Here is a 115,343-nt window from a genome sequence, read left to right on the forward strand (position 1 = left end):
GAGGACCAGGAGTCGATCCTCAGCGAGTGCGAGCTCGCGCGAGTACCCAAGCTCAGCCTCAACTGGCACTACAGGAGTCAGGACGAGGCTCTCATCGCCTTCAGCAACCGCACCTATTACGACGGAGACCTCAGCAGCTTCCCGACCCCAACACTCCTTTCCTCCGAGACAGGTCTGGAGTTCCGAGCGGTACGCCGTCCGGACGGCAGCGATGTCGGAATGTACCTACGGGCGGGCGCGGCCAGAATGGACGTTGGCAATGGTGTCACGGCCGGACCGAACACCAACCCCGTTGAGGCGGTGGAGATCGTGAAGTACGTCCACGAGCTCGTCCACACCGCCGAGACCCTCCCCTCAGTGGGGGTCGTGACCTTCAACGAGCAGCAGCGCCAACTGATCGAGGACCTGCTGCACGCGAGCACCGACTCACGAGTTGCCGAAGTGCTCGACGAGTCCGTCATGGGTCGTGGCGAGGCACTGTTCGTCAAGGCGCTCGAGCAGGTTCAGGGCGACGAACGCGACGTCGTGATCTTCTCGATAGCGTTCTCCAAGCAGGCGAACGGCAAGGTCCCGACCAACTTCGGGCCGCTGTCGAACGCCGGCGGGGAGCGGAGACTGAACGTCGCCGTCACCCGGGCACGCCGCAAGAACGTCGTGTTCTGCAGCTTCAATCCGTCGGGCAACGATCTTGATGTCTCAGGTTCCGCCTATCAGGGGCCCAAGGATCTCAAGCAGTTCCTGATGGATGCGCAGGGGGCCGGGGCACCGCAGGAGTCCTCGGACTCCACAGACCACTTCACGGTCCGTGATCGACACCGAGATGACATCGCCACGGCCCTCCGCGGCGCCGGACTCCACGTCATGTCCGATGTCGGGATGTCGAACTTCCGCCTCGACCTCGTCCTCGCTCGAAATGAGAGGCCTGACCGTCCGATCCTGCCTGTGCTTCTTGATGGCGAGAGCTGGAGAAGGCGCGGCTCCGTCTCAGACCGCGACGTGCTTCCCGTCGAAGTGCTCGAGAACCTCATGGGGTGGCCGAGCGTCGCCCGCATCTGGTGGCCCATGTGGCTGCAGAACCGCGATGAGGTGATCCAGCGCATTCTCGCGGAAGTGGATCGTGCGGAGGCGGGGCTCGAGGGCACCGCTGGGAGTGCGGAGCTCGCAGCAGATCTCGCGACCCGCACTTCGGAGGGGCAGTCCTCCGAGGTTGTCCCGGAGGCTGACCACAGAGACAGGCTTCCCGCACCCGAAGAGATCGCATGGGCAGCCAATCTCATCAGGGGAGAGGCTCGACCGAGCGACGCGCCACAACCCCTGACGAATTCGGCCGCCACTGGCCCTCGTCCGCCACAGGTGACGAATCTCGAGACGCAGACGGTGAGCGAGACTTCTGCCGCCGAGCCGGCGTTGGTTGAAGTGTCGGTAGGCGCCTCAGCCTCTGAAAAGAGTGCCAGACCTCGGTTCACGCCGGCAAACACGGAAAGCGTGGGTGCCAAGGACGTGTTGGACCGGCTGCCCGAACGAGCCGCAGCAGGTGTGGTGCGCGCGCATGTGCTTGACGTCATCGAGACAGAAGGGCCTGTCGAGACCGCTCGTCTCGCGCGCATTGTCGCCCGACGGTTCGGCCTCACTACGGTGCGCGCCGCTCGGGTCGACGACATCGTTCGTCTCATCCCGAGAGCCCAGCTGCGCAAGAGCAAGAAGATGGGCAACTTCGCCTGGCCCGTCGACCTCGACCCTGATGTGTGGAGCGGGTATCGCAGGGCGGACGAGGGCGCCTCGAGGACATTGGATGAGGTGGCGCCTCAGGAGATCGCCAACGCCATGCTCGCCATTCTCGAGGAGCACGAGATCGAATACCTCGATGATCTCCTGCGCAGGACGGCCGACATCTTCGGCGTCACACGTCTCGGCGTGAACGTACGAACTCGACTCGAGGCAGTCTTCGCAACGCTCCCTGTCGAGGAGGAGGAAGAAGGCCAGCCCGTGGACGAATCCGTGATCGACGAGATCGTGCGCCGACTGACCGAGGCCATCAACTCAGGTGGCGTGGATCGAATTGATGTGGGCGATGTTCGTGACGGCTATGTCCAGTGGCAGGGAGATCCTCGCGAAGGCCTCTTCATCGAAGTCGGAGACGGGCAGGAGTCCGATTCGCCGTACGACGCAGAACTGGCCGATCTGCTGGTGACAGACGGTTGGAACCGGCCCGTTCCGAGGGATGACATGCGCAACTGCTGGTTCATCCTGCCGGTCGCCCGAAATGGTGATGAGTCGGAGCGAAGCTTTGCGCGTCGTGTGCGGTCCATGGCGCTGCTCGTCAGCGGAGCGGTCCGCAGGCTGGAGGAGCGCGTGTCCTGACCGACGCGGCCTGCCGCATCTGCTGAGAGGGTTGCGGCAGGTCCTGGTCATTAACCGAGGGTGTGCCATCGATGCCGTCCGCGGAACCACCGGCCGGTCTCGCGCGGTTTCCGGAAGGTGCCCAGCCAACCTATCGGCGAGCGCCAAGGGGCGACCTGGCGGGACCGCCCATCGATCTGCGGCTCGATGAGGTCATGCGACAGCGCGTCGAAGAGGTCGACGTAACCGTCGGACACCGGCGTCATGACGGCGTGATCACCTCTCGATCCTTTGGGAAGAGGCGAGTCACGCCACACCATCCATCGCGCGCACCCGGTCGGAAGTTCGGCATCCACTGTGCATGTCCGCTCAGATGCAGGTTGTCCCTACCGCCGCCGAACCATCGCTGGTAGCGCGGATCCCGCACCCAGTGTCCGCGCATCGCCGACTCCATAGGACGAGGCTTCACCGAAACCGCCGAGCCACTCGATGAAGAGCTCGATGTCTCGACCCCATCTCGCATCGATGGTGCGCAGGATCGATTCCTCGAGCGGCCTGCCCCTGTCGACCCAGCGACGCAGTCTGACCGGAACGTTGATCCAGCGGAGTCCACCCATGGTGAGATGCACGAGCGGGTTCCAGTAGGCGATCGGGTCCTCCAGCTGGCCCTTGAGCGCGGCCTCCAGTCGCCCCCATGAACCGCGAGTTCGGGAGCCGCTGTCTGCTGTCAGGCCTCGGGGAGGGAGTGATACCACGGGCCGAAGTCGCCTCCGAAGACTCGCCCCTGGACCGCCTCGACGTCGGTCATGGCGACACCTTGACGAGCGGGCTGGGCTTGCCGGACCAGGTGACGAGCAGGAGATCGCGAGCTCGGGTCGCCGCCACGTAGAGCAGCGATCGCTCGCGCAGATGGCCCTCTGCCTTGGCCGACTCGTCGTACTCCAGCTCGCGCATCGCGGCGGGAATTGAGCCGTCGCGGACGCCGAAGAGAACGACCTTGCCGAACTCGGTCCCCTTGGATCGGTGCATCGTCATCACCACGGGCATCCCGGGCTTCGTCCCGGCCTTGTCGACGCTCTGCGCCTTGACCCCCCGCTCGGCGAGGCCGCTGACGACGCGCTCCTGCTGGTACCGGTCCTTGACGAGCACAGCGAGCGTCTCCCCGGCGTCGCCCGCGTCGAGCCACGAGCGCACCGCCTTGGCGGTCTCGTCAAGCTCTGCGTTCTGGCTGGAACACTCGACCATCTGCACCGGAGGGCCGCTTCGCGCTGACCGGTACCCGGTGTGGTCCTCCTCCTCCCCCGCGAGATCGGAGTAGTCGGCCCCGTCGAGCACCGACATCGCCCATCGGAGGTTTTGTGCCGTCGTCCGGTAATTCAGCGTGAGACGACGAGCGCGGCCGACGACGTTGATCCCGTAGTGCGACAGGGTGATCCGGTGGCCGTAGATGCGCTGGTGGGCGTCCTCGGAGATGAACAGGTCGTTCGCCCCCGCCTCGACGCAGGCGCGCAGCAGCTTCCAGTGCGAGGGCGAGAGATCCTGCGCCTCGTCGATGAGCACGTGGTCGAACGTGCGACCTCGGCCGGCCTCCGCCTCGAGCTGCAGGTGCTTCGCCGCGAGCGCTGCCACTTCGGCGAAGTCGACCCGGCCGTGGGCACGACCGGAGGCCCGGTATGCGGCGACGACGTCCCACACAGCCGTTCGCTTGCCACGGTCCAGAGCCACTCCACGACCGGGGCGTCGCACCCGGAGATACTGCGTCAGCGAGGTGATCTCGTTCGGCAGGACGACGGCGGCATACTCGTCCTCGAAGAAGGCGCGACTGCGAAGGTTCTCCGGGAGGTTCTGGCCGGCGATCCCGATGGCGTCGTCCCAGGCCGCGTGTGGCGTCCGTTCGAGGACCTCGAGCGTGGCGACGCCGAGAACCTCCTCGGCCGCCTTGGCGATCGCGGCCTGGGCGTCACGGACCACCTGTCCGGCGAACGCGTCGATGCCGTTGACGTAGACCCCGGACTTCCCCACCGTCGTGACGAGGGGGACCTCGGGGTCGAGCCGCAGCAGGTCGCGCTTGAGCATGTCGGCGAGGTTGCGGGTGTACGTCGTGACGAGCACTCGCGGCGTCGGCTCACGCCTCACCAGCGCGCGAGCGCGGTGGAGCACGACCACTGTCTTGCCGGTTCCCGCTCCCCCGGTCACGCGCGCCGGCCCCTTGTAGTCCTTGTCGACGAAGCGACGCTGCTCGGGGTGGAGGAACACCCGCCACGCCCCGAAGTCACCTTCGTTGATGACGCGCTCGAGCTCCTCGTTCGACTCGATCCAGGCGAAGGTCAGCTGGCCGGCGGGCTTGCGGAGACTCTCGACGATCGCCTCGTCGGACTCGGTGTCCTCCGCCGCCGGAGCGGCCAGGCCGAGCTTCTCCTTGATGTCGGACACGGACACGCCTGCCGCGAGGTCGAGAACCGCCAGCCCCTGCCACTCGGCCGGCGCAGTGTCGGCGATGGCCAGCAGGGAGTCCTCATCAGCGGCCGTCAGCACGCGCTCGGAGAACCGCGAGTCGAGGCCGAGGTCATCCGTGAGGTCAGCCAGCGAGTAGCCGTACCCGAGAAGCAGCGGCTTGACGTCGGCGGACGGCGCGGGCGCCGTCGGCGCCACGACCGGCGGAGCCACCGGCGCCAGCTGCTCTCTGCTCTCGATGATCTCGGGCACGCCCGAGATGGGGTTCAGCGTCAGCCGCACCTTCTTCGCCACGGCGATCGCGTCGTCGTGCGGCCAGATCCCGTGCAACACGTAGTCCGTACGCGTCGGCGTCGTCAGCTGGAAGAGGACGGCCCGATACCCCTGGTCGACGCGGCCGGTGCGCACGCGGCTGTCCGCGCTGTTGACGATCGGCTCGATGTGCAACCCCGGGAGCGCGTCGTTCTCGCCGAGCTTCTCGAGGAAGGCGAAGGCCTTGGCGCGGAGCGCCGGTTCGAGCTTGTTCGCCGACTTGGCGATGATGACCGACATCAGCGGGCTCCCTCCGGCGCTCCGAGCGCCTCGACAATTGCGTTCACATCCGGACCGACGACGCGCCAGCCGTCGTTCCTGAGGTCCTCGGCCGTCTCGTCGTCGACGTCGAGGACGACGACGACGCGCTCGGGCTCCCAGACGAAGTCGACAGGTATGCCGTCCGCGACCTCCGCACCGTAGACCGGGGCACGGACACCTGCGGCGGCGAGAGCGGCAATCAGCTCATCTTCGGGGCCAGCGGCCACCTCGTCCGACAGCGCCGCCCACTCGGGGGCGACTCCTTCGAGCACCTCGCGACGTCGCACGTCCGCCGGGACGATGCTCTGCTCCTGGACTCCCAGGTCCGTCGTGGTGCTGACTAGGGTCACGGGATGGTCCGCCCCGGCGAAGGCATTGCTCATCTGAAGCCACCGCCGCCACGCTGCCGCGTGGTCGGCAACGGCAACTGCCGCATCACTGTCGTCGACGGCGACGACCGTCTCCAGTGGCACCCCGTGCTCGGTGTCGAAGACCGTGAGCACGCCGACGTGGCCGGACCGCCACCACATGCCTTGGGTCGGCCCGTTCCCGGCGACGACCCTGTCACCGGCGAGCAACCGCTGCGACGCCTCGCCGGCGGACGTGCCGTCGAGGTGACCGACCATGCTTACACCGGCTTGGCCGGCGACGAGCAACCAGATTGCGTTCGCGAGCGCCTGGCGCGGCGCATGGTGCGGCTGTTGGATCCAGGCGACGAGGAGGTCCATGGGGCCGCCCTTGAGGACGGTGACGGCGTCCTGGTTGAACCCGCTACCGGGCAGGCCTGCCGACTGCCCCATGAGTGCCGCCGTGGCCTGAGGGCTTACCCAGTCGTAGTCGGGCGCCTTGCCCTTCCCGCCGATGAGGTCGGCGTCCGTCAGACCGAGGACGACGTAGTCGTTGGCGCGCAACGTGTTCCGCTTCGCGGCGTCGTCGGCGATCCGGTTGTGCTGCGGTGAGGCGTGATACATCCACCCGTCCGTGAAGATCGCGACGGGCGCGATTGTCGGGTCGGACGACCGCAGGACGAAGTCGGGCTTCGAGCCGTGGGTCAGCTGCTGAGGTGTCAGGGTCCACACGCGGGCGTCGTTGGGCAGCGTGATCGTCATGATGTTGCCCGACGGACCCGGCTTCTCCTTGACCGTCGCGTTGATCGCGGCCATCCGCTCGGCGAAGACCTTGCGGAAGAGCAGCTCGAGCGGTGACTCACCCCCGTCGACCTCCACAGCACCTTCGGCCGTGACCCACTGCGGAGCCTCGGGATCCGCGACAGCACCTTCCACCGCGTCGTCGCCGAGCAGGATCGCGCGCAGATGCCGTTCGGCGGCGACGCGTGAGAGCCGCTCCGCGCCCAGCCCGCGGGAGAACGGCAGCAGGCAGCGGTGGCACGCGAGACGGTTCTCGTGACGGCACTCGCAGGCCGCCACGATCGCGTGTGCGGTCGCGAGGACGCGCCAGACCTCCTCGGGCGCCACGAGATCGGTGAGATACCCGGTCCCGCCCGGCACCGTGTCGTGCAACAGCAGCGCTTCCCGGACCTGCCCCGACCCGTCGGACCCCACCGGCACCGGCACGGTGACCACGGAGATGTGGTCAGGGTTGCCGCCCATCCGCTCCCGGAGCCCGAGCAGCAGAGCCGCGGCAAGGCTCGGCACGGAGAACGTGTCGCCCAGCGTCACGGACAGGGGCAGGGTCAGGCTGAGCGCCTGCGTCGTCAATGACCGGGTCAGCGCCACCGACCGGGTCGCCTCCGTCGGCGACAGACGGTGCGGGCACCACGGCCGGTGCTCGGACCGGGCGTTCGCGTTGGTCTCGCTGTCGGCCTTGCCGCACGAGGAGCAGACGCGGAAAAGGGTGTTCGGGATACCCGCGCCGGCGATGCTCCGTGCCAGCACCGACCCGGCGCCGACGCGGCCGGCGTTGATCCACCGGACGTCCATGCCGCGGTAGTGGGCCACGCCAAACTGCCCGCTGCCGACGACCCACTGGCGGGTCACCTTGGCCGGGTCGAAGTCCGGCGCGGGGACGATGACGAACTGCGCCTTCTTTCGCTCCTCACGCGACTCGCCGATGCGGTGCTCGTCGCGGCGGACCTCGCTCATGACGCGGGTCAGCTCGACGACGTCGAGGCGCTGACCGGCGTCGGCGATCTGGCCACTGCCGCAGCGGGGACACGCGGTCACCGAGACCGGCTTGCCGCCCTGCTCCAGGTCGACGCCGTACCCGCACGTGTCGCACCACGCCCAGCGACGGATAAGGCTCGACTTGCTGCCGAGGTCGAGGCCGTCGATATCCATCTCCAGGCCGCGCGCGTAGAAGGTCGCGCCAGGGGCGAATTCCCGGATGGCGTTCGAGGCAGTCCGACTGTAGCTGCGTGGCTCCGACATAAAAGCGTTCGTGTCGGGGTCACGCCACGTGACGGAGACGTCGAGGGTCACGGAGTCGTCGAGCAGGGTGTAGTTAGGCAGAAGCTGGTACTCCTCGAGAGCTGCGATCCACGGATCGGTGCGATGCTTATCGTGGTGTCGCTCGACGAGGATGAGCGCTGACATGGCAGACCGGTAGTCGCGCCGGTCGTCGTCGGTCGCCGCCGGCCCTTCGGCCGCAGCCTTGAGCGCCGGGATGGTCTCGAGGATCTCCTTGCGCCGGTATGCGAGCTCCGCGTTGAGCTCCCCCCACCGCTGGGAAGCGCCGTATGCCGCGGCGGCCAGGCCGCTCGTGCCGGCGTCGACCGCGCCCTCCGCCGTCTCGGACGGTGACGCCCACGCCACGAGTGCGTCGCGGGCCTGGTCGCTGACGGCGTCGAGGGTCGAGAGGAACGTGCCGAGGCGGTCGCTCGCGTTCTCCTCGGCGTCGGTCACGAGGTCATGGAGGAAGGAGTCGGGCCCGGCGGACTCCATCGCGGCGGCGGCCTTCCGCGGCATTCGTCGCGAGGGGTCACGCGCCAGGCGGTCGACGATCGAGGCGATGTACTGCCGGCGCAGGATTTCCTCGGCGTCGAGGTAGGTGGCCGGCGGGCGCACCTCGCCGTTGATGACCGAGAGCGGGTCGCCAAGCCGCGGGAGGTACTCGCCCCGACCGGTGACGAAGGCGAGGTTGAGCGCGTTTCCGGTGAGACGGCCCGCGCGACCGACGCGCTGCAGGTAAGAGGCGACCGTGTTGGGGAGCGAGGCGAGGACGACCGACGACAGGTCGCCGATGTCGATGCCCATCTCGAGGGTCGGGGTTGCGACGAGGACGTTGGGCGCTCCGGGGTCGGCGCTGCCGATCTTGAAGGCCCGCTCGTACTCGAGGCGCAGCTCGTCCTCGAGGAGACTCGAATGCTCACGCGAGACGATGCGACGCATGTCTGCCGACGCGTACAGCCGTCGGTAGAAGTTGTCCTCCCGCGGCGTGGCCCGGACGGTGCCGACACACCGCACCCCACCGCAGCGCGTATCGGCGAGCTGATTGACCACCTCGGGCGTGCCTGGCGTCTGGGTGCGGCAGACGTCGCAGACGAGCAGCGTCGGAGCTCCGACGAGGCTGGCGTCGTCGATCGGCACCACGGACAAGGCCGTAGCGGGAATCGCATAGACCGTGCCGCCCGACCCCGTGACCGAGGAGATCAGAATCGACTCCTTGACCAACTGAGTCAGAAGATCACGGGCGAGCTGGGCGCCGTGGGGCGCGCTGACTCCTAGGGATCGCGCCGTCCACCGCGCGTACCAACTCTGCGGTGACGTAACGGCGACGAGCGCGCGGTCCCTGTCTGGGACGGTTCCACCCAGCTTCGGGAAAGCGGGAGCGCCACGGTCGCGCGCGAAACCTGGCATGCCTTGGTTCCGGTGACGCCCTCCCGTGAGGAACCAACGGTTCCCGTCATTTGCCAGATAGGTGGTGAGCCAGTCGTGCTGAATCCCCCCTTGTCGGCGCATGTACTCGAGCAGCCCCCGGACCCACGCGATAAGCGCGGCGTCCGCTGTGGCGGAAAGCGACGCGACGGCGAGCTGGTCCTTCGAGGCGGCGTCCACCACATGACGGCCGATGGCGGCCAGCTTCGTCGCGGGCCCCGCGTCGACCTCGACGGCGACAGATCCGGTGCGTTCGAGCGTGCGACCCACGCCCGACTGGAGGCCGAACTCCAGCGTCGCGTCGAAGAGGAGCCGACGCTTGACGAGCGCGCGAGCTTTGTTCCGCTGCGCCGCGGGCATGCGGCGGTCCCACCACGCGTCGAACTCCTCGCGGCCGATGCAGTCGGGCGGGACCATGCGGTAGCGCCGGAACGGGTCGTCACCGGCGCGCTGGAAGACTCGCTCGGACAGCTCGTCGAGGTTGCAGCGCTCACCGCCCAGGGCGTCACGGAGCGTGGCACGGAAGGTCAGCGTGGACGAGCGCGCCTCGATGAAGCCGGCGCGGTGGGCGGCGTCCTGAACGCTGTCGGTGAAGACGAGCGACTTCTTCTCGGAGGCGTCGAGGCTATGCGCGCCGAACATCCCGGAAAGCGTCACCGAGAGCATCGTCGCTATGGCGCTGCCGAGGAAGCGGATGCCGTCGCGCTGGAGGCACGAGGGGCACGTGTCGCTGTTCGAGAGGTCATCAGCGTCCGGACCGCGATGAGTGAGCACCGGGAGAACGAGACCCGCGAGCACGTCGGGGCTCTCGGGGTCCTGGAGCCTGGGCCGCAGTGCCCGGTCGGGCGTGGAGAGCCACACGAGTCCGGGGATCTCCTCCGGCTCGTTCTGCGGGTTGTGACCGAGGCTGCGGTCGGCCTCGGCGAGGGCGGTGAGCAGCGGGCGGAAGCGCCCCTCCCGGCGCGCGTGTCGGCGTCGGATGTTCGCGTCGTCGGCGTGGAGGTCGTCGCCCGTGGCGGCGAGCTCGACGCCCCAGCCGGACCGGCCGCAGTGCCGGCAGTAGATGGCCGGGAAGGCCGGCGCGAGGACTTCGCCGTCGGCCGCGCCGATTCGGGGGCCGTCGTCGAACCAGCGGAAGGCGGTCGTCATCGAGGCGTCGCGGTCGATGCGGGTCAGCTCGCGCACCCACAGGTTGAGCTCGACCGTCGGCGCGGCTCGTCCGGCCAGGGCTCGGACGTGGCTGAGCACGGCGACGAGGGCGTCGACGACCGTGAGCCGGTCGGACGGGTCATCACCAGGGAGGGTGTTCGGGAAGAGCAGGTCCACCACGTCGGCGAGAGACACAGCGTCCGAGGTGCTGCGGGCCAGCTGGAGGACGTCCGGCAGCCCCTTGACGAGCTCGAGGAGCCGGTGTGGATCGGTGAGGTCGCCGAGGTCGACGGAGTCGGTGGTCGGCGCGTCGGAGTCTTCGGGGCGGAGCACCGCCCCGAACAGGACCCGGGTGAGGCGGTCGATGTCGTCGCGGGCGTCGCGGCAGGCGATGGCCAGCGCCTCCACCTCGGGGGCGACCAGGTTTCGCAGCGCGGTCGCCTCGAGGCCGCTGGCGTCGACGGTGCTCTCGGCGCCACCAATCCAGTCGTCGAGCGAGAGACGCGACTCCGTGACAACGCTGTCGGGCGGGAATGGTTCGCCGAAGACCGTCTCGGCGAACTCGAGCATCGTCGAGGGGTCGCCCTTGTCGCCCAGGGTTGCGGACGTCGCGACGGGAGTGATTCGCCCGAGCGGGCGGCCGCGGTCCTCGGTCGTGACCGTCGCGTCGCCGTCACCCCAGTGGCTCTTGAGCGTGATGCCCAGCCGGCGCAGGAGCAGCGCGACGTCGGTCCCCTGTGCGCCGTCGTACGTGTGGAACTCGTCGAGGACGAGGTACTGCAGGGACGTCGCACTCTTGGTCCAGATCGGCTGGTCCTGCTGCCGGAGGAGCAGCTGGTCGAGCATCTTGTAGTTGGTGAGGAGGATGTCAGGAGGAGTCTCGCGCATCGTGGCACGGTCATTGATGAGCCCCGCGGCGCTGACCTTGGTGCGGAGCACGCCCTCCTTCTCTCCGATGTAGATGCCGGCGGTCACGGAGGAGAGCTCGGGACGCGATGTGAGGAGTTCGGTCAGGCGGCCGGCCTGGTCGGTGGCCAGGGCGTTCATCGGGTAGAGAATGAGCGCCTTCGTGCCGGTGACGCCGGCCCGGTCGGCGCGGACGCAGTGGTCGAGGATCGGGTGGAGGAATGCCTCGGTCTTGCCCGAGCCGGTGCCGGTGGTGACGAGCGTGGGCAGCGGGCGCGGCTTGTCCGGGCCGAGGTCGATGGAGGTGAGGCGGCGGTAGGCGGCGGCCTGGTGGGTGTACGGGGTCAGGCCCGGGTCCCAGTCGAGTGACGCACGCCAGTCGTCCGTCGCCGGCTGGAAGGGCAGGCGGAGCCTGAGGTATGGGCCCTTGAAGATGCCGTCCTCCGGGTCCTCGAGAAACTGGCTCAGCGCCTGGGCCGCCTCGGGGTCGGCGAGGGCGAACGTTGTGGTCAGGTAATCGACGAGTCCCCGGCGCAGGTCGCTCGCCATGAGTGTGGGCAGCAGTTCGGCCATCAGGTGCCCTGCTTCTGCGCGAGGCGGCGTTCGAACTCGGCGTAGGCGGTGCGCATGTCGGCCTCACGGTCGAGCGTCCCGAACGGCAGCTCGTACGTGTACTCGACACGACTCCCGGGGTGGATCGCCTTGCGCTCGTCCTCGGTGATGGAGTCGCCCTCCTTGCGCCACACCGTCAGCACCGAGTTCGGCACGAGCCTGCCGTTCGAGTCGTAGATGAATTTCTCACTGGCAGTCGCGGCGTCCTTTTGTCTGAGCACGGGGAACTCGGAGCGGTATATGGCACACAGGTCCTCGATCTTGACTTCGAGCATGAGAGCAACCAGGGCATCAACCTCGACCTGCGCATTCCTCCGATCACGGTCACGACGCAGCGGCGTCTGCTCACGCCACGACCGAGCAGGTGGCACGGCGCTGACCGTCGGGAGAACGGGCGAGTCGGTAGCAAAATCCGGGGACCACAACTCCTCCCACAACTGCGCGTATTGATTGGTGAGGCAGTTCAAGCGCAGGACCCTTAGCAGCAGTGCCGAGATAAGCGGGTGCTTGATGCTGACCATGGGGAGACGCGAAACCGTATTCGCCGATATTGTGGATTTGGGGGCAACTCGAATTGCGAAATCGCTTAAGAGGCTTGAGAACACCCCGGCACACACCGCCACACGCAACACGTCGTCAGGTTCGCCGGCGGACATAACAGTATGGACGTGGCCAGCACCCGGAGGAATGATCGCAGCCATGAAGGTGCGCTCGCCCTCATTTGCAATCATTGACCGCCAAGCAATCCTGAAGTAGTCCAACGGTGACCATTCTCCGGACTTCCCCCAGCGAGGGTAAAGCGACGCATATTTGGCACGAGTCTCAACTCGCTTAAACCCAGTGATCGGCATCTGATCTGGCGCAAGAACCTCGAGATCGACGGCAGCCCAGTCACGGTGATTTTTGAGGGTGCGGTTCGGGTATTTGTTGAGCGGTAGTTGGACACCGAGGTGGAGGCTCTGCAGGATTACGTCGTCCCAGCTGGCAACCGCTCCCCATTCTTGGCGGAACCTCCCCTTCTTGCGGTCTAGATTTTCGTCCCAACCACGCGAGAAATGCAGAGACAAGTCCTTGACGTGACTAGATGTTTCGAATCCCGCAAGCACCCCCTGAAGTGCCGCATTGACCAGATAGACCATTGGAGCCGAGCCAGCAGGCCCGTCATACTCAAGAATTGCGGCCCATACAGCCAAGCCCTGATCGTCGACGTGCTGAATCCTCCCGAGATGCGGGCGGACATCCCAGTTCCCGCGCTCGTCCTTGAGGCCCGGCATAGGTCCAGATCCGTCATGCGCGAATGATCGAGCGAGAGTCTCCGGGTGATATAAACCAGCGGCATGCATGAACCGCACGGGGCGATAATCGCCATAGATGTTCACACCATAAGTCTTTTGGTTCTGGATTTCGAACAGCTTCAACTCATTCTTAAACTGCCAGTGCCGCCTCAGGCGATGATATGCCTCCGACCTGAGGGAACGAGCCTTATCGTCGGTGAAATGACTCTCGTAATGGACGAGTGCCGAAATCGCATGGGCTCGCGCATTCCTCCACACAAGAGACATAAATGCGCGATAAAGATCTGGCTGACCAGCGAGCACAGGATAAGCCGTTGGATCGGCAAGCAAGGTTGCCGTCACCATGACCTCCGCACTGCCGTCCAGAACGAGATCCCGAATTCCCGTACGCTCAAGCGTGGCCCCGCGTCGGGCAGACTTCGCCTCCTCTGACGGGTCGGTCGCCAGCTGCCACCAAGGATCGCCCTCCGCAAGCAGCGCGTTCAGATCCGTCCTCGGGCGCACCCAAGGCGGGTTGCCGAGCTGCAGGTCGAAACCCCCCTTGGCGAATACAGTTGCAAAGTCGAGACTCCAGTGAAAAAATCCCTGCTCACGGGATATTCGCTGCGCTACTGAAAGCCATGAGTGACGTTCGCGCACGGACTCGATGGACTGAGCGCCACTCCAATTGAGGTTGTCCTCCTCTTCGGCGTTGAGCCCCTCCCACGACGTCGCGTCGGCAGAGAAGGTGTCCATCCACTTGTGCCTGGCCTGGGGCGCCACACCGAGGATCGCCTCGCACGCGCGGATCCACTGGTCGAGGGTCGGCGGCTTGGCCTCGGTCTCGGTGAGCGGCCAGAACCACAGCGCACACCAGAGGTCCATGACTTCACGCAGCCGCAGGTATGCGCCGTTCTCGTCTGCGAGCGATGCCTCGATCTGCTCACGGGTCACGGCAGGAGCGTGGACAGGAGTCTCACGCTTCCACAGTTCGATGGCGCGGCTTGACTCCGCCTCCGCGATGCGAAGCCGCCGCAGCGCGAACTGCCACAGGGTCTCGACGCGTTCGCCGAGCGCCGTCAGCTGCTGGATCTGTTTGGTCGTCGGTTTGGCCTTCATCGACTTCCGCCACGCCTTCAGCGCAGCCACGGCCTCGGGCGCCAGCGATGCGACGTCCTTGGGCACCTCGGTGGCCGACCCCCAGCCCTGCGCCGGCAGGAGGAAGTGGTGGATGCGGCTCGACGTCGCGCTGAACGCGATGCCCTTGGCGATGTTCTCGGCCAGCTCGGTCAGGGGCACGTCGGTCGGCGTCGAGGTCAGCCATGACTTGTCGCGGACCTGGCTCTGCGAGTATGTCGCTCGACGTGCGCCTATGAGCGAGTTGCCGCGTCGGAGCCGCAGGCCGAACCACGGGGCCGAGAGTCCCTTGACCATCGTGTCGAGCCAGAGCGACACCTCGGCGAGCTCGACCGCGGTTGCATTGAGGTCGACGCCGTGCACCTGGTGCAGGGCGATGTGGGCCTTGACCTTCTGCAACTCGACGGCGTAGTCCTCCGGCTCGATCCGCTCGCCGAGCTCGTTCTGCCGACGCTTCAGGTACTCCGCGGCGAGCTGCCGGACGGCCTCGATAGCGAATGCCCCTGAACCGAGCGCCGGCTCACAGATCGTGAGGCCGAGGATCTCCTCAGCTGTCGTCGTGTGGCCGTCCTGGTCGAGGAGCTCCGCGAGCGCCTGCGAAACGGTGAAGCGGGTCAGCACCTCGGGGGTGTAGTAGGACGCCGACTGCTGCCGCTCGCGACCGGCGAGGCGAAAGACGAAGGTCCCCTGGAGGTGGCGGACCGGCCGCATCTCGCCGGTCACCTCGTCCTGGACCTTGACGAAGTCGGCGGGGTCGAGGTGGTCCGCCCGCGTCGTCGGGACGACCCAGGACCCCTTCGAAGCGTCGCCGCCCTTGGCGACCTCGAAGAGGTCCTCCTCGGCGAAGAAGCCGGTGTACGACATGAGGCCCTCGTAGACCGCGCCTAACTGGTTGATGCCGAGCTCGACGTAGGAGATGAAGCCGCGATCCTTGCCCTTCGACTCCTTGCTCAGGAGGAGGTGTCCCAGCACCCGCTGGAGCGCCTCGTTGCCGAGGCCGACGTCGCCGATGTGCGCGATCGCCTCGGGCCGGAAGAGGTCGGCGCGCAGCGGGTTGAAGACGAGGACGGACTCCTGGTCGGCACCGTCGGCGGAGGCCAAGCGGGCGGCATACGGCGTCTCCTCGTCGACGAGCCTGAAAAGGGTGGCGAGCGACTCGTAGAGGTGCAAGCCGTTCTTGCTCTGCTCGGTGTGGAGGTCGACGAGCGTCAGGTCGCGCAGGCGGTCGAGGCTGTAGCCCTGGTCGTACTCCGCAGCACCGGCCGGCAGGACCTCGAGCTCGGGCGAGGCCTCGGCGTAGAGGAGGAAGAGGATGCGGTAGAGATAGCGCAGCGACTGGATCGCGAGCGGCTGGGCCTGGTCCTGCGGCAGTGGGTCGAGGCCCTGGCCGATGCGGCGCCGAACCACCTCGTTGGCGATGATCTCGATGGAGAGCCGGACCCCTTCGCGGAGGTCCTTGGAGACACCGACGGTGTGCTTGACGGAGTCGTCGAGCACGTCGGACCACCAGACGTTGCCGTCGGCGTCGGGGCCGAGCGAGTGCGCCTCGAGGATGGTGAGGGCTCGGTCGATCTCACCGGCGCGCTTCGTGTCGTTGCGTTCGGCGACGAGCTGGACATTGACGGCGAGGTAGCGCCCCTCGGGCCACCGCTCCTGCTCGGCGACGAGCGCCCACGCGCCGGCGAGGACGAGCGCGAAACGCGGCGCCCCGTCGCGGACGAAGAGATGGGAGAGGAGCCGGCTCACCGAGGTGATCTCGTCGTCGTCGCCTGTGACGTACGGGGCTGCGAGGGTGCGCGCGTCCTTGGCGACGAGGTCGTCGACGGTGGGTGCCGCGGCCGCGGAGATCACGGCGAGCGGCGCTGCTCCGGTGAGTCCCGGGCTCGACACCCAGGTGACGGGGCCGTCGTGGTCGAGGACGAACTCGCCGGTGTGGAAGCCGAGGACGGAGATCAGTTCGCCGTGGAGCTTGGTGACGGTGTCGGGGTCGGTGTCGTCGCCGTCCGAGGCGAAGGCGGCGAACGTCCGCTCGAGGCCGCCGCGGGCCTCGGTGAACCGGTCGCGCGCGGTCGTCGCCTCTTCTGCGTCCCACGCCTTGCGGCGTTCGAGGACCTTGGCGTGGAACGACTGCGAGGTGGCGTCGGTGGTGAAGTAGTGCTCGCTGATCCAGTCCTCGCCGACGACGAAGGCGTCACTGACGGGCATCTCAGATCTCCCCGGTAGGTGCGGTGTGGGTGTCGGCCGCAACGGCGTGGTCCTGCGGGACCACGACGAGAAGTGGGCGGACGAGCTGACGGTCGGGGGCGCGACGTTCTGCGAGGGTGCGCTCGACCTCGACCCCGACACGGCGCTGCTTGATCTCGCTGCGCTGGATCAGCGCGTCGGCCTCGTGGGTCCAGTCCTTGACGCGTTCGGACCAGGCGTCGACCTGGGCACGCGCCATCTCGGCCGCGACCCCGAACTGGTCCTCCATGCGAGCGCGCGCCTCACGGACGGCGTGTGGGATGAGCGAGGTGAGCGCCGCGGTGTCGGCGACCGGGCCGGGGTTGGTCATCGTCGTCGAGATGCCGTGGGCCGCCAGCATGGCGCTGGCCGAGTCGTGCATCTGCAGGACGACGCTGCTCGGGTTGGCGGGGTTGAGGAAGAGCACCGAGATCCACAGCGAGGAGACGGTGAGGCCTCCCTTGTTCGTCAGGGTGCCCTGGAGGAGCACCGACGGACGGTCCACCTGGCCGCGCACGGCGGCGACCTCGTTGCGTGAGAGGGCAGCGAGCGCCCGGTCGCTCACCCAGTCGATGACGGGGTGAAGGGGGCCGAGGAAGTGGGCCTCCGGCCACGAGGAGCCGACGTCGTCGGCGAGCGCCGCCTGCAGCAGCGCCTTGCCCTTGGCTTTGGATGTCGCGAGCTTGAGCCGCTGGGTCACCTTGCGGTCGGCGAGGTAGTCCTGCGGGAGGACCTCGAGCCGTTTGCGCAGGTCTGCCGGCGGCACGAACTCGACGACCTGCTCGGGCCCGTGGCGCCGCCAGCTCACCCCACCTGATCGGCCGTCGTCGCTCGGTGACGACTCGGGCGTCGTGTAGATGTGGGTCAGCGCCTCCTCGAGGAAGTCGACGTCGGCGGCATACAGGCTGGGCGGGGCACTGTCGGAGGGCTCGACAGTGGGCTGAGCGTCGGCCGTGTGCAGGCCCTGGAGCCGTGCCAGCAGTCCGAGGACGCTGTTGTCGCCCGCGACCTCGGAGGGCGTGGCCACGACGGCGTCGAGGTCAGCCTGGCCGGCGAGCACCTTGCGGATCTCCTTCTCCTCCGCGTCGACGTCGAACTTGCCCATGAGGGAGGCGGCGTCGCCGAGGGCGGTGTGCGCCTCGTGCTCCTTCTCGAGCAGGCGGGTCAGCACCCGTAAGTCGCCGGAGAAGGTGGGGTGGCTCGGCTCGAGGAGGAGTGTCGTGATCTGGGGAGGGTTCTTCTGGCCGTAGCGGTCGATGCGCCCGTTGCGCTGCTCGATGCGGATCAGGGACCACGGGATGTCGAAGTGGATGAGGTGGTGGCACTGGAGGTGCAGGTTGACGCCCTCGGAGGCGACGTCGCCGGTGACGAGGACGCGTATGGGCGAGCTCTCCTGCTTGAAGCTCTCGACGATCGCCTGCTGCTCCTGGTCGGCGAGGCCACCGTGGAGGATCGTCACGGCGTCGGCCGGGAGCTTGAGGTCGCGGCGGAGGTTGTCGGCGAGCCAGTGCAGGGTGGCGATGCGCTCGGCGAACACCACGGCGCGCATCGGCTGCCCCTTGCCGACGCCGACCTCGGTGAGCCGCCCGAGGAGGGCAGCGTACTTGCCCGAGCCCTTGGCCGTGGCGTGCGAGGCGTCCGTGGCGAGGTCGCGGAGGCGGCTCAGCGCCTCGCGCTCGCGGGCCTCGTCGGGGTGGGTGGCGGACAGCTTCGACAGACGCTGCTTGATCGTCTCGGCGAGTGCGGGCGGGGAGGAGAGGAACGCCTTGGCGAGTGTCCACGGGAAGAGCGACGCCCCGCCCGAGTAGGGACTCGAGCCCCGGGGGTGAAGCCAGACGTCCGCCAGCTCGGTGGCGACGGCGTCCTCGGCCGAGGACGCCGGCACGAGCCGGTGGACCGGCTCGGCTCGCTCGGCCCAGTCGGAGCCGACGACACTCGCCACCTCGGGGCTGTAGCGGTGCCGGCGGACGACGAGCCGGCGTACCTCGCTCTCGACTAGGTCGCCGTTCGCGGTGACGGCCGTGGGCTCGAGCAGCCGAACGAGCTCGGCGAAGGACTCGTTCTTGCCGTTGTGCGGGGTGGCGCTGGCGAGGATGAGCGCATCCGTGTTGGGGGCCAGCACCCGGGCGAGGCGGTTGTTCTGCGTGTTGGAGTTGGTGACGCCGTGCGACTCGTCGATGACGACGGCGTCCCACTTGTGGTTGCGCAGATAGGAGAGGTAGCGATCGTTCTTCAGAGTGTCGATCGAGATGATCGCCCGCTTGTACATCGTGAAGGGGTTGCGCGTGGCCGGCAGCTTCTGGCGCACGCGCTGGATGCCGACGGAGTCGAGGCGCACGAACGGGAGGGCAAACCGCGTCCACATCTCGTGCTGCATCTGCTCGAGCACGTGGCGGGGGCTGACGATGAGGATCCGCTCGCCGCGGCCGCGTCGGACGAGCTCGCTGAGGATCATGCCGATCTCGAGCGTCTTGCCGAGGCCGACGGCGTCGGCGAGCAGGACGCGGGGGCGGAGGTTGGCCGGGTCGAGCGCACGGCGGACCGCGTCGTGCTGGTACTCGAGGGGGTCGGCGAGCGCGTCGGTGGAGACGGCGAGGCTCGGGTCGTCGACGGGCAGGGCCGTCTTGCGCAGAGTGGCCTCGAGCCAGAGCCGGCTGCGGCGGTAGCCGGGCGAGTCGTCGGCGACGACGGTCATCTCCGCCGGGTCGACGACGGTGATCGTGTCGAGCGACTCGTAGAACGTGGCCGTCGTGTCGCGGACGAGCTCGGACAGGCCCCGCACGGTCACGAGCTGCCCTGCCATGGTGGAGGTGACCCCGGTGACGAGCCACTCCTCGTCACGGACCTGCACCACCGACCCCGGCGCGACCTCGATGGCTCCCTGCTTCACGTCTGTCGTCATCCCTGCACACCCTTGCACGTGCGCGAGGGTATCGATCGTGGTCGACCCACCCCTGCGCGCCTCACTCGTCGCTGCCATGACCCTCTCACCTGCCGTGCACTTTGGGTGTCTAGGAGAAGAGGCCTCCGAACAGGCCGAGGGTCGGCTTGTCGGGCAGCCCGATGAGGCTGGCACGGTCGAGGGTCAGGTTGAAGCGCTCACAGCTGGTCTCGGGCAGCAGAAGGCACGCATGGCACGCGGCGAGATTCATCCCGTTGACGCCCGAACCCGTGGACTCGACGCAGACCGGGTCGGCGGTGCACCACCGGGCCCGGCGGATGCCGTTGGCGAGGGTCGTGTGGAACCGGTCCTTGTCGCTCAGCGCCGCGAGACCTCCGAGGCTTCCGGCGCTGTCGGCCGTCGCGGTGTAGACGAGGATGCCCGCCTGCCCGTCGGCGTCGTAGACACGCTCGCGCAGCGACGCCGCGGGGTAGCCGGATGTCAGCGACATCTCGTCGACGAGGACGTGGGCAAGCGAGTGGAGGGCGAGGACCCGCGGTGACACGTCGAGCCCCGACGTGAGCGAGTTGCCGCCGACAGCCGCCTGCGACCGCATGAGCAGTTTGGTGCGTGACTGCGCGAACTCGGTCTCGACCCACTTCTCCAGGAGACGCTCGTCGAGCCGGAGGAAGACTCCCTCGCCGAGGACCTCCATCGCGGGCAGCCAAACGGGGTGCTTGGAGTCCGACAGGGGTGCGACCGCGACGTCGTCCTTGTTGTCGTCGGTCGAGGGCAGCACGCGCGTGAAGCCCGTCAGAGCGCGCACCTCACGGAGCCGGCTGACCCGCGAGACCTGGGCGATGATCTCGGGGACGCCGCTGTCGACGAGGTCGATCTCCTCACACAGGAACTGATCGCTCGACTCGACGGCCCCCTTACCGCGTACCAGCGCGGTGTACTCCTCGGCCCGCAGCTCGCGGTCGGACGGTGCCGCCTCGGACGCTGCCGGGTTGCGCCACCTGTGGATGGCCCGCACGAGGTCCTCGGTGGTGCATCCCTCCGGCGGGCGGAAGCTCCGGGCGAGATCCTCGGCGGACGCGTCGGGGTTGGCGTCCGGCATGCGCTTGGCGATGAAGGTGTCGGCGATGCTGGGCACCGAGGGGATCGAGATCGCCGAGCGCTGGACTGCGAACCAGACGTTGCTCGAGCCACGCTGGAGGGTGCGCAGCTCCTTGTCGCACGAGGCGTCGTTCGAGCTCAGCCAGGGGCGGGACCCCGAGCAGCGCTTGACCCCCCTGAGAGCCGCGAGGTCGAAGGCGCCGGCCATGCTCCGGCTGCGCCCGCACGAACACTCGACGACGAGGTCGGACAGCGCGGACGTATGGCCCCGGGCGACCATCTTCAGACTGTGACCCTCGTGCGGGACACTGGCGTCCTCGTGCACCCAGGCCCGGTAAGGGAAGTCCTCAATGTGCCCGTTCGTGCAACATGAGACGAAGCGCGAGGGCGAGACCATCCCATTGCACCGGTCACAACGCCTGGTCCCGGGGTCGGTGATGTCCCAGAAAGGCCCCAGACGCCGGCAGTCGGTGCAGAAGGCCCACTCCGGGAAGCGGACGGCCGGGACGTCTCCTCGGCTCTTGCCCCAGGTGCGTGGGCTGCGGAACTCGGCCACCCCGAGGCTGCGGGCCAGACGCGGCTCGGTGATGACCTCGCCCTTGGGCCACTCGTCGAGCCCGCAGATCATGACGCTGTCGTCCTGCGCGGGCAGCAGAGAGCCGATTCCGAACGTCGTGACAAGCGACGTCCGGCGTGTCTTGGCGACGATCTCAGCGGTCACGGCGGGCTCTCCTACTACGTCGGATCAGGTAGACGCTGGACTCCGCGTCCACGTCACGCATGCTGGTGAGCGTGGGCCACGCGGGCTCGGCCGGCGGGAACGCGAACTCGGGCTCGTCTCCCCGCCCCAGCACGCGTGAGGCCTCCACGAGCAGCGCGCCACGCCACTTGTCGAACCACCCTTCGTAGTGCTTCACGTTCGCGTCCGACCAGTGGTCGATGAGGTCGGCGAGCTCTTCGCGGATCAGTTGTGGCGACTCGTCCTGGGCGGGCTCGTCGCCCGGCATTCGTGCCGCCTGGCTCCGCTCCACAATGCGGTCGGCGAGCTCGTCCAGCTTGTCGGTCCAGCGGGCGGCGTCGCCCGCTGACGCATTCGAGCCCGCACCCGGGATGGTGTGGCGGGCGAGGGCGACGAGCACGGCGTGAAGAGCACGGTCCCGCGCCCGGGGTGCGAACGGCGTCGCGCCGGTGGCCTCGACGTGTCGGTAGAGGGTGCGGTGATATGCGGCGAAGTTCTCGTAGTGGGAGAGGTCGCGGCTGCGGCCGGAGTTGTACACGGTGACGACGAGTCCCGGCATACGGCGTCCGACGCGTGAGGTGGCCTGGATGTACTCCGAGCTCGTCTGCGGCTGGCCCATGACCACCATGAGACCGAGGCGGTCGACGTCGACGCCGACGGAGATCATGTTCGTCGCCAGGACGACGTCCGCCGCTTCGACGTCGCCGCGCGGCTTCTCGAGGATCTCCAGCTCGCGCGGGATCTCGGAGGACCGCTTGCGTGAGGTCATCTCCCGGATCGCCTTGGGGTTGCGCATGGTCTCGCCACGGCGACCCGCGATGACCTTCATCTGGTCGGGGACGTCGTCCATGACCTGGATGTAGGCGCCTCCGAGAATACGCAGGCTGTTGAAGTAGCCGAGCAGCGTCCAGTAGAGGTCGGCGGACGGGGCGTCCTCACCGACCATTGCCGCGGACTGGAGCAGGGAGGCGTAGACGCGGACCATGAGCGTGGTCTGGCTCGCACCCGGGGCCATGGCCCCGACGTACTCGCGGCTCGCCTTCTCGCTGCGTTCCGACTCGACCGCGAAGAAGGAGTCGCGCTGAGTCAGCCCCGGCGGCGGGAACTGCCGGGCCGTACGCGCGAACACCGCACGCACCTGGTCGGTCGCGCGTCGGATTGTGGCCGTGGACGCCACGACCTTCGCCGGTGCGCGCCTCCCCGCGATCCCGTCGACCGCCGTTTCGTAAAGGCCGACCATCGTGCCCAGGGGGCCGCTGATGAGGTGCAGCTCGTCCTGGACGATGAGGTCGGGCGGGAGGTTGTCATAGTTCGGATCGGGCACCACCACACCCGCACCCAGGAGAGCGCCGACATCGCGCTTCCACGGCATCATCGCGAACTTGTCGACGGTGCCGATGAGGAGCGACGGCCGGTTGGTGTAGACGTCGCTGTCGATGATGTGGACGGGCAGGCCGTAGCGGAAGGCACAGGCGTCGTTACCGCAGGCGACCCGCATCCACGTGCCGCCGACGATCTCGTAGTTGGTGTGGTCGAGAGGGCGGCCGCACCACGGGCACCGCCTCAGCTGCACGGGGTCGCTGAAGTCCTCGTCGGTGTCGCGGGCCCCCGGCTTACGTGCCTTCTGCAGGGCGCGCCGCGCCGTGTCGACGTCGTTGGGCGTGGATGCCTGCCCGACCCAGAGCCCGATGGAGATAGGCGCCGTGTCGGGCATGTGGGCCTGGCGCTCGATCTCGAGCGCGCAGATGAGTCCGGTGGCGCGCTGGTACTGCTGCAGGGTGAGCAGTCGCAGCGTGTACCGCATGAGCACCGACACCCCGGCGGCCCGTTTATCGCGTAGCCGGCGGAGCAGGATCGCGATGCCGATGATCCCGAGGTAGGCCTCGGTCTTGCCACCACCGGTGGGGAACCACAGCAGATCCGCGATCTCACGATCCTCGTGCTCGGGATCAGCCAGACCGGACAGGTTGACGAGGATGAAGGCGATCTGGAACGGGCGCCAGCTCGCGCCGGCGGTCGAGGCTGGGTCGCCGAACTGACCACTGCGGTGGTGCTCCTGCCGGCTGCGTTGCTGCGCCATTGCCAGGTTGGTCAGCTGGAAGGCCTTGCGAATGTTGGCGTCCGATCTCAGCAGCCCGAGTCCGGCCTCCATACGGTCGGAAGCCGCCCGTGCCTCACGGATGTGGAGCTGGAGCGTGGCCTCCTCGTCGTCGTCGAGGGGCTCGACGACGTCTGCCGCGAGGCCGTCGATCCAGTCGCGGTAGTGCGAGATGAGGTGTTCGAGAACGTCGAACGAATCCTCGGCGGCGAGGGTGGTCATCGACAGGTCGAGCCCGTCGCCTCCCGCGGCATCGCTGAGGAGCAGCTCGTGCCGGGGAAGGAAGGTGGTCTCGACGGCGTCGGGCTCAGAGCCGTCCCATGACACCGCGCAGCCGTGCCCGACGGCGAAGGACCGCACGTCGCGGAAGAGGAGCTTCTGCGACCTGATCTCGGCCTCGTCGACACCGGCGACCGTTGCCGGCGGGCGCTCGCGAAGGACCGAGCCGTCGGCACGCGCCACGATGCGCGGTCGGAACCACGAGGCCTTGTCCTTCTCACCGTGCGGGGCGGTCTGTGTGTTGACGAGGGTCAACGTGACTGTGACCGTCCCGTTCCTCGGTGCCCGGCTGTGTACGACGAGCTGGAGTCCGTCGACAACCTCGACGCGTTCGAGCCGTGCCGGGTGCGCGGGGACGACGATCGGTGCCGGGGCGATGTCGACGGCCCGCCAGGCCTTGTCGCCGTCGGCCTCGTACCGGGTCGCCGAAACCTCCACCTTGAGGCTCGCGTCCCGCGCGTCGTCGAGCGACACCGTCATCCCCATCGACCGGGGGTACCGGACGCGCGACATCGACACAGCGGGATCGACGACGTTGTCCGGGGCGTCCCCGCCGGCCTCGGCCTCGACGTCGTTCTCGACGTCGTCCTCGATCGAGAGCTGGACCGGGGCGTCATCCTCGGTGTCGGGGTAGAGCACACCCATGACGAACCGTGACAGCGGCGCCTCGGTCAGCGTCGCGTCCGCGGGCCCACCGAGGAGGTCCTCCGACAGGCGCCGAAGCACGTGCTCCCGCGTGTCGTAGGCCTGCTCGAGACCGCTCATCCCACTCACTCCCATTCGAACGAAACCGGTCCACCGACGCGGACGCCGACCCAGAGACCATGACGTCCGGGCCCGGTCGGGGCCGGGTCACCGACCAGGGTCTCCGTGCCCTCGACACGGCCTCCGGTGAGGTTGGGCAGTCGGTCGCCGTACGAGAGGCGGCGCACGAGACGGCCGAAGTCCTCGCCGGTGCGAACGACATCGAGGCCGTCGACCTCCGCCACCCACGAAGGCAGCTCCTCGGAGTCGACGGTGATGATGTCATCGGCCCTTGTCCACGTCACGGCGACGCGCGCCACCGACGAGAGGTCGTACGCCGTCGGGCCCAGGTGCCTCGCGTGGTGAGGCTCGAGGATCACTCCCAGCGCCCCCCGCCCACGGAAGGACGTACGCAGCCAGACGCCTTCGCGCTGGTCCTTCTTCCAGAACTTCGTCGAGATACCGCGGCCGCGTGTCAGACGTGACCGGGCGCGCGACATGGCCACGAACAGGCGACGAGCGGCCGCGGCGGACGCCTTGTCCTCGACGAACCACGACTCGGGGTCGACGAGGACGACGTTGTCGAACTCCTGACCCTTGGCACGATGGACGGTGGACGCCACGACCTTGCTCTGTGGCTGACGCAAGAGCTCGGGCGGAAGCCGACGAGAGCGGAGCCGTGCACTGAGGTCGCGGAGCTCCAGCTCGCGGTGCGAGCGAGCCACCTTGACCAAGGTGCGCCACTTGCCCTCGGCGTCGTCCAGTCCGGATGAGGCTGCAGTACGTATGAAGTCGTCGAAAGAGATGCTTCCCGACTCACGGCCGGCCAGAAGGTTTGCGATCCAAGGGTCGAGCGTCGGGTCGGCTGCCGCAGCGGCGAGCTCGACCGGCAACCCCAGACCCGACATCTGGGCGGCAACGAGACCAGCTCTCGCGTTGGTATCGCAGAGAAGTGCAGTGGTGCCACCCCAGGCAGCAAGGTCCTCGGCGGCGTCCTCGTCGAGCTCACCCAGAGGTGCGAGGTCTGCGGCGAGGTCGCGCAGGCGCAGCAGCTGGTCGGACGAGCCGAGCTGCGACAGGTCGGACCGAGCGAGTGCGACGGCCCTGGCCTCCGATGACCGCGACCGGTACTCGCCTCGCAGCTCGACGGTCTCGGCGTCGTACCGCTCACGAACTGCCGCGAGGAACGCTTCCGACGACATTCCCTCGTCGGCATCGAGTTGGAAGTCGTAAAGGCTCTGCATCGGGTCGCCGAGAAGGGTGAACCCGACACCGTCCTCGAAGGCCCGGTCGAGCAGCGCGAGGACGAACTCCGCTCGCACGCCCACGACGTCCTGGACCTCGTCGACGATCACGTGCCGGACGTCGGGGAACACGGGTTCCTCGGCCGCTTCGAGCAGCTTCGCTGCCCGCGCAACGGCGTCGTCGTAGCCGGCGGAGCGCGGCTCGCCGTCCTCCAGCTCGCTGCGCACTCGTCCCGCCAGCGAGTCGATCGTGGCGCAGTCGACACCACGCCCCTCGTCGATGACATCCTTGGTGCGTCGGCGGACCACGTCGACCGCGACGTTGGAGAAGGAGATGACGAGGATCTCCTCGGGATAGAGGTCTTCCTCGATCAGTCGCCGGCAGCGCTCACCGACGACCTCGGACTTCCCTGCTCCCGGGCCTGCGATGACGATCCGACGGGCGTCCGGAGCGGCCGACGCGGCCAGCTCCTGCTCCGCATCGAGTACCGACGTGACCGTCATCGATCGCGCCCCCGGCCCCACAGGTGCTCGAAGTGCCGGAAGGCGAACTCCTCGCCGAAGTTCGTGAGGTTGTCCGCGACGTTGACGATGAGCACCTCCTCCTTGCCTCCGTTGAGGGGCCCGCGAAGACCGCGCCCGATCATCTGTTGGTAGACGTTCGGGCTGAACGTGGGCCGTGTGATGAAGACCGCGTCGACCTTGGGCACGTCGAAGCCCTCCGTGAACACGTTGTAGTTCGTCAGGACGCGCACCCGCTTGGCTTTGAAGTCCTCGATGTAGCGGCGGCGCGCGTGCGGGTCGGTCGTGCCCGCCACGGCCCTGGACTCGACGCCGTTGTAGGTGAGCAGCGCGGCAAGGACCTTGGCGTTCTCCACCGACGTCGCGAAGAGCAGTGCCGTCTGGTCCTCAGGAAGCTCGAGCACCGAACGGACGATCTCGTTGTTGCGTTTGTCGTTCTTTCCGAGCCGGTTCTCAACCGACTCTGGAAGGCGGCGCATCTGAGCTGCTTGCGCTAGCTCGTCCTCAGTGAGCTCGACCTGGGCGCCCTCGAGTTCTCGGTGGCTGATCCGAGCAAGCACGCCCTGCATTTGGAGATATTCGTACGGGTTCTCGGAAAATGAGCCGCCGTTGAGCAGGTTCTTGTCGTATCGGTTAGTCAACAAGCTCGTCAATGTCTCGTTGAAGCCTACGAATGGGGTCGCGGTGAGACCTAGCAAGGGCGTCGTCATGGCCTTGACGCCCTTTGTGCCACCTACCGCGCTCAAAGCCCTGGTGTACCGCTGGCTCGTGGACCTATGCGCCTCGTCAACAACGATGATCGCGGGATCCGCAAGCCAGCCATACGCATCGCGCCATGCGCCGTCGTCACGTTTGACAATGCTGTCGAGCTTCGCGAGAGACGCGACGACCACCTGGTGCCCGTCACGCTCATTGGGCTCGTTACTGGCCCAGAGCCGGCTAAGCGTCATAGGCGTACCGGCTCTGCCCTTGGCACGCCAGACCTGGGACCACGTCTGCGTCGCCTGTTCGCACAGCTCGTCGGTCTCAGCGAGCCACAACACGCGGATATCCGAATCGGCTTCGGACATGTACTCGACCAGAGCCTGCACGGCAACACGCGTCTTTCCCGCGCCCGTCGGGAGCGACAAGAGACCGCGACGCTTTTCGCCGGTCGGGTCGAGCAGCTGCTTGACCTGGTTCGCAATCTTCCGCTGGAAATCGTGGAGGTCCCCGAGGACTGGCGGACCTTCGACCTCAATTTCCGCTTCTCGGCGCATGCCTGAGAACCCGGCGAATTCCACAGGGAAACCCAGTTCTCGAACCCACTCGCGCGCGCTGCGCTTACCCGCCCAGACGGACGGCGGGTTGAGGCCGCTCCGCCGCAGGCTCGCCACATGCGTCTGCAAAACCCCATACCCGTCGACGGCAAGGGCAAGCTGCGCGACCTCCCGGTCCTCGAGCTCTCGAGCGGTGTTGTGCTTGAGGCCGTCCAGCGCTGCCGCGGGGACTGAGGCGCGGAGGTCATCAACGCCAACCGCGAGAAGCAGCTTCTCAAGCACGTCGGGAGCCTCGGTGATGTCCTGACGCAGCTTGTTCTGACGCTGCTCCTCCATGCGACGCAGCACCACGTCCGGCTTGAAGGTCGCTTCGAGCGCCCGCGCTACCTGGAGCAGCACCTCGCGCTCGGCATCCGCCGTCACGAAGACCGTCCGCTCGTCGAGGTATTGGGCCAACGGCCTGGACTGTTGCCCGGTGGGGGTCGAGGTGAGGACCTCGAGGCGCCTGCACGGCTGGACAACGATGTTGTGCTGGGTCGGTTCTAGAGAGAGGCGAAGCGGTGGAAAGCGGTCGATGAGGGGATACGGCTCGCCGGCGAGCTCATAGTCGACGGTCTCCGTGAGCATGTCGTCACCGTCATGCATTCCCCAGTTATCGCGAAGAGCGTCGAAGTCTCCCTGGCTCATGGCGAGCAACGACGGGACCTCCGCGGCCACAAGCGAGTCGAAGACATCCTTTCGCCAGGTCACCGCCGCGCGGATGGCAGGCACCTCGACGAAGCCCGGGCCCTTGCGCACGCGAATCCGTTCGGGCGCAGGCTGACCGACAAACGCGGCCCAGGCGTACGCGAGAAAACGACGATCGTCCGGCCAGCCTTTGGCCTCATCGAGAATGGCCGCCCAGTCGTCCGACTTGAGCTCTGACGGGTCGCCTTTAAGCCCGAGCGCGTCCACCTGCTCTTCGCTCAGAGAGCCCAGCACGTACGGCAGGGGTTGCTCGACACCCTCGATCACGGCGGTCTCCTCGTCGCGCCGCAGGCAGCGTCCGACGGGCTGGTTGCCGGCCTGCGTCCGCAGACGGCCGTGGTCACGAAGATGGAACCACGTCATGTCGATGACGGACTTCTGGGCGCTGGCACCACCTACTCGGGTGATGCGCCACCGTTCGTCGCCGATCGTCTGATTGATTACTGACGCCGTGAGTGCCGCTGCGCCCTCGGCGGAGAGTCGCGGAAGCTGGTCGAGGGGCCAGAAGACCCGGCCCTCGTTGATGTCGATTGAGGAGTCGGCAAGCCTCGGCTGACCGATGTGCTTGCGGTACTGGTTGCGCACGTCGTCGAGTCGCGCCTCGCGCCACGTCTCGAGGGGGGGTGAAGCGATTTTGCGCGGCGCAGCGACGAGACCGAGCCGCTTGAGGAGCTCGAGGTCCTGCATGTGGAATCGGGGGTCGACGAGGAAGTCGGCGTCCCGCGAGCCGTCAGCGGGGATGATCTCCCCCGCGAGGAACACTCCGCCGGGAGCCTTCCACTTTCCCGAGTACGTTCGCACGCGGAGCTGCGCGAGCAGTTGCGCGCCGAGGACATCTCGGAAGATGGCCTCGGACTCGTCCAAAGAGTTCTTTCGCGCGGAGGCCCAGACCCGACTCCAGTCGACAGTCGAGGCGGTGAGCTCGCTGCGCAACTCGCCGGCGTTGTCGAAGAGCTCAATTCCGAGCCGCTTGAGCGCGCTGACAGCATCGGGATCCGCGGCGAGGACCGGATCGATGACGAGACGTCCCGGCATTGGAGTCGGGCCGGGGAGGAAGACCTGTCCGCGTCGGCACGCGTCTATGGAGCCGTCGTCAAGCAGGAGCACGCGGGCGCGCTTAAGTTCGTCAACCTGCGTCGGGTCACCATGCTGCCTCGCGACTAGCGAGGCGACGAGCCGGACCGCGACAGCAGAGGCTTGCGGCGTGGGCTCCTTCAGTAGGTGCTCCACCCATTGCTTGAGCGTCACGGCGTCCCGCTGGTGGTAGGCCAGCAGACGAAGCACCTTTGAGCGGTGCTCAGCGCTGACCACCGCGTGACTGACCCACCATTCAGGGTCTGGACACACCGACGCCCAGAGATTCAACTCCTCCTGCGTGAGTCCCTCAGGGTGCAACCTGACTCGCGACGGATGCCGCAGGCCACCGTCCATCGCCGGTAGGCACTGCCTGTCACTGACCGCCCTCATAACGGGCTCGTTGAGAAGGTCGTCTCCCGTGGAGCGCGCCTCCTTGCCTCGGGCGGGGAGGACATCAAGAACACCGGTCGGCTTGGCGGGGCGGTGGATTGCACTGAGGGCTTCCCCGACGAGCTTCGGCAGGACCTCCGTGAGCAGCTCCTCATTGAAGTCACCCGACAACAGCGACTCGCGGTCGTCGGCCAGCTTCCAGGGTGCGTTGACGATTCCCGAGAGCGTCGTCATGGAGATGGTCGGGAAGTAAGCCCAGAACCGCCCCACTCCCTTCGGAGCACCCTCGAGAGGCGCAGCCCAGGAGATCTCGACGCTTTCACGGGCGGCTGAGTATCCGCCATCCGCGAGGGCCTTCTTGCTGGGGGAGTGGCGCTGCGAGCTGACAACCCAGGCCGATCGTCGACCGGCGTCGTTGACGAGGAACGCTCCGGTGTCGTCCCGCGACGTCGTGATCTCACGAGCCACGCCCGATTCACGGTCCTCGAGCCCGACCCGCTCCATGTGTTGGGAGAAGAGCAGGAACTCTGCCGGGAACGACGCCAGGCTCGTTGCGAGGACGTCGCGCTTGCCCTTGAGTGGTGCAACGACGACCGTCGTGGCCCACTTCATGAATCCGGCCAGCAGTGGGTCCTCGCGGCCCGCGTCCGAAGGGTCGACGGCGCGCGCCCAGCGCATGACCGGGTAGTGCGGAAGACCTGGGACCAAGTGACTCAGAATCCGTGCCGACTCTCCGCGGTCGAAGACGAATGACCCGTCGCGGCTGAAGACGCGCGGGCTGTCCGACACCGCCAGAACGGACTTGAAGCCCAGGCCGAAGCGACCGATCTTGTCGTCGCGCTTGACCGAATCATGGGTACCCATCAGGGCGATGACACCGTCGATAGAGAAGGACTCGCCGGTGTTTGCGACGTACAGCGCATCCTTCGTCAGCAGGACCTCGCAGCGCCCACCTTGAAGATCTACTTTGGCGGCATCAGCGGCGTTCTGAACGAGCTCGAAGAGCTGGCGTTGCGCGTACGCCCCCTCGGCGATGGAGCGCTCGATATTTGCGTCCTGTCCGACGCGGCGAGGTTCGTTCCGATACGTCTCGAGTGCGGTCCTGCTCTGCTCCTCGACAGCTTGCGCCAGCTCTCCGTCGAGCCCTTGCCATGCCCTTGCCACACCACACCATCCCTGTCGCAGCTGCTAAAACACGAAGCAGCACATCTTCGGCAGGGTCGTCAGCTCGACCCTGGGGTCTTGGTATCACGACGAGCGCCGTACTGAGGTGCTTCTCGTAACTAAGTTCCCAAAATGACAGGAAGGAGGTCACGCTTCTACGCGCCCCGATGGGGGCCATCCTGACGAACGCTGGCCAGCATGGCTTCGACGAGATCTGCGGCCTCATTCGCAGGCACGTGCTCCCAGATGCGGACCACCTTCCATCCCAGGTCTTCGAGATGAGCTGCGGTCTGGGCATCGCGTTGCTGATTCCGCTCGAGCTTTGCGGCCCACCAGGCTCCATTGCTGACCGGGGACGTCGAGTGCAGAGGGCAGACATGCCAGAAGCACCCGTCGACGAAGACCGCGACCTTGGCGCGGGTGAAGAGCACATCTGCTCGCCGTCTGGGCATGCCAGGGATAGGACAGTCCACTCGGAATCGTCGGCCTCGTGCGTGCAGGGCTCGGCGCAGGGCGAGCTCCGGAGCCGTATCTCGCCGTCGCTGCCGGCTCATGCGCGAGCTAACTTCTGGAGTTGTGGGCGGCTGGCTCGCAGGCACAAGGCCATACTGCCATCGGCACTCTGGGCCATCCGAGTCGTGGACAGTTCCCCTACCAGCTCGAACGGAACCAGCCGAGAAGGAGCTCGCCCGCGGCTACGAAGCGTCTGGCGCGCGAGCCTTTCGGGATCTGTCGTCCGTTGCCACTACAGTCCTGTCCATGCCCACGTCGACTCCACTTCGTTCCGGCGTGTCGGAGTCGTCGAATGCCACTGTCCAGGAGCAACACCGAGAGCTGACTTCTCTCGACCTGTTCGCCGGGGCGGGCGGTCTCACTGCAGGACTACACGCCGGCAGTAGCCGTTTTCGAACCGTCCGCGCGGTGGAGATGGATATCGAAGCTGCCGCCAGCTATGCGGAAAACTTCGGTGACGTCGTCTACGCTGGCGGCATCGAGCAATGGCTGGAGGAGGAGGACGTCCCGGAAGTCGACCTCGTTGTCGGCGGTCCCCCCTGTCAGGGGTTTTCCCCGCTCGGCAAGCAAGACGCGAACGACACACGCAACTCGTTGTGGCAGCACTACGTGGAGACGATCGGGCGGGCCAAGCCCCGGGTGTTTCTCATGGAGAACGTGCCGGCCTTTCTGAAGTCACCACAGTTCGACATTTTTTCCGAGTCCTTCGAGGAATCGGGCCCCTTGTACGACTACCGCTTCATCGCGCGCGTCCTGAACTCTGCCGAATTCGGCGCAGCCCAGGTACGGAAACGAGTCGTGGTTATGGGCGTGCACAAGGATCTGGATCATCCCGACTTCCCCATGCCCGCCATCCTCGAGCACCCTCGGACCGTTCGCGACGCTTTCGAGGGCATCACGCCCTTCGCTGGTGAACGTGACCTGCCGTTGCGCAGGGTCGAGTTCAGGGGGAAAGTGCTGAGGGGCTCTTTCAAGAGCTCTGAACTCCACATCGGGCGCGAGTACAGCGATGTGTCGCTAGAGCGATTTCGGTCGATCCCGTATGGCGGCGCGCGTTTCGACTTACCTGAACACCTCAAGACACCTTGCTGGAAGAAGCACACGACAGGTTCGGGCGACGTGATGGGCCGTCTCACGTGGGAGAAGCCCTCGGTGACGATCCGAACCGAGTTCTTCAAGCCGGAGAAGGGCCGTTACCTTCACCCCACTCAACACCGCGCAATCACACATTTCGAGGCCGCTCGCATTCAGGGTTTCCCCGACGATTACCGGTTCGTCGGCAGCAAGACCTCGATCGCAAGGCAGATCGGAAACGCTGTGCCCATCCCACTTGGATCAGCACTCGGCACACACGTCGCTTCCATTTTGGATTGACTCGTTCGGCGATCGTTCCTGACCCCTTGACGTCGCTCGATCTCGGATTGACACCGTAGGGCACAGGCCCCTCGCTCGGCTGACCGAAAACGACACATCCCCGCCTCCACCGCCAGCCTCTCGCCGGACTTCGTGATTCCAACCATCGGCCGCAAACCCTGCAAGCGTGTGGCAAGCTCGGCGGCGTGGATCAACATCACCCCCGGCAGGCCTGGCTACTTATGGCCGCCGGAGACAACCGTGGACACGGTGGCAACTCGGGATACGACGATCAGTTCGACGCCCACTATTCCTGGGACAGCAATGTGCCGAACCACAAGAAGCTCAATGTCGGCGACCCGATTGCTCTGTGGGACAAGGACCGCCTCCTCGGCGCCTCGGTCATCGAGCAGATCGAGATCTCGCAAGGCACCAAACTCCTGTATCGTTGCCCAAACTGCAAAACCACCCGGATTTCCGAGCGCAAGCGGGCTGATCCGCGCTATCGGTGCATGCGATGTCGCCACGAGTTCTCGACTCCTCAAGCCGATCTGGTTGAGGTAGATCTTTACCGAGCGCGGTACGACGCGGCGTGGACACCGCTCGATGGGCTCCTCGAGGGGCAGGAAATTCGATCGCTCGCCGTTCATCCTGGTGACATCAATGCTATGAGGCCGTTCGACTGGGCTGCCTTTCGGCAGGCCCTGCTCGTGAAGGGCGCCGAGCCCGCGATCAACCGCGTAAACCTGCGGGCGGACCTCCTATGGCCCTCCGAAAGAACTGTCATTGAGATGCCCTCAGGATTCACGCAGGCCCTGGTCCGCATCCGCAGAGGACAGGGGCTCTTTCGAGAGCGGCTCCTTGCAACCCAAGGGAGCGTGTGCGCCTTCACGGGACGCGCTCCGGCGCGAGTTCTCGAGGCCGGACACCTGTACAGCTATGCGCAGATCGGCACTCACTTCGAGCACGGTGGGCTGATGCTGAGACGGGACATCCACAGGCTGTTCGATGACGGCATGCTCGCTGTGAACCCGCAAAGAGCACGCATCGACGTTGCCCCTGAGCTGTCCATATACACGCAATACGCGCGACTTCACGGCGAGCCGCTGAATTTGACGCTTCGGGACGAGCAGGTCGAGTGGCTCGGAAAGCACTGGGAGGAGCACCGTACTGAAAGCCCATCCCGGGCGTAGTCGGCGGTTGTCTACGCCGGGCCGGAGACCCGCGTGAGCCGCTGGCGTACCTACCTGGGGCTCGGCACCTCGGACTGGAGCCAGGCGCCCCTTCAGATGGAGGGCGGTTAGTCCCGTCCATCGCTGTAAGGCTGCTCAGGCAAGGAGGCCAAATGTGCCTGCTTGCGTGAAGTGGGGTCCGAGAGAAGGCGCTCGTCCCTGAGCCACTCGAGAGCACGCTCGATCAGTTCACGCTTGGAGGCCAAGTCCTTGGTTTCCGGTGAGCCTTCTGCGATCTCCTGGTGAAGCAGAAGCTCCGCAGACAACGCATCCAGCGCGTCATGAAGGAGGCCGTCAATCATGGGTGCGGAACTCTTCAGTTCGAGTTCCCGCTGAGCCCAGACCACAGCAAGAATCCCCGTCAGGGCTCGCCGCAGTTCAGGAGTTGGCAGCGCCACCAGTTCGCTTGCGACGAGACGCGATTGACGTTGCGCATCCGACGGCCGCTCAGCTGCCCCAAGACCCAGACCGGCGCCGGTGAAGGCAGCACCCGTACCGGTCAGAGCGGCGATCGTAGCGATACCTCCCGCCATCCCCCCAGGCCCGAACGCGGCCAAGGTACTGGTCATGGCTGCCGCGCCCGCCAGACCGGCGGGAACAGCCGCGAAGATGCCGACGCCTGTCGCTGCGAGGAGCACGACGCCAGCCCCGACAAGAATGCCTTCCCATGGCCACCTGTCAGGTGATATCGCTCGTCGCGCCTTCGAAACAGCCACGCTGATGACGCGCGCCATCTCCCTATCACTCAAATGCCCGCGCTTGCGGCGAATCAGATTCAGTGTCGCCTCCAGCGCTTCCCTCCGCTGATCTTCGTCGACCTTGAGGCCGAAGGGATGGAAGGGGGATGCCGAAACCAGGCCCACGCACGGTGCTAGCAAGTCCGCGTCAACCCACGCTCCCTCGATCAGATCCCCAGGGTGGCTGAGGAAGTCGCTCAGCGCGGGCACACGTCCTACGGCGAAGGGAGAATCACCGTTGGAGCCAGTGGCCATATCTGAGAGCCGGGCTCGCCCCGCATCCAGAACCGCCCGCTCTGCAAGAATCTCGCGCGCTCGATCTACCCGAAGTCTCGCCTTCCAATCGTCCGCCTTTATGTGGCGCGAAATCTGTTGCGAGTAGGCGAACTGCAGAAGCAACGAGTTCCAGACGCTGTGGAGCTGCCGCGCCGGAAGGTCTTGCCGCGGCGCTTCCTGCGTGTCGTAGAGCCGACGTGCCAACACCTCGCCAAGGACAGGATTCGAGAGGTAACCGATAGCGTCGTGTTGACCGTCAGTGCGAACTTGCAGGTCGGTTGCGCTGGGAAACCGAGTCCCGACTCCGCGCCCAACCGTGATGACGTCTTTGGGATCGTAGAGATTGACCCACGCTGAGACACGATCCACGGGGAACTCGTCCGCATGCATCTGTGTTCCGAGCTTCGGGATCGAAAGAGGGCTCCCGATGGTGATCAACAGATCAACGTGCGTTGATCGAGGCAGCTTCTTGAGGAGGTCCACCGCCATCACGGACCCCAGCGAATGGGCAATGATCACCAGGGAACCTCGACTCGGAAGTTCCTGCAGGACTTTGCGCTGAGCAGCCCAACGAGACCGCTTGCGGAACGCGTACCGGCGGATTTCCGGCCACCCCTGAATGACGGTGTTCACCCCGAGCTCAGCCACATCGTCCGGAACGTGACCCCAGTGCATGCCACCACGCGCGGCCTCGTCGAATCTCAGTCGCTCCGACAGACGGGCACCCGTAGCGGCGAAGCGAACCCTCGCGTCGACGAAGTCCCGATCGGCAGGTCGCTTCCACGTGGCCGGTGGCTCATCCTCTAGCTCGTCGGTCATGAGCGTTTCCAGGTACTCGGGCGCAATGATGACGTCCCCGTCGAGACCGATAGGGCTTCCGCCCGCATCGGTCAGACGCCGATTGATGCACGACAGCCACTCAGCAGAGTCGATGGGTCCCCCGGCGCCGTGCAAGAAGATGAATGTGCGGTCGCTCATCGCTCGTCCCTGTCTATCCCTGTGTTCGATGTGTATTTGGGCAGCAGCTCTCCTGCCCCGTGCATGATGCCGCAGTCGCCGGGCGAAATGTCGGAGAAGCGCTTGACGAGAAAGAAGCTTGGTTGCAGCACCGTCTGCCGACCTACTTGGGCAACTCTCAGGTCATCCGATTGCGACCTGGAAGCCGTCAGGTGCCCCACGTGCGAGTCGGTGATGAACGTCCCGACCTGGAGAGACGGGTCGTCGACCACCTGGGCGCCAGCGATGCCGCAGGGCCCGAGCGGCGGCTTCACGCGCTAACCACGCATGCATTCTTCAGGGCTCACCCGGCGGCCACCGCAGGAGCCTCGCCCCGGAACGCGACCGTCCCCGAGTCTCAGGATCTGCCGCTGAACCCGGCGCGGACGGGCTCACTTCCCCTCCGGGGTCGTCGGACTTTCGACGCGGCGCATGGCTGACCAACGGGAAGCGAGCTCCATCTCCATGAAGTAGTGCCACTGACCGTCCATGCGAATGAACTCCACGATGGGGTTTGAACGGCCGTAGGACTCGTAGACCCGCTTCGCCATGGCCCCGGCGATGCCTGGTATCTGCGCTGGCGCGAAGGGCGAGTCCGTGAAGTCGCTACCCAGGAAGGGCTTCCCAGGCAGGTGGCTAGCGACGTGATCGAGGAAGCGGCGGGTCAGTTCCGTCGATCCGCGAGCGAAGTCCTCCAGTTCGGTCTCGTTCCAGTCGACGCGCGGGAGCGCCTGCGTGAAGTTCGGAGTACCGACCTGGTCCGGCGGCACCACCCCCACGACGACGTGGGCTGCCAGCCCCTCGGGTGGTGGTGCCCACACCGCACAGATGTGACGGGTGAGCGCCACGGACCGAGCCTCGATGTCCTCGTCCGACCAGCCATCCGGATGCTCGGTAATGAGCTCCCTCGATAGGACGAGCAGGCTGTACTTCTCGAGGAGGCTGCGCTTTCCCAGCCCGTGCTCGCCGCCGGTCTTGAGCGTGGCCGCTTCCCCGTCCGTCCAGGGGCGGTTGGACAGGGACCCGTTCAGGCTCTTGGCGATCAGAGTCAGGTTGCCCAGCGTGTGCACCCTCTGGTCTCGGGTCGCGGATTCTTCCGGAGTGAGCTTGGGCTCGTGATCCCAGTGCGCGTGCCACCCGCGAGGCATCACGTGCTCGATCTCCAGCCCCGACGGCAGGCTCACTGCCTCGTGGAACGAGGTGCGGAGGTGACGTTCGATCGCCTCGAGGACGATGCGCAGCCTTGACTGCCGGATGTAGCCGTAGAGCTTCATGGAAGGCAAGCTCGACAGCATCATCTGGTCCGTCGGCCAGACCCGCGCATCGGCCGTCTGGACCGCCAAGAAGCTGCGGACCGTGTCGCCGGCTGACTCGACGCCGGTCCGGTCAAGCAGCTTGAGAATGGACACCATCATCTTGTTGACGTCTTTCATCGTCATCCGGATGAGGGTGCGTCGGATGACCCAGCTCTCGAGCGCATCGAGCGCAATGTCCACCTGGTCGGGGGGGACATCGTGGTTGGCTGAGAGGAGCCACAGCAGAAGGGGACTCGTGGCTGCGAGTTCCATGGTCTCGACGACGCGTCGGTAGAACGAGCCCGGGACCGACTCCTCCGGCAGGCTCGACAACGAGCGGTACGTGTCGGCGTCTCGACGGAACTCCCGCAGCAGCTTCTCCGCTGCCGCTGCGTCCGTCATGCGCGGCACGGCGTACTCGGTGAAGATACGGAAGACCTGCTCCGTCTTGACCTCGTCGCTGAGCCGCATCGTCAACCAGTACTGGATGAAGATGTCGATCCGCGATCGGGAGAGTCGACCCTGAGCGATCTCGGCACGCCACCAGTCTTCGTCGAAGTCGACCCAGTGCGTGTCCGGCCAGGAGTCGACGTCGGCGCCGACCCTCTCCCCCTGCTGGAACACCCAGTTCTTGATGAGATCGGCCTTGAGCAGCGGCGTGCCGCGGTCGTTGAGAGTCTCGAAGATGAGCTGCGAGTCGTCATGACCGGTGAGATTGATGGCCACGAGGTAAAGGCCGTCCTGCAAGGTCGCCGACAGGGAGAACGCCCGTTCCGCTTCACTGCCCGGAGGCACTCGTCCGTCGACATCAGCCACCCCAGTGAGCCAAGCCCGCGCCTCCCCGCTGAAGAAGGCATGCGCGTCGAGGATCCGGTGGTCGCCCTTCCACCCTGCCTCCGGGTCCATCGCCTGGGCGAAGGCATCACGGTCGTGCTTGGACGGCCACAGCTTGAATCGCTCCGGTCTGCCCCTGAAGACGGAGGCCCGGTTGAGGATCAGCTTCTCGAGATCGTCTGCCAAGAGCTCGTGACCACGTTCGGCTATCACGGCCTGTACGGCATCGATGACTAGCTGAAGCGTGGTGGTGCGCTGTTGACCGTCGATGACGAGATGACGAGTGACGTCTCCGACGACCGGCGGCTTCGACTCGTACACCACTGCGCCAAGGAAGTGGTGGGGCAGCGGCGCCTGTGACGCGACCGCGGCGACCCGGCTCTCCGCGACCCGGACGATGTCCGCCCAGAGTGGCGCCCATTGGTCCTCTTCCGTCCAGACGTACGGACGCTGGAACGACGGGATCTCATAGTGGAGGTTGCCATCAAACATCTGGCGCGGGCTCAGCGCATCGGCCTTCATCGAGGTCCCTTCTCTGCGACCACCTCAGCCGAGCACGCGCCCATCGAGGACGCCGGTGGCTCGACCAACTCACATCTGCGCGCCGGCGCGAGCCGCAATCTACTCCCGCAGGGTGAGAGCTTCGGGGCGCAACGCTTCAGAAGACGTAGCGGCAAGCTCCATGGGCGTGAGGGACAGGCGGTCGCCGTCCCAGCTCACGGCGTACGGGTCGGTGATCTCTCCGACGAAGGCGCCGTCGCGGTCGTGCACGAACGCCAGCAGCTTCGTGTCCCCCGAGTCTCGCTCCGTGACGAACTTGCCGACGTAGAGCGACGGGTCATCGATGACCTGGGCGCCAGCGATGTCGTAGGGCCCGAGCGGCGACTTCGCGTCAGCGATCCACACGCCACCCGTCACCCCGTCGGCTCGAGCCGCCTCCGGCATGTCGCCGACCATGCAGTTGAAGAGCAGCACCTGCCGGCCGTCGACGACGAAGGGCTGCAGCACCTCGAGCTGCCCGAAACCCTGCCCGGGCGAGGACAAAGGCTCCCGCAGCTCCCAGCTCTCCAGGTCGGCAGACCACGCGTGCCCGACCACCCCACGGTCGACGACATCGCCGTGGTTGGCGCGCGCCGTGATGAGCATGTGCCAGCCGTTCCCGTCCGGGTCGGCAAAGACCCACGGGTCGCGGAAGGCCTCGTCGTGCCAGTGCCCGTCGGAGTACTTCTCGTACCACCGCGCGTCGGCCGACAGCACCGGCCCCGGGGCCTTGTCCCACACGAAGAGGTCGGTCGACACGGCATACCCGATCGACTGCACGTTGGCCCCGGAGGAGTTCAGCGACGACCCCGTGTAGAACATGAACCACCGCCCGTCCGGGTGCCGCACGACCGACCCGGTCCACGTCGCGAGGTCGTCGAACGCGGGCGCGTCCGAGCGCACGAGCGCATCCGTGACCCGCTCCCACGACACCAGGTCAGACGACACCGCGTGACCGACCGACGCCCGGTAGTGCCGTGCGTGCGGGTCGCGCAACGCCCGCGACGCGTAGAGGAAGAACAGGTGGTACTGCTCGCCGTCGTCGACGGTCCAGAAGTCCCACACCCACGCCTCGGGAAGCTTGAACACGACTCAGCCTTTCACGCCGGACGAGGCGATGGAGTTGATGAACGATCGCTGGAAGGCGATGAACAGGATGAGCACCGGCGCGGTGATCATCGTCGCGTACGCCATGATCTGCCCCCACGAGGTGTTCAGCTGCTTGAAGTAGTCGATGCCCACCATGACCGGACGCAGCTCCTCGGTCTGGACCGCCATGAGGGGCCAGAGGTACTGGTTCCACATCGGCAGGAAGGTGAGGATCGCGACCGTCGCGACGGCCGGCCCCGACAGCGGCATGACGATGCTCCGGTAGATGCGGAACCACCCCGCGCCGTCGACCTTCGCCGCCTCGTCGAGCTCCTTCGGGATGGAGTCGAAGTACTGGTAGAAGAGGAAGATCGAGAAGGCGTTGGCGATGAACGGGATGATCTGCACCTGGTAGGTGTCGAGCCAGCCCTGGCTGAGCCCGTCGGGCCCGAGGAAGGGCAGCTGGTTGGCCCACCACAGCAGCGGCAGGGCGAGCGTCTCGAACGGGACGATGAGCGTCGCGAGGATGATCCCGAGCACGATGCCGCCGCCCTTGAACCCGATCCGGGCCAGGGCGAACGCGGCCATCGAGTTGACGAGGATGCCGAGGACGACGGTGACCACGGTGATGACGACCGAGTTCATCATGAACTGCGCGAACGGGACCCGGCCGAAGACGCCGGTGTAGTTGTCGGCCGAGATGTCGCCGGTGGGCAGGAACGCCTTGATGCTGCCGAGGTCGTCGAAGATCTGCAGGTCGGGTTTGAAGCTGGACACGACCATGAAGAGCAGCGGCAGCCCGAAGACGAGGCAGAGCACGATCCGCACCAGGAGCCCGAGGCCCGCCCGGGCTGGGTGCGGCCGCTCCCCTCCGCGGTGGTGCTCCGGGACAGCGGTCTCGGCGACGTGGGCGAGGGTCCCCGTGGTCTCGGTCCCCGTGGTGGCTGCGGCGCTCATCGGACGACGTCCTTGTCTCGGGTGAAGTAGCGGTTGACCAGGGTGACGGCGAGCACGAGGACGAAGAACGCGAGCGAGATCGCCGACGCGTAGCCGGTCTGTTGCTGCTGGAAGCCGGTACGGACCGCCATGAGCACCAGGGTCGAGGTCGAGTCGAGCGGGCCGCCCTGGGTCATGATGTTCACCTGGGTGAAGAGCGCGAACGCCGAGATCGTGATGGTGATGAGGATGAACGTCCGCGTCGCCCGCAGGCCGGGCCAGGTGACGTAGCGGAACTTCTGCCACGTGTCGGCGCCGTCGAGATCGGCCGCCTCGTAGAGGTCGCCGGGAATGGTCTGCAGCCCGGAGAGCCAGATGACCATGTGGAAGCCCATCGCCTGCCACGCCGACATGAGGATGATCGCGAGCAGCGCCGTGTGTGGGTCGCCGAGCCAGTCCGGCCCGTCGATGCCGAACTTCAGCAGCACCTGGTTGATGAGGCCGTTCTTCTGGTACATGAACAGCCACAGCATCGACACCACGACCATCGAGGTGACGACCGGCAGGAAGTAGATGGTGCGGAAGAAGTTGACCCCGCGCATCTTGACGTTGACGAGCAGCGCCAGCCCGAGCGCGCACGCCGACTGCAGCGGCACGATGACCACGGCGAAGATGATCGTGTTGCGCAGCGACGCCCAGAACGTCTCGTCCTGGAAGAGGCGCACGAAGTTGTCAGTGCCGATGAACTCCGCCGGCCGGGGCGAGATGAGCCGTGCGTTGGTGAACGCGAGCCCGAACGTCAGCCCGATCGGGATGAGCAGGAACGTGACCAGCAGGACCGCAGCCGGCACCAGCATGAGCAGTGCCGTCGTGGTCGATGAGCGGGAGCCCGGGCGGGACTTCCTCTTCCGGGTCGTGATGGCCGAGGCGTTCTCGGCAGCGGTGATGGTCGTCATCTCAGTCACTCACTGGAAGTAGTTGTTGGACTTCTGGTTGGCGTCGATGTTCTTGACCGCCTGGTCCAGCGACTGCTTCGGGTCAGCGCCGTTGAGGATGTCCTGCGCGGTCTTGGTGAACTCCGTCGCGATGAACGGGTAGCCCGGGGTCACGGGGCGCAGCACGGCGAACTTCTTCGCGTAGTCGAGGAAGATCTGGTTCTCGCCGCCCTGCTCGTAGCCCTTGACCTGGGCGGCTGCGGCGTCCGTCGCCGGGATGTTGTTCGTGTCGCGGGCGACGCTCGCGACGTACTTGTCCTGGGCCGCGAACTTCATGTAGTCCATGGCCCCGGCGCTGTCGGCGCAGTTCGTCGAGACGCCCCACTGCCACGAGCCGCCACCGATCTTCGGGCCGTTGCCGAGGTTCGGCGGCGGGAGGAAGAGAGTGTCCTTGCCGAAGGCCTTGCGGGTGTCGACGGCCGTCCACGTGCCGTTGTAGAGGATCGCGGACTTGCCGTTGATGAAGTCCTTGGCCGGGTCGGCGCCGGACTTCAGCGGCACGAGCCCGTCCGTGACGAGGCTGCGGAACCACGTCGCCCACTCGACGGCCTTGGGCCCGTTGAGCGCGCCCTCCGCGGTCTTGTAGCCGTCGCGGTTGATGAGGTCGCCGCCGAAGCTCTGCAGCATCGGGGAGTACGCGTAGGGCCACCACTCGCCGGTGAAGCTCGTCGCGATGTCGAGCGGGTTCTGGAAGTCACCCGATGCCTTGATCTTCTTCAGGGCCGCGTCGAACTCGTCCTTCGTCCACGGGGAGTCGGCCGTCGGGACGCGGATGCCGTACTTGTCGAGGATCGTCTTGCGCGTGACCATGACGAGCGCGACGTCGTAGTAGCCGTAGGAGTACGTCTTGTTGTCGTACTTGCCGAGGACCGTCGGCAGGTACTTCGACAGCGTGTCGTCCAGGCCGGTGAGCGGCGCGAGGTAGCCGGCCCACGCCCAGTTCGGCACGTTGGGACCGTCGATGTCGAGGATGCACGGCAGCTTCTTGCTCGCGGCGGCCGCGACGACCGACTGGTTGTACGAGTCCTGCGGGAAGGCCTGGATCTTGACCTTGTACTTCTTCTGGCTCGCGTTGTAGTCGTTGACGATCGCCGTGATAGCCGCGAGCTCGGCCTTGTTGCCGGCGTTGTGGGTCCACATGGTCAGCTCTCCCCCGGCCGAGCCGGTCGAGCTGCTGGCGCCCTTGGTGCAGGCGGCCATCGAGAGGGGCAGCGCGGCCGCGAGCATTCCGACGGCGACGCGCTTGGTGGTCGAGGTGAGCTTCATTGGGTCCTCCGTGGTGGGAAGGTCAGCGCCACTGCTAAAACCTTTCAGCGCCGACCGTAGCGGCCCAATCGGGGGTTGCACAAGAGTTTGCTAAATCCTTTTCACCAGCGGAGATGCGTCAAACTGATCCCTACCGTGGGGTAGGCTGACGCCAAGTCCCTCCGAAGGGGGCCACACGGCATACGCACGCCTGCGACGACGAGACGAGATCAGGGGGGTCAGTGAACAAGCGACCGACCCTCGCCGACGTCGCCGCGCGTGCCGGGCTGTCCAAGACGGCCGTCAGCCTCGTGCTCAACGAGCGCCCCGGGTCGCGACTGTCGGCCGACGCCGTCGCCCGCATCCACGAGGCCGCACGAGAGCTCAACTACCGGCCCAACGCGCAGGCGCGGTCGCTCCGGCTGGGCACGACGGGCACGGTCGGCTTCATCTCCGACGACGTCACAGTCACGCGCTTCGCCTCGGCGATGATCCGCGGTCTGCTCGACACCGCCGACGAGCGCGACCGCGGCGTGCTCATCGCCGAGACCTTCAAGCACCCCAAGCAGATGCGCAAGGCGATGGAGGCCATGGTCGACCGCCAAGTCGACGGCATCATCTTCGGTGCCCTGTCGGCGCGACTCATCGACCTGCCGACCCTGCCCGAGGGCATGCGCGCCGTCACCGTCAACTGCGTCAACCCCGACGTCCCCGTCGCCGTGCTGCCCGCAGAGGAGAAGGCTGGCTATGCCATGACCCGCCGCCTGCTCGATGCCGGCCATGGCGACGGCATAGCCATCATCGGCAATGCGCCTGTGGCGCGGACGGATCCGAAGATCTCGGTGACGATCGGCAGCCGTTTCAACGGGATCCACCGCGCACTGGATGAAGCCGGTGTGAAGCCAGTCGCGGTCGCCGACTTCGAGTACTGGGAGCCGTGGAACGGCTACGACGCCACGAAGCAGGTGCTCGCGTCAGGAGCTCCGGTCACCGCGCTGCTCTGCCTCAACGATCGCGTCGCCTTCGGCGCCCAGCAGGCCATGCAGGAGAAGGGACTTCGCATCCCTGACGACCTGTCGGTCGCGTCCTTCGACGACGACCAGATCGCCGCCTACATGCGCCCGGGCCTCACGACGGCGCAGCTGCCCTACCTCGAGATGGGGCGCAAGGCCCTGGAGCTGCTGCTCGACCCCACGCCGACGCCCGGCGAGCACCTCGTCGAGATGCCGATCCAGGTGCGCGAGTCCATCCGGCCCCTCACCTGACGGACGCCGCCGGTCGCTCCTCGCTCTGACAGGACGCCGCGCTGGGTCCCGGGCGTCAGCGCTCTGACCGGCGGTCGCCCGCATCGGAAGATCAGGCCCAGCGGCGCATGAGCTCGGCTGCCACGACGGCGGGCTCGGGCAGCTCGGCAAGGTGTGCCTGCAGCCGCCGCGCTGCCGCTCGCTCCAGCGCCGCCGGATCGACGAGGGCGGTGACCGCAGCGCGGACGCTGCCGGGAGCCGCGCCGGGCAGCACGACCCGGGCAGCGCCCTGCTCGACAAGACGGTTGCCGTTCCAGAACTGGTCGGCGCCCTGCGGCACCACGACCTGTGGCAGCCCGTGCTGGACGGCACCGAGGAGGGTTCCGGAGCCGCCGTGGTGCACGACGAGGTCGACGTGCCCCAGCACCGACACCTGGTCGACAAAGGCCTCGACATGCACCGACGGGTGCTCATGGGCGACGTCAGCCAGGTCCGCTCGACCCGTGACGGCGAGGACCTCGCAGCCCGCGGCCACCACCTCGTCGGCGACCGCGAGGAGCGTGGCGATGTTGCCGAAGATCGTCCCGAGCGTCAGCAGCACCCTCGGTGCGTCGCCTGGCTCCCGATCCCTCGTGAGTCAGTTCGGGAGCGGCGGACCCGGCTCGGACCATGCATGCGGCGCCAGGTCGAGGGTCGGGAACGGCGCCAGCGACCCGAACGCTGCATCCTCCGAGCCCGCTCCTGCCTCCCGCAGGAACGCCGGGTGCGCCTCCAGATAGACGTCGACGAGGTCGGTCAGGGCGCCCACGGCCGAGCCGTCGATGCCGCGCAGCTCGGGGCCCCAACGTTCGATCGCTGCGTCGTAGACGCCGTCCCAACGCGGACCCCAGCCGACGACGCTGAAGAGAGCTGTCGGGGCAGCCACCCGTTTGGCCGCGACGACGCCCGCGACGTTGGTCTGCTCGACGACCACGAGGTCGGGCCGCCACTGCTCGACCACCGCGCTGGTGGGCTCGAGCAGGTGCGGGCTGGTGATGTCGATGAAGAGCACCTGGGCGAAGTCGTCGTCGGGCGGTCGGCCACCGGGCCGGTCCCGGAACGCCTCGGCGTGGCCGTCGACCAGACGCCAGCCGGGCTCGGCGCCCAGGGCAGTCGGCACGGGCAGCCGGTCCTGGAACTGCGACCCGGTGGCGAAAAGGACCTCCGCACCCAGACTCTGGAACGCGACGGCCAGCGGCACGAGCGGATAGGTGTGTCCATGGGCGGGCACTGCCGCGAAGAGCACCCTCATCCGCCCACGATCCCACCGCCGCCAAGCCTGCGAAAGGGCCTCGCAGGTGACCTGAGCCAGCGCGGAGGTGGCGGTGTCCGGCCCGCTGCGCGACACGGCATACGGACGTGGTGCAGTCGGTGCAGCAACGCGGGCGGCCTCCGGTGATCGGCTACCGCAGGCGGAAGGGCGGCGCCGGCGACCCCACCGCCACGCACGCCGTGTCCAGCCCGTCGACGCTCCCCGCCGCGACGAAGGCCGCAACCACGGAGGGCAGGCAGCCGAGGTGCCCCACGACATGCTGCTGCGCCGGCAGGACGACCACCGCGCTGTGGCGCTGCTGCGCCGCGACCCCCGCGAGGCCCGACGGCGGGTCCTGCGGGTCGCCGTCACCGGCGAGCCACAGCAGGGGGACGTCGGTCCGCACCGCATCGGCGTCCCCGGATGGCACGACGCCACGCGGCAGGTGGGCGCACATGGCCGCGCGCTCCTGCGCCCGGGCGAGCTCGAGGGGCAGGGCATAGCTTCCGGCGCCGAGCCTCGCCACCTCCCCGGCGTCGTACCGCGCCCACGCCTCGGAGCAGAGGATCTCGTCGGCCATGAGCAGGCTCGGCTCTTTCGTGTCGTCGACGCCGATCAGTGCGGACGCCTCGACGTACCTCCCGGCCGCCGTGAGGTGGATGGCGAGAGGCACGTTCGCCGCGCCCGCCTCGGTGGTCAGCGCTGCGTGGATCGCCTCGGCCAGCATGGTCTGGTCGATGACCGCGGACTGTCCCGAGGCCTGGTCGACGACCCGAACGGGTGTCCTGAACCGCGCCAGGACCTCGCGCCACTCGGCGTCGAGGCGCGGGAAGGCCCCGTGACAGGCGCGGTCCTCTGCGCAGCGCCGCAGCAGCAGCGCGAGCGCCGCCTGACTGCTGGCCGCCATCCGCTCGAAGACCGGGACGTCGACCGGCGTGCCTCCGTCGAGGACCGCGACCCGCACGCGCTCGGGGTGCTGGCGCAGGTAGTACTGCACGAGGGTGGCGCCGTACGAGCTTCCGTAGAGGTCGATCGTGTCGTAGCCCAGGGCGGCACGCACCGCGTCGAGGTCGTCCGCCGCGACCGTCGAGGTGAGCTGGCGCGGGTCGACACCGACCCCGCGGAGACCGTTGCGTGCCCACGTCGCGAGCCGGGCGTCCGCGGCCGCCGGGGACAGGCCCGTGGTGGTCGGCAGCGGCGGGAGGCTCACGGCCCTGGACGCGCCCGTGCCGCGCTGGTCGACGAGGACGATGTCGTGGGTGGCGTGCAGCTCCGGGTAGCCCGCCGGGAACCATGCGAAGAACTGCGTGCTCGCCTGACCCGGCCCGCCGGCCACGGCGAAGACCGGATCCGCCGACGCACGCGACCCGCTCGCGGGGACGACAGCCACCCGGAGGGCGAGCTGCCGACCGGTCGGCTTGGCCCTGTCCTCGGGGACGTTCAGCGTGCCGCAGAGCGCGGATGCCGTTGCGGGCGTGGGGCGTTCCCCCTTGATCGTGCACGGCACCAGTGGCACCCCGGCGAGGGTCCGCACGGTGGTCGTGCGCTGCGCCGACGGCTGGCCGGGCGAGGTGGTGCAGGCCGTGAGTGAGAGGGCCGCCACGGCCGCTGCCGCCACGGCCCTGACTTCGATGCGACGCGCGCAACGCCCCACCTGCCACCTCCTCGCCCTCAGCGTGCGGGCTCGGCGGGGGCCTCACCCAGAGGCGAAGGTCCTGCCGGTCGTCACCGGTCGTCGCTTGGGCGTCGCCCGGGGACCGCCGGGCGGCGCCGACACCGAACGGCGACCAGGCGGCCGCTCCCGCTCGCGCCCAGCGAGGCTGGTTATGGTGACGGTCATGGTGAACTCGCCGACGCGGCCCGCGCCACCCGAGGAGAACTGACCATGCTGCTCCAGGACAAGGTCGTCGTCGTCACCGGCGGCAACAGCGGGATCGGCGCCGCCATCTGCAAGGTCGCCGGCCGCGAGGGCGCCAACGTGGTCATCGACTACGTGACGCGACCCGAGGATGCCCAGTCCGTCGACGACGTCGTGACCCGCGGGGGCTCGGAGGCGATCAGCGTCGACGCCGACGTCAGCAAGGTCGCGGACCTGCGGCGCCTCGTCGACGCGGCGGTCACGGCATACGGCCGCATCGACGTGTGGGTCAACAACGCCGGGATCGAGACGCGCACGGCGCTGCTCGACACCGACGAGGACGCCTACGACCGCGTGCTCGCGATCAACCTCAAGAGCGCCTTCTTCGGCAGCCAGCTCGCGGCGAAGCAGTTCATCGCCCAGGGCGGGGGCGGCGTCATCGTCAACGTGACCTCGGTGCACGAGGACTGGCCGATGCCGGGCAACACGCCGTACTGCGTCAGCAAGGGCGGCATGCGGATGCTGACCCGCACCGCAGGGGTCGAGCTCGGGCAGCACGGCATCCGCGTCGTCGGGGTCGGCCCCGGCGCCGTCGACACCCCGATCAACGCCACAACGACCGCCGACCCGACGAAGCTGGCCGCCCTCGACGCGGCGATCCCGCTGCGACGCGTCGCCAAGCCCGACGAGATCGGCGAGACCGTCGTCTTCCTCGCCTCTGACCGTGCCGGATATGCCACAGCCACAACGGTTTTCGTCGACGGCGGGATCATGCAGGGCTCGGTCGGGCTGTAGCCGGGGCCAGCGCGGCGCCTGCGCGGCGCCCGGCGACGCCCAGCGGCACCCCCGGCGAGATGAGCCGGGCGTTGCTCAGTCGGTCTCGGCCGGCCTCCGCCGCGGGCGTCCCCGCTGTGGCAGCGGGCCGGCATGCTTGGGCATCCGGCCCGCCTCGGAGAGCGCCCGCCGCAGGATGAGCTCGGCCTGCGCGTTGACGCTGCGCAGCTCGTCGTTGGCCCAGCGCACCAGCGCATCATGCACCGCGGGGTCCAGACGGAGCAGCACCTGCCGGCGGCTCACGTGTAGAGCGACCCTGCGTTGACGACCGGCGTGGGCGGCTGTTCACCGCACAGCACGACGAGCAGGTTGCTGACCATCGAGGCCTTGCGCTCCTCGTCGAGATCCACGATGTCGTGCTCGGCGAGCCGGGCGAGTGCCATCTCGACCATGCCCACGGCACCCTCGACGATGCGACTGCGCGCGGCCACGACCGCGTTGGCCTGCTGGCGACGCAGCATGGCCTGGGCGATCTCCTGGGCATACGCCAGGTGCGAGATGCGCACCTCGACGATCTCGACGCCGGCCACCGAGACGCGCTGGGCCACCTCGGCCGCCAGCTCGTCGGCGACCACGTCGGTGGAGCCACGCAGCGACGTGCCCACGCCCTCCACGACGTCGTAAGGGTGCGTGTTGGCGACGTGACGCAGGGCCGACTCGGCCTGGACGGTGACGAAGTTGACGCAGTCGTCCACGGCATACGTCGAGCGCGCCGTGTCGGCCACCTGCCACACGACGATGGCGGCGATCTCGACGGGGTTGCCGTCGGCGTCGTTGACCTTGAGCCGGCTGGTCTCGAAGTTGCGCACGCGAATGCTGACCTGGCGGCGGATCGTCAGCGGCAGCACCCACCAGAAGCCGGGCCGAGTCACCGTGCCGACATAGCGCCCGAAGAACTGCACGACCTGCGACTGCCCCGGCGGCACGACGACGAGCGCAGAGAGCACGAGAGCGGCGACGAGGATCGGCAGCCAGAGCAGGCTCGTGTTGTCGGTGGTGAGCAGGTTGGCGATGCCCAGGCCGGATGCCGCCACGACGATGACGCCGAACCAGCCGTTGAGGGCGAGCGCCGGCCGTTGCGTGATCTCGACGCGGACCCCTTGGTGACCGACGGGACGTTGGGTCGGGGCTGGGTTCGGGGTGGAGCTCATGATGCCTCCTGAACGCGAAGAAACTGATATCACCGTGATAGCACTTTGACGGTCCTGGATGGAAGACCTCGAGCACGCTCGGTGCACGCCCGCGGCGGAGGGGGCTGTCGGTGGTCGCCCGTAGTGTCGTTTCATGGCAGGGGACGCAGACGTGCTCGAGCTCCTGAGGAGCCAGCTCGCCGACATGGAAGCGCGACAGCGCTCCAGCGGCGGCACGTCCGCGAGCGACTTCTGGGAGCGCTTCGCGGGGCGTATGCCGTCACCGCCGTCCGCGCCCGACGCCTCGTGCGCGCCCCTGGGCGACGCGAGCCGGGCAGGTCGCCGGCGACGCCGTCGGGTGGCCCCGGAGTCGCGGCCGGTCACCGCCGCGCACGGGCCGTGGTCCGAGTGGTCGGGGGAGAGCCTGGAGGCGCTCGACGTCGATGCGTTGCGGCCGCTGTCCGAGGCGGAGTGGCACGAGATGGTCGACGACCCGGCCTGGATCCGATCCGTCGCCGAGCAGGCGGCAACGCACGTCGACGACAGCGCTGACCGCGACCGCCAGGAGGCGATCGCCGTCGATGCGCTCGTCGGGTTCACCCTCGACCGGCACGCGAGCGCCGACCTCACCGCCGCGGCTGAGAGGGTCGCGCGTCAGCGCCGCAACCACGAGGTCACGCTAGTCAACATCGTGTCCGAGCTCGTGGCGCGGGGTCTCGACGCACCCGACGGGCTGTCCCGCGCCGACTGGCTCCGCAGCCACGACGCCTCCCTGACGGCGGGGCAGGCCAAGGCCTTCGTCGCCGTCGGCACCGCTCTGGCCGACGCGAAGTGGTCGCGCCTGCGCCTGCTCGTCGCGACGCAACAGGTCACCGTCGGCAACGCGGCGCAGATCGTCGACTTCGACACGCGCACGGCTCCGGTCGCCGACCCGGACGACCTCGCGACCGCGATCGACGACCTCATCGACCAGGCCCGGCAGCTCCGGCCCGAGGAGCTGAGCCGACTCGTCCGGCACCACACCGAGCAGGTCCGGCCGCCCCGCGACGAGGACGCGCTGGACCGGGGCCGGCGCGACGCCCGCGGGCTGTGGTTCACCCAGCCCGACGCCACCGGGATGGTGGGCCTGCGCGGAGTGCTCGACCCCGAGGGTGCCGCGATCCTCAAGTCCGCCATCGACCCTCTGTCCGTCCCTCGCCCCGAGAAGGACGAGGACGGGCGCACGATCGCAGAGGACGAGCGGGCTCCCGCACGGCGCCGCATGGACGCGCTGCTGGAGATGGTCCAGCGCGGGGTCGCCTCAGCCAAGGGCGTGCCCACCACCGACAAGGCCAAGGTCGTCGTCCTCATCGACCTCGACACTCTCCTCGGCGACCTGAACCCCAACGTCCCCGAAGCCTTCCGGCGCAAGAGTGCCGTCGACGGCTGCGCAGGGTCCGGCTCCGGCATCACGCTGTCGGGCGACGTGCTGTCGCCGGGTGTCGTGCGACGGATGGCCTGCGACGCGGAAATCATCCCGATGGTGCTCGGCGGCGACAGCGAGCCGCTAGACGTCGGCCGCGGTGAGCGGCTCTACACCCGGGCGCAGCGCCTCGCGCTCATCGCCCGCGACCGCGAGTGCACCTGGACGGGCTGCACCGTGCCCGGGAGCTGGTGCGACGCCCACCACACGGTCCACTGGAGCCGCGGTGGCCACACCACCGTCGAGTCCGGGGCCTTGCTGTGCCGCAAGCACCACACCGAGGTCCACGACCGAGACCTGACGGCGACGGTCACCGGCTCGGGCGTCACCTGGCACACCTGAATCCCTCGCCCCGCTCCCCGCCGACGCCGGCGGGGGCTGAGGCATGCCCGACGGACACTGGGAGCCACACGCAGGACAGTCGGGTACGAATGAAGCCGCCCTCGTCGGCCGACGCCTCAGAGGCGAGTGCTCAGAGTCGAGTGCTCAGAAGCCGAGTGCTCAGAAGCCGAGTGCCCAGAAGCCGACGTGGGTCGACTCGCCCACCCAGCCAAGGAGCCACCATGCCTCTCGTGCGCATCGACGTCATCGAAGGACGGTCCGACGAGGACCTCCGCCGCCTCGCCGACACCGTGCAGGACGTCCTCGTCGAGCACTTCGCGGCGCCCGAGCGCGACCGCTACCAGGTCATCCACGAGCACCGTCCCGGCCGGATCATCGCCCTCGACACCGGGCTCGGCTTCGAGCGCACCGACGACGTCGTCGTCATCCAGATCACCCAGCAGGGCCGCGACGAGCAGCAGAAGAAGGCGGTCTACGCCGCGCTCGCCGAGCAGCTCGAGGCGCGCTGCGGTCTCGCTCCGACCGATCTCGTCATCTCCGTCGTGGAGAACACGCCGGCCGACTGGTCGTTCGGGCTCGGTCGCGCCCAGTTCCTCGAGGGCGACCTCTGACCTGCCGGTCCAGGGGCCGGCTCAGCCCCAGGTGAAGCCGGTCCCTGGACCCATGGGGACGTACTCCTTGCCGCACCGGGCGCAGGCGCGATAGAGCTTGCCGTCCGGCGTGTGGGTCGTCCTCCAGACGTGTCGGGTGTTGATGCGACAGCCGAGGGGCAGGTGGACGGCTGGCTCGGGCTTCGGACCTCCATCCGTCAGCGCGGCATACATCGTGGGCGCCGAGGCGGTGACCCCGACGGCATAGCGCCACGCCGCAACGCGTCCGAGCCCGTGCATCTCGGCGACCAGCTCGTCGTGGTAGCGGTCGCGCGTCTCGGAGGGGAGGCCGACGGTCGCCCGCTCCATCGCCGCGACGGCGAAGCGGACCGACGCCCGCTGGATCTTCCTTCTCATGACAGACCCTCTTTTGGTATCGGAGCGAAGCCGGGCTGCGGCCGACGCGCGGACGCCATGGCCCTCCTCGCCTGGGTGGCACCCGACTCCGTGAGTCGGTAGTACCTGCGCGCCGGCCGTCCCTCTTTGCTCGGATCGATGTCCTCCCATCGGGACTCCAGCCAGCCGACTCTCTCCAGGCGGGCCAGGATCGGGTGGACCGTCCCACTCGGCAGTCCGGCGAGCCGGCCGATCTGCGACCCGAACCAGTCGGCCCCGAGGTCACTGAACAGGACGTCCAGGACCGATCGGGTGGCCATGGTCATGCGCGGGGGCATGGTCGTATTCTACTTAGGGTCAGAGGGTCGGGACAAGAGGCCTATGACAAGAGGTCAGCGCGCATCAGGCAACCGGAACGTCTCGGCTGACATGATCGTGAGCCATGACCGCAATGGTGTGGCTCGTGCCCCATACGCACTGGGACCGTGAGTGGTACGAGCCGTTCCAGCGCTTCCGCCTCCGCCTCGTCGACCTCATGGACGACGTCGTCGCGCGGGCCGAACGGGAGCCTGACTTCCGCTTCACCATGGACGGGCAGATGGCCGCGGTCGACGACTACCTCGAGGTGCGCCCCGAGCAGACCGAGGCGGTGCGCGCCCTCGTCGCCCGTGGGCAGCTGGCGATCGGGCCGTGGCGCGTGCTCATGGACGAGTTCCTCTGCTCGGGCGAGACGATGATCCGCAACCTCGAGATGGGCTGGGCCGACGCCGCCCGCCTCGGTCCGGTGATGCCCATCGGCTACCTCCCCGACATGTTCGGCCACTGCGCACAGATGCCCCAGCTGCTTCGGCACATCGGCATCGAGCAGGCCGTCGTCTGGCGCGGCGTGCCGGCGGAGGTCGACAGCCACGAGTTCTGGTGGCGCTCCCCCGACGGCACCGGCATCCGCACCGAGTTCCTCGCCAACAGCTACGGCAACGCCGCCGACGTCTTCGGCAGCGGCGCCGCAGCCGAACGCCTCGCCGCGCGCCTCGCCACGCAGTCGCAGTGGTATGCCGGGGACTTCCTCGCGATGTACGGCACCGACCACGCCGCTCCCCTGCCCTCGCTGATGAGCGAGGTGGCGCAGGTCGACAGCGACCCGGACGGGCCTCGCATCAAAGTCGCCACCCTGACCGAGTACCTCGCACAGGCGCGCCACCCACGCGAGGCCCTGCGCGTCGTCGACGGAGAGCTGCGCAGCCACGCCCGCGCCAACATCCTGCCCGGCGTGCTCTCGGTGCGCTGGCAGCTCAAAGAGGCGATGGCCCGCACCGAGCGGTTGCTGACCCGCTATGCCGAGCCGTTCGCGGCGCTGCACCTGCAGACACTGCCGGCGCACTACCTCGCGATGGCCTGGCGCCGGGTCGTCGACTCCTCGTGCCACGACTCCGTGACCGGGTGCGGGGTTGACGAGACCGCCGTCCAGGTCCTGGCCCGCCTCCAGGAGGGCGAGCACGCCGCGCAGGCCGTGCGCGACCGGGCCCTCACCGCAGCCGAGGCGTTGAGCCCGGCCGGATCGGTCGTCATCGCCAATCCGCTTGCGGCACAACGAGATGACGTCATCGACCTCACGCTGCCCGTGCCCGCGCACTGGGCTGCGGTCGGCTTCGAGCTGCCCGGCGGCCGAGTGGTTCCCGCCCAGGAGGTCTCCCGGCCCCCCGCCGAGCTCGCGCGCGAGACGGTCCCCGCCGGTGACCTCCCGCGCCTCATGCACCGCGTGCACGACCGCGAGCTGTTCGGGCTCCAGATGGACCGCATCGACATCGACGCCGCAGCCCGTCGCCTGACGTTCCACCTCGCCGACCACGGAGACCCGGACTTCGACGCGATCGCCGCGGAGGCCCGGCTGCGCAGCGCTGCAACCGAATCCGGCCCTGGCACGGTGTGGGACGTCGTCACCGAGGACGAGCCCCGACGCCGTCTCGCGGCCGTGGTGCCCGCTCCGGCTCTCGGCTGGGCCGCGCTGCGCGTCGCCGAGGTGACCCCGCCTGCGCTCCCCACACCGACCGCGGAGTCTCCAACGGCTGGCCCGACGTCATCGACGACACCCGCTCCAGCTGGATCGACGAGCGAGACCGGGCGACACGGCATACGACAGGGTGGGCGCGAGCTCGACAACGGCCTCGTGCAGGTCCACGTCGACGACGACGGCACCCTGACGGTCGTCGCCGACGGGGTCACCCTGCGCGGGGTGGGGCGGCTCGTCGACGGAGGCGACCCGGGCGACTCCTACAACTACGCGCCGCCGGCGCACGACGTGCTCGTCGGCGAGCCGGCGCGGGTGTCGGTGGTGGCCCTCGGCAGCGAGGGTCCGGTCGTCGGCGCCCTCCGCGTCGACCGGCGCTACGAGCTCCCCGTCACGAGCGACCTCGCCGGACGGTCCGACGCGACCGAGTCCACCGCGGTGGCGATGCACGTCGAGCTGCGGGCCGGCGAGCCCTTCGTCAGGCTCCGGCTCGACTGGCAGAACGTCACCCGCGACCACCGGCTGCGCCTCCACGTGCCCACGGCCGAGCCGGCCACGGTGTCGCACGCCCAGGGGCAGCTCGCCGTCGTGGAGCGGGGCCGCACCGCCGAGGCGGGCCCCGTCGGGGAGCACCCGCTGCCGACCTTCCCAGCTGAGCGCTTCGTCGACGCGGGCGGCGTCGCGGTCCTGCTGGGTCGCACCGTGGAGTACGAGGTCGTCGACTCGCCGGACTCGCCCGATGCAACGGCAGGGGGCACCGAGATCGCCGTGACGGTGCTGCGGTCGATCGGCTACCTCAGCCGCAACGTGCACCCCTACCGCAGCGAACCGGCAGGCCCCCAGCTGCCGACCCCTGACGCCCAGGCGCTCGGGCCGTGCCACCTGTCACTGGCGGTCATGCCGCACCAGGGATCGTGGTCAGCGGCAGGCGTCGCCGAGGCGACCGAGGCCTACCTCCACCCGGTCGTCGTGACCCGCGGGGCCGGGCCCGCGGACGGGCCGCTGCCGTCCGTCGAGGGACTGAGTCTCCTGGGCGCCGGCGTCGACCTCGTGTCACTGCGACGCCGCGCCGACGCCGACACGGCTGTCGAGGTGCGCGTCGTCAACATGTCGGCCCAGCCCACCGTCGCCGTCTTGGGTTCGGACGCGGTGCCGGTCACCGCCGCTGCCCTCGTCGACGGCCGGGGCGGCGACCAGGGCGGCCTCGTCACGGCCGATGGTCGCGTCAGGGTCCCGCTGCGTCCGTGGGAGATCGCCGCCGTGAGGGTCGACATCGGGGCGCCGCTCAGGTCATGACGTCAACCGCAGAGGGCGTGGACGACCCGGTTGTCGTCCTCGAGCCAGCACGGACCTGACCAGGCCGGCAGCCTGAACCGGTCACCGAGGACCCGGCGCCGCGGCCGGCCCGACCCCGTCAGCAGCAGCCCCTCCGCGTCGACGGCGACGAACTGGTCACCGTCGCGGACGACGATCGGCCCGTCGACTGACGCGCTGACCGCGGTCCGGCCCGCTCGCACCGCCCCGATGACGTCGTCCCCGTCAGCGAGCACCCAGGTCGTCGGCGACCCCGGCAGGTCGTCGTGGCCGTGCAGGTGGAAGTCGCTGCCGCCGATCGGCACCGTGTCGGGCGTCATCAGCCACCACGCGAGCGGCGCCCCCCACGTCGGCACCTGTGCCCACGACGAGTGCCACACCTCCGCGACAGCCGGACGCTCGACCGGCAGCAGCCACGCGCAGTCCGCGGCGAGCGGGTGGTTGACCGACAGCACACCGCCGCGGCTCTCGGCCTGGGCGGCCCAGGTCTCCGGCGCACTGCGGAAGTCGACGAGCCCGATGTCGCCGAGCACGTTGGCATGCCCGACGTCGCGCGTCACCTCCTGGCCCGGCACGAGCACGATGCCGTGCGTCCGGGCCGCGTGAGAGAGATGCGCGTGGTGGCTCGTCGTGTTGTGGTCGGTGACGGCGAGGAAGTCGAGCCCCCGTGACGCGGCGAGCGCCGCGAGGCCACCGACCGAGAGCGCGCCGTCCGAGTGCACCGTGTGCGAGTGGAAGTCCCCGGCCAGCCACCGCATCCCGTCCACGTCCGGCAGCCGGCGAGGGCGGGCCGGCGTCTCCACCGCGGGAGGGTCCCCCGGCTCGGCCGCCTGGTGCTCTCCGACATCCGCCGCCCCCACGGCGCGCACCGTGAGCTCCATCGTCACTCCGTCGGACGGCACCCGGTGCAGCCCGACGAGCACGGACCAGGTCCCCGCCTCGACCGGCTGGGGCACGTAGCCCGGCGTCGCCCACCCCTGTGAGACGACGACACGGCTACGTGCTCCACCCGACCACCCGACGTATCCCCGCGGCCCCTCGAGGCCGAGGTCGAGCACGGCACCCGGCCTTGCGGCATACGTCATCTGGATCTCCACCGCGCCGACCTCGTCCGGCACCTCGAAGGCGACCGAGCGGATCTGCGCCTCCGCCCGGTCGTCCGGCCACCAGTGCCGGGTCAGGCGCAGCAGGGTCGCGCCCGTCATGACGCCAGCAGCTCGCCGTCCTCGTCGTAGACGAGCACCCGCCCCGGCACCGGGGTGACGCGCACGGCCTCCCCCGCCTCGGGTTCGGACCCCTCTGGCACGACAGCCTGCACGCGGTGGTCGTCATGGGTGCGGGCGGTGATGAGCACGCTCGCGCCGAGGTTCTCGCTGGTCTCGACCTCGCCCTCGAAGGAGAGCGACCCGGGCTCGTCGACCCGCGCATACTCGGGCCGGAAGGCCACGGTGACGGCACCGTCTCGCGTGTCGGCACCGGCCCACCCCGCCGCCACGGCATCGACCGGCTCCCGGTCGCCGACGTGCAGCTTGCCGCCACGCAGCTCGCCCCGGAGCATGTTCATCGGCGTGGAGCCGATGAAGTTCGCGACGAACGTGTTCGCGGGCCGGCGGAAGATCTCCGAGGGCGTGCCGAGCTGGCGGATGCGGCCGGCCTCCATGACGGCGATCTGGTCGGCCATGGCGAGCGCCTCGCTCTGGTCGTGCGTGACGAAGACCGTCGTCACGGCGAGGTCGCGCTGCAGCCGCTTGAGGAAGGTGCGCGCCTCGAGCCGCAGGCGCGCGTCGAGGTTGCTCAGCGGCTCGTCGAGGAGGAAGACGTCCGGCTGGCACGCCATGGCGCGCGCCAGCGCCACCCGCTGCTGCTGGCCGCCGGACAGCTCACCGGGGCGGCGGTCCATGAGCGCCGAGAGCCCGAGTCCTTCGCCCGTCTCGACCGCCTTGGCGGCGCGCTCGCTGCGGCCGACCTTCTTGATGCGCAGCGGGTAGGCGATGTTGTCGGTCACGCTCATGTGCGGGAAGAGCGCGTAGTCCTGGAAGACCATGGCCACGTTGCGGTCGCCGGGCGACAGCCTGGTGACCTCCCGCTCGCCGATGTGGATCGAGCCGCCCGTCGCCTCCTCGAGGCCGGCGATGGTCCGCAGCAGCGTCGTCTTGCCGCAGCCGGAGGGGCCGAGCAGGGCGAAGAACGACCCGTCCGCGACCGTGAGGTCGAGCCCGTCGATGGCGGTGACGTCACCCGGGTAGACCTTGGTCAGTCCGTCGATGTGGATGCTGGCCATCAGCTCTTGATGCCTCCATGGAAACGGAACCCGTAGCGCCGGTTGACGAACAGGTAGAGCGCCACGACCGGTAGCGCGTAGACGAGCGAGAACGCCGAGATGAGAGGCAGGTTGGCCTGACCACCCTCGGAGTAGAACGTGTACATGACGACGCCGGCCGGGAGCTTGGTCGGGTCGCGCAGCAGGATGTAGGACGTGAGGAAGTCGCTCCACACGTTGACGAGGGCCCAGACGGCGATCGTCGCGAGCCCCGGCCGCACGATGGGCAGCACGACGTGCCGCAGCACCTGCAGCGGGCTGGCGCCGAAGACGCGCGCGCTCTCCTCGTAGGACTTCGGCGTCGCGTCCATGAAGTCCTTGAGGATGAAGATCGCCGCCGGCAGCAGGCCGCCGGTCAGCACGAGGATGACCCCGGACCGGTCGTCGATGAGGTTGAGCGCGAACATCAGCTGGAAGATCGGCACCATCGCCGCAGTGCCCGTGACGATCGAGCTGAGCAGCAGCAGCCCGTAGAGGATCGTATTGCGTCCCGGGATGCGCACGCGGGAAAGGGAGTATGCCGCGAGCGCCGCCATCGCGGTGACGCCGAGCATCGTGCCGACCGCGAGGTAGACGGAGTTCTTGAGGGAGGAGAACGCATACGGGTTCTCCGAGAGCTTGCGGAAGTTCTCGAGCGTCCAGTCGGGCCAGCTGACGTCGAGGCCCGGGTGGGCGTCGAAGGGGGCCGTGACGAGCCAGAGCATCGGCAGCGCCCAGAAGGCGACGGCCGCCGCGACGAACGCGACGAGCGCCAGGCGGCCCACGACGGAGCGGGCCCGTATCGGCGCCTTCACGGACGACCTCATGGATGACCTCATTCGCGCGCTCACCGGCGTTCCCGGAGCAGGCGCACGTAGAAGAGCGCGATGACGAGGTTGATGAGCAGCATGATGAAGGAGATCGCCGATCCGTAGCCGAGCTGGCCGCCGTAGAGCGCCTTGTTGTAGATGAAGACCGGCAGCGTCTCGCTCGCGTGGTTCGGACCGCCGGCGGTCAGCAGGTAGGGCGAGAAGTCGTTGAAGGTCCAGAGGCTGATGAGCAGCGTGTTGGTCAGCACGTGCCCGCGGATGTGCGGCAGCACGACGTCCCGCAGCTGCGCGAACGTGCCGGCACCCGCGAGCCGTGCCGACTCGAGCTGCGAGGGTGGCACGGCGCCCAGGGCCGCCGAGAAGAGCAGCATCGAGAACGCCGTGCCACGCCACGTGTTGAAGACGATGATCGAGCCCATCGGGTGCTCGAGCAGCCACTCGGTGCCGGGGGTGTGCAGCACCGCGTTGAGCGTGCCCCCGTCACCGGAGAGGTAGGCGACCCAGAGGAAGGCGACGATCGAGCTCGGCAGGATCCAGGCCAGCAGCACGAGCGCCTCGACCCCGCCGCGGACGAGGCGCGGCACGCCGCGCAGCGTCCAGGCGAGGGCGAAGCCGGCGACCGTCTGCCCGATGATCGCCGACCCGAGCACGAAGAGCAGCGTCAGCCACAACGAGTTGCGGAAGTCGGGGTCGACGAGCGCCGCCCGGTAGTTCTCGAGCCCCACGAACTGCGGGTTCGCCGCCTGGATGCCGGTGAGCCGGTAGTCCGTCATGCCGAGGTAGACGGTCCACACCGCCGGCACGACGAGGAAGGCCGCGACGAGGAGGAGCGCCGGCGCGACGAGCGCCATGGCCCGCCGACGCCCGAGACCCGCCGCGTCCACGGACGTGACGGTCACCGGGCACCTGCCTCCCCCTGCAGGGGCAGGTGCCCGGCTGTCGTCATGATGACGACACCTTGTCCGCGCCGCCGACGGCCTTCTCGACAGCGGCGCCGTAGGCCTTGGCGGCCTCGTCGACACTCTTGCCCGACACGATGTCGGCGGTCGCCTGCTGCAGCGCCTGCGACACCTGCGGGTAGACGGCGAGACCGGGCCGGTAGTGCGTCACGGGCAGCACCTTCTGGGACACGAACGACAGGAACGGGTCCTTCGCGAGGACCTGCGCGTTGACGTCCTGGCGCGCGGTGATCTTGGCCGACCCGTGGAGCAGGGCGTTGATGGCCTCCGGGGAGCCGATGAACTGGAGCAGCTCCCACGCCTGCTGCGGGTACTTCGTGTTCGGGTTGAGGAAGTAGCCCCCACCACCGGACATCGAGACCTCGTTGCTGCCACCGACGCCGCTGCCGGGCTCGCGAGCCGGGATGAAGGCCCAGCCCACGTCCGCGTCGCGCGAGGCCATCGGCGCGTCACCGTTGTCGGGGTTGATGACCGAGCGCCAGAAGTAGTCGCCCTCGAGGAGGATGCCGACCTTGCCGGCGGCGAAGGCCGCGAAGGACTGGTCACGCCCCTTGGCGGCCTGCTGGAAGTTCTTGTCCTCCAGGCCCTGGTCGAGCAGCTGCTTGTAGAAGGTCAGCACGTCGCGCACCGCCTTGGTGTCGCCCTGCCACTTGCCGTCGGAGTAGATCTCGGAGCCGGTGCCGACGAGCAGCGGCAGCACGCCCTGCATGGTCGTGGCCTCGCCCATGGCCGTGCCAGCGTTGATCTGGATCGGGTCGACGCCCGAGATGGCCTTGAGCTTGGTCCCGGCGTCGATGATGTCCTGCCACGACTTCGGCTGCCAGTCGGCCGGCAGCCCGGCCTGCGCGAACAGCTTCTTGTTGAAGTAGAGGACGCGGCCGTCGGTGCCGGCGGGGATGCCGTACGTCTTGTCCTCGAAGGACACGTTGGCCTGCACCGCCTTGGGGATCTGCGACCAGCCCTCCCACGACGTGACGCCCGCCCCCGCGACGTCGCTGAGCGGCTTGAGGTAGCCCGCCTGGGCGAACTCGCCGACCCAGATCCCGTCGAGGGCCATGACGTCGGCGCCGGCCTTGCTCTTGAGGTCGAGCGCCACCTTCGTCTTGTACTGCTCGTCGTCGACACCGGAGGGCTGGAAGGTCAGCGTGACGTTGACGCCCTTGGCCTTCTGCTGCTTCGTGAAGGTCGGGATGACGTACTTGGCGTACCAGTCGGCCTCGTCGGCGTTCTTGCCACCGGCGATGGAGTTGGACGTGATGGTCAGCGTGACGTCCTTGGCCCCGGCGTTCTGGGTGGGGCTCGTCCCGGTGGAGGAGCTGCGGTCACAGGCCGCGGCCCCGACGAGCGCCAGGGAGGTTGCGGCGGCAGCCAGCACGCGCCGCCGGACACCGTGCCGCCGGACACCGTGGGTCGAGGTGGGATTCATCGGGTGGGCTCCTTCTCTGGGGGTGGTGGAAGGGTGGTGCGAAGAGGTCGAGGACGGTGGGTGGGCGAGGGTCAGGCGAGCAGCACGTCCGTCCCGCGAGCCCGGGCCAGCTCGAGGGTCGGATGCTGGGGGTCGGCGTTCGTGATGAGGGTCGAGACCGCGCTGAAGTCGCAGACGCGGATCGAGCCCTGGCCGGGGAACTTGGTCCGGTCGGCGAGCAGGACCACGTGGCCGCCCGCCTCGAGTAGGAGGCGCTTGGTCGGCACCTCGACCGAGGTCGTGTCGAGCACCCAGCCGTGCGCGTCGACTCCGCTCGTGCCGAGGAAGACGGTCGACGCGCGCACCCGGCGGAGCGCCTCCTCGGTCAGCGGCCCCACGAGGGAGTGGTAGGCGCGGCGCAGCGCGCCGCCGAGCAGGACGATGTCGACGGCCGGGTCGCCCCTCAGGGCGTCGAGCACGGCGAGGCTGGGCGTGATCACCGTGATGGAGCGGCCCTTGAGCTCCTGGGCCAGCGCCCCCGTGGTCGTCCCGATGTCGAGCAGCACCGTGTCGCCCTCGCGCACGAGCTCGGCCGCACGCCGGGCGATGGCCCGCTTGTCCGCGGCGGCGTCGTCGGCGACCTCCTCGTAGGGGCGGTCCACCTCGTCCGGAGCCTCGACCAGGGCCAGGGGCGCTGCGCCACCGTGGACGCGGCGCACGAGGCCGGCGTCGGAGAGCTCGGCCAGGTCGCGGCGGATCGTGGCGGCGGAGACGCCGAGGCGCGCGACGAGATCCTGCACCGAGACCGCTCCGTCTCGTAGCTCGTCGGTGATGGCACGATGCCGCGCGTAGCGCACACCAGCACAGTGACACATTCATGATCGAAAATGCGCGTTGCTGCGCACTCATTGCACGTTTCGCAGCGTCGACGGGCGGGTGCCCGGCCCGCAGAGGCGACGATGCGGCATACGTCCCGCTTTGAGGTTGCGTACAACCTGATTCCATACGGTGACGAGGTGAACCTGCTACCGCACCTGCCGCTGTGGACCGAGCTGCTCGTCTTCGTGGGGAGCGCGGGTGTCATCTGGCTCGCCGGGATCCCGCTGTCGAACTACACCGACATCCTCGCCGACCGGCTCCACCTCGGGCAGGCGCTCGGCGGGCTGATCCTGCTCGCGGTGGCCACCAACCTGCCCGAGATCGCCATCACCTACAGCGCCGCCGCGAGCGGTCACCTCGACGTGGCGGTGAGCAACATCCTCGGCGGCATCGCCATCCAGACCGTCGTCCTCGTCGCCCTCGACGCGTTCGGTGTGCGCGAACGACGGCCCCTGACCTACCAGGCGGCGAGCCTCATGCTCGTCATCGAGGGCGCCATCGTGCTCGCGGTCCTCGTGGTCGTCGTCATGGGCACGCAGCTGCCCAAGGACCTCGTCGTCGCCCGGCTGTCGCCCGACGTCGTGCTCATCGCGATCGTCTGGGTCGTCGGACTGATGCTCACGCAGCGCGCGGGGTCGAAGCTGCCATGGTCCAACAGCGGCGAGGCGCCCGACAGCCAGCCGAAGCCTCGTGGGCACTCGCAGAAGGCCCGCGCGGCCGAGGCCGCCCGCAAGGGCGTCAGCACCACCCGCGTCGTCCTGGTCTTCGGCGCTGCCGCCCTGGCCACCCTCGTCGCCGGCGCCCTCGCGGAGGAGAGCGGCTCTGCGGCCGCCGACCAGGTCGGGCTCTCGGGGGCGCTGTTCGGTGCCACCGTCCTGGCCGCCGCCACGTCCCTGCCCGAGCTGAGCACCGGCCTCACGGCGGTGAAGCAGGGTGACTACAAGCTGGCGTTCGGCGACATCTTCGGCGGCAACGCGTTCCTGCCGGTGCTGTTCCTGCTCGCCGTCCTCGTCTCCGGCAAGGCCGTCCTTCCCAACGCGCACGCCGCCGACATCTACCTCACCGGACTGGCCGCCCTGCTGACGATCGTCTACGTCGCCGGTCTCGTCTTCCGCCCGGCCAAGGTGCACGCCCGTCTCGGCATCGACAGCATCGCCGTGCTCGTGCTCTACGTCGTCGGCGTCATCGGACTCGTCGCCCTGCCGCAGTAGTCCGCTCCTCGGACCTCCCCCTGCGGAGCGTTGGCGGGCGGCTCGTACTCACGGCACGAGGGTCGGTGCGTCCGTCCTCGACAAGGTGATCATCGCCAGCTCGACGAGCTCGTGCTCCTCGATCCGGTGCCCCAGCTCGGCGAGCCGGGCCGCGACCTTCGCCTCGGTGTCGTCGCCCGTCAGGTCGACGGCGGCGACGAGGAAGACCTTGCCCGGGCCCACGAACTCGAGGTGCAGGAAGGTCACGCGCTCCACCTCGTCGCTGCCGCTGAGGTCGTCGAACGCCTGCCGCCACAGCTCGGGTCGCACGGCCTGGCCGACGAGGAAGTCGCGGTTGCGCCCGATGAGGAAGATCGCCACGACGCCGAGCAGCAGGCCGACGAGGATCGAGCCGATCGCGTCCCAGACCGCGTTGCCCGTGACCTGGTGCAGGAAGATCCCGAGCCCGGCGATGACGAGGCCGACGAGTGCGGCCGCGTCCTCGGCGAAGACCGCGCGCAGCGTCGGGTTCGAGGTGTTGGCGATGAACTTCAGCGGCCGCAGCCCGCGCGTCCTGGCCTCGGCGCGGGTCTGCTTGCTCGCCTGGAAGAACGAGACGCTCTCGAGCACGAAGGCGATGGCGAGCACGGCATACGCCCAGAAGTACGACGTCTCCGGTTCCTCGTGCCCGAGCACCGAGATGCCGTGCCACACCGACACGACCGCGCCGGCGCCGAAGAGGCCGAACGCCGCGAACATCGACCACACGTAGGCCTCGCGGCCGTAGCCGAAGGGGTGCGTCCCGTCGCGCGGCTGGGCCGCCCGGCGCTCGGCGATGAGCAGGAAGATCTCGTTGCCGGCGTCGGCCCACGAGTGAGCGGCCTCCGCGACCATCGACGCCGATCCGGTGATGAGCGCGACGATCGACTTGGCGATCGCGATGAGGGTGTTGGCCGCCAGCGCGATGATGACGGTGAGCACGCTCTCGCTCTGCTGGCCCTGCTCGTGATCCTGCTTCTGCTCCGCAGTGTCAGCCATGCTCGCCAGTCTCCCGTTCCGTGGTCACCCGCTCAAGGGTCGCTGGGTGGGCGCTCGACCGGGACGTCCCCCGCGGCATACCCGATGGGGGCGTATGCCGTTCGCCTCGTCCCGGCCGGCAGCGCCGTCACGCCGGGGTGTGGCGCACGACGTCGAAGCGGGTCCGCGCGTGGCCGGCATACCCCGGCCCCGACGTGTCGTGCTCGACCGTGACCTCACCACCGGAACGGGTGACGACGACGGTCGTCGTGAGCCGTTCGGGCTCGACGTCGGGCTCGTCCCGGGAGACGGTGAGCCCGTCGTCCTCGACGAGCACCGACTCCCAGCGGCCGTCGACGACGGGGTCGAAGACGTGCAGCTCGACCGTCTCGGGGCGGTAGCCGTCGGTCGACGCGGGCGCCTCGGTCCACATCGGGATGGCGGCGCCGGCGCGGGCGTAGAGCGGGAGGCGCTCGAGCGGCGTCTCGACCGTGATCCGCTGGCCGCCGGGGTGCAGCTCGCCGGTGTGCCAGTCGTACCAGTCGCCCTCTGGGAGGTAGACGGTGCGCGAGGTCTGGCCCTGCTCGGTGACCGGCGCGACCAGAAGGTCGCGGCCGAAGAGGTACTGGTCGTCGAGGTCGACGACCTGCGGGTCCCCCTGATAGTCGAGCACGAGGGGGCGCTGCACCGGCTCGCCCGTCTCCGAGGCCCGCACGAACGCCGAGTAGATGTAGGGCATCAGCCGGTAGCGCAGCCGCACGGCCTCACGGGCCAGGTCGTGGATCTCGGGACCGAACGACCACGGGTACTGGTCGACGTTGTTCGTCTCGGAGTGGTTGCGGCAGAAGGGGGTCAGCACTCCCATCTGCATCCAGCGCAGGAAGAGCTCGGGGTTCGTGTCGCCCTGGAAGCCGCCGATGTCGGCGCCGACGAAGGGCTGGCCCGACAGGCCGAACCCGCACGCCATCGGCATGCTGACCCACAGGTGGTCCCACCGCGCCTGGTTGTCGCCCATCCAGTTCGCGGCGTAGCGCTGGATCCCCGCGAAGCCGGCCCGCGACAGGATGAAGGTGCGGTCCTGCGGGCGCGCGGCCTTGAGCCCCTCGATGGTGCCCATGGCCATGAGCAGCGCGTACTGGTTGTGGTAGCGCTCGTGCTTGGCGCGCCCCTTGTCGAAGAGCATCGCCTGCGGGGCGATCTCGCCGGTCGCGGGCTCGTTCATGTCGTTCCAGATGCCCGCCAGCCCCGACTCGACGTGCTTGGCGTTGAGCGCGCCCCACCACGAACGCGCCTCCGGCGTCGCGAAGTCCGGGAAGACGGTGTTGCCCGGCCACACCTGGCCGACGTAGGTGTCGCCGCCCTCGGTGCGGCAGAAGACGTCCTGCTCGATCCCGTCGTCGTAGACGGCGTAGCCGGGGTCGTGCTTGACGCCGGGGTCGACGATCGAGATGGCCCGGTAGCCCTGGTTGGCCAGGCCCTTGAGCATGCCGGCCGGGTCGGGGTAGCGCTCCGAGTCCCACGTGAAGACGCGGTAGCCGTCCATGTAGTCGATGTCGAGCCAGATGGCGTCACATGGGAACTCGTCGTCACGGTAGCGCCGGGCGATGACCTCGATGTCCTGCTGCTTGTAGGCGTGCCACCGGCAGTGGTGGTAGCCCAACGCCCACAGCGGCGGCAGCGACGCACGGCCGGTCAGCCACGTATAGCGCTCGAGGATGCCCGCCATCGAGGGTCCGGCGAAGACGTACTCCGTCCACTGTCCGCCGTGGAAGGTGACGCGGTACTCGTCCTCGCGGCTGAACTCGTACTCCCCCCGGTAGCCGTTGTCGACGAACGAGCCCACCGCGGAACCGGTCCCGGCGTCGCGCTGGTAGAAGAACGGGATCGTCACGTAGTACGGGTCGAACTCCGCGCTCGTCATGTCGGCCCGCGGGTCGGTGGGGTCGAGACCGGCCCGGAACTCGGCCGTCGCGTGCTCGTTGAGGACGTCGGTGTTCCACATCGTGAAGTCGCGCCCGCGCCGGTTGTGGGGGCCGCCCTTCTCGCCGAGACCGTAGACCGCGTCGTCGCGGCCGATCCGGCGCCGCGTCGTCCACGCGTCGTTGAGCGTCGCGTAGGTCCAGTAGCGGCCGTCGGGGTCCGGGGTCGACTCGATGACGACAGACCCGTCGGTGCGGTGCACGTCGACGCGGAACGGGTCGAGCCACAGCGTCACGACGAGCTCGTCCGTCACGAGCCGCCACACACCCTCGCCCGACTCGGCACGCCAGGCCACCGGCCCGTCAGGACCGGCCGCGAGCGGGTCGACGCACACGGCATACGTCGGCTTCGGGTCGAACGACCCGCCACGGCTCAGCTGCAGGCGCACGACGTCGGGGCGAACGGCGTCGATGCGCAGCAGCTCACCGTGCAGCCGCGCCAGCAGCCCTCGCTCGGCCTCCTCGACGGAGTCGACTCGCTCGAATCGGATGAAGTGGTCGGTCCTCATGCGTCCACCCTGTCAAAGACCTGACTCCGTGACGACCAGCGGTCCGTCCCGCCCCGCCCCGACCACGTCGAATGGCACCTCCTCGGGGCTCAGGTGACCCTCGGCGGACCCACCCTCGGGTGTTGCACCGCGGCGCCCGTCACGGCCGGTGACCTCCTCGAGGCGCGCAGCACCCGCGCCACCGTCGTCGGGCCCAGCAGGGCCGTCGGCGGGTCTTCGAGCTGGAGGACCCGGTTGAACGACCGGGTGACGGGCAGGGACGCGTGAGCCGCGTGGATGACGCGCACCATGTAGCCGTTGAGCTGCGCCGTCCCGACCGGCCGGTCGCCGACCGTCGCCGGGTGGCCGAAGTCCCCACCCACAGCGATCCGCCACGGAGCCTCGATGATGCGGGCGGCCTTGCGATGGAAGCGTTTCGGCAGATCTTCGGACAGCACCCCGATGCGTCCCACCACGGCCTCGAGCGCTTCCGCCTGGAGCGCCGAGGACGTCATCCCCTGCCCGTAGATCGGGTCGAAGCTGCTCGACGCGTCGCCGAGGGTGACGAGGCCCGGCGGGAGGGCGCGCACCTTCTCGTAGTGCCGCCGCCGGCTCGAGGGGAAGCGATAGGTCTCGATGGCCGAGACCCGCTCGCAGTGCCTGATGAGCTGCGCCACGGCAGGGGTCGACAGGGTCTCGGCGAAGGCCACCACCTCGTCGTCGGTCGCCGGGGGCACGTCCCCGTGGACACCCGACAGCGTCACCTGCCACCGATCGCCCTCGACGGGCACGACAGCGCCGCCACGGAACGAGCCCGGGTTCTCGATGCTGACGAGGAGCTTGCCCTCGAAGTCCTCCGGCGTGCGGCGCAGGAAGAAGGAGGTGTAGCCGATGTCGATCCCCACGGTGGTGACCGGCGGGTCGAGCACGTGGGAGGCAGCGAGGGCGTGCGCGATGCGCGAGCTGCGCCCCGAGCAGTCGACGACGAGGTCCGCCGGTCGGGGCGTCCCGTCCACGACAACCCCCGTGACACGGCCCAGCCCCATCGTTACGGCATCGACTGTCGTGCCGTCCTGGATCGTCACACCCGCGAGGGCAGCCACCCGGCCACGCACGACGTGCTCGAGGAGGGGCCGCGTCATGCCCAGTCCCGGCCGCCCCCAGTAGCCGCGCGCTCGATAGCCCCCGCCCTGGTGCACCCACGCCTCGCTGCCCTCGACGGGGACCGCACCGAGTGCCGTCAGCTCCTCCTCGATCCCCGGGAACCACTGGCGCAGCCGCTCGAGACCCGCGGACAGGAGCACGTGCAGGTGGCGGCCCTGAGGCACGCGACCGCGCGGCGCGACCTCCTGCGGCAGGCGGTCCCGCTCGAGCACGACGACCGACTCGGCGTGCTCGGCGAGGGCGCGGGCGGCGAGCAGCCCGGCCATGCTGCCGCCGACGACGACGACCTGACCCGCACGCGCAGCTGCCACGGCCCACCTCACCTCGCCGGACGGACACGAACCCGCACGCGGACACGACACGAACCAAGGACACGACAAGGCTAGAGCCGTGGGGGTTTGATGGGGGCATGACGCAGCAGCCCGAGCCGCTGGACCTCGCAGCCCAGCCCTGCACCCACGTCGCGGGCGATGCGCTCAGCCCGGCCGACCCGACGCCGGGGATGAGCCGACAGGTGGCCCTGCACACCGAGTCGATGTGGTCGGGCACGGTCGACACCGAGGCGGGCGCCGCCTCCGGGTGGCACCACCACGGCGACCACGACACGACCCTCTACGTCGTGTCCGGCCGGCTGCGGCTCGAGTCCGGTCCGGGCGGCGAGGTCGTCGTCGAGGCCGGACCGGGCGACTTCCTCCGCGTGCCGGCGGGCGCCGTGCACCGCGAGTCCAACCCGGGCGACGGCACGTCACGGGCGGTCATCGTCCGGTGCGGCTCGGGCACGCCGACCGTCAACGTCGACGGCCCCGCCCCCTCGCCGGCACCCACACACACCTCCACACCCACTTCCCCATCCCCTGCCTCGACCGACGACGTCTGAGCCGCAAGGGATCTCGCGATGCTCTCGACGCTCACGGTCACCGGCGACGCCGACCCTGCCATCGCCTGGTCCCGCTATGACAACCTCGCCCTCTGGTCGACGTGGTCGCCGCAGATCCAGGAGGTCATCGCCGCCACGCCCCGCATCGCCCCCGGCCTCAACGGCCTCGTCGTCGGGCCGCTCGGGGTGCGGGTGCCCTTCGAGGTGCTGACCGTCGACGCCGAGGCGATGGAGTGGAGCTGGCACGTGCGATTCGGCCCGGTCGACGCCCGGCTCGACCACGCCGTGCGTCCGGCTCCGGGCGGGTGCACCACCGAGCTCGTCATCGATGCCCCGGCCTTCGTCGTCCTCGGCTACCGACCACTGGCCACCGTCGCCCTCAGGCGTCTGGTCCGGTCCGACCTCTAGCGTCCGCGGCCCGGCACGCGTCGACGAGCTCACGCAACGCGCGGTCGACGTCGGCCGCGTGGTCGAGCGCGGTGACCTCCCGCTCCGGGCCATGGGTGCGTATGCCGTGTGGCACCGCCGAGCTCGTCACGAGCGGTAGCGGGTCGGCCTCCCGGTGCCGCAGGGACACGTCCTCTCGGTCGAACCGTCCGACGTAGACCGGCTCGACGCCACGGCCGTTGCGCGTCGGGCGCACGGCGACGACGTTCACGTCGTCGGTTGCAGGCGCGATGCTGACGGCCTGCTTGGCGGCCGCGAGGACGGCGGAGGCGAGGCCGGCGGCATACACCGCGTTGCGTTCCCGCGCCGTCCGCGGTCGCCACGAGGAACGCCCGCCGCCCACGCTGCCGTCGCGCTGCTCCTCGGCCACGATGCCGATGGTCGGGAAGCGCACCAGGACGGTGACGTAGGCCCGGCTCGTCACAGGATCGGTGCCCGCGTCGAGGCACGTCACGTCGCTGCCCGAGAGCCGCAACGCCTCGTCGACGACCGCGACGACGGCAGCAGGGTCGTGTGCCTCGACGAGCTGCCAGGCCGCCTCGGCGAGCGCCTCACGACGGCCGGCGAAGACGCGGCGCGCGACGTTGCTGGCGCGCACGACGGCCGCGACGCGATCGGCCGCGAAAGCCTTGAGCTCCGCGCTAGTGGCGCGCGGGAGGCCCGGCTCGCCGGCACCGGTCGCAGCGAGCACCCTGTCGCGGATGGCAGCCTCCTCGGCAGCCGAGACCGGCTCGAAGGGAGCCACCACAGGCGGACGGATCGCGACGAAGCCGCGCCGGTGCAGCGAGCAGAGGTCGCGCTCGACGGCAATCGCCGCGTCGCGGTCGCCGTCACGGCGGGCCGCGAGCGCGCGGCGGGCGAGGTCGTGGATCGAGAGGACGCCGGCGCCGTGGCGCTGACCGGCGGCTCCCTCCGCCTGGATTCCGGTCACTTCACGACCGCGCCGCGGCCGGATCCACCAGCGCGAACCCTGGGACGGGACGCCGACCCCGGCCCGGTCGAGCTGGTCGGGGGGTGGCGTGCGGGCACCGAGGCCCGGCGTCGCTGCCTCGATCGCCGGAGTCATGACGTCCGCGATGGCGGCGGCGACCGGGCCCCCGACGCGGAACTGCACCCGCAGGCCGGACGGATGGGCCACGAGCCTCAGGATCGGCGACAACCGGATCCCCGGCGTCTCGGCACGTGTCGTCTCATCACGCGTCGTCTCGGCCGTCTGCTGCGCGGCGTCCTTGCTCCCGTCGATGTCGGTGAGCACCGTGCCCGCGCCGTTGAGGATCGACCCCTCGGGTGCCGCCCCGTCTCCGGGCGCCCCAGGACCGCGAGCCTGCTCGATGAGCGCACCCGCACCGCTGCCCCGGGGCTGGTAGTACTCCCGGCCCGCCTTGACCGGGGCCGCTGCCGGCGCGCCTGCGGAGCTGCCGTACGACGTGCCGCCCGAGCGCCCACGCTCGGGGAAGAGCGCAGCGAGCGACACCGTCGACTGCGCAGCCACCGTCGCGACCGGGAAGGACAGGTGGCCCAGCCGGTTGCCAGCGCCGTTCGTCCCACGGCCGGCACCGCCGACACCGCCGGCCCGAGCGTCACGGTCGTCGCGACGCGGTGCGGTCACGGACCAGTAGGTCCAGTCCGCCGAGGGCTCGGGCCAGTCGGGGTCGGGCAGCCACTCGGCGTGCGGCACCCACGTCGCAGGCGGCATCGGCCACCCCGGCGGCGGGTTGAAGCTCACGGTCACAGCACGGCCCCCTCGGCCACCCCTCATGGCCCTCCCCGCTGGGCAACGTCGCGCACGCGGGCACGCGGCGGAGGGATGGTCCGGAGTCCGCGAGCCCGTCGTCGCAGCGTAGCGGCCAACACCGTCGCCGTGGTCGGCTCGTGAGAGACGCGCAGGACGAGCAGGTAGCCGTCAGCGTCCTCGCGTTCTCAGCGACCTCGGCCGCCCGCCCGTTGCGAGCGGAGCAGGACGACGACGGCCAGCAGCACGGAGACCGGCACGACGACGAAGAGGATGACCCCCGCGGCACGCCGCTGGTCGGCCTCGAGGTCCCGCAGCCATGGCAGGTCGAGGCCGCCCAGCACGGCGGCGCCGAGGACGGTCGAGGTCCGGGCGAGCCAGGCCGCCGCGGCGAAGGCGAAGAGGTCGAGTGCCCCGAGGCACGACAGCAGGGTGCGGGACCCGCGGGGACCGTTGCCACCCGGCCCGACCATCCCGGTCGCCCACAGAGCACCGACACCGAGCGCGGCCACAGTCATGAGGAGGTGCCCCGGATGGGTCGTGAGGGCGAGGTCGAGCAGACCCGTCGCGTGGAGCAGCACGAGTGCCCCGACGAGCAGGACGGTGGCCGTGACCGGCCGGGTGAGGGCGCGCACCGCCCCCGACCGGGCCACCCCGACGACGACCTCACGCGGACCGAGGGTGCCGTCGTCGCGCTGCGGCAGGGCCCACTCGGCCAGCGTGACGGGTGAGGCGGCGACGAGCAGCAGAGGCACGACGAGGGCGAGCACGAGGAGGAGGGCCGTGTGCCAGGCGAGCGACACGCGGCCGTAGACCCCGAGCGGGCCGCTTGTGACCCAGACGAGCAGCAGGCACCCGAGCACCCACGAGACGGAGCGGCCGACGGGCCACGGGACGACGGTCCGCGCCTCGCGACGACCCGCCTGGCTGTCGTCGCGGTGGGACTCGACCAGCGCACGGGCGGAGGCCACGCGGGCAGCGACGGCGCACGCGGCATACACCCCGATGAGGACGCCGGCCACCGCCAGCCAGAGCCAGTCCGTGCGCCAGGTCGCCCACCACGCGACCGCGCTGGGGTCAGGCGGCGCGGGAAAGCCGGTGACGGCGAGCGCGGGGGTCGGGTCGGGCAGGTCCTCGGGCACGGGTGGCGCGCTGCGGGACAGGGCGGCGGCGACGCCGAACGTCGCTCCCATGACGGCGACCTCACCGAGCGCGAGCCGCACGAAGGCGCGCTGTCCCACTCCTGCGTCGAGGGCTGGAAGGGACCGGCGCCGGTGCCACCAGCCGGCCAGGCCCAGGGCGACGAACGCGAGGGACTTCACGACGATCAGCCGCCCGTACGGCGTGCCGAGGTCGGACCACGAGGCCAGCCGGGTCGTCGCCGCGAGCACACCGGAGAGCCCCACGGTGACGAAGGCGACCAGCGCCAGCGTCGAGTAGCGCCGCGCCGTCACGCCGAGCTGCCCGCCCGGCCGGTCACCGAGCCAGCCGTGGAGGACGACGAGCACGACGAGCCCTCCGACCCACGTCGTCGCCCCGAGCAGGTGCAGTGCCATCGCGTCGACCGACGTCTCGTGGTCGTCCGAGGCGCCGGTGTGACTTGCGAGCCCGAGGACCATCACACCGAGAGCCCCGAGGGCGCCCAGCCAGCCGGCGGCGACACGGCTGCGCGCCAGAACCGCTCCCGTCGCGACGACGACCGCGCACCCGCCGGTGAGCAGGCCGATGCGGGTCGCGTCGACCTGCCAGACGAGGGTCTGGAGCTGGGCTCCGAGCGCCGGGCTCGACAGCGGCAGGCCGGCCGCGTCGGCGAAGGTGAGGACGACACCCACGAGCGCGAGCACGGCCCAGACGAGGCCGGCGCCCGCGGCGAGGCGCAGCGGAGCGGACGGTGCGAGGGAGCGCATCCGAGGGCCAGAGAGCGCACGCGCGGGGACCAGGGAGGCCGCGAAGACGAGGGAGGCCACCGTGACGGCCGCAGCGACGTCGTGCCCGACGCGGACGAGCGGCACCGACCAGCGCACGAGCGGACCGGCGTCCTCGACGAAGACGAACGGGTCCATCGCCCCAGACGAGCGTGCCGCCACGGCACAGGCGAGGAGGCCGGTGACCACGGCGACGACGGGTGCGACAGCTGGGATCAGCGCTGTCGGCAGGTTCCGGCGCGAGGGGTTGGTCACGGCCGAGGCGCTTTGGGGTATTCGGTCGCAAATGACCGAATTCGACTGTCGCAGTGGCATTTCGCGTCGTGAGCCATGCATCCGGAGGCGTCTGAAGGCTCGCCGAGGGTTCGCGGAACCACGTCCATCCCCCAGACCCCCATCCCTTGAGATGCACCGGATGCGCCATGGCACAACAGGATTCGTCCCGACGACAACGCCGGAGTCATCCGCACCGCCACTCCACAGCCACCCCCGCGGCCGCGTAGAACGCCGAACGAACGTCCGGTCACATGTCGTATTCGACCAGATGCCAATGGGTTTCGAGACTAGTACGCACGGGTAGCAGTTATGGTGCAAGCGAGACCGCAGAAACCGCTGGGGACCGGTGCAGGCGCGCCTGGTGGTCGAGGGGGACGCAATGGGTGAGCAGCCACAGACACGACGAGCGCTACGGGCACGCGAGCGAGCGCGACACGCGATCATGCTCGTCAGCGGCGTGGTGGCGGTGGTCGTCCTGGGCGCCGCCGTGTGGTTCGGCAAGGGGCTGTTCACGACATCGACGCCGACCGGTTCTCCGTCCGAGATCCCCGGCCAGGCCGCGCCGTTGACGAGGACGCCCGGGCCGACCACGACCCCGACCAGCCCGTTGACCACCTCGGTGCCGGCCTCATCGACCGCCTCCCCGACCGCCTCGCCGAGCGCCTCCCCGACCGCCTCGCCGAGCGCCTCGCCCAGCACGGCATCCGCGAGCTCCCCCGGCACCACCGGGACACCGGGCGCCCCCAGCCCCACGGAGACCGCCACGGTCGACCCGGTGGCGCAGGCCGTCGCCTCGTGCCGGACCAGGTGGGACCTGCAGGCGGCCGCCCGCGACGACGCCTACCGCTCCCTGTCCCAGTGGGACCGGCACCTCGACATCATGAACGACCTGCAGGCGGGCAAGCTCACCCTGGCGCAGGCCAAGGCGGCGTGGCCGGCGACGACCGAGAAGGCGGCAGAGAACATCGTGGCGTTCCGGACCGCCGACAAGGCGCTGGCCGCGTCCAAGGACACGTGCGCCGTGGACGCCGCGGCCACCGGGGCGACAGCCGACGCGGTTCGCGGCTGCGCGGCCTCGATGAAGACGGTCGACGACGTGCTCGCCCGGGCCCGCATCGCCATCGCCCCCTGGGAGACGCACCTCAAGGACCAGTCGCACTTCAAGGCCGGTGGCATGACCCCGGTGGCGGCCGAGGCCGCCTGGCGGGTGCTGTGGAAGAAGGGACTGGCGACGCTGCCCGGCTACCAGGCCGTGGCGGCCAAGGGTCAGTCGGCGTCCTGCAGGCTCCCGGCCTGACCTGCCCCGTCGGCGCTCGCCCGGTCCAGGAGCTCGTCGATCTGCGCGTCGCGGATGGCCTCGTCGCAGAGCCGGACGATGTCCATGACGTCGGCATCCGGGGCGACCGCCACGAGGTCGTGGGCGGGGCCGTCGAACTGCAGGGGCCGCACCGCTGAGCCGAGCAGCAGCGGCACCGGGTCGGCGAGCGACGGCCGCAGGGTCACGGCCTCACGGCTGAGGCTGCCGACGTAGATCGGCTCGAGACCGTCGCCGTCCTCGGGCCCGCGGACGATGACGAGGTGCACGTCGTCGGCGGCGACGGCGACACTGATCGCCCGACGGGCAGCGGCCAGGGCGAACGACGCCAGGCCGCTGAGGTAGAGGGAGTTGCGCTCGGCCCGGGTGCGACGGCGCAGCATCCGGCGACCGCTCGACGAGACGCCCGGCCCTCGCTCGGCGACGATGTCGACGCCCGGATAGCGGCACACGACGGTGACGTAGCCGCGCGAGGTGTCGACGTCCCACCCGGCGTCGACGCACGTGCAGCCGCACGCGGCCGCCGCGAACTCGGCCTCGAGCTCGGCGATGACCGCGCAGCGGTCGTGCTCGGCGAGGCCGTTCCACTCGTCGTCGAGGGCGGCCGCCCGGTGTTGGGCGATGACGACGTGCGCCAGGTCGAGGGTGTGGCTGAAGCTGTCGGCCTCCGTCTCGGCGATGGCCCGGGCCTTGGTGCGGGCCGCCCGCTTGAACACCGACACCTGGGGCAGCGCAGCCCGGAAGGCCTTGCGCTGGAGCAGGCTTCGCTCCTTGGCAGAGATCACGGCACGTTCGGGCGGCTCCGGTCGGCGACGCGGCGGGTGGTGCTCGAGGTGGAGCGAGCCGAGGGACTCCTCGACCGACGCGAGCGCGTGCAGGTCACCGGACTCCTGAGCCTCTCGGGCGCGTGCCTCCAGCTCGGTCAGGCTCCGGTGCACCTCGCCGCCGCCGGCATCTCCTGGAGACGCCGAGCGGGACCCGATACCGGTGCCGACGCGGACCACGCTGCCGTCGCCGTCGAGCGATGCACGCAGTCCGGACGTCGAGGAGCTGAGCCGCACCTCGGGTGCGACCCTGAGCAGCAGATCCACCTCAGAGGTCCAGCCGGCCCGCGGACGCCAGCAGACCGTCCATCTCCCACGCGCTGTCCGCGCCGACCCGCTGCCGTACCGGCTCGGGGGCGGGGCTCGACGTCGTCGCGGCGACGAGGGACTCGGTCGCCGCCCGGGAGCGAAGGCTCGCGAGCCAGCTGCCGCGGTCCGTGCCGTACGCGGCTGCCGTGGCAGCTGACGTGGCGGCGGTCGAGCGGGGCACCGTGCCGAAGCGCGGCGTCCCGGCGTCGCCCGCGGTGGGGCCGGGCCGGTGGTCGACGATCCAGAAGGTCCACCCCCGGGGTGGCGTCGGCCAGCTGGGGTCGGGCATCCAGTCATCACCCGGAGCCCACGACGACGACGGAACCGGCCATCCCGGAGGAGCGTTGAAGCGCACCGACATGTCTACCCCTTAGACCAGAGCCCGACGGGGCCGACCCTGACCCCGACCCTTCAGCCGCACGCTACGACCAAAGTCGGTCAAAGTCTTCGAAATGGACAAAAAGACGTCCGTGCCGGCGCCGTCGCCTCCCGTCGATCTCTCAGGGGTCGGGTTGGGGGCTGGATGGGGGTTGGTTGGGGGGTCGTTCGGGGGCGGCTCGGGGTCGACCCCGATGGGCACCGTCGCCGCTGGCCGCCACGCTGGGAGGCATGACGACGAGCACGCTCATCACGCCCCGCCCGGGCGGCACGGCGACGGCCGATACGGCCTACGGGGCGTATGCCGCGAAGCCAGCGATCGCAGCCACGGTGACGTCCCCATCGGCGCCCCGCACCCGAACGGCCGTGGACCGGGTGCCGCTGCTCGCCCTGCTCGCCCCGCTCCTGCTCTTCACGCACGGGATCGTCGACTGGGTCGACGGACTCGACAGCCTCGAGGACAACGGCGTCGTCCGCACCCTCGGCGGTCTCGGTGGGCTGGCGGCCGCCCGAGACCAGGGAGCGCTCTCCGTCGCGGCCGGCATGCTCCTCGTGGCCTCGGTGGCCGGATTCGCCTGGCTGACGACGGCCCTCGGGGCTCGCCTGCGTCACCTGCCGCTCGCGCTGCCGACGGCGCTGCTCGCAGCCTTCGGCGCCGGTGCCACAGGCGCGGTCTGGCTCGGGCACGTCACCGGCCTGCTCGGCGACACGATCCCTGCCGCGCTCTCGTCGGGCGGTGCGGTGCTCACGGGCGTGGCTCTCGCCGCGGTCCTCGTCGCCCTGACGGTCGAGAGTCACCTGCCGGTCGGCTCCCTCGCCCTGGCGGCGGTCGCCGCAGCGGTGCTGCTGCTCCCCTGGGGACTGAGGCCGCTCGGCTCCCTCCTGCTCCTCATCGCGCTCGCGCCGCTGACCCGGCCGGCCGAGGCAGCCGACGCCGTCGGACCCGCCTGACCCACGATCGGCGAAACTGGCCCCTCGCTCGACGCGCGAACTCGCCGGTAGCCCCCGAGGATGTCGTCATGCGCCCAAACCGGGCGCCGGCACAGTCCCTCTCACACCACGGGAGCTCACCCATGCGACACCCCAGCCTGACCAGACGCGGCGTCGTCGCCGTCGCGTCGCTCGCCCTCGCCTCCACCGCCGCCATCGGTGGGGTCGCCGTCGCCTCGACCGACGCCGAACCGGTCTCGACGCCCGTCACCATCAACACCCCCGACGGCCAGCTCATGAGCTACGTCGTCAACGCCCGGATCGCCAACCCCGGCCAGACGCGCCTCGTCGAGACGGCGGTCAAGGCCGCCGGCGGCGTCGTCGTCCAGTCGTGGCCGCAGATCGGCGTCGTCATCGCGCACTCGAAGGTCTCGACCTTCCGCGCCGACGTCGTCGCGAAGGGCGCCAACGCCGTCGACTCCGTCGGCGCCACCCGCACCGTCGCCGTGTCCGAGGGCACCCCCGAGGTCGCAGGGGCGTCCTGGGGCCGGGGCGCGTCCGGCTACAAGCAGGGCGCGAAGAAGGACGCCAACGGCGACCTCGAGTCCGACACGTCGCCGGCCCTCGCGAGCGACCCGCGCGAGGCCGACCAGTGGGACATGCGGATGATCAAGGCCGACCAGGCCCACGCGATCACCGACGGGTCGCGCAACGTCCTCGTCGGCGTCCTCGACAGCGGCATCGACCCCGACCACCCCGACCTCGCCGCCAACATCGACGTCGCCGACTCCGTCAACTGCACCGACGCCGGCCGCCCCGACCTCTCGGCCACCGGCTGGTACCCGACGACGAGCGACCACGGCACCCACGTCGCCGGCACGATCGCCGCGGCCCGCAACGGTGTCGGCATCGTCGGCGTCGCCCCCAACGTGCGCATGGCTGCGGTCAAGGTCGTCAACGACGCCGGCTTCATCTACCCGGAGTACGCCGTGTGCGGCTTCATCTGGGCCGGCATGAAGCACATGGACGTGACGAACAACAGCTACTACGTCGACCCGTTCGAGTTCTACTGCGAGGACCAGCCCGACCAGTACGCCGCCAAGGAGGCCGTGCGTCGCGCCGTCACGTGGTCGACGGAGCAGGGCGTCGTGCACGCGGCCGCGGCCGGCAACTCGGCCCGCGACCTGTCGGACAAGTCGTCGTTCAAGGACACGACGAGCCCTGACGACCAGCCGCCGGCCGGCTTCGTCACCCGCACCCTCAACAGTGGCTGCGAGGACATCCCGACCGAGCTTGACGGCGTCGTGACCGTGTCGTCGATGCAGAGCGTGCCCACCGGAAGCCAGACGAGCCGCCTCTCGAGCTTCAGCAACCGCGGCCTCGGCAAGATCGACGTCGCCGCTCCCGGCTCGACGATCCTCTCGACGATCGTCACGAACAACGGCTACGGCACGAAGAGCGGCACCTCGATGGCGTCACCGCACGTCGCCGGTGTGCTCGCGCTCATGAAGTCGGTCCACCCGACGTGGACGCCGGCCCAGATGATCGACAAGCTCCGCGCGCAGGCCGACGACAAGGCGTGCGGCGCCGCGACCGGTGGCCCCGTCTGTGTCGGCCCGGTCGAGAACAACAGCTTCTTCGGTGAGGGTGTCGTCGACGCCCTCGACGCCGTGAGCTGACCCAGCATCACTCGAGTGAGCGCCCCGTCCCACGAGCTCGTGGGGCGGGGCGCTCACTCGTGTGGGGCGGGGCGCTCACTCGAGCGGCTCCGTCGTCACACCGTCTGGACGCGGAGGGAGCGGACGGTGCGCGCGAGGAGGACGAGCGCGACGAGCTGGCTCAGCGCCACGACGACGACGAGCGCGGGCAGCGACCGGTCGTAGAGCCAGCCGGCCACGAGCCCGCCGACGATCGCGAAGGCTCCCTGCACCCCGGCGAAGACGCCGTATGCCGTCGCGCGCCTCGGTGCCTCCACGACCTCCGCGACGAGCGCCTTCACCGTCGAGTCCTGCACGCCGTAGGCCAGGCCCCAGACCGCGACCCCGACGAGCGAGAGCCACACCGACCCTGCCAGGGCGAGCGGGGGCACGAGCGCGACGAGGAGGGGGACGGCATACAGCACGGCGCCACCGCGGCGGTCGTAGACGAGACCGACCCCGAGGGCGGCGAGCGCCTCGACGGCCATCGCGCCGGCGTACACGACGGGGACGGTCGCGACGGGGACGAGCCCCTCGACGGTGAGGTGGTAGCCGATGATGCCGAAGGTGACGAGACCTCCGGTCATGAGACCGGCGGCCAGGGCGTAGCCGAAGAACTCACGGGGCAGGCCCGACCCGACGGCGTCGGCGAACCATCCGCGCAGTCCTCGACCCCCCGTCGACGCACCCGGAGCCGACGCAGCCGGAGCGGCGCCCGAGGCACCCGGCGGCTCGACGTCGTAGACGGACGGGTCGGGCACGCGGGAGCGAATGACGACCAGCAGCAGCATGGCCACCGCCCCGGGGATGGCGAGGACCGCCATGCTCGGCCAGATGGCACCGGTCGCAGCGATGACTGCGGCGACGAGCAGCGGCCCGCCGAACGCCCCGACCTGGTCGAGCGCCTTGTGCACGCCGAAGCCACGGCCGCGACCGACCGCCGACGCGACATGGGCGAGCAGCGCCGACTTCGACGGGCTGCGGATGGCCTTGCCGGAGCGCTCGAGGAGGATGAGGACGGCCGCGACGACGAGTCCCGCGCCGCCGATGAACGGCGTCACGGCGAGCAGTGGGACGCAGACGGCCGTGAGGCCGTAGCCGGCGATCGTCAGGCCCCAGTAGCGCCCGGTCCGGTCGGCCAGCGGCCCGAAGACGAGACGCAGCACGAGTGCCATCGCCTCGCCGGCGCCGGTCACCAGACCGACGACGAGCGCGGACGCGCCGAGCGAGGCGAGCAGCGGGCCGTACATCGAGCGTGCGCCCTCGTAGACCATGTCGGCCGCGAGGCTGACGAAGCCGAACCACCACACGACGCGCCACGCCGACCAGCGTCCAGGCCGGCCGGTGGAGGGAGCGGCAGCTGTCGCGTCGGTCATGCCGCGAAAGGTAGCAACCGGATCTGCGCGTCCGGCCCGAGGACGGCCCTAGCCTGATGAGGTGAGCAACCCTGACCGCCACCCCACCGAGGTCGTCTGCGCAGAGGACACGTCCCGGGGCTCCGCCACCTCACCCCCGAGCGTGCTGCCGTACCGCGAGGTGCCGCTCGGCGGGCCGCGCGCCATGCCGGTCCGCCGTAGCCTGCCCCAGCGGGAGCGCTCGCTCATCGGGGCGTGGTGCTTCGTCGACCACTACGGCCCCGACGACGTGTCGCAGACCGGCGGGATGGTCGTGCCCGGCCATCCGCACACCGGCCTGCAGACGGTGTCGTGGCTCTTCTCGGGCGAGGTCGAGCACCGGGACACGACGGGGGCGCACGCGCTCGTCCGGCCGGGCGAGCTCAACATCATGACCGCCGGCTCGGGCATCGCGCACTCCGAGTACTCGACGCCCGGCACGACGGTGCTCCACGGCGCGCAGCTGTGGGTGGCGCTGCCCGAGGCCGACCGCTTCACGGCGCCGGGCTTCGAGCACTACGCGCCGCCGGTGACCGAGGTCGACGGTGACCCCGGCGCCCCCGCCGCCCGCGTCCTCGTCTTCCTCGGGACGCTCTTCGGGCAGACCTCGCCGGTGACGATGTTCTCCGACCTCGTCGGCGCCGAGGTGACGCTCGAGGCCGGCGCCTCGCTGACCGTCGACGTCGACCCGGCCCACGAGCACGGGCTGCTCTGCGACACCGGGCTGCTCACGGTCTCGAACGCGACGGCCAAGCCCGGCGAGATCGTCTTCCAGGGCACCGGCACCGAGCGGCTCACCGTCTCGGCAGGACCCGACGAGCCGGCGCGCTTCCTCGTGCTCGGCGGCAGGCCCTTCGGCGAGCAGATCGTCATGTGGTGGAACTTCATCGGCCGCAGCCACGACGAGGTCGTCGGCTTCCGCGAGGCCTGGCAGCAGGCGCGGGAGACCGGCGGGTCGGCGGCCTACGGCACCTTCCCGGAGGCGTGGGACCACACCCTCCCCGCGCCCGGCCTGTCCAACCTGAGGCTCCGCTCCCGCGGCTGACCCAGTCGAGCGGGTGGGGGAGGATGGGGCGATGCGCGCCACGACGATCCATGCCCCCGGTGACATCCGCCTCTCCGACGTCCCCGACCCGACGATCGAGGCACCGACTCACGCCGTCGTCCGCGTCGTGGCCGGCTGCATCTGCGGCTCGGACCTCTGGCCCTACCGCGGCGCCAACCCGATCACGGCCGGCTCGACCATCGGCCACGAGGCCGTCGGCGTCGTCGAGGAGATCGGCTCCGAGGTCAGCCGGATCAAGAAGGGCGACTTCGTCGTCATCCCGTTCGTCCACTGCGACAACACGTGCCCGCACTGCCTCGCCGGCATGACGTCGGTCTGCGACCACCAGGGCTGGACCGAGAGCGGCCAGGCCGAGCTCGTCCGCGTCAACCAGGCCGACGGCAGCCTCGTCGCGACCGACGGCATGCCCGACGACGCCCTCCTCCCGTCGTTGCTGACGCTCGCCGACGTCATGGCGACCGGCTGGCACGCCGCCGTCTCCTCGCGCGTGGAGCCCGGCGGCACCGCCGTCGTCATCGGTGACGGCGCCGTCGGTCTCTGCGGCGTCATCGCCGCCAAGGAGCTCGGCGCCGAGCGCATCGTCGCCATGTCGCGCCACGAGCCGCGCCAGGCGCTGGCCCGCGACTTCGGCGCCACCCACGTCATCGCCGAACGCGACGAAGCGGGGGTCGAGGCGGTCATGGAGCTCACCGGCGGCATCGGCGCCGACTCGGTCCTCGAGTGCGTCGGCACCGACCAGTCGATGAAGACCGCCTTCCGCATCGGCCGCCCCGGCTCGACGGTCGGCTTCGTCGGCGCCCCGCACGGCGTCGAGCTGCCCGTCCGGCAGATGTTCGTCCGCAACGTCGGCCTCGCCGGTGGGATGGCCCCCGTCCGCACCTACCTGCCCGACCTGCTGGAGCGCGTCCTCGACGGCCGCATCGACCCCGGCAAGGTCTTCGACCTGACGCTCCCCCTCGACCAGGTCGCCGAGGGCTACCGCGCCATGGACGAGCGTCGCGCCATCAAGGTGCTCCTGCGCCCCTGAGCACCAAGCCTGGACAGCCGCCCGCCGCCGACACCGATCGGGTATGCCGTGAGCAGACCAAGCCGTGGACGTGCGGTCTCCGAATCCCGCCCGTGACCCGCGAACCCGAGCACACGGCATACCCCATCGCAGCACCCACCCAGGCCGGAAGCGGGAGCAGGACGTGACAGACGCGCGGCTCATCGACACGGCCGTGCCCAGCGCGCCCCGCGGCATCGCGATCGTGCTGCACGGAGGGGCCGCGCGCAGGAGCCCCATGCGTGTGAGCCCCACCCAGCTGTCGGTGCTGCGCATGGTGCCGATCGCAGGCCGGATCGCGCGGGCCGCGAAGGGCGAGCTCGCCGTGCTCCGGCTGCTCAACTCGACCCGGGGCTGGGACGCGCACCACACCCCGGTCGACGACGTGCGCTGGGCGCTCGCCCAGGTCGCGGACCGTTTCGGCGCGGACCTTCCGGTCGGCCTCGTCGGCCACTCCCTCGGCGGCCGCGCCGCCCTGCTCGCCGCCGCCGAGGAGCCGGTGGTGAGCGCCGTCGCGCTCAACCCGTGGGTCTACCCCGACGAGGGACGCCTCGACCTCACCGGGCGCCGGGTGCTCCTGGTCCACGGCGACGAAGACCGCGTCGCCCGCCCCGTGAACTCCGCCGCGGTGGCGCGCGACCTCGCGCGCACCGCCGAGCAGGTCGGCTACGTCACGGTCGAGGGCGGCAAGCACGCGATGCTCCGACGCCATTCGGTCTTCGACGGCCTTGCTGCCGACTTCACCGCCGCGACCCTGCTGGGCCGCCGGGCCGAGGGCGTCGTCGCCAAGGTCCTGGCCGGCGAGGAGTGGGTCCAGGTCTGAGGTTAGGCTGTGGAGGTCCGCCTGCGAGGGCCGTGCACCGTTTGTAGGTAAGTGACCATTAGGTCACTGATTGCGAACTTGCTTTGCAGTCGTCCCATTGGCCCAATACAGTCGGGTCAACCCCTCCAACGACCGGTCCGGAACTAGGTGAGGACCAGGATTGGCCCCGAGATTTGCGTCCGTCGATGACTACATCGACTCCTACCCCGAGGAGACACGGACCCAGCTTTCGGGCGTCCGGCGCGCCATCCGGGAGGCGGCGCCCCATGCGGGCGAGAAGATCAGCTACGGCATGGCGACCTTCACCGTCGACGGCAAGCCGCTCATCTACTACGCCGGCTGGAAGAACCACGTCGGGCTCTACCCGGTCCCGACGGGCGGCCCGGAGTTCGAGGAGGCCATCGGCCCCTACCGGCGGGCCAAGGACACCGTGCGCTTCCCGATCAGCCGCCCCGTCCCGCTCGAGCTGATCTCCGAGATCACCGAGCTCTGCCTCCAGCGGCGCGCCGCCGCGGCCGAGCAGTCCACGTAGCCGGACAACCCCCTCGAAAGAATTCCGGTGGAATCGCAATCCAGTGAGCCCTGTGGCGGCGAACCCCTGCGCGGAGACGGTCGACGACGACCCCCCGTCTGAAGCAGAGCAGGATGGACGGCTTGTCTCCTCGTCAAGGAGGAACACAGATGCGCACCACCACCACTCGCATTGCCGGCGCCAGCCTCGCCGCAGCAGCCGCCATGGCCCTCAGCATCGGTCCGGCTTTCGCCGCCGACGCGTGGGTCAGCGCCAACCTCAAGCCCGTCGCCGGCAACGGCGTCCAGGGCAGCGGCACGGCCATGGTCGAGGTCCAGGGCAACAAGATCACCGTCACGATGGCCGCGAACGGCCTGCTCCCCGACAACCCCCACGCGGCGCACATCCACTTCGGTGCGGCTGCCCGCCACGAGTGCCCGGTCCTGTCCGATGACAAGAACGGCGACGGCCACCTCAACACGACCGAGGGCGGCCCCGCCTACGGCGACATCGTCGTGTCGCTGACCAAGACCGGCGACACGAGCCCGAAGTCGGGCCTCGCGATCGACCGCTTCAGCACCGCGCCCGGCGGCAAGATCGCCTACCAGCGCGGCAGCATCAAGGTCTCGAGCGACGTCGCCAAGGCGATCTCGGCCGGCGAGTCCGTCGTCGTCATCCACGGCGTCGACTACAACAAGGACGGCAAGTACTCCGGCGACACCAAGAGCGACCTGATGCCGTCGCTGCCGACCGAGGCCACCGACCCGGCGCTGTGTGGCGCGCTGCGCGTCGCTCCCGCGGGCGGCATGCACACCGGCGGCGGCCTCGCGGCTGACAGCCTCAAGAGCGGTGGCCAGAACGAGGCCCTCATGCTCGTCGGTGGCGGGGCCCTTCTCGCTGCGGCCGGTACCGGCGCCTTCGCGGCTCGTCGCGCGCGTTCGCGCGCCTGAGCGACCGAGGCCCTCACATGCCTGAGCCCACGCAGTCTCCCGACGGCGACCGGCCGGCCGGCCACGTCCGTCGCCACGGGCGTGCGGCCGTGGCGGCGGCCGTCGCGGTCACGGCCGTCCTGGTCGTCGTCGGGATCGTCGCGCTCGTGCTCGGGCTCAGAGGGACACCCGGCTCGCCGCAGCCCGCGGCGGGCCGGGTGCCCCCCATCTCGCAGATGTCCAGCCCGCCCGGTCCCGCCACCCCATCCGGTTCAGGCGCCTCGTCGACGCCGCCACGTCAGAGCGCGACGTCGAGTCCCGGGGCCGACCGGGGCGCCGCCGGGAACGGCAGCATCGGGGACTTCCTCGAGGCCTCCGAGCCGACCTCGATCGAGATCCCCTCGATCGGGGTGCGGTCCCGGCACTTCGTGCCGCTCAGCGTCCAGCGCGACGGCACGATCTCGGTGCCGGGCACGGCGCAGGAGGTCGGGCTCTACGACGCCGGCCCCACGCCGGGGCAGCTCGGCCCCTCGGTGCTGGCGGCCCACGTCGACACTCCTTCCGGGGTGCCGGGGATCTTCCACGAGCTGCGCCGGGTCAGGGCGGGCGACGTCGTCAGGGTCTCGCGCCGGGACGGCTCGCACCTGACCTTCACCGTCGACCGGGTCGCGGCCTACAACAAGGCGCATTTCCCGACCGAGCTCGTCTACAAGGGCGACTTCACCAAGGCGGAGATCCGCCTCGTGACGTGTGGGGGGCCCACCGACAGCCGCAACGAGTACCGCGACAACGTCGTCGTCTTCGGCCACCTGACGAACGCGAGCTGAGCGCCCGGCGGACTACCCGCGAGGGGCGGGTGGCTGGCGCCCGTCAGCTGTGACTCCGGTCACACCCAGCCGCAGGTAAAGCGTTGGTATAGGCGCTGAAAACAGACATTCAGGTCTCCCCCTACGCGCCGCCGTTACCGTGGCGTGACATTTGCCAGTTCTGTCGTCTACTCTTCCGGGAGTCCGGCTACCTGGTCGGACTCTCGTGAGGTGGACCGCCTAGTCCTGTCACCGCCTGACGAGAGAGATCAAACCTTGTGACAGGAGCGGAGGAACCACACGTTTCTCCGGGCGTCCGGCGCAACGACTTCGGACGCCCTTGGGGTGAAGACCGCACCCGCCACGCGAACGCTCGCGCGGTGGGGGCAGACCGGGCACCTTTCCGCCCGAACCCGACAGCTAACTTCGTAGGCGCGGAGAGGTACAAACGCGTGAACATTGAGAACACCCGCGGCCGCCACCGTGCGCCAGGTCGCCACAATCCCCTCAACGAGCTCAAGCTGCTCGCCCGTGAGTCGGCTCAGCCGGCCATGAAGGCGGGCGCTGTCGTCGCCGCCACCGGTGGCCTCGTCGCCACCTTCGCCAACCCGGCGAGTGCCGACACCCTGACCCCCAACTCGGGCAACGTCGCTGCTGCCGGCGCCGAGTCCGCGGCCCCGGCTGCCGTCGGCCCCGCGACCGCTGCTGCTCCGGCCGCATCGACCGCGCTGTCGAAGATCGGCTACGCCCCCGCGGTGCAGCAGGCCGTCGCCCAGCGCGTCGCCAAGCCCAAGCCGCAGGTCATCGAGGACGTCCAGGTCAAGACCGAGCGCGCCGCCGCCACGAAGGCTGCCGCTGACCGCAAGGCCGCCGCTGCGCGCGCCTCGCGCGACCTGACGCGCAAGACCCTGACGGCGAGCACCTCGTCGGCCAAGGTGAGCGTGAACGCCTCCGTGCCGAGCGCCTCGTCCGGCATGCGCGCCTCCTCCAACTGGGCCACCGCCGGCCAGTGCACGTGGGGCGCCCTGAACAAGTGGTACCAGTCCGAGGGCTACTACCCCGGCGGCTGGACCGGCAACGCGATGGCCTGGGCCTCCGGCGCTGCGTCCGCTGGCTACACCGTGACCAGCACGCCGCGCACCCGCTCGATCCTCGTCATGCAGCCCGGCGTCCACGGCTCCTCGAGCGTCGGCCACGTCGCGTGGGTGACCGCGGTCAACGGCAACCAGGTGACGATCATCGAGATGAACGCCCTCGCCGGCGCGTACAACTACAACACGCGCACCCTGACCGACGGTCCGGGCATGAAGTACATCTACGCGCCGTGACCCACGGGTCGTGACCGCGGAGTTCTCCGCGAGCTGAGCGCGTACGAAGGGGAGGATGCTGCGGCGTCCTCCCCTTCGTCATACCCGTCACAACCCTGGACAAGCGGGAATGATCGCCGCCTTCCGGACCTTGTCGAGTAGGTGGTTGAAGGCTCCACCGATCAGCGGTGGATGCCGCCGACCACCACCGACAGTCCCCTAGCAGTCCCCCAAGACGTGAGGAGCAGGCCTGTGTCCACGGCCTTCGACACCATCCGCATCGGCCGCTGGGACCTCCCCCAGCGCTTCGTCATGGCACCGCTGACGCGCAACCGCGCCGGCGAGGGCCAGGCACCGACCGCGCTCAACGCCGAGTACTACGGCCAGCGCGCGAGCGCCGGCCTCCTCATCACCGAGGGCACCCAGCCGAGTGCCGTCGGCCAGGGCTACCTCGACACCCCCGGCATCCACTCCGACGAGCAGGTCGCCGGCTGGCGCCTCGTCGCCGACGCCGTGCACGCGGGCGGCGGACACGTCGTCGTGCAGCTCATGCACGCCGGCCGCATCGCGCACCCGGACAACAAGGGTGGCCTCGAGAGCGTCGCCCCGAGCGCCATCGCGGCGCCCGGCGAGATCGTGACCGCGAACGGCCAGCAGGCGTATGCCGTCCCGCGCGCCCTCGAGACCGACGAGATCCCCGCGCTCGTGGCGGAGTTCGTCCACGCTGCGCGTCAGGCGATCGCGGCCGGGCTCGACGGGGTCGAGGTGCATGCCGCGAACGGCTACCTGCCGCACCAGTTCCTCGCGCCGAGCAGCAACCAGCGCACCGACGCCTACGGCGGCTCGCCGGAGGCGCGGGCCCGCCTGACGGTCGAGATCACCACGGCCGTGGCCGAGGCGATCGGCGCCGACCGCGTCGGCATCCGCATCTCGCCCGCACACAACATCCAGGGCGTCCTCGAGCAGGACGAGGTCGAGACCGCAGCGACCTACGAGTCGCTCGTCGAGGGCATCGCGCCGCTCGGTCTCGCCTACCTCAGCATCCTCGGCGACCCGGAGTCCGACATCGTCCGCGACCTGCGCAAGCGCTTCGGGGGTCCGGTCATCCTCAACACCGGCTTCGGCAAGGTGACCGAGCTGGCCGACGTCGAGGACATCCTCGAGCGCGACCTCGGTGACGCGGTGGCCGTGGGCCGCGAGTTCCTCGCCAACCCGGACCTCGTCCGTCGCTGGCGCGAGGGCGCGGCCCTCAACGAGCCCAACCCGGACACCTTCTACGGTGGCGGCGCCGAGGGCTACACGGACTACCCCGCCCTCCCCTGACGTCCCCCACGCCCACTCCCGTCGAGTGAGCGCCCAGTAACAGTCGAGTGAGCGCCCCGTCACACGTCACGTGTGGCGGGGCGCTCACTCGACTGGGGCGGGGCGCTCACTCGACTCTGGGGTGGGGTGGGTAGTGCTCGCCACGTGGGGTGGGCCCTTTCCGGCAGGGCCTTGTCCTCCCCGCGGGCTGACGTGGCGCGGTGGGTCAGGCGGGGTCGGGCGGGTCCTCGCCGGGGGCGACGGGCTCGCCGAGGGGGCGCTGGACCCACGTGACGTCACGCGGGGCACCGAACTTCCAGCCGATGGCCCGGTAGGTGCCCACCGGCTCGAAGCCGAGGGCCGCGTGCAGTCGGGCGCTCGCCTCGTTGGGCTGCGTCATCCCGGCCGCCGCCATCCGGTAGCCCCGCGCCGAGAGCCGCTCGAGCAGCGCCTCGTAGAGCCGGCGCCCGCCACCCCGGCCGCGCCGCCCGTCGGCGAGGTAGACCGAGACCTCGCACGACCACCGGTAGGCCGCGCGCTCCTTGAAGGGGCCGCCATACGCATAGCCGACGACGTCGCCGCCCTCCTCCAGGACGAGGAACGCGTGCCGGTCCTGCGCCTTGGCGATCCGCCGAGCCATCTCGGCGGCGTCGGGCGGCTCCGTCTCGAAGGTCACCGTCGTGCCGGTCACGTAGGGCGCATAGATCGCGGCGCACGTCACGGCGTCGTCGGCGGTGGCGTCACGCACCAGCAGGTCGGGCATGCCGTGATGCTAGGCCGCGGGTGTGTCGCCCGCGTGAACCGGGCCCCAGACGCGAGCCTTCACCGGACCGACCCGGCTCACGGCGATCCGGGCCCCGTCGACCCTGGCCCCGTCGACCCTGGCCCTGTCGACCCTGGCCCCGTCGACCCTGGCCCCGTCGATCCGGGCCTCGTCGAGTCGTCGGCCCGCCTCGCGTCCGGACCCTCCGTGCCCACCACGCCCGCGTCGGAGGTTCCGCCCGGGCTGCCGCCTTCGGCTGAGGTCTCTCGTGCCCGGGACGAGGCCAGCGCCTCCCGGAGCGTGCGAGGGCCACCCGAGCCACGCGGCATACCCGCCGCGAAGCGCGAGACGATGAGGGCGACGAAGGTGACGAGGAAGACCTGCCCGATGACGGCCTCGCTCGCCGCAGCCATCCGGCCGAACTCCGTCACCGCGGCGTAGTCGCCGTACCCGACCGTCGAGATGGTGACGAGGCTGAAGTACATGTAGACGGTCGTCGACACCTCCTGGCCGAAGAGCTGGCTCGACGTGAAGGCGTCGAGGGTCTGGAAGAGGAACGCGTAGGCGACGGCGATCTGCAGGTAGGCCGCGACCGAGCCCATGATGGTCTGGATCGTCACCACCGTGTGCTGCAGCACGCGTCGGGCGATGAGCACCGGGGTCAGGGCGGCAGCGAGCAGCCACGTCGTCTCCGGCGGCACGGCGAGGTTGCCGTCGGCGCGACGCCACGCCAACGTCGAGAGGCTCAGCAGCACGACGGCGAGGACCACGACGTCGACGGCGCGACGCCAGCGCCGCGGGGATCCTGAGGCCCGGGCCGCCGCCACGAGCGCCAGCCCACTGATGGCGTGCGCGAAGAGCTGGGCAGGCGCCGAGCCGCGGACGTCGACCAGGCCCTGGACGGCGATGGTGGCGAGCACGAGGAGGAGGACGAGCCCAAAGCGGTCGAGCAGCGGGTTGGGCGCGTCCGCGCGGACCCCGCGGACACCCCGCGGCCGCGGAGGCATGGCGGCTGGAGCCATGCGCGCCTCCTCTCGGTCGGGAGGCGAACCTCCCGAGACCGAGGATAGGACGGCTGACCCGCCCGCGCGGCCGGGTCGTCACAGCCGGCGACGATATGTGACAAACCCCTTGGCGTGTGCGTGGTCGACGACCTGCTCGACCGTCTCCTCGGGCGTCAGTGCGGAGGTCCGGATCACCACCGCACACGGCATACGCGACGCCCGATACGACACAGTGGACGTATGCCGTGTCGCCGCGTCCTCGTGCTCACCGGACCGCCCGCGGTCGGCAAGACCACGACGGCCCGCGCGGTCGCGGCGACTCGTGAGCGGTGCGCGGTCATCGACGTGGACGACGTGCGTCAGCTCGTCGTGTCGGGCGGGGCGGCGCCGTGGGACGGTGACGAGGGCCTTCGCCAGCAACGGCTCGGCGTGCGCAACGCGTGTGCCCTGGCCGGCAACGTCGTCGGCGCGGGCATCGACGTCGTCATCGCCGACGTGCTGACCCCGGAGACGTCGGCGCTCTACCGCGAGCTGCTGCCTGGCTGCCTCGTCGTGCACCTGACGGTGCCGCTCGAGGAGGCCCGGCGGCGGGCGGCGACCCGGACGGTGTGGCTGACCGACGAGGAGTTCGTGGCGCTCCACGTGGCGGACGCGTCTGCCGACCACGCTGCGGGCCTCGCGCCCGACCACGTGCTCGACGTGCGCGACCTCGACCCCGACCAGCAGGCCGCGGCGGTCGAGGCGGTGTGGGACAGCCCGTGACGTACGCTCGAGGTGGGTCCAGCCACCAGCGGCCCACCCGGGTCGACGAGAGGAGACGGCGCATGAGCGTCCTGCGTGAGCGCACGTCTTCTCGGGCGACGTCGCTGCCCGCCCTCGTGGCGCCCCTGGCCGCGACTCTCGTCGTCCTCTTCGGGTCGCTCACCGGCTCGGTGACCCACGCGAGCCCCGGGCAGGTGCTCCTCACCGCAGCCGCGGTCGGACTGCTCACGGCCGTCATGGCCTCGACCGGTCAGCACGTCGTGCAGCCGCTGCCCGTCCGCGCCCGCCCCTCGGGCGTCGCCGGCGCGGTGCGCGCGTCGACCGCCTACTGGTGCGCCCTCGACGCGCCGAGCTGCCCCCAGCGTCCTCGAGCTCCGGGTCGGCACTGACCCCGTCCGCCGCCTTCGCGGCGTCCGGGCCACTGCCCTGACCCTGTTCGAGAACTGGCCCGCCGGCGACACCCCGGCCGGGCCGAGCCGAGGAGCTCACCCATGCCTGCCCTTCTCTCCCCTGTCACCAACGCTGTCGCCGCGGTCCTCGCGGCCACCCACGACGCCGCCGGCGCGCTCGGCCTGACCCCCGGCTCCGCGGGCGCGTGGCTGCTCGCGGTCCTGCTGCTCGTCGTCGCGGTCCGCACGGTCCTGCTGCCCGTCACGATCCACGGCGTGCGCTCGTCGCACGCCCGCGCCCACGCCGCGCCCCAGCTGCGCGAGCTGCGCCAGCGCTATGCCGGCAGCCGCGACCTCGAACAGCTGACCGCCATGCGCGCGGAGCAGAAGGCGATTCACGCCGAGCACCGCGTCTCGGGGTGGAGCCTCGCGCCGGCGCTGCTCCAGCTGCCGCTCTTCTACGCGCTCTACCGCGTCGTCTCCGACCTCACTGCCGGGCACTCCGTCGGCGCGCTCGACGCGGGGCTCGTCGCGTCGGCATCCGCTGCGTCGGTCGCCGGCCTGCACCTGACGAGCCACCTCGGCCCGACACTCGGCTCGAGCCTCCCCGCGGGGCTCGTCATGGTGGCGGTCGCTCTCGGGGCGGCGCTGCTCAGCCTGCTCGCGCAGCGCTGGTTCGTGCTGCCGACGACGAACGTCGCCGACCTGCCCGAGGGGATGGCGACGGTCCAGCGCCTCATGCCGTGGCTGGGCGCCGTGGGCGTTCTCGCCGCTGCGGCCTTTGTGCCGGCCGGGCTCATCGTCTACTGGCTGTTCAACAACGCGTGGACCTTCGCGCAGCAGGGCCTCATCTGGCGGTTGGCCCCGACGCCGGGCTCGCCGGCGGCGGCCCGTCGGGAGGCCAGGGCGCTGGAAGGCGCGGCGTCCTGACGACCGGGCCACACGGCATACCTGGTCATCCCTGTTGACGGTCAGGGGTCGCGTCTAGCGTGGGCGGGGTGAGCGCGACGACGAACACACCGACGAACACACCGACCGCGACCAGGGACGCGGGGATGACCGAGGAGCTGCTGCGCTACCTGCAGCAGGGCCGCGACGCCCTGCTGCAGGCGCTCGACGGCCTCAGCGAGTACGACGTGCGTCGGCCGCTGACGCCCAGCGGCACCAACCTGCTCGGCCTCGTCAAGCACGTGGCCGGGGTCGAGCTCGCCTACCTCGGCGACTCCGTCGGGCGGCCGTCGGGCGAACGGTTGCCCTGGGTCGAGGACGGCTCGATCTGGGAGTCGGCCGACATGTGGGCGACGGCAGAGGAGTCGCGCGAGGACCTCGTCGCGCTCTACCGGCGTGCGTGGGCGCACTGCGACGCCGTCGCGCGTGAGCTGCCGCTCGACGCCCCCGCGAGCGTCGCGTGGTGGCCGGAGGAGCGCCGCCGCACGACGCTCGGTTCGCTGCTCGTGCGGTGTGTCGCGGAGGTGTCCCAGCACGCCGGGCACGCCGACGTCCTGCGTGAGTCCGTCGACGGGCGCGGCGGTCGGGACCACGACGACCTGGGCGGCGACGCGTGGTGGGCCGACCACGTCGCCCGCATCCAGGCTGCTGCCGATGCCCACCGCACCGAACCGGTCAGCGGGGAGGGCGGGTCGTGAGCACGCGCCGGCCCAACATCGTCTTCCTGCTGAGCGACGACCACGCCGCGCACGCCATCGGCACCTACGGCTCGGTCGTCAACCGCACGCCGCACATCGACGCGGTCGCGGCGGCCGGGGTGCGCCTCGACAACCTCTTTGCGACCAACTCGCTGTGCGCGCCGAGCCGGGCCTCGATCCTCACCGGCACCTACAGCCACGTCAACGGCGTGACGACGCTCGACACGCCCATCGACGCGTCGCAGCCGACCTTCGTGACGGCGCTGCGCGAGGCGGGCTACCGCACGGCGTTCGTCGGCAAGTGGCACATGGGGCAGGGCACGAGCGACGGCGTCGAGCACGACCCGCAGGGCTTCGACCGGTGGGACGCGCTCATCGACCAGGGCGAGTACCACGACCCGCGCTTCCTCTCCCCCGACGGGCTGCGGGTCGAGCAGGGCTATGCCACCGAGCTCATCAGCGACCTCGCGCAGCGCTGGGTCGAGGGGCTCGACGGCGATGACCCGTGGTGCGTGCTCGTGTGGCACAAGGCGCCGCACCGGCCGTGGGAGCCCGACGCCGCCCACGACGGGTTGTATGCCGAGGGCGGGCCTCTCGGAGGCACGCCGATCCCGGTGCCCGCGACGTTCACCGACGACCTCGCCGGACGGTCCGACACGGCGCGTCGCGCGGCGATGCGCGTCGCCGACCACCTGACGGCCGAGGACCTCAAGCAGCCCGTTCCCGAGGGACTGAGCCACGACGAGGAGGCGCTGTGGAAGTACCAGCGCTACATGGAGGACTACCTCGCGTGCGTCGCGTCCGTCGACGACAACGTCGGGCGTATCACCGACTGGCTGCGTGAGCGGGGCGACCTCGACGACACGATCGTCGTCTACTCCTCCGACCAGGGCTTCTTCCTCGGTGACCACGGCTGGTTCGACAAGCGGTTCATGTACGAGGAGTCGATCCGGATGCCGTTCGTGCTGTCCTACCCCCGTGCCGTCGCGCCGGGTCAGGCACTCGACCGGATCGTCACCAACGTCGACATCGCGGCGACGCTGCTCGACGCATCGGGGGTCGGCGTGCCCTCGCGGATGCAGGGTCGGTCGTTCTGGGGCGACCTGACGGATCCTGTTGCGGCGCAGTCGGATCGGGATCGGGAGACCGAGGGCTTCTACTACCGCTACTGGATGCACGACGACAGCAGCCACCAGGTCGGGGCGCACTACGGCTATCGGACGCACCGCTACACGCTGATCTTCTTCTACAACGACGGCCTCGGTCTGCCCGGATGCTCCGACCGGCGGTTCGCGCAGGAGTGGGAGCTCTACGACCTCGAGGCCGACCCCGAGGAGCTGTTCAACGTCGCGGACGACCCTGCCTACGCGCAGGTTCGGGACGAGCTCGAGGCCCGGATGTGGCTGGCCCAGAAAGAGGTCGGCGACGATCCCCACCCGGACCAGCCCGTCCCCCGCCTCATCGCCGAGGCCACCAGCACCTGACGTCGCCACGTCGCCACGTCGCCACGTCGCCACGTCGAGAAGTGGGCACTCGACGGGGAGGGTCATGCGCGCGCGGGGTCGTCAGAGCGCCGCGTCGAGCTCTTCCTGGAGGCCGTCGACCGCCTGCCACGCCCGCGCCTCGATCGTCGTCATGGCGCGCTGCTCGTCCGCGTCGAGGTGGCCGAGCAGGAACGCGGCAGCCTCACCGACCGCCTCGTCGAGCGCCAGGTGGCGCAGGGCCACGCGAGTCATGACGGCATCGTGGTGGTCGCCCAGGGCCGTCTGCACCACCTTGGCCTGCTTGACGATCCGGCGCATCGGCTCGTCGTCGACAGGACGCGCGGTCTCGGCGGCATAGCGCAGTCGCTTGGTCGCCTTGCGCACCTCGTGGAGCCGAGCGGCGTGGTCGACGGTGGGCTGCACCGCGGACCCGTGGTCGGTCGTCGGGGTCCCGTCCTCCGGCACCTCTGCCCGGGCTGCCGCCGCCAGCTTCGCGAAGCGGCGCGCCTCGTGCCGCACCCGCTTGCGAGCCACCTTGAGCGCGTCACGCTGCGCCTTGTCGTTGAAGGGCGGGTGATCGACGAGCTCGTCGAGCAGGATGGACAGCGCGGCATACCGCGTCGAGTCGAGCGTCTCCTCGACGTCGTCGCCCGCCGCGATCGCGTCGAGCCGCAGCCGGGCGCGCAGGCCGGCGACGGCATCCTCGTCGAGCCCGGCGCTCTCGATGCCCTCGAGGAGACGGTCGGTGTTGTCGGTGGCGACCTCGGCGTCGCGCGACTGCCCGAGGCGTCCCGAGGCGTCCTTGAGCTCGGCACGCAGCGGCTCGGTGACCGACGTGTCGAAGATGGGGCGAAACGTGGCCAGCAGGGATCGGATGCGCCGCATGGCGACGCGCAGGTCGTGCAGGCCCGTGGGCTCGCCGGCGCGCACGGCCCCCTCGGCAGCGCGCAGAGCATCGCGCTGATCGGCGAGGCGCTGGCGCACGAGGGTCCCGACGGACGGCATACCCCTCTATACCCGGCGGGTGAGGCGCACGTCCCCGCTTCGCCGGATCCTGTGAAGTCTGGACAAGGCCCTGCCGCCTAACGGAGCGGAAACGTACAGTCGAAAAGGTGGCACGGGTCACCGCTCCCCCTGCACCGGACACCGCCGTCGCACCAGGCGCCCGGCAGTCCCTGCGCGCGCCGGACCCGCAGTCCGAGGACCCTGCGCCACCGAGCCGGCGGGAGAAGGTGCGCACCCGACTGGGCCGGGTGCGGCGTCGCACCTGGTGGGTCCTCGTCGCGCTCGTCGTCATCGTCGGGCTCGTCGTGGCGTATGCCGTGACGCGACCTCCCGGACCACCCGTGCTCACGCAGCGCGACGTCGACACGAGCGTCCAGCGCGGCATCGCGAAGCAGGCGGAGGCGGACGCCGCCGCCCCGGCCGACGGGTCCGTCGCGCACACCGCGATCGAGCCGTCGCTCGTGCTGATCCAGACCCGCGAGACGGTCGGCGGGCGGGCGGCCGAGGGCAGCGGCGCAGGCGTGGTCGTGAACGCCGACGGCACGGTGCTCACCGCGCTGCACGTCGTCGACGGCTCGACGGCGATCACCGTCACCTTCGCCGACGGCACGACGTCGCCGGCCAAGGTCGCGACCCGGGCGCCGCAGAGCGACATCGCGACCCTCACCCCTTCGAAGCTGCCCGAGACCGTCGTGCCGGCGGTGCTCGGCGGTGCGCTGCCGGTCGGGGCGCCCGTCTTTGCCGTCGGCCACCCGCTCGGGCTCACCGACTCGCTGTCGGCCGGGGTCGTGTCGGCGCTCGACCGGACGGTGCGCGTCGACGGCGACCGCACGCTCGAGCACCTCATCCAGATCGACGCGGCCGTCAATCCCGGCAACTCCGGCGGGCCGCTGCTCAACAAGGCCGGGCAGGTCGTCGGCATCGTCACGGGCCTGGCCAACCCGACCGACCAGAGCCTCTTCGTCGGCATCGGCTTCGCGGTCCCCATCGCGACAGCCGCTGGGGCAGCAGGCAGCCCGCCCCGCTGAGACCGAGCCTCGAGGGCGAGGCGGCCACCCGGCATACGTCATCGACGAATGTGACCCAGGCGTGAAAGAGCAGGAGGACGGCATGGACGAACAGGCACCCACTGGTCGGCACGCGTTGGAGCAGGCGCTCTACGAGGTGAAGCGGACGATCGTCGGGCAGGACCTGCTCGTCGAGCGGATGCTCGTCGCGCTGCTCGCGCGGGGACACCTGCTCGTCGAGGGCGTGCCCGGGCTGGCGAAGACGATGGCGGTCAAGACGCTCGCGCAGGCCATCGGCGGGGACTTCCAGCGCATCCAGTTCACACCCGACCTCGTGCCCGCCGACCTCGTGGGGACCCGGATCTACAACCAGAAGGAGGGCGAGTTCCAGGTCTCGCTCGGGCCGGTCTTCGCCAACCTCGTGCTCGCCGACGAGATCAACCGGGCGCCGGCGAAGGTGCAGAGCGCACTGCTCGAGGTCATGCAGGAGCGGCAGGTGACGATCGGGCGGGAGACGTACCCGGCGCCCGACCCCTTCCTCGTCATGGCGACGCAGAACCCGATCGAGTCGGAGGGGACGTATGCGTTGCCCGAGGCGCAGGTCGACCGCTTCATGCTCAAGGTCCTGATCGGATATCCCTCTGCCGCCGAGGAGTTCGTCGTCGTCGAGCGGCAGATCGCTGCTGCGGCGGCGACGGTGCAGGTGCTCGACCCGGAGATGCTGCGTGGCTTCCAGCGTGAGGCGGACGCCGTCTACGTCGATCCTGCGGTCATCGAGTATGCCGTCCGGCTGGCCAACGCGACCCGCGAGCCGGCAGGCGTGGGCAGGGACGACCTGGCGCGGCTGCTGACGTACGGCGCGAGCCCGCGCGCGTCGATCAACCTCGTGCTGGCGGCCAGGGCGCTGGCGTTCCTGCGGGGACGGGACTACGCGCTGCCGGGCGACGTCCGGGACCTCGCGCGGGACGTGCTGCGGCACCGGATCGTGCTGTCCTACGAGGCGCTCGCGGAGGACCTGTCGCCGGACGACCTGCTGACGCCGATCCTCGAGGCGGTGCCGGCGCCGACCGCGCCGCTGCGTGAGCAGGAGCGCCAGGCGATGAGAGCCGGCCCCGGCGGCCCGGTGGCGGGCGCGTTCGGTGTCGAGTCGGGCGGGATCCCCGCGGGAGGCACCACCGGACCGGGTGACACGACATGGGCGCGACCACCCCGCTGAGCGCCGAGAGCCTGCTGCGGCGCCTCGAGTGGAGGGTGGTGCGGCGGCTCGACGGGCGACTCCAGGGCGACTACCGGACGCTCTTCCGCGGGGCGGGCCTCGACTTCACCGACCTGCGGGAGTACGTGCCGGGCGACGACCTGCGGCACATCGAGTGGAACGTGACGGCGCGGCTCGACGAGCCCTACGTGCGCGAGTTCGTCGAGGACCGCGAGCTGACGGCGTGGCTGCTGCTCGACCACTCGGCATCGATGGGCTTCGGGCCGGTCGACCGGCAGAAGGACCTCGTGCTCGCCGAGGTGGCGACGACCCTCGCGCACGTGCTGACCCGTGGCGGGAGCCGCGTCGGGGCGATCATCATGGACACCGGCGTCGACACGGTGATCCCGGCGGCCTCGGGTCGCAACCAGGTGCTGCGCATCGCGAAGACGCTCCTCGACCGTCGAGAGGCCACCCACCGGGAGAGCGCCGCGTCGGGCCAACGTCGTGGCGTACGCCGGGTGCTGGGTCACCCCGGCCGCGCTGCCGTCCCCGCTCCGTCGGGGACGGTCACGGACCTCGGCGCGATGCTCGCGGCGGCCCACGGCATCGCGCGACGGCGCTCGCTCCTGCTCGTCGTGTCCGACTTCATCTCGGCGGACGGGTGGGAGGCACCGCTGTCCCGGTTGGCGCGACGGCACGAGGTGGTCGCGATCCAGGTCGTCGACCCGCGCGAGAGCGAGCTGCCCGATGTCGGCGGTGTCTACGTCGAGGACGCCGAGACGGGAGAGCAGATCTTCGTCGACACGAGCGACCTCGGCTTCCGGGCGCGCCTGGCGGCGGCCGCGGCCGCGCGGCAGGCCGACCTCGAGGCGCGGGCACGCAAGGCGGGCGTCGACCTCTACCCCGTGCGGACGGACGACGACCTCGTGCGGTCGCTCATGCGGGTCTCCGAGCTGCGGCGCAGGCGTCGGCGATGAGACGGGCGCATGAGGTGGCAGTCGTGAGGTGGCAGTCGTGAGGTGGCACTGATGAGCGAGCTGTCGCTGACGTGGCCGTGGGCGCTCGCGGGGCTCCTCGTCGTGCCGGTGCTCGTCGTCCTCTACAAGCGCGGACTGCGGGCACAGGAGGCGCGGCGGGCGGCGCTGGCGGCGGACGGCCTCGTCATGCGGGCGCCGCCGCGGTCCCGGTGGCGGCACCTGGGAGCGGCGCTGCTGCTCGCGGCGCTGACGGTCCTCGTGCTGTCACTGACGCGGCCGGTCGCGTCGGTCGCGGAGCCGCACCGGGAGGGCACGGTCGTGCTCGCCTTCGACGTCTCGGGCAGCATGGCGGCGACGGACGTGAAGCCCTCCCGGCTCGAGGCGGCGAAGGCCGCGGCGCGCGCCTTCGTGGCGAAGCAGCCGCCGTCGGTCCGGATCGCGGTGGTCGCGTTCGGTGGCACGGGGCTGGTGACCCAGCGGCCGACGGACGACCGGGCCGCAGTGCTCGCGGCAGTGGCACGGCTGAAGCCCTCCGGCGACACGTCGCTGAGCGACGGGATCCTCGGGGGTTTGAGCGCCATCGTCGGCAAGCCGGTCAAGCCCCCCGGTGACACCGAGCAAGGGGCCGGCTCGGGGACGTCCGAGGAGACGCCGATCGGCTATCACGGTGGGACGGCGATCGTGCTCCTCACCGACGGCGAGGACACGACCGACGTCGCACCCTCGGGCGCGGCCGAGCTCGCGTCGGCCGCGGGGGTGCGCATCGAGCCGATCGGGCTCGGGACGCCGGCGGGGACGACGATCCAGGTGGACGGTTTCAGCATCGCGACGGCTCTCGACGAGACATCGTTGCGGGCGGTCGCGGAGACGACGGGCGGGACGTACCGGCGGGCGTCGGACGCGGCATCGTTGACCGCGGTCTACGACTCGATCGAGCTCCAGTGGACGACGCGGACGGTCCCCCACGAGGTGACGTCGTGGGTGGCGGCACTCGCCGGGTTGCTGCTGCTCGGTGGGGCGACGGTGTCGGTGCTGCGGCAGGGGCGGGTGATCTGACATGTCGTTCGGGGTGCCCCTGTTCCTCGTGACGTTGCTGTCCGTGCCGGTCCTGCTCGGCGTCTACGTGTGGCAGCTGCGGCGTCGGCGGCGGCAGGTCGTGCGTTTCTCGAACGTCGCGCTCCTGCGGGCTGCCGGAGCCGGGTCGGTCTCGTGGCGGCGGCACGTGCCGATGGGTCTGGTGCTGTGCGCGCTGGCGCTGCTGGGGCTGGCGAGTGCGCGGCCGACGGTGCGGGCCACGGTGCCGACGTCGAGCTCCACGGTGATCCTGGCTCTGGACGTGTCGGGGTCGATGTGCGCGACGGACGTGGCGCCGAACCGGTTGAGCGCGGCGCAGGCTGCGGTCCGGTCGTTCGTCGAGGGGCAGCCCGACGAGACGAAGGTCGGGCTCGTGGTCTTCTCCGGGTTCGCCGAGCTGGCCGTCGCGCCGACGGCTGACCGGGACGCACTGCTGACGGCGATCGATGCGGTGACGACCGGGCGCGGCACGACGATCGGGGCGGCGATCCTGCGGTCCATCGACGCCATCGCCGAGCTGGACCCGAACGTGGCACCGGCAGACGCCGTCGACGAGCCGACGACCGACGGGCCCGGTCTGGTGGATCCGACGCCCGCGCCGACGCCCTCCTCCACTGGTGGCCCCGCAGGTCGCGACGGAAGCGGCGCGGCGGACGCGGCGGCGGACAAGGCACCGGAGATCATCGTGCTGCTGACCGACGGCGCGAACACCCGCGGCGTGACACCGGCGCAGGCGGCGGCGCAGGCCGCGGCGCGTGGGGTGCGCGTCTACCCCATCGGGTTCGGCACGACGAACCCGACCCAGATGGCCTGCACGCGCGACCAGTACGGCGGCTTCCAGCCGCGGGTCCACGACTTCAGCGGCGCCGGTGCCGGGTCGATGGGCGGTCGCAACTTCCTGGTCGTCGACGAGGCCGCACTCCGGGGCGTCGCGCGGACGACCGGCGGCGAGTACTTCGCCGCGACCAACGCCGACGGCCTGACGAAGGTGCTCGCGGACCTGCCCAAGCACGTCACGGTGAGCGAGCAGGACATCGACCTCAGCGCGGCGGTGGGCCTGCTGGCGGCAGCTCTCCTGCTGGCAGGACTCGCCATCTCACTGCGCCGCTCGTCCGCGTGAGCGGACATCGGGCTCAGCGTGCCTGCCCACCCTCGAGCGAGCGCTTGAGGGAGGCGAGGGTGTGGCTCCGTTCGCGGGCCACCATCCACGCGACAACGGGCCTGAAGAGCCGCATCGGCCCGTACAGCTCGGCTTCGGCCACGTGATGCACCACCGTCGAGTCGCCGTCGGCCTCGAGCACGTAGCCCGGGCGGGCCTGGGTCAGTGGGTGGCCGAACCAGGCGAGCGTCTCGCTGAACGCGATCCGCGTCGCCGGGACGTGCTCGGTCACCTCGCCCACGAAGCGGCCCATCCTGGTGCGGTCGACGTAGGTCGTCCCGGCACGGACGGGCGCTGGTGACGTCAGCTCGGTACCCCCGAACACGCCGTCGCGATGCATCCACCGCCCGTAGCCCGGCAGGTCCGCCAGGCGCTCGAAGACGTCACCCGCCGGGCGACGGACCACCGTTCGCGACTCGAACCGCACCACGCTCACAGCCACGACCTCTCGTTCCGGTACGAACGGCGACCACCTGCAACGCTAGGCACTGCGTCGGGTCTCCGCACGCAAACGGCCACGGGTCACTCGCCGCCGGGGTCGATGAGTCGCTGGCGAACGGCATACATCGCCGCCTCCGTGCGCGAGTGCACCTGCAGCTTCTCGAGGATGTTGCGGATGTGGCTGCGGACGGTGTGCTCGGAGATGCCCAGCTCTGTGGCGATCTCGCGGTTGAGTCGGCCCTGCGCCACGCGCTGGAGGATCTCGACCTCGCGGTCGGTCAGGTGCGGCCGCCCCTCGAGCTCAGGAGTGGGTGCCGGCGCCGGGGCACCATGACGCTCCTGGATGTGTCGGAACTCGAGGAGCAGCTTGGTGGCGATGGCGGGTGACAGCTGGGACTCGCCGTTGGTCACGCCACGGATTCCGGTGGCGATGTCCTCGGTCACGCCCTTCAGGAGGTAACCGTCGGCCCCGGCGCGAATCGCCTCGAACAGGTCGTCATCGTCGTCGGAACCGGTGAGCATGAGGATGAGCGCCGACGGGACGTGCTGCTTGATGATCCGGCACGCGTCGATGCCTCCGCGCTTGGGCATGCCGACGTCCATGACGATGACGTCGGGGACGGTCCTCTCCGCCTCGCGGACTGCCTCGACGCCGTCGGCCGCTTCTGCGACGACCTCGATGCCCTCCTCGACGGCAAGGACCACCTGCAGCGCTCGGCGGAACAGGACGTGGTCGTCGACGACGAGCACGCGGATGAGGTCCGTGACCAGAGGCACCGGGGGCACCGTCCCATCTTGACGCACGAGCGGGCGCCGTCGGAGACGCCGTCTCGGCAGGAGACTCAGCCCGGCGTCCACGGGCCGGCGAAGCGCGTGGCTACACCCACGGCCTGTCGGTCTTGTCGCGCATGCGCTTCATCGCCAGGAGCTCCTGCTTGCCGCAGCGCTGGCAGACGAGCATCTCCTTGTCGCCCGGCTTCACCCGGAACATGTGGCCCATGACCCAGCACGGGAAGTTCCTGAGTCTCACCTGACTGAGTGTCCTCGCACCACACCTGTGACGCAGGTCTTTCGTGTGACCGCCAGCGTCCTCGAGGTGCGTCCACCCGCGGCTCGTCAGGTCGGTCCGGTCCGGCGCACCGACCGCCATGAGGACTCTCGCGGCGACCTACGGCCAGTCGGCCGTGAGGTAGGCGATCACCAGAACGCACAACGAGACGCCCACCATCACCGCGCCGACCTGCATCTGGACGGAGCGCCGCGCGGACAGGTCACGCCCATCGCGTCCCGGCCCGGACAGCGAGCCGCCCACGATCAGCCCGATGCCGAGCACCAGCACCACGCCGACCGCGGACCAGAAGTACGTCATCCGGTCATCGCCCCGCGATGGACGCCCTCGCCATGGCCCGATGGTCCCACGGCCACCACACCGGCACCATGGCCGAGCCCGTCACCGGGTAACGGTGGCTACTGTCGCCAGGATGAACGCCTCTCGCATCACCCTCGGATCGATCAACGTCGAGGCCGAGGAACCGGGCGCACTGGCCACCTTCTGGGCGACGGTCACGGGCGGCACGCCCGCCGCCAACGGGGACTCGGTCTACCTCCCACCTGTCGGCCCAGGAGGGTTCGCGATGTTCTTCCAGCCGCTGGCCGGGCCTCGCCCGGACCGCCTCACGATCCACCTGGACCTCACCGTGCCGTGGGGAGCTCGACAGGGAGAGGTCGACCGACTGGTCGCCGGCGGGGCCACCTGGCAGTGGGACGTCCTCGACGAGCACCCTCACGTGCGCTGGACGACGCTGGCCGATCCCGAAGGCAACCTGTTCTGTGTGGCCGAACACCCGCCCACCCCGTGATCACGGCCCGGCCACCGGGAGAGGAGAGCGGTACGGTCGCGGGAACCAGCTCGGTACGACGCCCAGGAGGGTCCCGCTGGCACGGGAGGACCGTTGAACACCTGCGGCATCGCGCCGGATGCGTTCAGCGACGAGGCGCAGCAGCTGGGCGCGGCCCTGTTGACCGGGCGGCGGAGACAGCGCGCTGCCCGTCAGGAGTCTCGGCCCCACCGCAATGCGCGAGCCGAGACCGGTGGAACGTAGGCTCTAGGGGGCCAACTGGCTCCCGACCAGCTCGCCGAGGAGGGCATCGTGTCCCAGACTTCATCCCGGATCCGGACGATCCTGCCGACATCGAGTCGCACCGCTCTGGGCGCGACCGTCGCCGGCGGTCTGCTGACCGCGCTCGCATCGGCTCCCGAGCGGATGAGCCGGCTCCTGCGGGCCCGCTATCCCATGGTGGCCGTGACCGGCATGACCGGCGTCGGCAAGAGCCAGCTCGTGGACCGGCTGACCCGCCGCTCCTCCGACGACGCCGTGGCCGAGGTGGGCTCGGCCGTGATGGAGCGCCGGACCCGCCGCGGCGCCAAGCTGCACGGCTTCCGCTTCCTCGTCGTCCCGGGGGACAACGCCGCCACGCGGCTCGGCGCGCTCGACGAGGTCTTCCACGACGAGCCGGTCGACGGGGTGATCCACGTCGTCGCCAACGGCCATGCCACACCGCGTCGCGCCGCCGGCACCACCGGAGTGGCCACCGCGACCCGCGAGGAACAGCTCGCCGCAGAGCTCGAGGACTGGACGATCACGTCGCACCGCATCGCCTCCATGGCCGTGCGCCGGCAGAAGCCGATCTGGCTCATCATCGCGGTGACGAAGGTCGACCTCTACCCGGACGACGTCGACGAGGTGCTGCGCTACTACTCCCCGGGCAGCGGCTCGCCGTTCGCCGACAGGGTCGATGCCCTGCGCGCGCTGGCCGGCGGCGCGAAGCTCTCGATCGACGTGCTCCCGGTGGCGAGCCAGGGCGGCGACCGCAAGTCGGCGCTCCCCGAGAAGCGCGCCGGAGCCATGGTCGATGCCCTCGCCGACCGACTGGGTCAGCTGAGCGGTCACGCCTGAGCGGCGCTTTCTCCTCGATTACCCCGTTCAGCCCTCGTTGGGCGATTTCTTGTCTATCGTCTGGTCGTTGGAGCTTGCCGGCCTGCATCTGGCCCAGATTCCGCCGGTGAGTGCTGGGTCGGGCCTGTGAGGTCTCGGTACCGGCCGGCCCGGATGCGGTTGGCCCGTGACGGACTCGAGGGGTCAGCTGATGCGTGGGACGTGGAGACGACGGCTGGTCACGGCGTCGGCCGGAGTACTGGCGATGGTCGGAGCCTTGGCGTCCGTTGGGCCAGCAGCCGTGGCGTCGCCTGCGCCTGCCGCCCTCGGTGCGCCCTCCGCGGGCTCGGCTCGGAGTGCGAGCGCGCCCGGCAGCTTCGCACCGCTGACCCCGGCCCGGCTCCTGGACACCAGGACGGCGCTCGGCGCGGGAGGTCCGGTCGCGGCGTACGGCACGATCCACCTGTCGGTCCTGGGCCGCGGCGGCGTGCCCACCGCGGGTGTCAGTGCCGTGGCAGTCAACGTGACGGTCACCGGACCCAAGAAAGCCGGAAACGTCACCGTCTATCCAGACGGCGCAGGCAAGCCCACCGCTTCCAACCTGAACTTCACCGCCGGCCAGACGATCCCCAATCTCGTGATCGCCAAGGTCGGGGCCAACGGGAAGATCGCCTTGGCCAACAACAGTGGGGGCACCATCCAGCTGATCGCTGATGTTGCCGGCTTCTACCTCGGCGGCGTCCCCAGCGTCCCCGGCGCCTACGTCCCGCTGGTACCGGCGCGCGTCCTGGACACGCGAGTGAACACCGGATCGTCCGGACCGGTGCGACCGTACGACACCATTCACCTGTCGATCCCGGGCGTCGGCGGCGTGCCGACCACCGGCGTCGGCGCCTTGGTGCTGAACGTGACCGTCACCGCTCCCCGAGCGGCCGGCAACCTGACCGTCTACCCGAACGGCGCCTCGACGCCGACCACCTCCAACCTCAACTTCGTCGCGGGTCAGACCATCCCCAACCTCGTCGTCGTCAAGGTGGGGATGAATGGTCCCGACGGGAGCATCGCCGTGACCAACAACAGTGGTGGTCTCGTCGACGTGATCGCTGATGTCGCGGGGTACTACGTGGCGGGAACATCCATCGAACCCGGTGCCCCGACAGACACGGGCGCTTACGTCACCCTGCCCCCCAGCCGGATGCTTGACACCAGGTCCGGCCTGGGTGGTTCGAACCTCGTCGCACCGCACGGAACGGTTCACCTACGGGTCGCGGGCCGCGGTGGAGTCCCTGCCATCGGCGCCGGAGCCGTGGTGCTCAACGTGACGGTCACCGGTCCGAAGTCGGCCGGGAACATCACCGTGTACCCGGACCAGACCCCGATGCCCACCGCCTCGAACCTCAACTTCACGCCCGGACAGACGATCCCCAACCTGGTCGTGGCCAAGGTGGGAGCGAACGGCGACATCGCCTTGACCAACAACAGCGGCAGCACCGTCCAGCTGATCGCCGATGTCGCCGGCTACCACCTTGCCAGTCTCGGTGAGGTGGCCCAGATCGGCGCCGGCTCGGCGCACACGTGTGCACTGCTGAACAGCGGCGGTGTCATCTGCTGGGGCGCCAACAACGACGGGGAGCTCGGAAACGGGACGACCACCGACTCGCTGGTGCCGGTGGCCGTGACCGGCCTGGACTCTGGAGTCACCTCGATCAGCGCATCCGGCGACCACACGTGCGCGCTGACGTCGAACGGCGCCGTCTACTGCTGGGGCATGAACGCGTACGGACAGCTCGGAGACGGCACGAGCGTCGACTCGAGCGTGCCGGTGCCCGTGGCCGGGCTGGGGGAAGGCGTCGCGTCGATCAGCGCCGGGTCGTCCTACACCTGCGCGGTCCTCGCGAACGGCGCTGGCGTGTGCTGGGGACGAAACGGCGACGGCCAGCTCGGCAACGGCACCACCACCGACGCGAGTGCGCCCGTCGCGGTGTCCGGGCTCGGGTCCGGAGTCGCCTCGATCAGCGGGGGCGTCAACCATACGTGCGCAGTGTCGACGACGGGTTCAGCCAGCTGCTGGGGCTACAACGCCTCCGGCGCCCTCGGCAACGGGACCCTCGACAGCTCGACCTCACCGGTGCCGGTGACGGGGCTGAGCTCCGCCGTGGCATCCATCAGCGCGACGGGCTACCAGCACACCTGCGCCGTGCTGACCAGCGGCGCGGCCACCTGCTGGGGCCGCAACTGGCGCGGGCAGCTGGGAGACGGCACCAACACCGACTCGACCACTCCCGTGACGGTGACGGGCCTGGGCTCCGGCGTCGTCTCGATCAGCAGCGGGTACCAGTTCACGTGCGCGACGCTGACCGGCGGCTCGGCCACCTGTTGGGGCTACAACACGGACGGCGAGCTCGGCAACATGTCGAACGGCGAGTCGGATGTGCCGGTACCTGTCGCCGGTCTGGACTCCGGAGTCGTGGTCCTGAGCGCGGGGTGGCAGCACAGCTGCTCCGTCCTCACCAATGGGACTGCACGGTGCTGGGGCTTCAACAGCAGCGGTCAACTCGGAGACTCCACCACGGCCACGGCTCTCTGGCCGATGCCGGTGACGAGTCTCAACTGACGATGTCGAACGACCTGCCAAGGTGACCTTCACCCGGACCCGGGCACCCGGCATACGCCATCGGTCGAGGTGTCGCAGCTAGCGTGAGGGCCGTGACGACGGAAGCAACGACCTACGAACCGACCATCGACCGCGACGTGATCCAGGGGATCGTCGACGCGTTCTTCGGAGCCTTCGTCGCCGGGCCCGGCTGCTCCGAGCGGATGGACCGGCTGCGCGCGCTGCTGATCGACCGGGCCGTCATCGTGCGGACCTGCGGTCTGGAGCCCGCGGTCATGACGGTCGAGGAGTTCATCGCACCGCGCGAGGCGCTGCTGACCGAGGGCTCGCTGACCGACTTCCGCGAGTGGCCGGTCGAGGGGCGCGTCGAGGTCTTCGGCGACATCGCGCACTGGTTCGGCAGCTACGCCAAGGCGGGCACACAGGCGGGCGAGCCGTTCACCGGGCGCGGCATGAAGACGATCCAGTTCGTCCGCACCACCGACGGGTGGCGCATCAGCGCGGCGGCGTGGGACGACGAGCGCGACGGGCTGAGCCTGCCGTCCGACGCCCCCTGACCAGCGCCGACCGGCACTGCCAGCACTGACCAGACCGGCCGGGACGGTGTGAGCTACGTCCTCGTGCTGTTCACTGGACAACGTGGCCGCTCAGCGCCTGGGGATGGCGCCCCTGAGGGACGGGGGGCGGGTGGCGTATGCCGTCACGGGAAGCGGGCTGTTCCTCGTCGTCGCCCCAGGATGGCTGAGCCACCTCGAGATGGGGTGGGCGATCCCCGCCGAGCGGATGTTCCACGAGGCGCTGTCGTCGGGGCGCACGCTGGTGCGCTACGACCGGCCCGGCTGCGGCCTGTCGGACTCCTACGACGGTCCGCGCACGATGGCGCTCGAGCTCGCCACGATCGCTGCCGTGACGAGTGCGGTCGGCGCCGACCGCTTCGACCTGCTGGGCTGGTCGCTCGGTGCCGCGGCGGCTGCCCAGTGGGCCGCCGAGCGTCCGGAGACCGTCTCGCGCCTGGTGCTCTACGGCGGCTGGCCCAACGGGGCCTCCATCGGTGACGCCGACAGCCGGCAGCACGTGCTCGGTCTGCTGGCGACGCACTGGGGACTGGGGTCGGACCTGCTCACCGAGGTGTTCGCGCCGGACGCGGACCCCGGCACCCGACGCACGCTCGCCCGCTACCAGCGCGCGGCCTCCTCGGCCGAGACGGCCGTGGCCCTCCTGCGCCTCGCCTACGAGCTCGACGTGCGGCCGCAGCTCGGGCACGTGCAGGCACCGACCCTGGTGCTGCACCGTCGCGGGGACCGGGCGGCTCCGCCGGCCGGGGGTCGGGCTGTCGCGGGCTCGATCCCGGGCGCCGAGCTCGTGGAGCTCGAGGGTCGCTCGCACCTACCGGCCATCGGCGACGCGCAGTCGGTGGTCGACCAGGTGCGCCGCTTCCTCGGCCTGCCGGCGCTGCGACGGGCCGTGCCGACCGGGCTCACGGCGCGGCAGACGGAGGTCGCGGCCCTCGTGGCCGAGGGCCTGACGAACCGCCAGATCGCCGACCGGCTGGGCGTCTCCGAGCGGTCGGCCGAGTCGCACCTCGAGCGGATCCGGCTGCGGCTCGGCTTCAGCTCCCGCGCGCAGGTGGCCGTCTGGTACGTCGCGCAGACCCGGTAGACGCTGAGTCCTCGTCGAAGTGGGGTAGTTCCACGGCTGTGCCGGTCCCTGCGCCCCGGCAGCCTGAAGAGATGTTGCGACGCATCGTGTCCCTCGTCATCTCCGCCGCCGCCTGGTGCGGGTTCGTCGCCATCACCGTGTGGACGATGGCCTTCCTCGCCGGAGTGGCGCTCCCCCGCACCGTCGACGGCCCACCTCGCACGACGACCGCCCGGGCGGTCGTCGTCGACCTCGCGCTCCTGCTCCTCTTCGCCGCCCAGCACTCCGTCATGGCGCGGCGCCCGGCCAAGGCCTGGATACGGCGGAGGGTCCCGGCCGAGCTCGAGCGCACCACCTACGTCCTGGCCACCAACACCTGTCTCGCCCTCCTGCTGGTGCTGTGGCAACCATGGGACCAGCAGGTGTGGCACGTGGACGGCGTGCCGGCATACGCCCTCTGGACGCTGTGCGGCGCGGGCTGGGTGCTCGCGATCGCGTCGACCTTCGCCGTCGACCACCTCGAGCTGATCGGGCTCCGGCAGGCCGGATGGGGCAGATCATCTCGTTCGGCCACCACCGCCACCGACGCCGACGTCACCGACGCCCTGCAGGTCGGCGGGCTCCACGCGATCGTGCGGCACCCGTTGATGACAGGGATGGTGGTCGCGTTCTGGGCCACGCCCCGGATGAGCGCGCCGCACCTGCTCTTCGCCGTCGCCGCCACCGGCTACATCCTCGTCGGGATCACGTTCGAGGAGCGCGACCTCCGCCGCACGTTCGGCGCCGCCTACGAGGAGTATGCCGCCCGCGTCCCGGCGCTGGTGCCCGGGCTTCGCCTGCTGCCCGGGCCTCGCCCGGCGCGAGGTGCGGCGACCCGGAGGACGTTCGGCCCTGTGTCCGACGAGCCGACCCGGAGCACCCTTGATCCATGAGGTCGACCCCCCGCCGCCCCCCGGGGAGGGTGTCCCGGCGCCCGGGCGCCGGGCGTCGCACGACCGCGCGAGCCGCAGGTCCGGTCCGGCGTCATCGCATCCGCAACATCGCCCAGGAGCTCCTGATGCTCATGGGACTGGCGGTGATGCTCGGGGCCGTCGCCTGGCTGCTGACCGGGATGGCGGGGCTGGTGTGGGTGCTCGCGACCATCGTGCTGCTGGGCGCCCTCCGCCCACGGGTGCCCACCGCCTGGGTCCTGTCGATGTACCGGGCTCAACCGCTCCCACGCTGGGCAGCACCCCGACTGCACGAGGTCGTCGACGTGCTCGCCGTGCGCGCTCGGCTCCAGCGACGGCCCCAGGTGTTCTACATCGCCAGCCCCACGGCCAACGCGTTCGTCGTCGGCCGGCAGGACGACGCCGCGCTCGCCCTCACCGACGGGCTGCTGCGCCTGCTGGACGGCCGGGAGCTGACCGGCGTCCTCGCCCACGAGCTCAGCCACCTGCACAACGGCGACCCGGCGATCATGAGCCTGTCCGACCTCGTGTCCCGACTCGCCCAGTGGATGTCCTGGCTCGGCCTCTGGTCGGTCGTCGTGTCGCTCCCCCTGGCCGTCGACCGCGCCAGCCTCGTGCCCCTGCTGCTCTCGTTCCTCCTCGTCGCAGCGCCCACCGTCGTGACCCTGATGCAGCTCGCCCTGGCGCGCTCGCGCGAGTACGACGCGGACCTCGAGGCCGTCGACCTCACCGGCGACCCGGAAGGACTCGCTCGCGCACTCGTCGTCCTGGAGAACAGCGACGGGCAGATCTGGGAGCGGATCCTGGTCGGGCGCTCCGCCGGATCGGACCCCCTCCTGCTCCGGACCCACCCGGCCACCACCCAGCGGGTCCAGCGGTTGCTCGCCCTCCGGGCCGGGCCCAGCCGACCACCCGTAGACGTGAACCATGGCCCCGCGGTGGTCTACCCGCCGGTGACCCAGCGCCCCCGGCTGCGCCGAACCGGGATCCGGTGGTAGGGATCGGGTCGTCGAGGGGGCCGGCGCGAGGTGCCATCCGTCAGGCGGGGCCGGCCGTCCGTGCACCAGTCCGCGCACCAGTCCGTGCACCCGGCATACGGCGTCTGGTGCTCCACCGCCAGAGCTCGTCGACGCCCCAGACCACGACGGGGAAGGGGAGCACGAACAACACCTGCCACAGCTCCGGGACCGCGGTGCCGAACACGGACTGCAACGGTGCCACGGTCACCAGGGCCGCGGCGAAGGCGACCTCGTAGGCGATCCCCCAGAGCAGGAGGTGGTTGCTGAGGACCCCGACCTGGCGAAGCGACGCGTGCTGGGTGCGGGCCGCCATCGCGGTCCCGATCTGACAGGCGACGATGCCGAGGAAGCTCATCGTGGTGGCCTGCTGCCAGACATGGTGGAGCGGGCCCGAGCTCACGTCGTCCCCCAGCTGCCAGCCGCCGCTGAGGAGCGTGACGAGGAAGACCGCGAGCACCAGCACGGCGGAGACACCACCCAGAAGGCCCCAGGCACGGGCCAGCATGGGGACGTCGATGACGTTCTGGGTGCGTTCCCTGGGTGGACGCGCCATGAGGCCGGGCTCCGCACGTTCTCGTCCGAGCGCCAGGGCGGGCAGCGTCTCCGTGCCGAGGTCGATCGCCAAGATCTGCATGACCGTCAGGGGCAACGGGATCCGGCCTCCGGAGAGGGCGTAGACGAGGAACGGGACGACCTCCGGCGTCGCGTGCGCGAAGATGTAGACGATGAACTTGCGGACGTTGTCGTAGACGCGGCGTCCGGCCTCCACCGCGGCCACGATGGAGGCGAAGTTGTCGTCGGTGAGGACCATCGTGGCTGCCTCCCGTGCCACGTCGGTGCCCGATCTGCCCATGGCCACGCCGATGTCGGCCCGCCGCAGGGCGGGGGCGTCGTTGACGCCGTCGCCGGTCATCGCGACGACGTGTCCCTGGTCCTGCAGGGCATCGGCGATGCGCATCTTGTCCTCGGGCGAGCTGCGCGCGAAGATCAGCTCCTCCCCCGAGGCGAGCCGCTCGTCGAGCTCCGCCTCCGGCATGCGCTCGAGGTCGGCGCCCGTGACGATGCGCAGACCCGCGTGGCCGATGCCGACCGCCTCCGCGATGCCCTGGGCTGTCAGGCCGTGGTCGCCGGTGACGACGATGAGGCGGATCCCGGCAGAGTGGCAGCGCGCAACGGCGTCGGGCACCTCCGGTCGCGGCGGGTCGATCATGGCTGCGACCCCGAGCAGCGTCAGGTCGCGTTCGGCCAGCTCTCGGGTCAGGGAGGTCAGCTCCGCCTCGTCGACGGTCCGCTCGGCCACCGCCAGCAGGCGCAGCCCCTCCTCGGCCCAGGTGGTGACCATCTCGTCGAACAGCTCGCGGTCCACGTCGCCCAGGGGACGGTCGTCGCCACCCGGCCCAGCCACCCTGGTGCACAGCGTCAGCAGCTCCTCCGGTGCGCCCTTGGTGTGCACCCGGACCAGGCCGCCCTGCCGGTCGACCGTCGACATCCGACGCAGCGCGGGATCGAAGTGGAACTGCGCCAGCCGATCCTCCGGCCTGGTCGCGGGGTCGACGCCCAGCGACGCAGCCATGTGGAGCAGGGCCAGCTCGGTGGGGTCGCCGTGTTCCTGGTCGGGCTGCGCGGGGTCGAGCTCCGCGTTGTTGCAGGCGACGACCGCGCGCGACATCCGGGTGGCCGCCGGGGGCGTGACGTCACCGGCCGACGGCGCCACCGGGTCGAGAACCCGCTCGGGGGTCCAGACCCGGGTCACACGCATCCGGTTCAGGGTCAGGGTGCCGGTCTTGTCGGTGCAGATCACGCTCGTGGACCCGAGTGTCTCCACGGCCGAGATCCGCTTCACCAGGACGCCCTGTCGGGCGAGGATGCGCACGCCCACCGCGAGGGCGAGCGTGATCGTGGGCAGCAGCCCCTCGGGCACGTTGGCCACCAGGAGCCCGATCGCGAAGTTCACGGCGTCGCCCAGCGACAGCCCCGCCACGAGGGTCCCGATCGGGATGAACGCGGCACCCATCCCGACGGCCACGAGGGCGATCAGGCGAGCGACGTGCTTGACCTGCTTCTCGAGCGGGCTGTCCTCGTGCCCGACTTGCTGCGACAGTGCCGCGATCCTCCCCAGCTCGGTGTGCATGCCGGTGTTGAACACCACCGCTGTGGCTTCGCCCTCCGTACAGCTGGTGCCCGAGAAGACCAGGTCGCGGGCCTGCAGGATCGGGCCGTGGGTGTCGAACGGCTCGGCCTCACGCAGCAACGGCAGGGACTCACCCGTCAGCGTGGACAGGTCCAGCTCCACCGACCCCGACAGCAGCCGTGCGTCCGCCGGGATGCGCTCGCCCTCCTCGATCATGATGACGTCGCCCGGCACCAGCTCGCGGGCCTCCACCGGCTTGGGCGTCCCGTCGCGGACCACGCGGACGGTGAGAGGAAGGTAGGCCGACAGCGCCTCCACGGCACGCTCGGCGTGTCGCTCCTGGATGAAGGCGAACAGCGCGTTGACGAGGATGACCACGACGATGGCGACCGCCAGCGCTGTCGTGCCGCTGAGCGCCGCCAGCAGGCCGGCCAACCAGAGCAGCAGGGCCAGGGGGTGGATCAGCTGAGCGAGCAGGTCGCGCGGCCACGTCGTGCCCCGGCGTCGCGCGAGCTCGTTGGGTCCGAAGACCACGAGGCGTCTGGTGGCTTCTCGGTCGGAGAGCCCGGTGCGCCGCGTCCGCAGGTCGCGCAGGAGCCGGTCGATCGACTCCTGGGGGTTGACGGTGGAGACGCCGTCCGGGGCCAGGCCAGTCACTGGCTGAGACATCGCGCCCCCTGACTCCGGCTTTCTTCATTACACCTTCGGCGCTGTCCCCTGTCCACCGGTTCCGAGGGCAGGAGCCCCTCGCCCGCGCGCCCCGACGCGCTCGTGTCGCCCTGGTCCGGGCGGCAGACCTGCAGTGACGCGGTCCGGGCGCTACCGACCCCGGTGACGGGGCGTCGGCGGCGTCGTCACTCGCCGCGGATGCGCTCCGGCGCGAAGATCACCAGTGCCAGCGCGACGACCAGGCCGGCGCCGATGCCGACCACGAGACCGCGCCCGACGTCCTTGATCAGCGCGCCACCCAGGAGGCCGACGAGCGCACCGATCGACGCACACCCGGTGAACGTCGCGATGACCTTGGCCCAGAAGGGCGCCTCGACCTGACCAGCCATGCCGCCACAGTAACGGGGCGATGTCCGCCTACGCTGGGCGGCGACGACCCATTGCGGCGATCGCGAGGACCCCCATGACCCCGTCCCAGCGGCCCGGCCGAGCCCCGGGATGAGGCTCACGACCGACGACGCGACGGCCCGGCTCGTCGTCCACGACCACGGCATCCTCTGCACCGTGCACGCCACGCGCGGAGTGGACGCGGTGCCGTGCGTCTTCGCCGTCGACAGCGACGGCTTCGTCGGGGTGCCGGTCGACCGCGTCAAACCGAAGTCGACGTCACGGCTCCAGCGCGAGCGCAACCTCGAGTCCGACTCTCGCGCAACGATGCTCGTCGAGCACTGGGACCCTGTCGACTGGTCGCGGCTGTGGTGGGTGCGCGCCTCGCTGCGGTGGGAGGCCGATCCACAACCCGAGCGCCTGGACCGGCTCGCCGAGCTCCTCGCCGACCGCTACCCGCAGTACCGGGACCGGCCCTTCGACGGCGTCCTCGTGCTGCAGGTCGTCGACGTCACCGGCTGGGCGGCCGGTTAGGAGGCCCGCCAGGGGGCCGGCAAGGAGGCTGGGCGCGCAGCCGGAAGGCGGTCCCCAGGATCGCCGTCGCTCCGAGCGCCACGTGTCGGTGCGGCTGGCTAGGGTCGGCTCCATGGTGGTCCACCAGCTCACGGCCTCGCAGGCACGGCGTATCGCGGTGCACGCGCAGCTGCTCGACCAGCCGCGCCCCACCGACCTCGTCGCCACCGTCGAGCGCCTGACCTTCCTGCAGATCGACCCGACCGCGGCCATCGCGCCGAGCGCCGACCTCGTCCTGTGGAGCCGGCTCGGCCGCACCTACGACCCCACCTCCCTGACGACGGCGATCGAGCACGACCGCACCCTCGTCGAGACCGTCGCCTACGTGCGCAGCCCGCAGGACATCCCGGCCGTGATCGCCGAGGTCCGCGAGGCCGAGCCCTACCCCTTCATGGCCGAGTGGCTCGCGGCCAACGACTCGTTCCGCCGCGACATCCTCGCCACGCTCGAGGCCGACGGGCCGCTGCTGTCGCGCGACATCCCTGACACGAGCGTCGTCCCGTGGCCGTCGACCGGCTGGACCAACAACCGCAACGTCACGAAGATGCTCGAGGCCCTCGCCCTGCGCGGCGAGGTCGCCATCGCCGGGCGCAAGGGCCGCCAGCGCTACTTCGACCTGCCGGACCGCGTCTATCCGCCCGGCCTGCCGACGCTCACGCTCGAGCAGGCCCTCGCCCACCGCAACGAGCGCCGCCTCGCCGCCCTCGGCATCGCGCGCGCCACCGGCACCGTCATGCCGGGCGAGGGCTCCTACGTCGGTGACGCCGGCGAGCCCGCCGAGGTCGAAGGGGTGCCGGGCACGTGGCGCGTCCACCCGGCATACCTCGACGCCGCCGACGACTTCACGGGTCGCACGGCCTGCTCAGCCCGTTCGACCGGCTCATCCACGACCGCGTCCGGGCTCAGCAGCTCTGGGGTTTCGAGTACATCCTCGAGATGTACAAGCCCAAGGAGCAGCGCCGCTGGGGCTACTTCGCGCTGCCGATCCTGCACCACGACCGCCTGGTCGGGAAGCTCGACGCCCAGGCCGACCGCAAGACCGGCACGCTCGTCGTCAACGCGATCCACGAGGACGTCCGCTTCACCACCTCGGTGACGGCGGCCGTCTTCCGCGAGGTCGCCGACCTCGCGGCCTGGCTCGGCCTCACCCTCAGCGGCCCCGCCGCCCCCTAGCCCACCCAGCCAACTGCCACCAGGAGACCGCCCGTGCGCCGGATCGTCGTCTACACCATCACCTCGCTCGACGGCTCCGTCGACGACCCCAACCGGCTCTTCCCGGCCGAGGTCGATCCCGACCAGCCGCAGCCGCCGACCTTCGACGACGAGCTGGTCGCGCGCGAGACCGCGCTCATCGAGCGGCAGGACGCCGTGCTCCTCGGTCGACACATGTACGACGAGTGGTCGCGCTACTGGCCGACGTCCGACGTGCAGCCCTTCGCCGGCTTCATCAACGGGGTCAAGAAGTTCGTCGTCACCTCCACCCCGCTCACCACCTCGTCCACCGACGCGTGGGGCGACGCCGAGGTCGTCTCGGGTCAGCTCACCGACATCGTCCGGGACCTGAAGGCCTTGCCCGGCAAGGACATCGGCGTCCACGGCAGCATCGAGCTCGCCCAGTCACTGATCGCCGAGGGACTCGTCGACGAGCTGCACCTCGCCGTCGCGCCCGTCGTCGACCCGGAGGGCAGGCGCCTGTTCGAGCGCGCCACCGACCTCCAGCGCCTCGCCCTCGTCAGTGCAACCCCGACGCCGAGCGGCGCCCTGTGGCTCGTGTACCGGCCTAGGGACGCCGACCCGGCGTCCCGTTGACGCGGTAGCCGCGCACCGCCCGCCTCGACTGCGCCGACATGACCGACCGGTCGCTCTGGTGTGAGAGCACCGACAGCCGCGACATGCTCGACAGCAGCGAGGCGGCGCTCATCGACGACCCGATCGACAGGAACGACGCGAACGCGCCCACGCTGCCGATCGACAGGACGGACCCCACGCTCCCGATCGAGAGCACCGACCCGGTCGACCCGATCGACAGGAACGAGTCCCGTGACGCGATGGACCACTTCCCCCCGCGAGACCTAGGCATGGGCCCAGCCTAGGCACGCGTACCCAAATCGGGGGTCGTATGCCGTCAGGGGCACCCCCG

General features: G+C 70.1%; 90 protein-coding genes and 1 riboswitch (1 of these 91 cut by a window edge). Of the genes, 42 read left to right on the forward strand and 48 right to left on the reverse strand.

What is annotated here, in order from left to right:
* A protein-coding gene (locus ABD831_RS04400) for an AAA domain-containing protein (protein ID WP_344942060.1) crosses the window boundary here: on the forward strand, nt 1-2,361 show its end. 4,809 nt of this gene lie to the left of the window's left edge; only the last 2,361 of its 7,170 coding nucleotides appear in the window; its start codon lies beyond the left edge, outside the window; the stop codon is at nt 2,359-2,361.
* Nucleotides 2,362-3,144: 783 nt separating this feature from the next.
* Here the strand turns inward: ABD831_RS04400 and ABD831_RS04405 are convergent.
* From ABD831_RS04405 to ABD831_RS04445, 9 genes are all read right to left on the reverse strand, one after another.
* Nucleotides 3,145-5,346: a UvrD-helicase domain-containing protein gene (locus ABD831_RS04405; protein WP_344942063.1), complete on the reverse strand. Its 2,202-nt coding sequence runs from the start codon at nt 5,344-5,346 to the stop codon at nt 3,145-3,147.
* A complete protein-coding gene (locus ABD831_RS04410) occupies nt 5,346-11,828 on the reverse strand; it encodes a DEAD/DEAH box helicase (RefSeq protein WP_344942066.1) in 6,483 nt (2,160 codons plus the stop codon). Before ABD831_RS04410 ends, ABD831_RS04405 begins: the two co-directional genes overlap by 1 nt.
* A complete protein-coding gene (locus ABD831_RS04415; protein WP_344942069.1) occupies nt 11,828-16,483 on the reverse strand; it encodes an Eco57I restriction-modification methylase domain-containing protein in 4,656 nt (1,551 codons plus the stop codon). Before ABD831_RS04415 ends, ABD831_RS04410 begins: the two co-directional genes overlap by 1 nt.
* 1 nt (nt 16,484) lies before the next feature.
* Complete coding sequence (locus tag ABD831_RS04420) at nt 16,485-19,403, reverse strand: helicase-related protein (RefSeq protein WP_344942072.1); 2,919 nt, start codon at nt 19,401-19,403, stop codon at nt 16,485-16,487.
* 109 nt (nt 19,404-19,512) lie between these two features.
* Nucleotides 19,513-21,222, reverse strand: coding sequence for a DrmB family protein (drmB, locus tag ABD831_RS04425; RefSeq protein ID WP_344942075.1), 1,710 nt, complete (start codon nt 21,220-21,222; stop codon nt 19,513-19,515).
* The gene (locus ABD831_RS04430) at nt 21,212-24,382 is read right to left on the reverse strand and encodes a helicase-related protein (protein WP_344942078.1); all 3,171 of its coding nucleotides are present in this window, start codon (nt 24,380-24,382) and stop codon (nt 21,212-21,214) included. The genes drmB and ABD831_RS04430 overlap by 11 nt, the downstream gene beginning before the upstream one ends.
* A gap of 5 nt (nt 24,383-24,387) precedes the next feature.
* Nucleotides 24,388-26,109, reverse strand: a complete 1,722-nt coding sequence (locus tag ABD831_RS04435) for a UvrD-helicase domain-containing protein (protein WP_344942081.1) — start codon at nt 26,107-26,109, stop codon at nt 24,388-24,390.
* Entirely contained in the window at nt 26,106-30,764 is a 4,659-nt protein-coding gene (locus ABD831_RS04440; protein WP_344942086.1) for a sacsin N-terminal ATP-binding-like domain-containing protein, read from the reverse strand. Before ABD831_RS04440 ends, ABD831_RS04435 begins: the two co-directional genes overlap by 4 nt.
* 155 nt (nt 30,765-30,919) lie before the next feature.
* Nucleotides 30,920-31,318 carry a very short patch repair endonuclease gene (locus tag ABD831_RS04445; RefSeq protein ID WP_344942089.1) on the reverse strand — a complete coding sequence of 133 codons (399 nt, stop codon included), beginning with the start codon at nt 31,316-31,318 and terminating at the stop codon, nt 30,920-30,922.
* Between the two features lie 205 nt (nt 31,319-31,523).
* Between ABD831_RS04445 and ABD831_RS04450 the strand changes: the two genes are divergently transcribed.
* Both ABD831_RS04450 and ABD831_RS04455 read left to right on the forward strand, forming a co-directional pair.
* The gene (locus ABD831_RS04450; protein ID WP_344942092.1) at nt 31,524-32,651 is read left to right on the forward strand and encodes a DNA cytosine methyltransferase; all 1,128 of its coding nucleotides are present in this window, start codon (nt 31,524-31,526) and stop codon (nt 32,649-32,651) included.
* 185 nt (nt 32,652-32,836) lie between these two features.
* Complete coding sequence (locus tag ABD831_RS04455; RefSeq protein WP_344942095.1) at nt 32,837-33,823, forward strand: HNH endonuclease; 987 nt, start codon at nt 32,837-32,839, stop codon at nt 33,821-33,823.
* A gap of 107 nt (nt 33,824-33,930) precedes the next feature.
* On the opposite strand, the gene ABD831_RS04460 is transcribed toward ABD831_RS04455, so the two are convergent.
* The 7 genes from ABD831_RS04460 to ABD831_RS04490 all read right to left on the reverse strand — a co-directional run bounded on the left by ABD831_RS04460 (nt 33,931) and on the right by ABD831_RS04490 (nt 42,826).
* Entirely contained in the window at nt 33,931-35,853 is a 1,923-nt protein-coding gene (locus ABD831_RS04460; protein WP_344942098.1) for a hypothetical protein, read from the reverse strand.
* Nucleotides 35,850-36,146 (reverse strand): hypothetical protein, encoded by a 297-nt coding sequence (locus ABD831_RS04465; RefSeq protein ID WP_344942101.1) that lies wholly within the window; start codon nt 36,144-36,146, stop codon nt 35,850-35,852. The genes ABD831_RS04460 and ABD831_RS04465 overlap by 4 nt, the downstream gene beginning before the upstream one ends.
* Before the next feature lie 117 nt (nt 36,147-36,263).
* A complete protein-coding gene (locus tag ABD831_RS04470; RefSeq protein WP_344942104.1) occupies nt 36,264-38,522 on the reverse strand; it encodes a DUF262 domain-containing protein in 2,259 nt (752 codons plus the stop codon).
* Nucleotides 38,523-38,621: 99 nt separating this feature from the next.
* The gene (locus ABD831_RS04475; protein WP_344942107.1) at nt 38,622-39,629 is read right to left on the reverse strand and encodes a glycoside hydrolase family protein; all 1,008 of its coding nucleotides are present in this window, start codon (nt 39,627-39,629) and stop codon (nt 38,622-38,624) included.
* 3 nt (nt 39,630-39,632) lie between these two features.
* On the reverse strand, nt 39,633-40,586 hold the full coding sequence (locus ABD831_RS04480; RefSeq protein ID WP_344942110.1) for a carbohydrate ABC transporter permease: 954 nt from the start codon (nt 40,584-40,586) through the stop codon (nt 39,633-39,635).
* Entirely contained in the window at nt 40,583-41,521 is a 939-nt protein-coding gene (locus tag ABD831_RS04485; protein WP_425582775.1) for a carbohydrate ABC transporter permease, read from the reverse strand. The genes ABD831_RS04480 and ABD831_RS04485 overlap by 4 nt, the downstream gene beginning before the upstream one ends.
* Nucleotides 41,522-41,530: 9 nt before the next feature.
* Nucleotides 41,531-42,826: an ABC transporter substrate-binding protein gene (locus tag ABD831_RS04490; protein WP_344942116.1), complete on the reverse strand. Its 1,296-nt coding sequence runs from the start codon at nt 42,824-42,826 to the stop codon at nt 41,531-41,533.
* 221 nt (nt 42,827-43,047) lie between these two features.
* Here ABD831_RS04490 and ABD831_RS04495 point away from each other — a divergent pair, with 221 nt between their 5' ends.
* Nucleotides 43,048-44,070, forward strand: coding sequence for a LacI family DNA-binding transcriptional regulator (locus tag ABD831_RS04495; protein ID WP_344942119.1), 1,023 nt, complete (start codon nt 43,048-43,050; stop codon nt 44,068-44,070).
* 91 nt (nt 44,071-44,161) lie between these two features.
* On the opposite strand, the gene ABD831_RS04500 is transcribed toward ABD831_RS04495, so the two are convergent.
* The 3 genes from ABD831_RS04500 to ABD831_RS04510 form a co-directional block, all read right to left on the reverse strand.
* Nucleotides 44,162-44,650 (reverse strand): glycosyltransferase, encoded by a 489-nt coding sequence (locus tag ABD831_RS04500; RefSeq protein ID WP_344942122.1) that lies wholly within the window; start codon nt 44,648-44,650, stop codon nt 44,162-44,164.
* Between the two features lie 36 nt (nt 44,651-44,686).
* Nucleotides 44,687-45,340 (reverse strand): glycosyltransferase family protein, encoded by a 654-nt coding sequence (locus ABD831_RS04505; RefSeq protein ID WP_344942125.1) that lies wholly within the window; start codon nt 45,338-45,340, stop codon nt 44,687-44,689.
* Between the two features lie 151 nt (nt 45,341-45,491).
* A complete protein-coding gene (locus ABD831_RS04510; RefSeq protein ID WP_344942128.1) occupies nt 45,492-46,958 on the reverse strand; it encodes an alpha/beta hydrolase in 1,467 nt (488 codons plus the stop codon).
* Nucleotides 46,959-47,225: 267 nt separating this feature from the next.
* Between ABD831_RS04510 and ABD831_RS04515 the strand changes: the two genes are divergently transcribed.
* Nucleotides 47,226-47,993 (forward strand): SDR family NAD(P)-dependent oxidoreductase, encoded by a 768-nt coding sequence (locus ABD831_RS04515; RefSeq protein WP_344942131.1) that lies wholly within the window; start codon nt 47,226-47,228, stop codon nt 47,991-47,993.
* Between the two features lie 75 nt (nt 47,994-48,068).
* Here the strand turns inward: ABD831_RS04515 and ABD831_RS04520 are convergent, their stop codons facing one another.
* Both ABD831_RS04520 and ABD831_RS04525 read right to left on the reverse strand, forming a co-directional pair.
* A complete protein-coding gene (locus ABD831_RS04520) occupies nt 48,069-48,275 on the reverse strand; it encodes a type II toxin-antitoxin system antitoxin (protein ID WP_344942134.1) in 207 nt (68 codons plus the stop codon).
* Nucleotides 48,272-49,183, reverse strand: a complete 912-nt coding sequence (locus tag ABD831_RS04525; RefSeq protein WP_344942137.1) for an SPFH domain-containing protein — start codon at nt 49,181-49,183, stop codon at nt 48,272-48,274. Before ABD831_RS04525 ends, ABD831_RS04520 begins: the two co-directional genes overlap by 4 nt.
* A gap of 133 nt (nt 49,184-49,316) precedes the next feature.
* On the opposite strand from ABD831_RS04525, the gene ABD831_RS04530 reads away from it, so the two are divergent.
* The gene (locus ABD831_RS04530) at nt 49,317-50,966 is read left to right on the forward strand and encodes an HNH endonuclease signature motif containing protein (RefSeq protein ID WP_344942142.1); all 1,650 of its coding nucleotides are present in this window, start codon (nt 49,317-49,319) and stop codon (nt 50,964-50,966) included.
* A 221-nt stretch (nt 50,967-51,187) separates the two neighbouring features.
* Nucleotides 51,188-51,577, forward strand: coding sequence for a tautomerase family protein (locus ABD831_RS04535; protein ID WP_344942145.1), 390 nt, complete (start codon nt 51,188-51,190; stop codon nt 51,575-51,577).
* A gap of 21 nt (nt 51,578-51,598) precedes the next feature.
* Here ABD831_RS04535 and ABD831_RS04540 read toward each other — a convergent pair whose 3' ends face one another.
* A complete protein-coding gene (locus tag ABD831_RS04540) occupies nt 51,599-51,973 on the reverse strand; it encodes a hypothetical protein (protein ID WP_344942148.1) in 375 nt (124 codons plus the stop codon).
* Nucleotides 51,970-52,290, reverse strand: coding sequence for a PadR family transcriptional regulator (locus tag ABD831_RS04545; RefSeq protein WP_344942150.1), 321 nt, complete (start codon nt 52,288-52,290; stop codon nt 51,970-51,972). The genes ABD831_RS04540 and ABD831_RS04545 overlap by 4 nt, the downstream gene beginning before the upstream one ends.
* A 104-nt stretch (nt 52,291-52,394) precedes the next feature.
* On the opposite strand from ABD831_RS04545, the gene ABD831_RS04550 reads away from it, so the two are divergent.
* A complete protein-coding gene (locus tag ABD831_RS04550) occupies nt 52,395-55,256 on the forward strand; it encodes a glycoside hydrolase family 38 N-terminal domain-containing protein (RefSeq protein WP_344942152.1) in 2,862 nt (953 codons plus the stop codon).
* 2 nt (nt 55,257-55,258) lie between these two features.
* Here the strand turns inward: ABD831_RS04550 and ABD831_RS04555 are convergent, their stop codons facing one another.
* From ABD831_RS04555 to ABD831_RS04580, 6 genes are all read right to left on the reverse strand, one after another.
* Nucleotides 55,259-56,479, reverse strand: a complete 1,221-nt coding sequence (locus tag ABD831_RS04555) for a CehA/McbA family metallohydrolase (RefSeq protein ID WP_344942156.1) — start codon at nt 56,477-56,479, stop codon at nt 55,259-55,261.
* Nucleotides 56,476-57,555: an ABC transporter ATP-binding protein gene (locus tag ABD831_RS04560; RefSeq protein WP_344942159.1), complete on the reverse strand. Its 1,080-nt coding sequence runs from the start codon at nt 57,553-57,555 to the stop codon at nt 56,476-56,478. The genes ABD831_RS04555 and ABD831_RS04560 overlap by 4 nt, the downstream gene beginning before the upstream one ends.
* Nucleotides 57,555-58,400 carry an ABC transporter permease subunit gene (locus tag ABD831_RS04565; protein ID WP_344942162.1) on the reverse strand — a complete coding sequence of 282 codons (846 nt, stop codon included), beginning with the start codon at nt 58,398-58,400 and terminating at the stop codon, nt 57,555-57,557. The genes ABD831_RS04560 and ABD831_RS04565 overlap by 1 nt, the downstream gene beginning before the upstream one ends.
* 20 nt (nt 58,401-58,420) lie before the next feature.
* Entirely contained in the window at nt 58,421-59,302 is an 882-nt protein-coding gene (locus ABD831_RS04570; RefSeq protein ID WP_344942165.1) for a carbohydrate ABC transporter permease, read from the reverse strand.
* Between the two features lie 43 nt (nt 59,303-59,345).
* Complete coding sequence (locus tag ABD831_RS04575; protein ID WP_344942169.1) at nt 59,346-60,788, reverse strand: extracellular solute-binding protein; 1,443 nt, start codon at nt 60,786-60,788, stop codon at nt 59,346-59,348.
* A gap of 71 nt (nt 60,789-60,859) precedes the next feature.
* On the reverse strand, nt 60,860-61,624 hold the full coding sequence (locus ABD831_RS04580; protein WP_344942172.1) for a DeoR/GlpR family DNA-binding transcription regulator: 765 nt from the start codon (nt 61,622-61,624) through the stop codon (nt 60,860-60,862).
* 159 nt (nt 61,625-61,783) lie between these two features.
* Between ABD831_RS04580 and ABD831_RS04585 the strand changes: the two genes are divergently transcribed.
* Nucleotides 61,784-62,857, forward strand: coding sequence for a sodium:calcium antiporter (locus ABD831_RS04585; protein WP_344942175.1), 1,074 nt, complete (start codon nt 61,784-61,786; stop codon nt 62,855-62,857).
* A 48-nt stretch (nt 62,858-62,905) separates the two neighbouring features.
* Here ABD831_RS04585 and ABD831_RS04590 read toward each other — a convergent pair whose 3' ends face one another.
* The 3 genes from ABD831_RS04590 to ABD831_RS04600 form a co-directional block, all read right to left on the reverse strand.
* Nucleotides 62,906-63,874 (reverse strand): cation diffusion facilitator family transporter, encoded by a 969-nt coding sequence (locus tag ABD831_RS04590; protein ID WP_344942178.1) that lies wholly within the window; start codon nt 63,872-63,874, stop codon nt 62,906-62,908.
* Between the two features lie 127 nt (nt 63,875-64,001).
* Nucleotides 64,002-66,341 (reverse strand): glycoside hydrolase family 31 protein, encoded by a 2,340-nt coding sequence (locus tag ABD831_RS04595; RefSeq protein ID WP_344942181.1) that lies wholly within the window; start codon nt 66,339-66,341, stop codon nt 64,002-64,004.
* Between the two features lie 89 nt (nt 66,342-66,430).
* On the reverse strand, nt 66,431-67,795 hold the full coding sequence (locus ABD831_RS04600) for an NAD(P)/FAD-dependent oxidoreductase (protein ID WP_344942184.1): 1,365 nt from the start codon (nt 67,793-67,795) through the stop codon (nt 66,431-66,433).
* A 98-nt stretch (nt 67,796-67,893) separates the two neighbouring features.
* Between ABD831_RS04600 and ABD831_RS04605 the strand changes: the two genes are divergently transcribed.
* Together ABD831_RS04605 and ABD831_RS04610 are read left to right on the forward strand one after the other, a co-directional pair.
* Nucleotides 67,894-68,361, forward strand: a complete 468-nt coding sequence (locus tag ABD831_RS04605) for a cupin domain-containing protein (protein WP_344942187.1) — start codon at nt 67,894-67,896, stop codon at nt 68,359-68,361.
* Nucleotides 68,362-68,379: 18 nt separating this feature from the next.
* Nucleotides 68,380-68,769: an SRPBCC family protein gene (locus ABD831_RS04610; protein WP_344942190.1), complete on the forward strand. Its 390-nt coding sequence runs from the start codon at nt 68,380-68,382 to the stop codon at nt 68,767-68,769.
* Here ABD831_RS04610 and ABD831_RS04615 read toward each other — a convergent pair.
* Together ABD831_RS04615 and ABD831_RS04620 are read right to left on the reverse strand one after the other, a co-directional pair.
* Nucleotides 68,741-70,540 carry a hypothetical protein gene (locus tag ABD831_RS04615; protein ID WP_344942193.1) on the reverse strand — a complete coding sequence of 600 codons (1,800 nt, stop codon included), beginning with the start codon at nt 70,538-70,540 and terminating at the stop codon, nt 68,741-68,743. The two genes, ABD831_RS04610 and ABD831_RS04615, sit on opposite strands and share 29 nt — an antisense overlap.
* A 188-nt stretch (nt 70,541-70,728) precedes the next feature.
* A complete protein-coding gene (locus ABD831_RS04620) occupies nt 70,729-72,603 on the reverse strand; it encodes a cytochrome c oxidase assembly protein (RefSeq protein WP_344942197.1) in 1,875 nt (624 codons plus the stop codon).
* 517 nt (nt 72,604-73,120) lie between these two features.
* Here ABD831_RS04620 and ABD831_RS04625 point away from each other — a divergent pair.
* A complete protein-coding gene (locus ABD831_RS04625) occupies nt 73,121-74,038 on the forward strand; it encodes a hypothetical protein (RefSeq protein ID WP_344942202.1) in 918 nt (305 codons plus the stop codon).
* Here the strand turns inward: ABD831_RS04625 and ABD831_RS04630 are convergent.
* Both ABD831_RS04630 and ABD831_RS04635 read right to left on the reverse strand, forming a co-directional pair.
* Nucleotides 74,008-75,147 (reverse strand): hypothetical protein, encoded by a 1,140-nt coding sequence (locus tag ABD831_RS04630; protein WP_344942205.1) that lies wholly within the window; start codon nt 75,145-75,147, stop codon nt 74,008-74,010. The genes ABD831_RS04625 and ABD831_RS04630 overlap by 31 nt on opposite strands.
* A 1-nt stretch (nt 75,148) precedes the next feature.
* A complete protein-coding gene (locus tag ABD831_RS04635) occupies nt 75,149-75,478 on the reverse strand; it encodes a hypothetical protein (RefSeq protein WP_344942208.1) in 330 nt (109 codons plus the stop codon).
* Between the two features lie 320 nt (nt 75,479-75,798).
* Here ABD831_RS04635 and ABD831_RS04640 point away from each other — a divergent pair, with 320 nt between their 5' ends.
* Nucleotides 75,799-76,518, forward strand: coding sequence for a hypothetical protein (locus ABD831_RS04640; RefSeq protein ID WP_344942211.1), 720 nt, complete (start codon nt 75,799-75,801; stop codon nt 76,516-76,518).
* 122 nt (nt 76,519-76,640) lie between these two features.
* Nucleotides 76,641-78,176 (forward strand): S8 family peptidase, encoded by a 1,536-nt coding sequence (locus ABD831_RS04645; RefSeq protein WP_344942214.1) that lies wholly within the window; start codon nt 76,641-76,643, stop codon nt 78,174-78,176.
* A gap of 95 nt (nt 78,177-78,271) precedes the next feature.
* On the opposite strand, the gene ABD831_RS04650 is transcribed toward ABD831_RS04645, so the two are convergent.
* A complete protein-coding gene (locus tag ABD831_RS04650; RefSeq protein ID WP_344942217.1) occupies nt 78,272-79,570 on the reverse strand; it encodes an MFS transporter in 1,299 nt (432 codons plus the stop codon).
* Nucleotides 79,571-79,631: 61 nt separating this feature from the next.
* Here ABD831_RS04650 and ABD831_RS04655 point away from each other — a divergent pair, with 61 nt between their 5' ends.
* The 8 genes from ABD831_RS04655 to ABD831_RS04690 all read left to right on the forward strand — a co-directional run bounded on the left by ABD831_RS04655 (nt 79,632) and on the right by ABD831_RS04690 (nt 87,398).
* Entirely contained in the window at nt 79,632-80,633 is a 1,002-nt protein-coding gene (locus ABD831_RS04655; RefSeq protein ID WP_344942220.1) for a pirin family protein, read from the forward strand.
* 31 nt (nt 80,634-80,664) lie between these two features.
* On the forward strand, nt 80,665-81,681 hold the full coding sequence (locus tag ABD831_RS04660; protein WP_344942223.1) for a zinc-dependent alcohol dehydrogenase family protein: 1,017 nt from the start codon (nt 80,665-80,667) through the stop codon (nt 81,679-81,681).
* Nucleotides 81,682-81,844: 163 nt separating this feature from the next.
* Nucleotides 81,845-82,522: an alpha/beta hydrolase gene (locus tag ABD831_RS04665; protein WP_344942226.1), complete on the forward strand. Its 678-nt coding sequence runs from the start codon at nt 81,845-81,847 to the stop codon at nt 82,520-82,522.
* A gap of 160 nt (nt 82,523-82,682) precedes the next feature.
* Nucleotides 82,683-83,054: an iron chaperone gene (locus ABD831_RS04670; protein ID WP_344942230.1), complete on the forward strand. Its 372-nt coding sequence runs from the start codon at nt 82,683-82,685 to the stop codon at nt 83,052-83,054.
* A 149-nt stretch (nt 83,055-83,203) separates the two neighbouring features.
* On the forward strand, nt 83,204-83,983 hold the full coding sequence (locus ABD831_RS04675; RefSeq protein ID WP_344942234.1) for a hypothetical protein: 780 nt from the start codon (nt 83,204-83,206) through the stop codon (nt 83,981-83,983).
* Between the two features lie 17 nt (nt 83,984-84,000).
* Nucleotides 84,001-84,789, forward strand: a complete 789-nt coding sequence (locus ABD831_RS04680; RefSeq protein ID WP_344942237.1) for a sortase domain-containing protein — start codon at nt 84,001-84,003, stop codon at nt 84,787-84,789.
* A 236-nt stretch (nt 84,790-85,025) separates the two neighbouring features.
* A riboswitch (cyclic di-AMP (ydaO/yuaA leader) is annotated at nt 85,026-85,215 on the forward strand.
* Nucleotides 85,216-85,220: 5 nt separating this feature from the next.
* Entirely contained in the window at nt 85,221-86,096 is an 876-nt protein-coding gene (locus tag ABD831_RS04685; RefSeq protein ID WP_344942240.1) for a CHAP domain-containing protein, read from the forward strand.
* A gap of 231 nt (nt 86,097-86,327) precedes the next feature.
* Nucleotides 86,328-87,398 carry an alkene reductase gene (locus tag ABD831_RS04690; protein WP_344942243.1) on the forward strand — a complete coding sequence of 357 codons (1,071 nt, stop codon included), beginning with the start codon at nt 86,328-86,330 and terminating at the stop codon, nt 87,396-87,398.
* Nucleotides 87,399-87,603: 205 nt separating this feature from the next.
* Here the strand turns inward: ABD831_RS04690 and ABD831_RS04695 are convergent, their stop codons facing one another.
* Both ABD831_RS04695 and ABD831_RS04700 read right to left on the reverse strand, forming a co-directional pair.
* Nucleotides 87,604-88,140 (reverse strand): GNAT family N-acetyltransferase, encoded by a 537-nt coding sequence (locus ABD831_RS04695; RefSeq protein ID WP_344942246.1) that lies wholly within the window; start codon nt 88,138-88,140, stop codon nt 87,604-87,606.
* 77 nt (nt 88,141-88,217) lie between these two features.
* Complete coding sequence (locus ABD831_RS04700; RefSeq protein ID WP_344942250.1) at nt 88,218-89,162, reverse strand: potassium channel family protein; 945 nt, start codon at nt 89,160-89,162, stop codon at nt 88,218-88,220.
* 222 nt (nt 89,163-89,384) lie between these two features.
* Between ABD831_RS04700 and ABD831_RS04705 the strand changes: the two genes are divergently transcribed.
* The 5 genes from ABD831_RS04705 to ABD831_RS04725 all read left to right on the forward strand — a co-directional run bounded on the left by ABD831_RS04705 (nt 89,385) and on the right by ABD831_RS04725 (nt 93,425).
* The gene (locus tag ABD831_RS04705) at nt 89,385-89,906 is read left to right on the forward strand and encodes an AAA family ATPase (RefSeq protein WP_344942253.1); all 522 of its coding nucleotides are present in this window, start codon (nt 89,385-89,387) and stop codon (nt 89,904-89,906) included.
* Between the two features lie 62 nt (nt 89,907-89,968).
* Nucleotides 89,969-90,295, forward strand: a complete 327-nt coding sequence (locus ABD831_RS04710; RefSeq protein WP_344942257.1) for a hypothetical protein — start codon at nt 89,969-89,971, stop codon at nt 90,293-90,295.
* A gap of 102 nt (nt 90,296-90,397) precedes the next feature.
* Nucleotides 90,398-91,225, forward strand: coding sequence for a membrane protein insertase YidC (gene yidC, locus ABD831_RS04715; RefSeq protein ID WP_344942260.1), 828 nt, complete (start codon nt 90,398-90,400; stop codon nt 91,223-91,225).
* 68 nt (nt 91,226-91,293) lie between these two features.
* Nucleotides 91,294-91,941, forward strand: coding sequence for a DinB family protein (locus ABD831_RS04720; protein ID WP_344942262.1), 648 nt, complete (start codon nt 91,294-91,296; stop codon nt 91,939-91,941).
* Nucleotides 91,938-93,425: a sulfatase family protein gene (locus ABD831_RS04725; protein WP_344942265.1), complete on the forward strand. Its 1,488-nt coding sequence runs from the start codon at nt 91,938-91,940 to the stop codon at nt 93,423-93,425. The genes ABD831_RS04720 and ABD831_RS04725 overlap by 4 nt, the downstream gene beginning before the upstream one ends.
* A gap of 81 nt (nt 93,426-93,506) precedes the next feature.
* On the opposite strand, the gene ABD831_RS04730 is transcribed toward ABD831_RS04725, so the two are convergent.
* Complete coding sequence (locus ABD831_RS04730; RefSeq protein WP_344942267.1) at nt 93,507-94,430, reverse strand: CHAD domain-containing protein; 924 nt, start codon at nt 94,428-94,430, stop codon at nt 93,507-93,509.
* A gap of 107 nt (nt 94,431-94,537) precedes the next feature.
* Here ABD831_RS04730 and ABD831_RS04735 point away from each other — a divergent pair, with 107 nt between their 5' ends.
* The 5 genes from ABD831_RS04735 (at nt 94,538) to ABD831_RS04755 (ending at nt 99,806) form a co-directional block, all read left to right on the forward strand.
* Entirely contained in the window at nt 94,538-95,458 is a 921-nt protein-coding gene (locus ABD831_RS04735) for a S1C family serine protease (protein WP_344942269.1), read from the forward strand.
* A gap of 82 nt (nt 95,459-95,540) precedes the next feature.
* The gene (locus tag ABD831_RS04740; protein WP_344942271.1) at nt 95,541-96,653 is read left to right on the forward strand and encodes an AAA family ATPase; all 1,113 of its coding nucleotides are present in this window, start codon (nt 95,541-95,543) and stop codon (nt 96,651-96,653) included.
* Complete coding sequence (locus tag ABD831_RS04745; protein ID WP_344942274.1) at nt 96,632-97,612, forward strand: DUF58 domain-containing protein; 981 nt, start codon at nt 96,632-96,634, stop codon at nt 97,610-97,612. The genes ABD831_RS04740 and ABD831_RS04745 overlap by 22 nt, the downstream gene beginning before the upstream one ends.
* 51 nt (nt 97,613-97,663) lie before the next feature.
* Nucleotides 97,664-98,668 carry a VWA domain-containing protein gene (locus ABD831_RS04750; RefSeq protein WP_344942277.1) on the forward strand — a complete coding sequence of 335 codons (1,005 nt, stop codon included), beginning with the start codon at nt 97,664-97,666 and terminating at the stop codon, nt 98,666-98,668.
* Nucleotide 98,669: 1 nt separating this feature from the next.
* Nucleotides 98,670-99,806, forward strand: a complete 1,137-nt coding sequence (locus ABD831_RS04755) for a VWA domain-containing protein (protein ID WP_344942280.1) — start codon at nt 98,670-98,672, stop codon at nt 99,804-99,806.
* 13 nt (nt 99,807-99,819) lie between these two features.
* Here ABD831_RS04755 and ABD831_RS04760 read toward each other — a convergent pair whose 3' ends face one another.
* The 4 genes from ABD831_RS04760 to ABD831_RS04775 form a co-directional block, all read right to left on the reverse strand.
* Nucleotides 99,820-100,287: an SRPBCC family protein gene (locus ABD831_RS04760; protein WP_344942283.1), complete on the reverse strand. Its 468-nt coding sequence runs from the start codon at nt 100,285-100,287 to the stop codon at nt 99,820-99,822.
* A gap of 80 nt (nt 100,288-100,367) precedes the next feature.
* On the reverse strand, nt 100,368-101,063 hold the full coding sequence (locus ABD831_RS04765; protein ID WP_344942286.1) for a response regulator: 696 nt from the start codon (nt 101,061-101,063) through the stop codon (nt 100,368-100,370).
* 100 nt (nt 101,064-101,163) lie between these two features.
* Nucleotides 101,164-101,316 carry a hypothetical protein gene (locus ABD831_RS04770; RefSeq protein ID WP_344942289.1) on the reverse strand — a complete coding sequence of 51 codons (153 nt, stop codon included), beginning with the start codon at nt 101,314-101,316 and terminating at the stop codon, nt 101,164-101,166.
* Between the two features lie 138 nt (nt 101,317-101,454).
* Nucleotides 101,455-101,655: a hypothetical protein gene (locus ABD831_RS04775; RefSeq protein ID WP_344942292.1), complete on the reverse strand. Its 201-nt coding sequence runs from the start codon at nt 101,653-101,655 to the stop codon at nt 101,455-101,457.
* Nucleotides 101,656-101,767: 112 nt separating this feature from the next.
* Between ABD831_RS04775 and ABD831_RS04780 the strand changes: the two genes are divergently transcribed.
* From ABD831_RS04780 to ABD831_RS04810, 7 genes are all read left to right on the forward strand, one after another.
* A complete protein-coding gene (locus ABD831_RS04780; RefSeq protein WP_344942295.1) occupies nt 101,768-102,145 on the forward strand; it encodes a VOC family protein in 378 nt (125 codons plus the stop codon).
* Between the two features lie 291 nt (nt 102,146-102,436).
* The gene (locus ABD831_RS04785; protein ID WP_344942298.1) at nt 102,437-103,243 is read left to right on the forward strand and encodes a GTPase domain-containing protein; all 807 of its coding nucleotides are present in this window, start codon (nt 102,437-102,439) and stop codon (nt 103,241-103,243) included.
* Nucleotides 103,244-103,523: 280 nt separating this feature from the next.
* A complete protein-coding gene (locus tag ABD831_RS04790) occupies nt 103,524-105,836 on the forward strand; it encodes an RCC1 domain-containing protein (RefSeq protein ID WP_344942300.1) in 2,313 nt (770 codons plus the stop codon).
* 92 nt (nt 105,837-105,928) lie between these two features.
* A complete protein-coding gene (locus ABD831_RS04795; RefSeq protein ID WP_344942303.1) occupies nt 105,929-106,393 on the forward strand; it encodes a DUF4440 domain-containing protein in 465 nt (154 codons plus the stop codon).
* Between the two features lie 82 nt (nt 106,394-106,475).
* A complete protein-coding gene (locus tag ABD831_RS04800) occupies nt 106,476-107,495 on the forward strand; it encodes an alpha/beta fold hydrolase (protein WP_344942306.1) in 1,020 nt (339 codons plus the stop codon).
* 71 nt (nt 107,496-107,566) lie between these two features.
* Nucleotides 107,567-108,406, forward strand: a complete 840-nt coding sequence (locus tag ABD831_RS04805; RefSeq protein WP_344942309.1) for a methyltransferase family protein — start codon at nt 107,567-107,569, stop codon at nt 108,404-108,406.
* On the forward strand, nt 108,403-109,422 hold the full coding sequence (locus tag ABD831_RS04810) for a zinc metalloprotease HtpX (protein WP_344942312.1): 1,020 nt from the start codon (nt 108,403-108,405) through the stop codon (nt 109,420-109,422). The genes ABD831_RS04805 and ABD831_RS04810 overlap by 4 nt, the downstream gene beginning before the upstream one ends.
* 40 nt (nt 109,423-109,462) lie before the next feature.
* On the opposite strand, the gene ABD831_RS04815 is transcribed toward ABD831_RS04810, so the two are convergent.
* A complete protein-coding gene (locus tag ABD831_RS04815; RefSeq protein WP_344942315.1) occupies nt 109,463-112,243 on the reverse strand; it encodes a cation-translocating P-type ATPase in 2,781 nt (926 codons plus the stop codon).
* A gap of 185 nt (nt 112,244-112,428) precedes the next feature.
* Complete coding sequence (locus ABD831_RS04820) at nt 112,429-112,632, reverse strand: hypothetical protein (RefSeq protein WP_344942318.1); 204 nt, start codon at nt 112,630-112,632, stop codon at nt 112,429-112,431.
* 109 nt (nt 112,633-112,741) lie between these two features.
* Between ABD831_RS04820 and ABD831_RS04825 the strand changes: the two genes are divergently transcribed.
* Nucleotides 112,742-113,164: a PNPOx family protein gene (locus ABD831_RS04825; protein ID WP_344942321.1), complete on the forward strand. Its 423-nt coding sequence runs from the start codon at nt 112,742-112,744 to the stop codon at nt 113,162-113,164.
* Here ABD831_RS04825 and ABD831_RS04830 read toward each other — a convergent pair.
* Nucleotides 113,142-114,017 (reverse strand): hypothetical protein, encoded by an 876-nt coding sequence (locus ABD831_RS04830; protein ID WP_344942324.1) that lies wholly within the window; start codon nt 114,015-114,017, stop codon nt 113,142-113,144. The genes ABD831_RS04825 and ABD831_RS04830 overlap by 23 nt on opposite strands.
* On the opposite strand from ABD831_RS04830, the gene ABD831_RS04835 reads away from it, so the two are divergent.
* Nucleotides 114,005-114,376, forward strand: a complete 372-nt coding sequence (locus ABD831_RS04835) for a DNA glycosylase AlkZ-like family protein (protein ID WP_344942327.1) — start codon at nt 114,005-114,007, stop codon at nt 114,374-114,376. The genes ABD831_RS04830 and ABD831_RS04835 overlap by 13 nt on opposite strands.
* Nucleotides 114,377-114,409: 33 nt before the next feature.
* The gene (locus ABD831_RS04840) at nt 114,410-115,012 is read left to right on the forward strand and encodes a dihydrofolate reductase family protein (protein ID WP_344942330.1); all 603 of its coding nucleotides are present in this window, start codon (nt 114,410-114,412) and stop codon (nt 115,010-115,012) included.
* Here the strand turns inward: ABD831_RS04840 and ABD831_RS04845 are convergent.
* A complete protein-coding gene (locus ABD831_RS04845; protein WP_344942333.1) occupies nt 114,984-115,283 on the reverse strand; it encodes a hypothetical protein in 300 nt (99 codons plus the stop codon). The genes ABD831_RS04840 and ABD831_RS04845 overlap by 29 nt on opposite strands.
* Between the last annotated feature and the right edge of the window lie 60 nt (nt 115,284-115,343).

The organism is Terrabacter ginsenosidimutans, assembly GCF_039539425.1.
GTDB classification, from domain to species: domain Bacteria; phylum Actinomycetota; class Actinomycetes; order Actinomycetales; family Dermatophilaceae; genus Terrabacter; species Terrabacter ginsenosidimutans.

Bases quoted from the DNA above. Each gene is read 5' to 3' on its own strand.
- ABD831_RS04405 (WP_344942063.1), bottom strand. From the start codon at position 5,346: ATGTCGGTCATCATCGCCAAGTCGGCGAACAAGCTCGAACCGGCGCTC.
- ABD831_RS04410 (WP_344942066.1), bottom strand. From the start codon at position 11,828: ATGGCCGAACTGCTGCCCACACTCATGGCGAGCGACCTGCGCCGGGGA.
- ABD831_RS04415 (WP_344942069.1), bottom strand. From the start codon at position 16,483: ATGCCCGTCAGTGACGCCTTCGTCGTCGGCGAGGACTGGATCAGCGAG.
- ABD831_RS04420 (WP_344942072.1), bottom strand. From the start codon at position 19,403: ATGACGACAGACGTGAAGCAGGGAGCCATCGAGGTCGCGCCGGGGTCG.
- ABD831_RS04430 (WP_344942078.1), bottom strand. From the start codon at position 24,382: ATGAGCGGTCTCGAGCAGGCCTACGACACGCGGGAGCACGTGCTTCGG.
- ABD831_RS04435 (WP_344942081.1), bottom strand. From the start codon at position 26,109: ATGACGGTCACGTCGGTACTCGATGCGGAGCAGGAGCTGGCCGCGTCG.
- ABD831_RS04445 (WP_344942089.1), bottom strand. From the start codon at position 31,318: ATGAGCCGGCAGCGACGGCGAGATACGGCTCCGGAGCTCGCCCTGCGC.
- ABD831_RS04450 (WP_344942092.1), top strand. From the start codon at position 31,524: ATGCCCACGTCGACTCCACTTCGTTCCGGCGTGTCGGAGTCGTCGAAT.
- ABD831_RS04460 (WP_344942098.1), bottom strand. From the start codon at position 35,853: ATGAGCGACCGCACATTCATCTTCTTGCACGGCGCCGGGGGACCCATC.
- ABD831_RS04470 (WP_344942104.1), bottom strand. From the start codon at position 38,522: ATGAAGGCCGATGCGCTGAGCCCGCGCCAGATGTTTGATGGCAACCTC.
- ABD831_RS04480 (WP_344942110.1), bottom strand. From the start codon at position 40,586: ATGAGCGCCGCAGCCACCACGGGGACCGAGACCACGGGGACCCTCGCC.
- ABD831_RS04485 (WP_425582775.1), bottom strand. From the start codon at position 41,521: ATGACGACCATCACCGCTGCCGAGAACGCCTCGGCCATCACGACCCGG.
- ABD831_RS04490 (WP_344942116.1), bottom strand. From the start codon at position 42,826: ATGAAGCTCACCTCGACCACCAAGCGCGTCGCCGTCGGAATGCTCGCG.
- ABD831_RS04505 (WP_344942125.1), bottom strand. From the start codon at position 45,340: ATGAGGGTGCTCTTCGCGGCAGTGCCCGCCCATGGACACACCTATCCG.
- ABD831_RS04515 (WP_344942131.1), top strand. From the start codon at position 47,226: ATGCTGCTCCAGGACAAGGTCGTCGTCGTCACCGGCGGCAACAGCGGG.
- ABD831_RS04525 (WP_344942137.1), bottom strand. From the start codon at position 49,183: ATGAGCTCCACCCCGAACCCAGCCCCGACCCAACGTCCCGTCGGTCAC.
- ABD831_RS04530 (WP_344942142.1), top strand. From the start codon at position 49,317: ATGGCAGGGGACGCAGACGTGCTCGAGCTCCTGAGGAGCCAGCTCGCC.
- ABD831_RS04535 (WP_344942145.1), top strand. From the start codon at position 51,188: ATGCCTCTCGTGCGCATCGACGTCATCGAAGGACGGTCCGACGAGGAC.
- ABD831_RS04540 (WP_344942148.1), bottom strand. From the start codon at position 51,973: ATGAGAAGGAAGATCCAGCGGGCGTCGGTCCGCTTCGCCGTCGCGGCG.
- ABD831_RS04545 (WP_344942150.1), bottom strand. From the start codon at position 52,290: ATGCCCCCGCGCATGACCATGGCCACCCGATCGGTCCTGGACGTCCTG.
- ABD831_RS04550 (WP_344942152.1), top strand. From the start codon at position 52,395: ATGACCGCAATGGTGTGGCTCGTGCCCCATACGCACTGGGACCGTGAG.
- ABD831_RS04555 (WP_344942156.1), bottom strand. From the start codon at position 56,479: ATGACGGGCGCGACCCTGCTGCGCCTGACCCGGCACTGGTGGCCGGAC.
- ABD831_RS04560 (WP_344942159.1), bottom strand. From the start codon at position 57,555: ATGGCCAGCATCCACATCGACGGACTGACCAAGGTCTACCCGGGTGAC.
- ABD831_RS04565 (WP_344942162.1), bottom strand. From the start codon at position 58,400: ATGAGGTCGTCCGTGAAGGCGCCGATACGGGCCCGCTCCGTCGTGGGC.
- ABD831_RS04575 (WP_344942169.1), bottom strand. From the start codon at position 60,788: ATGAATCCCACCTCGACCCACGGTGTCCGGCGGCACGGTGTCCGGCGG.
- ABD831_RS04590 (WP_344942178.1), bottom strand. From the start codon at position 63,874: ATGGCTGACACTGCGGAGCAGAAGCAGGATCACGAGCAGGGCCAGCAG.
- ABD831_RS04595 (WP_344942181.1), bottom strand. From the start codon at position 66,341: ATGAGGACCGACCACTTCATCCGATTCGAGCGAGTCGACTCCGTCGAG.
- ABD831_RS04605 (WP_344942187.1), top strand. From the start codon at position 67,894: ATGACGCAGCAGCCCGAGCCGCTGGACCTCGCAGCCCAGCCCTGCACC.
- ABD831_RS04610 (WP_344942190.1), top strand. From the start codon at position 68,380: ATGCTCTCGACGCTCACGGTCACCGGCGACGCCGACCCTGCCATCGCC.
- ABD831_RS04620 (WP_344942197.1), bottom strand. From the start codon at position 72,603: ATGGACCCGTTCGTCTTCGTCGAGGACGCCGGTCCGCTCGTGCGCTGG.
- ABD831_RS04625 (WP_344942202.1), top strand. From the start codon at position 73,121: ATGGGTGAGCAGCCACAGACACGACGAGCGCTACGGGCACGCGAGCGA.
- ABD831_RS04635 (WP_344942208.1), bottom strand. From the start codon at position 75,478: ATGCCCGACCCCAGCTGGCCGACGCCACCCCGGGGGTGGACCTTCTGG.
- ABD831_RS04640 (WP_344942211.1), top strand. From the start codon at position 75,799: ATGACGACGAGCACGCTCATCACGCCCCGCCCGGGCGGCACGGCGACG.
- ABD831_RS04645 (WP_344942214.1), top strand. From the start codon at position 76,641: ATGCGACACCCCAGCCTGACCAGACGCGGCGTCGTCGCCGTCGCGTCG.
- ABD831_RS04650 (WP_344942217.1), bottom strand. From the start codon at position 79,570: ATGACCGACGCGACAGCTGCCGCTCCCTCCACCGGCCGGCCTGGACGC.
- ABD831_RS04660 (WP_344942223.1), top strand. From the start codon at position 80,665: ATGCGCGCCACGACGATCCATGCCCCCGGTGACATCCGCCTCTCCGAC.
- ABD831_RS04675 (WP_344942234.1), top strand. From the start codon at position 83,204: ATGCGCACCACCACCACTCGCATTGCCGGCGCCAGCCTCGCCGCAGCA.
- ABD831_RS04680 (WP_344942237.1), top strand. From the start codon at position 84,001: ATGCCTGAGCCCACGCAGTCTCCCGACGGCGACCGGCCGGCCGGCCAC.
- ABD831_RS04695 (WP_344942246.1), bottom strand. From the start codon at position 88,140: ATGCCCGACCTGCTGGTGCGTGACGCCACCGCCGACGACGCCGTGACG.
- ABD831_RS04700 (WP_344942250.1), bottom strand. From the start codon at position 89,162: ATGGCTCCAGCCGCCATGCCTCCGCGGCCGCGGGGTGTCCGCGGGGTC.
- ABD831_RS04705 (WP_344942253.1), top strand. From the start codon at position 89,385: ATGCCGTGTCGCCGCGTCCTCGTGCTCACCGGACCGCCCGCGGTCGGC.
- ABD831_RS04710 (WP_344942257.1), top strand. From the start codon at position 89,969: ATGAGCGTCCTGCGTGAGCGCACGTCTTCTCGGGCGACGTCGCTGCCC.
- yidC (WP_344942260.1), top strand. From the start codon at position 90,398: ATGCCTGCCCTTCTCTCCCCTGTCACCAACGCTGTCGCCGCGGTCCTC.
- ABD831_RS04730 (WP_344942267.1), bottom strand. From the start codon at position 94,430: ATGCCGTCCGTCGGGACCCTCGTGCGCCAGCGCCTCGCCGATCAGCGC.
- ABD831_RS04740 (WP_344942271.1), top strand. From the start codon at position 95,541: ATGGACGAACAGGCACCCACTGGTCGGCACGCGTTGGAGCAGGCGCTC.
- ABD831_RS04745 (WP_344942274.1), top strand. From the start codon at position 96,632: ATGGGCGCGACCACCCCGCTGAGCGCCGAGAGCCTGCTGCGGCGCCTC.
- ABD831_RS04750 (WP_344942277.1), top strand. From the start codon at position 97,664: ATGAGCGAGCTGTCGCTGACGTGGCCGTGGGCGCTCGCGGGGCTCCTC.
- ABD831_RS04755 (WP_344942280.1), top strand. From the start codon at position 98,670: ATGTCGTTCGGGGTGCCCCTGTTCCTCGTGACGTTGCTGTCCGTGCCG.
- ABD831_RS04775 (WP_344942292.1), bottom strand. From the start codon at position 101,655: ATGACGTACTTCTGGTCCGCGGTCGGCGTGGTGCTGGTGCTCGGCATC.
- ABD831_RS04780 (WP_344942295.1), top strand. From the start codon at position 101,768: ATGAACGCCTCTCGCATCACCCTCGGATCGATCAACGTCGAGGCCGAG.
- ABD831_RS04805 (WP_344942309.1), top strand. From the start codon at position 107,567: ATGTTGCGACGCATCGTGTCCCTCGTCATCTCCGCCGCCGCCTGGTGC.
- ABD831_RS04810 (WP_344942312.1), top strand. From the start codon at position 108,403: ATGAGGTCGACCCCCCGCCGCCCCCCGGGGAGGGTGTCCCGGCGCCCG.
- ABD831_RS04815 (WP_344942315.1), bottom strand. From the start codon at position 112,243: ATGTCTCAGCCAGTGACTGGCCTGGCCCCGGACGGCGTCTCCACCGTC.
- ABD831_RS04820 (WP_344942318.1), bottom strand. From the start codon at position 112,632: ATGGCTGGTCAGGTCGAGGCGCCCTTCTGGGCCAAGGTCATCGCGACG.
- ABD831_RS04825 (WP_344942321.1), top strand. From the start codon at position 112,742: ATGAGGCTCACGACCGACGACGCGACGGCCCGGCTCGTCGTCCACGAC.
- ABD831_RS04845 (WP_344942333.1), bottom strand. From the start codon at position 115,283: ATGCCTAGGTCTCGCGGGGGGAAGTGGTCCATCGCGTCACGGGACTCG.